Here is a 113,992-nt window from a genome sequence, read left to right on the forward strand (position 1 = left end):
TAGTCGGGGGCGAAGATCTTGCCGATCTGCGTCGGCTCGATGTCGACGTGCACGAACTTGCGGCCTTGCGTGTACACATCCAGCTTGTAGCCGGTGTGACGGTTGGCCCAGCGGTTGCCGACGCCGAGGACGAAGTCCGACTCCAGGAACGTGGCGTTGCCGTAGCGGTGGCCGGTCTGCTGGCCGACCATGCCCGCGTTCAGGTCGTGGTCGTCGGGGATGGCGCCCCAGCCCATCAGGGTGGGCACGACGGGGGTGTTGGTGAGTTCGGCGAACTCGACCAGCAGGTCGGAGGCGTCGGCGTTGATGATGCCGCCGCCCGCGATGATCAGCGGCCGCTCGGATTCGAGGAGGAAGCCGATCGCCTTCTCGATCTGCGCGCGGGTCGCGGCGGGCTTGTAGACCGGCAGCGGCTCGTACGTCTCGGGATCGAACTCGATCTCGGTCTGCTGGACGTCGATCGGCAGGTCGATGAGGACGGGTCCCGGACGGCCCGAGCGCATCAGGTGGAACGCCTGCTGGAAGATGCCGGGGACCTGCGCGGCCTCCAGGACGGTGACGGCCATCTTGGTCACCGGCTTGGCGATCGTCGCGATGTCGACGGCCTGGAAGTCCTCCTTGTGGAGCAGGTGCGTCGGCGCCTGACCGGTGATGCACAGGATCGGGATCGAGTCACCGATCGCGGAGTACAGACCGGTGATCATGTCGGTGCCGGCCGGGCCCGACGTGCCGATGCAGACGCCGATGTTGCCGGGGTTGGCGCGGGTGTACCCCTCGGCCATGTGCGAGGCGCCCTCGACGTGGCGGGCGAGGGTGTGGTCGATGCCACCGCCCTCCTTGAGGGCCTTGTAGAAGGGGTTGATCGCGGCGCCGGGGACACCGAACGCGTTGACGACTCCCTCGCGCTTGAGGATCTCAACTGCCGCGCGGACAGCGGTCATACGAGCCATGGGGTTCTCCTGCTTCGACAGCTTCGACAGCTTTTACTGCTGCCGGATACGGCTGGCGGATCCGGCTCCCGTCGCGCCCCGCGGCGAGCTTCGATTTCCGCATTGTGGAAATATTGTTCTGCTATATGGAAGCAATGTAAGGGGGTGCGGCGAAGACCGTCAAGAGACGGCCGTGATGCGGTCGGCCGTCCGGCCGGGACGACCGGCCGGGACGCGGGCCGGGGTGCGGCTGGTACGGCTGTTCGTGGCTGCCGGTGGCTGCCGGGCGGCCGTGGGCCCTGCGGCTTTGCCGCAACTTGCCCTCATGCGGGGGCCGCCGGGTGGAGGATGGAGGGACGGCGTACGGCGCACGGTGACGACGCGGAGACGCGGACGGTGGAGGCGATGACGGCAAGCGGCATCCCGGTGCGGTGTCCGGACTGCCGGCGCGAGCATCTGTACGAGCCCCCGGCCCTGCCCTGCGCCTGCGGGGCGCCGGTGGCGCCGCCGGTCGCGCGCGGAGCGCCGCTGACCCGGGTCACCGCCCGTACCTGGGCGGATGAGTGGATCACCGTCCGGTGCTGGTCCTGCGGCCGACAGGGCCAGTGGCCGCAGCCGGAGCTGGACTGCGACTGCGGGTGCGTGCTGCGGGTACCGGTGCTACCCGCGCTGCGAGCCACGGGGCGTCCCGGGGCTACCGAGGCAGCCAAGACTCCCGAAGCCTCCGGGGCTTCCAAGGCCTCCGGAGCTCCCGAGACTTCCGGGGCCAGGCCGCCGCGAGGGAGCGGTGAGGCACCCGAAGCTCCGGAGGCCCCCGAAGCCCCCGAGGCGAAGCCGCCGCGCGGGGCCGATGCGGCAAGGCCACCACAAGGAAGCAGTGAGGCACCCGAGGCCCCCGAAGCCTCCAAAACCCCAGAGGCACGGCCGTCGTGCGGGGCCAATGAGACACCCGGAGCACGCGAGACGCCCCAGGCAAGGCCACCGCAAGGGAGCAGTGCGGCACTCGAAGCTCCCAAGACCCCCGAGGCAAAGCCACCGCAAGGGAGCAGTGAGGCGCCCGAGGCTCCGGAAGCCCCCGAAGCCCCCGAGGCAAAGCCGCCGCGCGGGGCCGATGCGGCAAGGCCGCCGCGAGGGAGCACCGGAGCTCCCGGTCCCTCCCTCACCCCGGCGCCCATCCCCCTCCCCCGTACCGCCCCGCGCCCTCGCCCCGTCTTCCGCCCCGTGCCCATCAGGGACGCCCGCGACGCGGTGGCCGTGACCGCGCTGTATCTGCGCTGGCTCGGTTACCTCGACACCCGCAGCGCTCCCCGCGCCCTGCCGTCGGCGGTGCGCATCACCGCGCGCGGCATGCTGGCCCAGGTCGATCCGGCCCTGCGGCACACCACCCCGCGCGACATCGAGTGCCTGTGGCTCACGGCCATGACGGGAGCCGGCGAGACCCCGCCCGCCTGCGCCTTCTTCTCCCTCGCCGGATACACGGCCCCCGCCCGCGCCCTGGCGGACACCCTCGCGGTGCCGCTGTTCACCCTGGACCTCACCGGAACCCCGCAGCCGGTCAACAGCGCGGCGGACGAGTTGGTGGCCACGGGCGCCTGAAACCGACCCCTGACCCGCACCGCACGCCCCGCCTCCACCCCCGCCCGCACCACCGGCCCACCCCGCCCCGCCACGGGCACGCAGGAAATTGCCGGGCCCGAACGCGGCCCACCCATCCATACTCGACCCATGCTGATCCGCCCCGCCACCGCCACCGACCTCCCCTCGCTCCAGGACATCGAGCGCGCGGCGGGAGAACCGTTCCGTACCCTCGGCATGGCGTCCATCGCGGACGACGAGCCGCCGACGCTCGCGGAGCTGGAGCGGTACCGCGCGGCGGGGCGGGCCTGGGTGGCCACCGAGCCGGAAGGCCCGACAAGGCCCGAGCGGCGGCCAAAGGCGGAGGGCCCGACGGCCGGCGCCCCCATCGCGTACCTCATCGGCCGGCACCTGGAGGCGGACCTGACCGAACACATCGAGCAGGTGTCCGTGCACCCCCGAGCCGCCCGGCGAGGCGTCGGCCGGGCGCTGATCGAACACGTGGCGGCGTTCGCCCGTACGCGGGGCAGCACCGCGCTCACCCTCACCACCTTCGCCGAGGTCCCCTGGAACGCCCCGTACTACGCCCGCATCGGCTTCAGTCCGCTCTCCGAAGCGGAACTCACCCCGGCCCTCCGCGCCATCCGCGCGCACGAGGCGGACCTCGGCCTCGACCGATGGCCCCGCCTCTGCATGCGCCGCGACCTCACGACGGAACACCCGACGGAACACCCGATGAATCGCACGACAAAACGCATGGCGAAACGCACCACCGGATTCACGACGGGACGTCCGACGGGACCGGACGAGGTCACTCGCTGAACCGCTCCCTCAGCTCGATCTTGCGCACCTTCCCCGACACCGTCATGGGGAAGGACTCCAGGACGCGCAGCGCCGCCGGGATCTTGAAGTGGGCGAGCTTCCCCTCGCAGAAGGCCCGGAGCTCCTCCAGGGTCAGCGTCCCGCCGGGCTCGCGCAGGATCACGCAGGCGAGGGGCACCTCTCCGTACCGCTCGTCGGGAACGCCCACCACCTGCACGTCGGCGATCTTCGGGTGGCCGTACAGGAACTCCTCGATCTCGCGCGGGTACACGTTCTCGCCGCCCTTGATGATCATGTCCTTGATGCGGCCGACGATCTGGACGTACCCGTCCTCGCGCATGACCGCGAGATCCCCCGTGTGCATCCAACGGCCCGCGTCGATGACCTCGGCGGTGCGTTCCGGCTCGTCCCAGTAGCCGAGCATGACGCTGTAGCCGCGGGTGCACAGTTCGCCGGAGGCGCCGCGCGGCAGGGTGACGCCGGTCGCCGGGTCGACGACCTTCACCTCGATGTGCGGCAGGACCCGGCCGACCGTGCCCGTGCGGCGCTCCAGGTCGTCGTCGCGGCGCGTCTGGGTGGACACGGGCGAGGTCTCGGTCATCCCGTAGCAGATGGACACCTCCGCCATGTGCATCTCGGCGACCACCCGCTTCATCACCTCGACGGGGCAGGGCGAGCCCGCCATGATGCCGGTGCGCAGCGAACTCAGGTCGTACGTGGCGAAGTCGGCGAGGTTCAGCTCCGCGATGAACATCGTCGGCACGCCGTACAGCGAGGTGCACCGTTCCCGCTCGACGGCGTGCAGCGTGGCCACGGGGTCGAACGACGGGGCGGGGATGACGATGCACGCGCCGTGGGAGGTGGCGGCGAGGTTGCCCATCACCATGCCGAAGCAGTGGTAGAAGGGCACGGGCAGGCAGACGCGGTCCTGCTCGGAGTAGCCGACGGTGCGGCCCACCCAGTAGCCGTTGTTGAGGATGTTGTGGTGGGAGAGCGTGGCCCCCTTGGGGAAGCCGGTGGTGCCCGAGGTGTACTGGATGTTGACGGCGTCGTCGCAGCTCAACTCGTCCTCGCGGGCGCGGAGTTCATCCGTTCCGACCGTCTCGGCGGCGGCCAGGAGGTCATCCCATGAGCCGTCGCCGATGTAGTGGACGCCCCGCAACTGCGGGCAGCGGGGGCGCACCTCGTCGACGAGCGCGCGGTAGTCGCTGCTCTTGTGGGACTGCGAGGCGACCAGGACGGACACCCCCGACTGGTTGAGCACGAACTCCAGCTCGTGGGCCCGGTACGCCGGGTTGATGTTCACCATGATGGCGCCGATGCGGGCGGTGGCGTACTGCACGAGCACCCACTCGGCGCAGTTCACCGCCCAGATCCCGACCCGGTCGCCCTTGGCGACCCCGGACCCGAGGAACCCGCGCGCGAGCCGCGCGACGGCGTCACCGAACTCCGCGTACGTCCAACGGGTCCCCGCCGCCACGTCCACGAGCGCGTCACGCTCGGGAAAGGAGGCGATGGCCCGGTCGAGATTGCGCCCGATGGTGTCCCCGAGAAGAGGCGTGCGACTGGCGCCATGGGCATACGAGAGCGCCCCCTGACCGACGCCTTCACCGTACGGAAGCGTGCTCATCGAAAGTCCTCCTCGCGGTACTCGGCATCCGAACCCGCGGCGGTAGCCTCGCGCAGCTCGATCCGGCGGATCTTGCCGGACACGGTCTTGGGCAGCGTCCCGAACTCCAGTCGGCGCAGCCGCTTGTACGGGGCGAGCGTCGCCCTGGAGTGCTCGAAGAGCAGTTTCGCGGTGTCGGGGCCGGGTTCGTACCCCGCGGCCAGGACCACGTACGCCTTGGGCACGGCGAGTCGTACCGCGTCCGGTGCGGGGACCACGGCCGCCTCCGCCACCGCCTCGTGTTCCAGGAGGGCGCTCTCCAGCTCGAACGGGGAGATCTTGTAGTCCGAGGCCTTGAAGACGTCGTCGGAGCGGCCGACGTAGGTGATGTAGCCCTCGGCGTCACGCGAACCGATGTCGCCCGTGCGGTAGTAGCCGCCCGCCATGGCATCCGCGGTGCGTTCGGGGTCGCCGTGGTAGCCGGCCATGAGGCCCACGGGGTTCGTGCCCAGGTCGAGGGAGATCTCGCCCTCCGCGCCCTCGGGTCCGTCGGCCACGGGCTCTCCCGTCACCGGGTCGAGGAGTACGACGGTGTAGCCGGGCGTCGGGCGGCCCATGGAGCCGGGCTTCAGCGGCTGCCCCGGCGGGTTGGCGACCTGCACGGCGGTCTCGGTCTGGCCGAAGCCGTCGCGGATGGTGACACCCCAGTCGCGCCGCACCTGCTCGATGACCTCGGGGTTCAGCGGCTCGCCCGCGGCGACGACCTCGCGCGGCGGGGTGCGCAGCTGCGTCAGGTCGGCCTGGATGAGCATGCGCCACACGGTGGGCGGCGCGCAGAACGACGTCACTCCCCCGCGGTCCATCTCCGCCATGAGCCGTCCCGCGTCGAAGCGGGAGTAATGGTGGATGAACACCGTGGCCTCGGCGTTCCACGGGGCGAAGAGGTTCGACCAGGCGTGCTTGGCCCAGCCGGGCGAGGAGATGTTGAGGTGGACGTCGCCGGGCTTGAGGCCGATCCAGTACATCGTCGCGAGGTGGCCCACCGGGTAGGACACGTGCGTGTGCTCGACGAGCTTGGGGCGAGCGGTGGTGCCGGAGGTGAAGTAGAGCATCAGGGGGTCGTCGGCGCGGGTTTCGCCGTCGGGCTCGAAGGCGTCGGGGGCGTCGTCGGCGCCTTCGTACGAGGTCCAGCCGACGCCGTGTCCGCTGTCGCCGCCGCCCACCACGATGCGCGTGTATGCGCCGGGCACGTCGTCGAACTTCGCGGTGTCCTCGGGGCGCACGACGACGTGGCGCGCCCGGCCGCGGTCGATGCGGTCGCGGAGGTCCACGGGGCCGAGCAGCGGGGTCGCCGGGATGACGACGGCGCGCAGCTTCATCGCGGCGAGGGCGATCTCCCACAGCTCGGACTGGTTGCCGAGCATCACCACGATGCGGTCGCCCGCCTCTACGCCCTGCGCGCGCAGCCAGTTGGCGGCCCGGTTCGAGCGGGCGGACAGGTGGGCGAAGGAGTGGCGGACCTCGGCGCCGTCCTCCTCGACGATGTGCAGGGCGGTCCTTTCGTTGCCGTCCGCGATGACGTCGAACCAGTCGAGCGCCCAGTTGAACCGCTCGGGGCGGGGCCAGGCGAAGCCCTCGTAGGCGGCGGCGTAATCCTCTCGGTGCCGCAGCAAGAAGTCCCGTGCGGTACGGAACTGCTCCGTCGCGCTCGTCCCGGTCGTCGTCATGCGCACCCCTGCCGTGTCGTTCTGTGGGTCTTGCCGGCTGTTGCCATGGTCTGTGGCTCTGGCCGTGGTCGGTGATTCTTGCCGTGTGCTGTCGCGCTGCGGTTCTTGCCGTCGTCCGTGGTTCTCATCGTGATCTGTGGTTCTCGTCGTACTCATTGCCCGGCGCTGTTGGACATCGTGTAATTCGTGATGCGGGTCTCACCACCCCCGAACGGGGGTGTCGCGAGGTGAAAGGGCGGGCGCATGGTGGCTGACGGCGTCGAGACGGTGGAGATGCGGACCGCTCTGCTGCGGCTGCGCCGCGCCACGGGCCTCCCGGTGGCCTTCGGCGGACTGCTCGAAGGGCAGCGGCATGTACGGATCGGGGAGCTGAGCGGCACGGGGACTCCCGCGCTGTGCGGGCTCGCGGTCTCCGCGGGGGCCGGGCTCGGCGGCAAGGCGGTCGCCCTGTCCCGGCCGTGCGCCGTCACGGACTACAGCGTGTCCCGGCACATCAGCCACGAGTACGACTCGGCGGTCGAGGCGGAGGGGCTGCGGTCGGTGCTGGCGGTGCCCGTGGTGGTGCGGCGGCGGGTGCGGGGCGTTCTGTACGGGGCGCTGCGCATCGCTCGGCCACTGGGTGACCGGACGCTGTCGGCGGCGGTGGCGGCCGCGCGTGACGTGGAGCAGGCGCTAGTGGTCCGCGACGAGGTGCGGTCGCTGCTCGCCGCCGCGCGGGAGCCGGTGGCGGGCCCCGGAGCCTGGGAGCAGGTCCGCGAGGCGCATGGCGCGCTGCGCGGCCTGGCCCCGCGGATCGCGGACCCGGCGCTGCGGGCGGAGCTGCTGGCCGTGTGCGGACGCCTGGAATCGGCGACGGTACCCGCGGCTGAACGGTCCCGTCCGGTGCGGTTGGCTCCGCGCGAGGTGGACGTGCTGGCCTGTGTGGCGGCGGGGGTCACGAATGCCGTGGCGGCGGAGCGGCTGGGGGTGCGGCCGGAGACGGTGAAGGGGTATCTGCGGTCGGCGATGCGGAAGCTCGGCTCGCATACGCGCCTGGAGGCGGTCGTGGCGGCTCGGAGGGCGGGGCTTCTGCCGTAACTCCCCGGGGGTGCTGGTCGACTTGGCGGGGGCGTGGCCTTGCCTGGCGGGGCGCGCCTGGGGTTCGTCGCGGGGCCGTGGCCCTGCCCGGCGGGAGGCCCAGGCGTTCGTTGCGTTGCGGGGCCGTGGCCTTGCCCGGCGGAACGGCCGGGAGTTCATTGCGGGACCGTGGCCTTGCCCGGCCGAATGCCTGGGGTCCGACGGGGGGCCGAGGCCTTGCCCGGCGGGACGCATCTCGGCGTGGGCCGGGAGTGAGGAGGCTCGGCGGGGCCCGGTCCCTCTGCTGCGCTCGCACCAACCCCCACGTCCCTCCGGCCGGTACGCGACGCAGCCTGCCGGCCGTTCCGCTGACCTACGACCGCCGATCACGTCCCGCCCCGCCCCCTACGTGGCGAGTCCACCGCGGAGCACCGGGCGGGTGAGTGGGCGGGTGAGAACCTTCCGCCGCGAAGCGGCGGGGGCCGCGCCCGTGCCCCGCGCAGACACAACAACCGCCCTAGGCGATGCCCGTGCCGAAGCGGATGTCATACGCGGAGGACGCCTCGGCGACCCGCGCCAGCATCACCTCGGCCTCGTCGGTCAAAGCGCCCCGCTCGCCCCGGCTCAGCCTGCCGAACGGCTCGATCGTCAGCACGGCGTCCCCGCCCCGCGGGTCCTCCTCCAGCCGCCAGACCCCGGCGAGGAACCCGTCGACCAGGAAGGCGCAGTACGAGACGTTCCCCTTCCACGTGCGCCCCTTGTACTCCGGAGGGATCACGCGGGCCCGATCGGCGTGGGAGAGGAGGAGGTTGTCGAACTCGGGGAGGAAACGCGGCGGAGCCGGCGTGTCCGCGGGCGGGCGCGGCGCGTCCGGCAGGTCGAAGAGCTCCACGCCGTTCGCGTCGCGGAAGGCACGGAGCCGGGGCCGCAGCCGCTCGAAGACCTCCCGCAGCCGGGTGAGCCGCGCCCAGGTCTGCATGTCCTTGACGGAGGCGGGCCCGAAGGCCGCGAGGTAGCGCAGGACGACGGCGTCGGGGAGGGGCGGCGCGGCGGCGCCCGGTGGCCGCGCCGCGCCGCCGAGCCACTGCTCGACCGTGGTCAGAGCCACCTGCCCGCTCCGCCGCCAGAGCCCCCGCGGGGTCACCTGCACCAGCGGCAGCAGGCACCGCGCGGCGACCGCGAGGGACTGCGGGTCGGCGTCGGGCCACCGTACGAGCAGTGCCACCCGGAGCTGCTTCATCGTGCGGGGCTCCGCCTCGACGGCCGCCCGCGCGAACGCCGCGAGCGCCGGGAGGTCGACGCCGGCGAGACCGTGCCGGAACCCGGCGAGCTCCCGCTCCAGCGCGTCCTGCACGAAAGGACGCAGCGTCAGCGCGTCCTCGACCGTGTGCAGATGGATGGTGGAGCGCATGGTGACCATGCGGACCAGCTCACGCGCCTCCAGGAGCGCCGAGAGCTCGGCGGGGTCGAAGTCGGCAAGGCGGGCGGCGAGGGCGTGGTAGGGCGGCTTGACGTTCTGTGCCTGGAGGCCGACGAGGTGGCTGACGGCGTCCTTGACGGAGAGGTCACGGGAGCGGCGCAGGAGGAGCTGCCGGTCGAGCGTGGCGCGGTTGAGCGCGCGGGTGTCCAGGACGGGGGCGCCGCCGCTGCGAGGGCTCACCGGGCTTCCGGTCGTCTTCGTCATGGCGTCACGTTAGCCAGCCTCGCGGACAGGTACGGTCCGCGATACGACATTCCGCGGCCATGCCGGGCCCACCCCGACGTCATGCGCCGTGTATATCCTGCGCGAGGGCATGGCGGCAGGCGCCACGGCCCGTACGACGTCCGGGCCGGAGGCGATGCACATGGCGGAGCGTCGGGCCCGTCCCGCGCCGAGCACGCGGAAGCACGCGTGGCGCCGCACGGTCCGCCCCGAGCCCGCTCCGCCGCCCGAGGAGGCGGAGACGCCCGGCCCGGCGCGGCCGGCCGCCGCGCAGGGGGACGAGGCGAGCGTCGTGCAGGCGGCCCTGTACCGCGACGGCGTCCGCGTGGCGACCCCGTCCTCCCTCGCCGACACCTTCCGGGAGCTGCGCGAGCGGCGGGAGGGGATGGCGTGGATCGGCCTGGCGCGTCCGACGGAGGCCGAGCTGCTGTCGCTGGCCGCGGAGTTCGACCTGCACGAACTGGCGGTCGAGGACGCGATGGAGGCCCACCAGCGCCCGAAGCTGGAGCGGTACGGCGAGACGCTCTTCGTCGTCCTGCGGGCGGCGCGGTACCTCGACGTCTCCGAGGAGGTCGACTTCGGGGAGCTGCACGTCTTCGTGGGCCCCGACTTCCTCATCACGGTCCGGCACGGCGCGGCCCCCGACCTGACGGCGGTCCGCCGCCGCATGGAGGACTCCCCCGACCTGCTGGCGCTCGGCCCCGAGGCCGTGCTCTACGCGATCCTCGACGCGGTGGTCGACGGATACGCTCCGGTCGTCGCCGGCGTCCAGAACGACATCGACGAGATCGAGACCGAGGTCTTCCGCGGCGACCCCGAGGTCTCCCGGCGCATCTACGAACTCTCCCGCGAGATGGTCGAGTTCCAGCGTGCCACCCGTCCTCTGGTCGGCATGCTGCACGCGCTGATGGCGGGGTTCACGAAGTACGGCACCGACGAGGAACTCCAGCGCTACCTACGGGACGTCGCCGACCACGTCACCCACACCAGCGAACGCGTCGACGGTTTCCGCCAGGCCCTCGCCGACATCCTCACGGTCAACGCGACACTGGTGACCCAGCAGCAGAACGCGGAGATGCGAGCGCTGGCGGAGGCGGGCTTCGAACAGAACGAGGAGATCAAGAAGATCTCGTCGTGGGCGGCCATCCTGTTCGCACCCACGCTCGTCGGAACCATCTACGGCATGAACTTCGACCACATGCCGGAGCTGCACTGGGTGTACGGCTACCCCTTCGCGGTTCTGCTGATGGCAGCGGTGTGCACGAGCTTGTACATCATCTTCAAGAAGCGGGACTGGCTATAGGAAGCGCGCGAGTATGAGCGGCCCCCGTGGGACGTGTTCTCCCGCTCCCGGCGCGCTCCGCACCGCGTACGTGCGCTGCCGCGCGTCTCACTCCTTCATGTCGCCCGGGTCGGCGTCCGTCCGAGGAAGTGAGGGCTGCTCCGTACTCTGGGCACCGATACCCGGGTTCAGGTTGCGCATCTTCTCCAGCAGCCCTTCGAGGCGGGAGACCGGCTGTGTTTCGAGGAATGCCGACACGTCTCCCCCGCTGATGAACTGGGGCACCGGCGCCTGGGTGATCTCCTTGAGCATCCTCAGCACCATGACGTTGTCCAGGCCGAGGGCCTCGATCTCGGCCTTGAGGTCCAGGGCCTTGCGCCGCTTCTCCGCCCGCATCCGCACGACGTCGATCGCGTCCTCACGTTCAGCGTTGCCCTGCTGCAGCGTGAGCAGTTCGCTCCGCATCTCCTCAAAGGCCGGCTTCTGCAGCATCTCGTTCAGCGCCTCGTCCTCCGCGCGGAACTCGCCCAGATGGGTGCCTCTGGATTCCACCCCCCACTCCCTGAGTTCGTTCTCCACCAGAGCGGCGAGGTCGAGACGGGTTTCTCGATAATTGCGCAAGAAGTCCTGCACTGACAACGCAGTGGCGATCTGGCTGAAGTACGAGGCGACAATGGCGCCCAGGACACGCTGCACGAAGCGCTGGACGGGCAGCCGATCGTAGTGGAGGCCACCGATTCCCGAGAACTGTCCTCCGCCGTTCCTCCTGACCAACTCCGGAGCGGATTCCGCCGGAATCCGGAGCAGCTGCCTCACGTCCACGAACAGCCGGTACCCCTGCACGGTAGCCGTGATCCGACCCAGATGCGCGTCATAGTTCGTCAATTCTTCTCCGGGCGTCTTCTCATCCCATTCCAGGGTGAGGAGATGGGTTGGAATCAGCATGACGCGGACGAAATACGGGTTGAGCGCACAGACCGTTCCCCCGCTCAGGGTCTCCTCCTGCACGCCCCGCCAGCCGCCGTTCTGGAGGAACACCCACGGCAGACGGTATCCCTGGTGGCCCGGCACGGACGGTCCCGGCCGGTCGCCCTCCGGCTGCGCGCCGTCGAGCGCGATCACCACGCCGGTCTGGTCGGCGGGAATGGAGACCTCTTTCAGATGCCATTCCGTCAGTTCGCCGCCGCGTGTTCCCACATTGTAGGTGGTGATGACGTCGAACAGAGCCGGGTTGATGTCGTAGTAAGCACCGCCGGGGAGAATGGCGAGCTGTTTGCCTTGCTGACCGCCGCCGTCGAGGAACCGCCCGCCGTCCTGGAAGTCGTCGCACTCCACGTAGGGGCCGAAGAGAGACCCGGGCGGCGGGATCTTACCGGCCTTCGCGTCGACCAATCCGATGGTGCCGGTCGGGACGTGGGTCCGGTCGACCTCCTGGACCTCGAAAAGCTCCGTGTTGATGGAGTAGGACTGCCCGCCCGCGAGCACCCCCACCTGAGTGCCCGCTTCACCGCCTTTCAGCAGGAAATCCTCACCGTTCTGGAAGTTGTCGCAGGATACGGCGCGCGCCAGAGCCCGGCCCGAGAGCCGGGCCCGCCCCTCCTTCGCCGTGACCAGGCCGATCTTCCCTTCCGCCACGTGTGTCCGGGGGACGCACTGGACCTGGTAGAGGAACGGCGCCCTCCAGTGGCGCCCCGGCAGCAGGGTGCGAGCGAGCACTCCATGGGTGGCGTACGGGGTGACATGGGGGAACTCCGGATGGGCCCGGCCGTGGAGTCGCCGCACGACACCTACATGGCCGGCCGGCACATATCGGACGCAGAGCCGACCGGCGACACCGGCAACCACCAGAACGAGCAGAAGGGCGACGATGATCATCAGACTCATGTGTGCGATCTCCCAAGCCGTGACATAAAGCAGAAGGAAGAGAAAGAGGCAGCCCAAGGGCGGATGGGAACGCAAGTCCTCTCTTTTCCGCGTCTCCACCTTCCGCACGATGCCGCGCGTCACCACGACGACGGCGAAGACGTTGATCGACGCGTGCACATAGAGCGCCAGGTCAAAGGAGACGGCCAGGGAACACAGTGCGGCGGCGCACCCCACCAGGTAGATGCCCAGATCCACCCGGTGCGTCCCTCTCATCTACCGACCCCCGTTCCCCATGTGCAGATGCACGGCCAGAACCGTGGAAACCCACTCGTCGTACCAGTGGCTGAACGGCTCGTTCTGCGGATTGCGCAGCGTCGGGTAGTACGCGTTGCGGGGGCCGGGTCCCGCCATCTTCGTCAGCTCCTGGTAGGACCGCGGCACCAGCGCGCTCTTGGAGCTGCGCCATCCGCAGGCCACCGACAGCGCGAGGAAGTCCAGATGCCGATTGCTTCGCACCACGGCCAGCGCCGCCTGGGCACGCCAGCCCTGCCGTCCGTGTGTGTGATCGGCCCATACCCCGTCGACGCGTGCCAGAACCTCGGCCGGAACACGGCGCACATGGCGCGTGCTGAGCCAGCCCTCGTCCAGACGGTCGGCCGCCTCCAGGACGATGGCGGTGGTCTGGAGGTCCGCGTACGCGAAATTGCGCTCGGCGAGATAGCTGTCGAGCCGCCCGAGGGAGACGGACGCCGGCACCCGGACCGTCTCCACCGCGGGCTGTGAGGGCGGGGCCGGGATCACCGTGGGCGTCCCGTCCGGCGAGGCCCCGTTCCGGGAAGCGGCGTCAAGGTCCTTCAGCAGGCCGACCTCGTCCTCGTTCAGCAGCCGGCCGTCCCGGGCATCGACGTACCAGGTGTGCGCCAGGAGGTAGTTGCGCTGCCCCTCGATGAGGACGGGGAAGAAGGGACGCCGGTGGTGCATCGCCTCCAGGATCATGCGCGTGACGTCCTCGGACTCCTGGGAGGACGGCGACATCAGCACGATCACGGCCGCCGCGAAGTCCAACTGCTGCTGGGCCGACCAGACGTGGGAGTCCCCCGGCCGCAGATCGGCGACCGACCAGACGGGCAGTCCCGCTCGTCTCAACTGGTCGGCCAGTGCCTGGCCGTACGCCGCGTCCGCCGCGGCGTAGCAGAGTACGACAGCGGGCTGGTCGGGCGGGGTGAGGGGGCGTGGCGGCAGCGGCTGGGCCGCCGCGATGTTCTCCTCGTGTCCCGGCGCGGCGGACCCGTCGGAGCCACCTCGGACGGTCTCGCCACGGATCGCGGCGACGAGTTCGTCGACCTTCTCCTCGTAGCCGGAACCGTCCATGTGTCTGAAGTCGCGCCAGACCCGGCTCGCGGCCAGGGGCGGCAGAGGGGCATCCCCGATCAGCACGGGGATGAGCCGCAGACTCCGCCGTGTCCCGGCCGTGAGCAGGGCCGCGTACTCCTCACGGGCCCATGGCGAGGTGCGCGAGGCGGGGCTGATGAGCACGAGGGCACACGCCGCGCTGTCGATCGCGGCCTCGGTGTGGTGCACGGTCACGTCACCGGGCAGTACGTCCCACTCATCGAAGATGACCTGCAGACCGCGTCGGCCGAGACGATGTGCCAGGGCCCTCGCCCAGTCGGCGTCCTCACGGGCATAGGAGACGAACACGCTGGTCAGGTGGCATCACTCCGAGGCTGTAAGGCCCGTACCAGCGCGGTGAGGTTCTGGTCGTAGGGGGCGCTGCCCGGGCTCCGCAGGTCTACCGGCCGACGGATCTCGGCGAACGGCGGGAGGTCCACGTCGTCCACCAGCACGGGGATGAAGCGCCGCCCGCCCGAGTGCACTCGCCGAAGCAGCGCCGCGTACTCGTCACGGATCGCGGCGTCGTTCATGGTCGTGCCGCTGAAGACCAGGATGCCGTTGGCCGTGGTGCGAAGGGCCGTCTCCTTCTCCAGGGTCTCCACCAGTCCCGGGCCGATCCACTCGGCCAGGAAGACCCGCAGTCCCTCGGCGTGGAGCCGGGTGGCAAGGGCCCGCGCCGTCCGGGTGTCCGCCCGGGCGTAGGAGACGAACGCGTCGTAACCGCCGCCGGGATCAGCGGGAGGCTCCACGGTGGGCGGCGCGGCCGCAGGAGCTCGTCGGCGCGACAGCCGGTCGCGCACCTGGATGGCGGTCGCGATCACGGTCGCGACCGCGCCGATGACGCCCAGCGCCAACTCGACCGACCCCATGCACTGAGGCTAGCCCCTGGCCGCGGAACGCAGACGCCTTTCACACCAGGGGTGTTCGCTCCCACGCTCGTCGGAACGCTCTATGGGATGACATTCGGTCACATGCCCGAGCCGCACCGCGTGCTCGGCACCCCGCAGCTGGCTCTGAGGGGTCGTCTGAGGCCTGTCCCCCGCCGGGGCCCGGGGTGACCGGCAGGCGCGGGTGCCGGTCACCCCGGTGGCTCTACGCCTCGCCGCTCCCCGCCCCCGCCGGCGCCAGGCACTCGGCCAGGTATTCGGCGATGGCCAGCACCGTGGGGCGGTTCCACAGGAGGGTCGCGGGGAGTGTCAGGTGGAAGAGGCGTTCCAGGCAACGGCGGACCGCCACCGTCATCACGGAGTCCATGCCCATTTCGAGGAGCGGGCGTTGCAGCCCGATCTCCTCGGGCGCCAGCTTGATCTCCCTCGCCACTTCCCCGCGCACCTCCTCCACCAGCCGCCCGATGAGCTCCCCCGAGGAGAGGCGGGCCCAGTCAGGCGTCCGGGCCTCCTCGTCCTCGGGCCCGCCCGCCGCGACCTCCAGCTCCGCGGTGAGGGGGATGCGGCGCGGTCCGCCGTCCGTGGACACCAGGCGGAAGACGGCGTAGGGCGCCCCGCCGAACCGCTCCGCGTGCTCCCAGGAGCGCAGGGCCTCGGTGGCGGAGATCTCCGCGTGGCCGAAGGCCGCGAGTTCCGCGGCGATGAACTCGGAGGAGGCCGACATGCCGAGGCCGCGCCACGAGGACCAGCCGAAGCTGATGGTGTGGTCGTGGGCGGTCGCGTTCCGGTGCCGCGCCAACGCGTCGAGGAAGGCGTTGGCCGCCCCGTAGGCGCCCTGGCCGGGGAAGCGGAAGAGGTGGCCGCAGGACGAGAACAGCACCATGAAGTCGACGCTCCCGGCGGGGAACAGTTCGTCGAGCACCATGCTTCCGGCCACCTTGGGCCGCAGTACGGCGCTCAGCGACTCGGCGTCCATGTCGGCGACCATCCGCGCGTCCACGACACCCGCGGCGTGCACCACTCCGCGGATCGGCGGCAGCCCCAGCTCGGCGCTGCTGAGGATCTTGCGGGCCTGCTCGGCGTCCGTGATGTCGAGCGACACCACCGCGACGGTGACTCCGAGCCCTTCCAGGGCCCGCAGCGCCTCGATCTGTCCGCGGGTCACCGGATCGTGCCGCCGGTCCCATTCGGAACGGGGCGGGAAGGGCCGGCGGCTCGCGAGGACCAGGCGCCGGGCGCCGCGGCCCGCCAGCCAGCGCGCCGTCTCCAGACCGAGGGCTCCGAGGCCCCCGGTGATCAGGTAGGTGCCCTCGGGGCGGCATTCGACGGAGCCCTGCCGGGGCGCGCCGGCCACGGGCACCAGCCTCGTCTCCTCGTGGACACCGCTGCGGGCCGAGATCACATCGGCCTCCGGACGGGCCCGTACCACCTGGAGGAGTGACGCGTGCTCGTCCGGGTCCGCCGGGTCCAGGTCGATGATCCCGCCCCACAGGTCGGGGTGTTCGGCCGCGGCGATGCGGCCGAGGCCCCAGACGGGTGACTGCGCGAGCGCCCCGTGGTCCGCGCTCTCGCGTACTCCGGTCGTCACTCCCCACACCCGCGGCCGGCCCGCCGCATGGGCCAGGACCTGCTGCACGGTGCGGCCGACCGTCCAGACCGCGGTGTGCGCCGCCCGTTCGACGTCCTGCCCCTGACGGGGCGGGCCGAACGCCAGGACGGCGGTGGTGTCGGTGAGCCGCGCGCCGAGCGCGGCCAGCTCCTCGGGGGAGTCCACGGCGAGGAAGTCCAGGTCGGCGGCGGCACACGAGGCGGCCAGGCCCCGCGGTTCCGCGCCCACGGCCACCACGGTCCGCAAGGGGCGTGCCGCGGGCAGCTCCAGCGGCCGCCACACCACCTCGTGCACCAGTTCGCGAGGTGTCGCGGCGGCGCTCGGGTCGCCGGTCAGGACCGTCAGCCTGATGCCGCTGACACTGGCGACGACATGCCCCTCCAGGTCCGCCACCACGACGTCCAGCGTGTCGGCGCCGTGCGCCCGTTCAGCGGCCCGCACATGCACCTGGGCCCGCTGCGGCGGGTCGCCGAGGAGGGCCAGGCGCGCGATGTTCGAGGGCATCCGCACGACCGGCTCGCCGAGGAACAGCACGGAGGTGACCGTCATCGCCCCGTCGAGCAGCGAGGCCCAGGTGCCGGTCCCCGCCTCGCCCGTGTCGATGACGGCGAACAGTTCGTTGGGCCCGCCCCGGCGCAGCTCCTGGATCTCCCAGGGGAAGCCCATGCCGGCCACGCCGATCTGCCGCACGCGTTCGTGGAGGTAGTGCGGGCTGACCATTTCCGCGCAGCGCGCCCGTACCGTGTCGGCGTCGAACCGGGTCTTCGGGACCCCGCCCAGCGGGTCGATGGAGGCCGTGGTGTGCGTCAGCCAGGAGTCCTCCCCCTCCGGCGTGGACTCGTCGCTGATCCGGGAGGCGAGACGCAGGGTCGAGTCCTGGTAGGAGATCTGGATGTCGCGCGGCACGGACACCGAGACGGGCACCCGCAGCGCCACGTCCACCAGCGCCGGACGTGTCCGCCCCGGTCCTTCCACCCCGGCGTGCGCCAGGGCCTGGAGGAAGGTGTTCATCAGCACCGCCGCCGGGATGATCTCCACGTCGTGCACCGGGTGGTTGCCCGGGTAAGGGCGGCCGGCCATGTCCAGGTACGTCTGCCAGAGCCAGAGCGGGGTGCTGCCCGCGACACGGGTGGCGCCGCCGAGGAGCGTGTGGGTGTCCGGGTCGTGCCGGCGGACGCCGGGCCGCCCGCCGGGCCGGGAGTCCTTCCAGTACGTCTGGTGCTGCCACGCCATGACGGGCAGGTCGGCGAGGTCCGCCCCGTCCGCGAACCGGGCGCCGAGGTCCGCGGGGACGCCCGCGCAGTGCAGGGCGGCGAGATTGCCGAGCACGGTCCGCTGTTCGGGGGTGTCGCGCCGCAGGGTGCCGGTCACCCGCGGCTCGTCCGTCCCCAGTGCGCCGAGGGTCTCGGCGATGGAGTGCGAGACGATGGGGTGGCTGGAGATCTCCAGGAAGTGCCGGTGGCCGTCCTCCACCGCGGCGGTCACGGCCTGAGCGAAGCGCACGGGGTTGCGCAGGTTGCCCGTCCAGTAGTCGACGCCCAGGTCCGCGTCGCCCCGCGGGTCCTCCAGCGACGTCGAGTAGAAGCCGATCTCGGGCCTTCCGCCCCGCAGGCCCGCCAGGACCTCCGGCAGTTCGGCCGCGTACGGATCCATCTCGGCGGTGTGGAAGGCGATGTCGGCCTGCACCTTGCGCACGACCAGGCCCTCGGCCTCCCAGGTCGCGCAGATCCGCGCGACGGCCGCCGTCTCACCGGCGATGACGGTGGAGACGGGTGAGGACTCGATGGCGGCGAAGACCCGCTCCTCCCCCGCCAGCCGCTCCTCCGCTTCCCGGAACGGCAGGCCGACCAGCGCCATCGCCCCGGCGCCCGCCGCCGGGCGCAGCAGCAGCGCCCTGCGGCACGCCAGCCTCGCGGCGTCGAGCAGGGACATCCCGCCGACCGTGACGGCGGCGGCCAGTTCGCCGATCGAGTGGCCGATGACCGCCGCCGGTTCGACGCCGTGGGAGCGCCAGACCGCCGCGAGCGCGATCTGGACGGCGTAGGTGGCCGGCTGGAGCGCCTCCGGGCCCTCCAGGGCGCCGCCTTCCAGGAGGGACCTGGCGGTGACGCCGAGCTCGTCCTGGTAGACGGGGCCGAGTTCGTCGATCACCTGGGCGAAGGCCGGTTCGGTGGTGAGCAGTTCGCGGCCCATGCCGGTCCACTGCGCGCCCTGCCCTGCGAAGACCCAGACGGCCTTGGCCGGTTCGGCGTCCGCGACACCGGTGACCACGTCCGCCCGCTCCTCGCCCGCGGCGAGGCCGCGCAGCGCCGCGACGAGTCCGGCCCGGTCCGCGGCGATCACCGCGGCCCGGTGGGGCAGCGGCGAGCGGCGCTCGGCCAGGGTGTGCCCCACCGACTGGAGGCTCACCCGGCTCCCGGGCCCCTCCAGCCAGTCCGCGAGGCGGGTCGCGTTCGCCCGCAGGCCCTCCTGGCCGGCCGCGGAGACGGGAAAGAGCCACGGGCCGTCCGACGCGGCGGCGGGCCCGCCGTCCGACGTGGCCGCCCGCGCCGGGGCCTCGGACCGCCGCTCGGTGCCGGGCGCCTCCAGGATGACGTGCCCGATCGTCCCGCCGAAGCCGTAGCCGGACACTCCCGCGCGTCGTGGGCCGTCCGTGCCGGGCTTCCACGGCGTGGGCTCGGTGACGACTTCGAGGCCGTTGGCGCCCCAGGGGATGGCCGGGTTGGGGACCGTGCAGTTCAGGCTGGGCGGGATCGCGCCGTGCCGCAGGGTGAGCACGGCCTTGATGAGTCCGGCGGCCCCGGCGCCCGCCTCCAGGTGGCCGATGTTCGTCTTGACGGAGCCGATGAGCAGCGGCCGGTCGGCGGGCCGGTCCGCGCCGAAGACCTCGGACAGCGCCGACGCCTCGATGGGGTCGCCGACGCTGGTGCCGGTCCCGTGGGCCTCCACGTAATCGACGGAGGCCGGGTCGATGCCCGCTTCCCGGTAGGTGCGGCGCAGCAGGTCCGCCTGGGCGCGGGCGCTGGGCTGCATGATGCCGTTGGTGCGGCCGTCCTGCATGATGCCCGTGCCGCGGACCACGGCGAGCACGCGGTCGCCGTCGCGTTCGGCGTCCGACAGCCTCTTGAGGATGAGCACTCCCGCGCCCTCGCCCCGCCCGTATCCGTCGGCACTCGCGTCGAAGGACTTCGAGCGCCCGTCGGGGGAGCACGCTCCGGCGTCATCCATGATCTTGGTGACGGCCGGGTGCAGCATCGCGTTGACGCCGCCCGTGATGGCCAGCGAGGTCTCGCCCGACTCCAGCGCCCGGCACCCGAGGTGCAGCGCGGTCAGCGACGCGGAGCAGGCCGTGTCCACGGCCATGCTGGGGCCGCGCAGGTCCAGGTGGTACGAGATCCGGTTCGCGGCTCCGCAGTGCACGGAGCCGATGCCGGTCCAGGCTTCGACCCGCGGTATGTCCTCCATGAGGCGGCGTCCGTAGTCCTCGGTGCCGATGCCCACGTAGACGGCCGTGTCCCCGCCCGCCAGCCGGTGCGGCGGGATTCCCGCGTGCTCCAGGGCCTCCCAGGTCACCTCCAGCATCATCCGGTGCTGGGGGTCCATCTGCTCCGCCTCGCGCGGCAGGATGCCGAAGAATCCGGCGTCGAATTCCGCGATGCCGTCGACGAAGGCGCCCATGCGGGTCGTTTCGCGCAGTGCGGCCGCGTTCTGCGGGTCGGCCTCCAGATACCTCTCCCAGCGGTTCTCGGGTATCCGCGTGACGCCGTCGCGGCCCTCGATGAGCAGCTCCCAGAAGCTCTCGGTCGAATTCACCCCGCCGGCGAACCGGCATCCCATGCCGATGACGGCTATCGATTCCCTGTTCTCGGGCATGCGCTCGCATTTCTCTGTCAAGGTGGACATGACGAAGCGGGCCGGTGCCGCCACGGTCTGCGGGTCTCCTCAGCGGCTTCCGAAGACGAGGGGAAGGGCGAGCGGCCCTCTGATCATGGCGCCGCGCTGCCATTCGATGGAATCCGCCGCTATGGCGAGGGTGAAATCCGGGAAGCGGTTCAGTACGGCGCGGAACGCCGCCGCCGCTTCCATCTTCGCCAGTTGCGCGCCCAGGCAGAAATGGATGCCGCGCCCGAAGGAGAGGTGCCGGACGGCTTCCGCCCTGCGGATGTCGAGACGCCCGGGGCCGGGGAAGACTGCCGGGTCCATGTTCGCCGCCGCGACGCCGACCATGACGCCCTCGCCCGCGCGGATGTCCGTGCCCGCGAGTGCGAGGTCGTGGGCGGCGTAACGCCAGGGCGCCAGCTTCACCGGGGAGGTGTACCGGAGCATTTCCTCCGCCGCGTTGGGGAGGAGTTCGGGGTGCTCGGCCAGGTCCCGGCGCAGTTCCGGGTCCCTGGCCAGTTCGAGCAGGGACATGCTCAGCAGATGGGCGGTCGACTCGTGGCCCGCGAGGATCAGCATGAACAGCGTCCCGATGACCTCTTCCGGGCTCAGGCCGTCCTCCTCCTCCTGGGAGGCCACCATGGCGCTGGCCAGGTCGTCGCCGGGCTCGCGCCGTTTGAGGGCGACCAGTTCCTCCAGGTAGGCCATGGCCTCGCCCGCGCACTCGACGTACGCGCCGGCGTCGGCGGCGTGCCCCGCGTTGAGCACCCTGGCCCAGCGCTGCACCCGCAGCCGGCTCTCCTCGCTGTCCGGCACGCCGAGCAGGTCGCAGACGATGCGCAAGGGGTACGGGGAGCAGAAGGCGCGCACGATGTCCACGGGTTCACGCTCGGGCAGCGCGTCCACCATCGCGACGGCCCGTGTCTCCACGTCCGCCAGCCTGCGGCTGATGCGGGCGGCGCTGAAGGGGCGTGCCACCAGCTTCCGCACCCGGGTGTGTTCGGGCGGGTCCATCTCCAGGATGTTGCGGAACAGCACGGTGCGGAGCCGGTCGGGCAGTGTGGAGAGGATGCCGCGTGAGCGCTTGCCGAACCGGAGCGGGTCCTTGATCAGCGAAGGGTTCGCCAGTGCCGCCGAGGCGTCCTCGTGCCGCGTCACGAGCCATGCCCGCGATCCGCTCGGCAGCGTGACCCGGTGGACGGGGCCCGTGTCGTGCAGCTGCTGGTAGGTGGGCCTCGGGTCGCTCTCCCACTCCCGGGAGAACAGCGCGCCGACCTGCTCGACCGTCACTTGCGTCTTCCTTCCGTAACGACACCGCCGAGGAAATGACCGGCTGGTCCGCGGTTCACTGGAGGCCTTCGACCCCGAGGATTTCCGGTGCCTCGCGCAACACGGAGGCGATCGGGCCGCCTTCCTCGTTCCTGCCTTTCTCGATGAAGGCGAGGTTGTGGTAGAAGTGCATGCCCTTGATGGTCCTGTCGGTCGGCCGCGCGACCCGCGTCTCCTTCTTCAGGAATTCCTCGTGGTTGAGTCCGTCCACCATCTGCTTGAGGAATCCCACGGTGTACGCCGGGTCGTTCAGGTCGTCCTCCGAGCCCTCGAAGAGCTGCGGCCAGTACGAACCGTGCAGGTCCTCGACCGCGTAGACGCCGTCCTCGACGAGATAGGGGAAAAGCGTCCTGAACGAGGTGATGACGTGCGGGCTCATATGACTCCCGTCGTCGATGATGATGTCGAAGGGGCCGAATTCCTCGGCCATCGAGCGCAGCGCCTCGGGGTCCGACTGGTCCGCCCGGACCGTGGTGATCCGGGGCCGGTCGAGCGCCCGCTTGTCGGCGATGTCCACGCCGTACACGAGTCCGCGCGGGAAGAACTCCTTCCACATGCTCAGTGAGCCGCCGCCCGCCCGGGGGTCGCCGTAGCCGCCCACACCGATCTCGCAGATCCGCACCGGCCGGTCGCGGAGGTGGCCGAAGTGGCGCTCGTAGTGCTGCGTGTACTGGTGGAGGAAGCCCCACTTGTCCGTGCCGTGCCTGACGGCGAGTTCCGTCAGGTGCGCGGGCCGGCTCCGTTCGAGGACGTGGACGACCCGCTGCACCACGGCGTGGAACAGACGGGGGACGGCCGGGCCCCGCACCAGTCGGGGGACCATGGTGTGCGGGCTCGGCCAGCGGATCTCGGGGCCGGCCGAGGAGACGCGCTCCGGCGGCCCGTACAGGGCGAGCGCCGCCTCGCACACGCCCTGGACGATCACCGTCGGCGGGATCTCCGCCGGGCGGGCGGCCTTGCCGATCTCCACGCCCCCGGGGCCCACGGAGACGAGGACGGACGTCTCCTCGCCGCCGTGCGTCAGCGTGATCACGAGGGAGCCCTCGCCCGCGTCGTCGAGAGCGGCGAGTTCGTCCAGGTGCGCGCGGAAGAGCATCTCGTTGATAGGGACCGCCGCGACCCCGCGCAGCCCGGCCTTCTCCACCGTCGCCGCCACGTCGGCGTGGCCGCGGTCGGCCGCCGCGATGAGGGCGTGCGTCACATCTGTCATGCCGAACTCCGTGTTCCGGTCGCGGGTGTTCCCGTACGAGGTGTCCCGGTGGGCAGCAGCCCCGCCGCCCGCGCCTCCGCGAGGGTGGGGGCGGAACTGTCCTGCTCGGACAGGACGGGGGTCAGGGGCCAGTCGATGCCCAGCGCGGGATCGAGCGGATGGACGGCGCGGGCGCGGCCCGGCGCGTACTCCGTGGAAGACAGGTAGATGACGACGGCGTTCTCGCTGAGGGCCATGAACGCGTGGCCGAGGTCCTCGGACAGATGGACGGTCGCGGGGCTCTCGCCGTCCAGCCGCTCCGCGTGCCACCGCCCGTACGTGGGAGAGCCGGTGCGGATGTCGACCACCACGTCGAGCACCGTCCCCCGCACGCAGGCGACGCTCTTGGCCTGCCCGGGGCTGGCGAAGTGGATGCCGCGGACGCTGCCGCGCCTGGTGACCGTGCAGTTCGCCTGGGCGATGGCGGGGGGCCGCCCCGTCGCTTCCGTGAAACGCGAGGCGCGGAACCACTCGTGGAGACTGCCCCGGTGATCCTGGTGGACGGAGGACCTCTCGATCCAGAGGCCCTCAATTCCCGACGGACGCACGCGGACTTCCCTTCTGTGCATGGGCCCGGTGGTTCTGCGCATGGGCCTGGTGGAGGAGGGGGAAAGCGGCGTGGAGGGCGTCGCGCCAGTGCCGCAGCGGTGCGATCCCCGCCCGGGTCCAGCCGTCGTGGCCCAGCGCGCTGTAGCCGGGGCGAGCCGCCGCGAGCCCGAACTCGCCGCTGGTGACCGGCAGTACCCGCGCGGGGTCCGCGCCCACGAGGCGGAAGACCTCCTGGGCGAGGCCGTGCCAGGTGACCGCCCCGCCGCTGGTGCCGTGGTAGACGCCGGGCGGGGCGGCGCCCGCCAGCGCGGCGGCGCCGAGGCGGGCGAGGAGCCCGGCCAGGTCCTTGGCCCAGGTGGGCTGGCCCGTCTGGTCGTCGACGACGCGCACGCTCGCGTGCGTACGCTCCAGGCCGATCATCGTGTCGACGAAGTTGCGGCCGCCGACGCCGTACAGCCACGCCGCGCGCACCACGTACCCCGCGTCGGGGAGCACGTCCAGGACCGCGCTCTCGGCGGCGGCCTTGGTGCGCCCGTACACGTTGAGCGGGCCGGTCGGAGCGTCCTCCCGGTAGGGGGTGCGGGCGTGCCCGGAGAAGACGTAGTCGCTGGACAGCTGGAGCAGGACCGCCCCGTGCCGACGGCAGGCACGGGCGAGGTTCCGCGTCCCCGTCACGTTGACGCGCCAGGCCGCGTGGGGGTGCTTCTCGGCGTCGTCGGTGGCGGTCCAGGCCGCGCAGTTGGCGACGACGCGGGGCCGGTGGCGCGCGAGCGCCGCGTCCACCGCGTCCGCGTCCGTGATGTCCAGCTCCCGGCGGTCGAGTGCGACCACGCGCTCGTCCCCGAGGCGGCGGACGAGGTGCCGGCCGAGCAGCCCGCCGGCCCCGGTCACCAGCCAGCTCACCGGGCGACGGCTTCCGTGTGCGGCGCCCACCACTGCGGGTGGTCGCGGTACCAGCGCACGGTCTCCTCCAGGGCGGTGCCGAGCACCCTGACCGTGCGGTAGCCGAGCTGCGAGCGGATCTTGCTGTCGTCGACGGCGTACCGCCGGTCGTGGCCCTCGCGGTCCCGCACGTGGTCGACCATGTCCCAGCCGCGCCCGCAGGACTCCAGGAGCCGTCCGGTGAGCTCCTTGTTGGTCAGGGCCGTCCCGCCGCCGATGTTGTAGACCTCTCCGGGAGAGCCGTGGGCCCGCACCAGTTCGATGCCGCGGACGTGGTCCTCGACGTGCAGCCAGTCCCGTGTGTGGCCGCCGTCCCCGAACAACGGCACACTGCGGCCGCTCAGCAGCCGGGTGACGAAGCGGGGTATGAGCTTCTCGGGGTGCTGGTGCGTGCCGTAGTTGTTGCTGCACCGGGTGATGAGCACGTCCAGCCCGTAGGTCCGGTGGTAGGCGAGCGCCATCAGGTCGGAGGCGGCCTTGGACGCGGCGTACGGGGACGAGGGCCGCAGCGGCGCTGTCTCGGCCGCGGCGCCGGATGGCAGGGAGCCGTACACCTCGTCGGTGGAGACGTGCACGAAGCGGCGCACGCCGTGGCGCCGCGCCGCGTCCAGCAGGGTCTGGGTGCCTACGACGTTGGTCTCGGTGAAGTCCCTGCCGTCGGCGATCGAGCGGTCCACGTGCGACTCGGCCGCGAAGTGGACCACCTGGTCGCTCCCGGCCATCAGGCGGTCCACGACGGCGGCGTCGCGTATGTCCCCGTGGACGAACCGCAGCCCCGGGTGACCGCTCACCGTACGGAGGTTGTCGCGGTTGCCGGCGTAGGTGAGGGCGTCCAGCACGGTGACGCGCGCGGAGGCGTCCCGCAGCAGCGTGCGCGTGTAGTGGGAGCCGATGAAGCCGGCGCCGCCCGTCACCAGGATCCTCTGCGCCGTCATGACGCTATCTGCACTCTGCTGTTGTCGCCGAGGACGAGGCGGTGCACCGTGGGCACGCCCCGGGACCTGCGCACCTCCGCGTCGCGGCCGATCAGCGACTCCTCGATGCGCGCCACTCCCGTCAGCACACAGCCCCGCAGCACGATGGACCCGCTGATCTCGCTGTCCTCGATGCGGCAGTCCTCGGAGACGGAGGTGTACGGGCCGATGGAGGAGCCGATGACCTCGGTGCCGGGCCCGATGACGGCGGGGCCGACCACGTGGCTGGCGACGATCTTGGCCCCGGCCCCGATCCGGACGCGGCCGGTGACCGTGCTGGCTCCGTCGACGTATCCCTCCTGGACGGCGTCGACGGTCTCCAGGACGGAACGGTTGGCCTCCAGCATGTCGGGGACGTTCCCGGTGTCCTTCCAGTAGCCGGAGATGACGGAGGAGTGGACACTCCGGCCGTGGTCGATGAGCCACTGGAGGGCGTCGGTGATCTCCAGCTCCCCGCGACCGGAGGGCCGGATCGACGCCACCGCCTCGTGGACGGCCGGGGTGAAGAGGTAGATCCCCGCCAGCACGAGATCGCTCTTGGGGTGCCGCGGTTTCTCCTCCAGCCCGATGACACGGCCGTCCCCGTCCAGTTCGGCCACGCCGAAGGCGGTCGGATCGGCGGACCGGCTCAACAGGATCCGGGCGTCGTGCCGCGCGCCCGTGCGGAAGTCCTCGACGACCTCGGTGATGCCGCCGAGCAGGAAGTTGTCGCCCAGGTACATCACGAAGTCCTCGTCGGCCAGGAAGTCCCTGGCCACGGCCACGGCATGGGCAAGCCCGAGCGGACGTTCCTGGCGGATGTACGTGAGGCGCAGGCCGAACCGCGAGCCGTCGCCGATGGCCTCGGCGATCTCGGCAGCCGTCTCCCCGACGATCAGGCCGACGTCGGTGATCCCGGCCTCGGCGATCGCCTCCAGCCCGTAGAACAGCACCGGCTTGCCCGCGACGGGCACCAGTTGCTTGGCGGACGTGTGGGTGATCGGGCGCATGCGGGTGCCTGACCCGCCCGCGAGGACAAGGGCCTTCATTGGGCCTCCTCAACCTGATGGTCGTCGATGAGGGCGCGAGCGGCCGTGGCGTCCGCGACGGGCACGACGAGAGTGGTGACAGGGCGCATGGCGCCCAGGCGGGCAGGCACCTCGACGGGCTCCCGGAAGTGGAACGCGAGGGCGCCCGGCCCCCGGCCCGGCACCCGGAAGAAGTCCTCGGCCCGCCGGTCGCCGGACCGTTCGGCATCCTGGACCCGGTCGATGGCCGTGAGGGGAACGCGCGCGCTGTGGTGCAGGCCCCACCGCAGGACGATGTCCTCCCGGCCCAGGGTGTGCGGCCGGACCCTGCCCGCCGTGGCGAAGGCGGCGGCGGCCGCCGCCGCGTACAGCAGGACGACGGTGCCCGCGATGGGCAGCGGGCTCACGCCCGCCCGAGTGATCAGCGTGACGCCGCCCGCGGCGAGCAGGGCCGCGAGCACGCCCGGACGCCACGCGAAACCGACGCGGCCGAGCAGCCTGTCACCGGGCCGGGCCTGGGTGCGGAAGGTGACGGCGCGGGCGAGGATTCCCCATACGGAGATCTCGTGGCGCACCATTTCCGCGATCGGCGGCGGCAGCAGGGAGAAGAACGCCTCGCCGAGGGCCTCCCGCCGGCCTTGGCCGGTGCGGCGGAGCTTGCGGTACTGGCTGATGAACGCGGCGCCGAAGACCAGTCCCAGAACGGACAGGGTGCCTTCGGTGACGACGAGGATTCCGGCGGCGACGCGCCAGTCCAGCAGCCCGGTCGTCACCAGCAGGATCTCGATCACCAGGACGAGGAGCCCGGCCCACCGCAGCCGGCGCAGCCACGTGGGCACCTGGCCGGGCCTCGGGGCTGCCGGGGGCCCGGCCGGCTCCGCCGCGGCGGGCAGCGTGCCCTCCATGGCCCGGCGGATGGAGGTCAGCGCGGCGGGGGCGTCCGTCGCGTGGATGCGGATCTCCCGGATCTCCCCGACGGTCTTGCCCGCTTCGAGCCGGGCGGCCTCACGGAGTTTCAGCACCAGGTTGGTGGTGGACATGACCGGGACGGACAACACGCCGTCGTTGACCGCGGCCGTCCGCTGCTGGTCGGAGAAGACCCGTCGCTGCGACACCTCGCTGATCAGGTCCAGCGGCACGCGCGCGTGGAAGGAGGCGCCGTAGGAGACCGTGAGCGCCTCGCCGGCCAGCCGGTGCGGGTAGGCGCTCAGCGCCACCGCGAAGCCCGTCATCAGGTAGGACGCGATGAGCGCGGCGACCAGGGCCACCAGCCGGGCCCACGTGGAGGACAGCATCAGATCGACCAGGACGATCTCCACGACGGAGAGGAACACGATCACACCCACGCCGACGGCGCTGCCATCTTGGCTGGGAATCGTCGTTCCACCGCCACGCTTGCCGAGAGCCGCCAGCGGCGCCCGCGCCGCGGCGCCGATGCTCGCCCCTCCTCCGGTGATCAACTTCGCGTCGCTCATGGTGTTTCCTCCATCTGAGGCTCCGCCGCCGCCCGGCACGCCGCGGTGACCTCCAGCAGGTCCCGCAGGGCTTCCACCGGGCCTTCCGCCACGAGCACACCGGGGTTGAGCACGACCTCGTCGATGCCAACGGCCCAGTACCTGCTGACATTTGAAGCGATTTCGTCAGCTGTACCCACAAGTACCACACCGTGATCAACGAGATTCCGCGCGATGTCCTGATCGCTTCCGCTCAGTGACACCCCCGCCGCGGTGAGTGCCCGCCGGTAGTGCGGGCCGCTCAGATGGTTCCCGACGGCGAGCCGTACGGCGCCCAGGACGTCGCGGCCGGGCCGCCGCACGACGACGTGCACGACGCTGACCACGCGCGGCCGCCGCTCCCCGCCGCCGAGCACCGGCAGGAGCCGCTCCCGGAGGTAGGCGGGCGGGGCCAGCCAGGTGAGCGCGACGTCCGCGTGGTCCGCCGCCAGTCGGGCCATTCTCTCCCGCAGGACCCCGAGGCCCGTCTCCACCGGGGGGGCGTCACGCAGTGTGGGGTCGAGCCGGGCGCCGGCGGTGGCGTCCCCGTCCCGCACCTCACCCCGCGCGCCCTTGAGCAGCCGGGAGACCGTGGTGATGTACTCGCGCGAGACCCCCAGCGGGCTGTCGTAGGGCGCGCCGTTCAGCGCCCGCTGGAACGCCGGGCTGCCGGCGCCGAAGACGGCGGTGAGCGGTTTGCCGGACAGCGCGGCCAGCGACCGCGCCGCGACCGCCGCCTGGTACGGGTGGGTCAGCGGCATGAGGGAGACACCCACGCCCAGGGCCGGGCTGATGCCCTGCCCGAGCAGATAGGCGAGCGTCTGCTGCGTGTCCAGGTTGAGCGACTGGCCCATCCAGAGCCGGTCCGCGCTCTTGGCCGCGAGTCTGGCGAAGGGCGCGAGCTGCCGCGGATCGCGGGGCTGGAGCGGGTAGTAGACACCCACCCGCCGCCCGCTCTCGCGCGGCCCGCCGACCGGATCAGCCATGGACCAGGGCCCCCGACTTCTTGCGCTCCGCCTCCGCCGCCTGAAGGCGGGCCATCCGCATCCCCACGGCGTCGCCGCACCGGGCCATGGCCTCGTCGCCCAGGTCGTCGCTCGGGGGCTGTTCGAGGACGAAGTGCCCGTAGGCGTCCCGCCCTTGGACCAGCAGCGCCGAGTCCTCGCCGCCGCTGGGGCGCACCGAAGGCGCCAGGTAGTCGATGGCGAAGGCCACCCGGGTGTCCTTGGTCCTGTTCAGACCCGAACCGTGCACCACGAGCATGTTGTGCAGCGAGCACTGCCCCGGCCGCAGCACCACGTCGTGCCGGACGAAGTCGTGCTCGTCGAAGGCGGCTTCGTCGCCGCGCATCATGCCTCGCAGGCCCGGCGTCCTGCGGTGGGTGCGGATGCCGTCCCGGTGTGTCGCCGCGGCGAAGCGCAGCGTGCCGTTCTCCACCGACGTGGGCGTCAGGGCGAGCCAGACCCGGAACGCCGCCAGGCGGCCTTCGGAGTCCAGGTCGTAGGTGAGGGCGTCCTGGTGCCAGGCCAGGTCGGTCTTGCCGCCCGGCTCCTTGACGAAGATCTGGGTCCCCCACACCAGGATGTCGGGGCCGAGCATGCTCTCGGCGATCTCCAGCAGCTCCGGCCGCCGCACCAGGCGGTGGGCCCACTCCGCCATCAGGTGCACCTTGGGCCCGAAGGCGAGCGCGGCGCGCGCACCGCCCTGCCGGTGGCAGTCGGCCAGGTGTGTGAGCACGGTGTCCCGCAGCTCCGCGGCGCGGTCCTGTGTGAGCGCGTCCACGGGGAAGACGAACCCGTCCTCCTCGAACCCCTTCACCTGGGACTGTGTCAACTTCGGCATTGCCTCACCTCTCGCCGGTCGTGCGCAGCAGCTCCGCGGCGGCCCGGTCGGGGGGCTGCGCCGCGTCGTTCTCGTCCCGCAGGACCGCCGCCGCCTTCGCGTAGCCGGGGTCGCCGAGGACCTCCTCGACGGCCCGGCCGAGTTCTCCGCCGCCCGCGAGGGCCGTCGGCACGGGGACCATCCGTCCCGCCCCCACCGCTTCGAGCCGCCGGGCGTTGTCCGTCTGGTCCAGCACCGAGGGGCAGACCACCTGCGGCACGCCGCTCGCGAGCGCGGCCATCATGGTGCCCGATCCGCCGTGGTGGACGATCAGGTCGCAGCTCCGCGCGGCCAGCCCCACGGGCAGCCACCGCACCGCTCTGGCCCGCTTCGCGAGGTCCTCGGGCACGGTTCCCGGGCGGGCCGCGACCACGACCTCCACGTCCGGTCCCGCCGTCGCGTCGAGGGTCTGCTCCAGCAGCCGGTGCGCGTCGGGGGCCTGCGACACGATCGTGCCCAGCGTGATCAGCACCCGCCGTGGCCGGTCCCTGTCCGTGAGCCAGGCGGGCACCGCCGAGGGGCCGTTGTAGGGGACGTACCGGGTGCGGATGCCCGAGGGCGCCGCCGGGTCCTGGAAGCCGGGCGGGCAGGGGTCGATCACCGTGCTCGCCACCGGTCCCATTCCCGGCCACTGGGTGTGCCGTGCGCCGAAGACATGCTGCGCGGCGCTCGCCCGGGGCCGCGTCGGCAGGAACCCGCCGATCCAGTGCTCCGCGTGGGGCAGACCGTGGTCGGCGGCGGCACGGCGCCCGGCGAAGTCCATCGGGTCGGAGATCACCAGGTGCGGCCGCCAGCCGCCGACGATCCTGTCGACATCGCCCGCCATGGCGTCGGCGATGCGCGCGAGCCGCCGGTACGTCCCGGTGGTGTGGTCGTCGTCGATGTCGTCACGGGCGTCGAGCGCCTGCTCCTCCGCCGCCGGAGCGGTGGCGACGGCGGGCAGCCCGGCCTGGAGGACCGTGCTCACGAAGAACGCCGGCACCACCACGCGTACGTCGTGCCCGGCACTCCGCAGGGCCCACAGCACCGGCACCAGGGGGAAGAAGTGGCCGATGGCCGGGCTGGGCGTGGCCATGATCCGCATGGGCTTCACGAGCGCTCCTCCAGTACGTCGGCCCTGCCGGAGACCTCGCGCAGCCGTCGCTCGAAGACGTCCAGCGGCTCCAGCCCCATGCGCGCGCGGCGTTCGTCGAGCGTCTCGGGGTCCTCCACCGGAAGCAGCCGGTACTGCCCGTGCTCGTTGCGCTCGTACTGGGTCCCGTACCGCAGCGGGACCCGGGCGTGCAGATGGATGCGGTCGGTCAGGTACGCGACGTGCGCCGCGTCCGCGTCCCCGGCGTCGACGGCCTCGATGAGGCAGCCGAGCGCGAAGCGCTGGAGCTTCCGGTCCTGCGAGGCGTGCTGCACGACGAGCATGGCGTCGGCGGAGCCCTGCTCACCGACGAGGGTGTGGCCCGGCCAGCCGCGGTCGTGCAGGACGTCCCACAGGAAGCGCTCGTTCTCGGCGGCGACCCGCATCCAGCGGTCGACGTCCTCGGCGGTCTTGCCGGGCACCTTGGCCAGCTCCTGGTCGCGCACGGCGCACTGCCGCAGCCGGGCCGCGAGGACGGGGTCGGTGGTCACGTGACTCGTTCGGCGACGAGGAACTCCCGCATGGTGGCGGGTGACTGGCCCTCCGCGCCGGCTTCCGGGTCGCGGTGCGCGGCGACCACGGAGAGGCCGTGCCGGGCCAGTTCCTCCTTGACGCGTTCGGTGCTGTCGATCCAGAACCTGAATCCGGTCAGCTGGCGCGTGGTGCGGCACTCCTTGTCCGTCAACTCGGCGCTCATGTTGGTGAACTGGGTGCGCAGGCCGGGCCTGCGCAGCGTGCCGACCAGCACGAAGCCGGTGCGTTCGCGCAGCCGGATCGGCACCGTGAACACCTTCTCGGACTCCTGCTCGTCCGGCTGGGCCGGTGCGTGGTCGAACAGCAGCCGGCCGCCCGGCGCGAGATGCCGGGTCACCGTGTCCAGGAGGGCGGTGCGCGCGTCGCCGTCGAACAGCGTCACGCTCAGGCCGCCGATCACCACGGCGTCGAAGGCCCGACCGAGGTCGAGGGTGGTGACGTCGGCGCGCACGAAGGCCATCCGGTCCGTCACACCGAACTCCGCGGCCCGCTTCTGGGCCGCCGCCAGCTGTATGGGCGAGATGTCGACGGCGGTGACCTCGTGGCCCGCCCGCGCGAGTTCGACCGCCGACCGGCCGCCGCCGCAGCAGAGGTCGAGCACCCTGCCCGGGCCCGCGGGCGCCGCCTGCTCGGCGAACCACGCGTTGTCGTGTCCGGCCTGGTTGACGATCTTCGTGTAGAACATCCCCAGAAGCCCGTCGAAGGGCTCGACGAGTTCCGTGTTCGGCAGGTCGAGCGCGCCGATCCCGGCGAACGGACCGAAGAGGTGCTGGGCGATATCCGCCATGTCTTTCTGACTCCTAGAAGGCATAGGTGACTCCGCCGGTCGTGTGCGGATCGAGGCCGCCGAGAACGAAGGGGCCGACGTCGGTCCCCCGGAAGGGTGTGTGCACGGGCATCTGGAGGCGCCCGGACACGAGGTCGTCCACCGCGGCCGCGAGGTCCTCGCGACCGCCCCGGCGCTGACCGGCGAAGGAGGCGTTCTTCGCCACGAGGCTCGCCGCGGCCGGGGCCCAGTCCGCGGCGGCGTCCTCGGCCGCGGGGTCGTGCCCGGCGACGTACCTGCCGGAGAACCCCAGCAGCTTCGCGGCGAGCCGGAAGTGGCTCCGCCACGCCGGGTCGAGGATGACGTCGAAGCCCCGCAGGGACTTCGCGAGCGCGGTGAGTTCCGCCCAGTCCCCCGGCTCGGCGGCGGAGAACGACCGGGTGACGCCGAGCTTGGTCAGCAGGGGGGCCGCGGCGCCGTCGTGCGACACGGCGTAGACCTCGCCGCCCGCGAGCCTCGCCGCCTGGACGGCGGCCAGCGACGTCGTCGAACCGGCGGCGGTGACCAGCACCGAGTCGCCCCGCGCGACAGCGGCACGCCGCACCATGGCGTACGCGGTCGCGCCCGCGGTCGGCAGGCACGCCGCCTCGGCGTCACCCGCGTCGGGCGGCAGGCGCAGCAGCCCGGCGTGGTGGACGCGCTGCACCTGGCGCGAGGCCCGGTCCGGGTTCTCCAGGGCCGACACGGCGTCGGGCCGTACCGGCGGCCACGTCAGCACCGGTACCACCCGGTCGCCCGGCGCCAGCGTGGTGACGGCGGATCCGACCGCGAGGACCTCGGCGACGAAGTCCGTGCCGAACTCCACCCACCGTGACGGGGCGCGGCCGGACTCCGGCCTCCCGGGCACGCTCCCGCCGAGCGAGAAGGAGCGCACGCCGATGAGCACGTACGCGCGGTTGTGGTCCGCGGCCGGGTCGAACGCGGTGTCGGCGCGTTCGACCACGCCGAACCGCACGCGTTCGCCGCGTACCTCGATGTCGGCCACCTGCGCGCAGTCGGCGGGCGGCTCACTGGTTCCGCCTCCGGCCACCAGGACTCTCAATCTCGCTCTCCTTAGTACCAGCGCAGCACTGCGGCGCCTGCTGTCATGCCGGCGCCGACAGCGACCAGCGCCACGAGGTCCCCTCGGCGGAAGGGCCGTTCGCGGTCGGCCATGGCGAGCGCGACCGGGACGGACGCGGATGCCGTGTTGCCGGTGACGGACCCGTAGGCCGGCACCTGGTCCTCGCCGAGACCCACGTGTTCGGCGAGCCTGCGCACCAGCCGCGGGTTGGCCTGGTGCACGATGACGCGGTCCAGTTGGTCCAGCCGCGCCCCCGCCCGGTCCAGCGCGGCCTGGAGGATCTTGGGCCCCATGTCCATGACGACTCCGGAGACGCTCCGCCCGTCCATGGCGAACCAGCCCTCGCGGGGGACGGTGGCGTACATGGCCTGGGAGCCCTCCGCCCACAGCTCGACCGCGAGGATTCCGTATCCGGCGGGCACGGGGCCCAGTTGCACCGCTCCGGCGCCGTCACCGAACAGGGGCGCGGTACGCCGGTCGGTGGGGTCCACGACGTGGGTGAACGTGTCCGCGCCGATGACGAGCGGCGTCCGCACGTGCGCCGCGAGCGTCATGCCGTGGGCGCAGGACAGCGCGTAGATGAAGCCCGAGCAGGCGGCGTTCACGTCGAAGGCCGGTACGCCGGCCAGTCCGAGCCGCTCCTGGACGAAGCAGGCGGTGGCGGGCACCGGGCGGTCGGGGGTCACGGTGGCCACGACGATGAGGTCGGGGGTGACCGCGGCGCCCGTCAGCGCGCTCTCGGCGGCTGCCACGGCGAGCTCCGTGGCGGTCTGCCGCGGTGCCGCGTGGTGCCGCGCGTGCATGCCGATCCGGTCCTGTATCCAGGCCGGATCCGCTCCGCTGGCCTCCGCCACGCTGTCGTTGCCCACGGGGGCGCCGGGCAGGTGGAGGCCCAGTGAGACGATCCCCGTGGTCATTTCCACCACCCCAGCTGCTGGCTCATGGCGGTGTTGTCGGCCTCGGACCACTCCTCGATGATCAGCCCGTCCTCCAGACGGGCGATGCTCAGCCCCCGGTGGCTGATGAGACGTACGTCCGGCACGTGCCGTTCGATCGCCTGGAGCACGGGGGTGAGGAGCTTGGTGTCGGAGATCCGGCCGGTCAGTTCCCAGCGGTAGGCCACCATGTCCTGGCCGGAGACCAGGTGGGTGACCCGCATGCGGGGTTCGTCGAACAGGCCGCGGAACGCGGCGACCGTCTCGGTGAACGCCTGGCGGCCGCGCAGTCTGATCTCCGCGCGTTCGTCCAGCATCGTGTAGTCCGGGTGGATGAAGCGGGGCACGGCCTCGAAGTGCCCCTGCGTCCAGATCTCGTGCACCATGCCGGTGATGGTCTCGCCCGCCGCGTCGGTCGAGACGGCGGCGCTCATGACTCCGCCAGGAGCCGCTGCTCGACCGCGGCCGCGCCGGCCCATTCCGAGCGGAGCAGGCCCACCATCACCGCGTCCACCCGCTTGCCCGCGGGCGTCGCCATGTGGGAGCGGGCCAGGCCCTCCCGCTGGAATCCCATGCGGTCGCACATGGCCAGGGCGGCCGGGTTGATGACCGCGACCTGTCCGGCGAGGCGGTGCACGGACTCGTCGGCGAAGAGCGCGTCCAGGGCGAGGGCCATGCAGGCGGTGCCGATGCCCCGCCGGCCGAGTGTCTCCACTCCCGGCGCGGTGACCGTGTCGCCGCTCCAGGTTCCCTCGAACCCGGACGGCGCGTAGAACTGGGCCGACAGCACGCCGAATCCCGGCAGTTCGACGAACCAGCCCTTCATCACGCCCTGTTCCATCAGGGCCAGCAACTGCTCGCGGGCCTGTTCGTAGCCTTGCGGAAAGGCGGTGTCGCCCATCGCGGCGAGGCGCTCGTCGGAGAAGATCTCTTCTACGAGGTGCTGGTCAGACAGCGTCGTGGGCCGTATCTTCAGCTCGCTCGGCAGCATCCTGGACTCGGTGCCGGACATGGGTCGCACTCTCCTCTTCGGCAGGGACGGACGTTGACGCGCGGAGACGTGTCGTCAGCTCTTCAACGACCGCTTCTGGGGGCGCGCAGGCCCCCGGTGACAGCTCCCCGGTGGACACCGCGTGGCCCATGACCGGTCCGACGACGCCGTGCCCGTCCTGTCTGAGGACGCGCAGGGCGCGGCGGAGCGGACCGCCTTCGGCGGCTCCGGCCGCGACGGACGGCGCGAAGACCACCGGGGCCGTGGTGGACAGGACGATCGCGGCCGGGAGGCTGTCGGCCAGACCGAACGCGCACCGGGACAGGAAGTTCAGCGTGGCCGGCCAGACGATGACGCCCTGCGCCCAGTCGGCCCACTCGACGTGTGCGGGGCCGCTCTCCGCGGGCCAGTCGGGCGGCACGACGGGCCGTCCGGTGAGCGCCGCCAGCGCCCGCGGGGAGACGAAGTCGCGTCCGGCGGCGGTGAGGCAGACGGCGACGTCGAAGCCGTACCCGAACTTCAACATGCCGACGAGGGACGGGAGTTGTGCCGCTCCGATCGCGCCGGCGCCGATCAGCAGGATGCGCTCGACGCCGGGCGGCTTGGCGGGGAGGCCGGGCGGGGGCCAGGCGGGGCCGGTGGTCATGCCGCCTCCAGGGTCCGCAGTTGCCGCCGCGTCCGCTCCCAGGACGCGGCGAGCCGTGCCAGCACCGCTTCCAGCCCGTCGGCGCCCTCGGCGGCCCACGCGTCGACCAGGGCTCCGGCCCAGTGGTAGCCGATGCTCATGGCCGTGGCGCCCTCGTCCGCCCCGGGGGTCAGCGCGACGCCGACGCCGGGGTACAGGGCGACGCTGAATCCGGGCACGGACTCGGCCGGGTCCGCGCAGTTCGCCGCGGCCGTGGCGGCGACCCGCGCGAGGTCGTCCGCCGAGCAGTACAGGACGACGCAGTCCGCGCGGTCGAGCATCGCGGGCGAGCCGCCCACCTTGGCGGCGAACTCGACGCCGGCGCCGTGCAGCGAGCGAACCGTGCGGCACCACACGTCGAGCGCGTCGCCGGGCCGGGCGTGCAGGTACACCCGCGCGTCGGGGGCGCCGCCCGACCGGGGCGGCGTCCAGTGCACCCAGCGCGCTCCCACCTGGGTGGACAGCCCGTCGGTGACGACCGTCGCCTTCCCCGCGCCGGTCACCCGGACCTGGGAGTCGTCGAGTCGTATCTCGACGCCGTCCGGGCAGGTCACGACGGTCTGCCCGGCGTCCCGTGACACCAGGGCGAAGCCGGGGCGCTCATGGGTCAGGTCGCCCAGTCTGCGCGCCGCTTCGGCGACCATGCCGGAGTACGCGGCGCGGTCCGAGGGGAACGCGTCGGCGTTCCGTCCCGGCGCCGCGTGGACGGTGCGGTAGACGCGGTCGACGACGCTGTCCCGCAGGTCCCTCGGCATGTCCCGGGAGGCGTGCCCGTCCAGCGTTCGGCCGACGAGGCGGCGTACGCGGTCGAGCCGGTCGGCGTCCCGCGGCGGTGTCGGTTCAGGCGGGTACATCGATCGCCCTCCAGCGTGCGGGGTCCAGCAGCAGTCCGCGGCCGAGACCGGCGAGCGTCCTCACGACGCGGTCGAAACGGGTTTGCGAGGCGCGCATCAGCGCGCGCGAGAGCAGGCTGCCGCCCACCGCTCCGCTCAGCAGGTCCGGGTCGAGCCGCCGGTGGCCGTGCTCCCGGTAGGCGGCCAGCACGACTCGCACGTGCCCGGTCGCCCGGCCCAACGACGCCCGGAGCTCCTCCTGGGCCTCGACGCCCTTGGGGGCGTCGAGCAGGGTCAGTTGGTCGTACAGCAGCGAACCGCACAGAGAGCCGAGGTCCGCCTCGGGTCGGCCCAGTCCGGCGCACTCCCAGTCGATGAGCATCGGGCCGCCGTCCGCCACGACGACGTTGTTCGTCCTCGCGTCGCCGTGACACCAGACATCGCCCGTCGACAGCGCGGCCTGGACGGCACGGCCCCGGCTTCGCAGGGCCTCGTCGCCGTGCAGCTCGCCGATCAGCCGGCGCTGCGTGGCCGCGAGGCCCGCCCAGGCCCGCAGGGGCAGCGGCTCCCAGGGCAGCGACTCCAGGACGACCTCGCCGCCGCCCGGCGGGTCGGCGGCGTGCAGCGTCGCCAACGCCCGTGCCACGTGCCGCAGGTGCGCGATCGTCGCGGCGCCGCCCTGAAGGCGTGCGTCGAGACGCGGGCCGGTGACCTCGGCCAGGGCCGGGCGTCCCGGTCCGGCGCCGACGACCCGGGGGGCGAGCGGGACACCCGGGGAGACCTCGATGCCGGCGGCCCAGCGGACGACCTCGTCCTCGCGCGGGCGAGCCGAGGCTTCGGTGATCGTCATGACTGTCGTCGCCTCCAGAGGTTCCGCTAGCATTCGGGCGTGGTACCGGGCGGCTGACTCCGGGGCTCATTCCGCGAGTTGTCCGCCGTGCAAGGTCGGCGGCCCCCCTCCAGGCAATGGGCTGGGGACCGCCACCTCGTGTGGAAAAGGTGGTCGGCATGCGGCGACATCACTTTCTGCCGCGTGCCGGCCGCCCGTCACTGCGGGAAGATCAGCAGTGGATCATGAAGGTGTAGATGATCGAACCGACGGCGGTCGGCATGAGCGACGGGTCCGTCTCCAGCTCCGTCAGGGCCGCGACGTCGTCGCCGTCGAGCAGCTCGGCCAGAACATCCTCGACCACGATCTCGGTGGCGCTCATAGGAGAACTCCTTTTTGAGGTTTCGTGCGCCCGGAAGAGAACGCACGGAATGCGATGAGTAATCGCTGACTCTTACAGAAACAAACTCGGCCTCATTAAGAATGATCCGCGCTTGCCTGGATCATCTTTGGTCACACGGCCCCCCGGATTCAAGGCCCCACCTGCGCCCAACACTTTGCGTGACCCGGGGCGGTCCGGCAGTCGGCCCCGGCCTTCGGCCCACGATCTGCGGAAACGTAATGCAGGTTGCTCGGCCCGACGTTTTTCCGGCCGCCGCACCCGGAAAACCGGTCTGGCTCCACTAGCACTCTTCTCACCCTCCGTACTAGCTTCAGTCGTCAATCCAGCGCCGGCGCCGCGCGGGTGACGGGCCGCGGGCGGACGTGTGAACGCGGCCGGCGGGCAGACCCGGCGCGGAACGCGGCGGTGCCCGCCGGGCGCCAGGCGGCCAGATGGCCGCACGGCGCCCGACGGGCACCCGAGAAGAAGCCGGTCGTCGTCAGGTCAGGGCCGCGCGTGCCCCCTGGCCCGCAGCGGTCCGCGCGGGTTTGGCCCGCGGAATGCGCTGCACGGCGGAGACGATCACCGACCGGGGGATTCCCGACGCATCCGCCAGGTTGACCACCTTCTGGAGCTGTTCGGAGATGTCGCCCATCCCCACCGGCTGAGCGGAGCGGGTGACGACCGCCCCGCGGCCGCGTCCGAAATCGATCATGCCCTCACTGCGCAGCATGCGGAGGGCCCGCAGTATCGTGTTCTTGTTCGCGCCGCACTTCTCGCCCAGTTCACCGGCCGAGGGGAGATAGTCACCTTCGGCATACGCTCCGGCGAGTATTTCCCAGCGTAACCGGTTCTTTATCTGGACATACAGCGGCAACGACGAGTCGGTCGCCGGCTGCTCCTCCCGGTGCATATGAGGCGGACATTCCCGCAAGGAAGGAGTCGCCCCCCTGTCCGGATGCGATGCCATTCGTCCCGCTCTTCTGTCAGCACAACGACAATGTCCCGGCCCGGCTTCGTTCGGCCTCAGTGAAGATTCCATCGACACCTTCCCTCTCCCCGCGTCGGCCCCAGGGGGGCGACACCAAGAGACAGGCCGCCAGGCGTCTTCCCCCCGGGGCCCAGACCCCGTTCACACCGCCTCGGTTCGCCGCCGTCGCGGCCCGGGGGTGTGATCGTATGACTCCGTGGCATCAACTCATGTGTCAGATGTTTATGTCAACGGCCTTATGGAGGTGGCAGTTCAGCTTCCGGTGTGCCCTTGTCGCAGCGCCTGACCGACCCCGACGGGGCATTTCAGAGACGTTTCCACGGGTGTGCTCACCGAGTCGGCAATCCGCTTCTCATGCGCCCCCCCGCCCTCCACTTCTCATGACGCGAAAGGGCCGAAACGCGCTTCATACGATTCCACTTCGACGCGCCGACTCCGGAAGTCCGCTGGTGGAACGAGATGATCGGCACGGACGTGACACCTCCGAGCCGGGAGGCGGAATCTGCCATCCAGTCATTCCGCATACCCCTCCCGCACACGTCTCCGGCCTTCGCACGAGCAAGCGGCGGGCCAAGAGGGCCGGTTTCCCGGTGACCTCATCCGGTGGCGCCGCCTTCGCGTGCGGGCTTCCACTCATGTGTATGCGCTTCTGACGCCCGGCGTCACATCAGTCGATGGACCGCCGATCGCTCCGCCTCTCACATCTCACGCGTCGCGTTCGACTACTTTCGGCCAGTGACGGGCGGCCCTCGTGCGGCGCCGTGGGCCCCTGTTCCGTCCGCCGTTCCGGGGACCCGCCGAGAGTTGACGGGTCACGAGCCGCTTGTGGAGACTTCCTACTTCAGGTCAAATCACCGGAGTTCAAGCCGCAGCCGCGACGGAGTGGGTCTCATGTCAGAGCAACTGGGCCGTAGTTTCGCCGACATGCTCAACCAGCTGTTCGCGACCGTCCGTCCCGACGCCGAGCACGAGTACAGCAACGAGCGGGTCGCCGCGGCCATCCGGCGGACCGGCGTCTCCATCTCCCAGAGCTACATCTGGCAGCTGCGCAAGGGCAAGAAGACCAACCCGAGCCTCAAGCACCTCAAGGCACTGGCCGACTTCTTCGGGGTGCCCACCGCCTACTTCGTCGAGGACCAGACCACGGCCCGCGTGACGGCCCAACTGGAGCTCCTCGCCGCGGAGCAGGCCCGTCAGCAGGAGGCCCCGCACGGCGACGACGTGCGGCTCATGGCGATGCGCGCGGGTCAGCTCTCCCAGGAGCACCGCAAGCAGATCATGGACCTTCTCGACGTCGTCTTCCGCCTCGAACAGGCGGAGCAGGGCAAGGCCGACGGCCGAATGGCGTGAATCCTGCTGGTCCCCGGCACACGCTCGAATGTTGACTTCGCGGCGGGGGAACCTGCCGAGAGGCACGGCGACGGAGAGGGCCGTTGAAAGAACGCGAACTACGACGGCACTGCAAGCGCACTCTCCGGTCCCTGGGCATCCAGCCGCCCCTGCGGGTCCGCGAGCTCTGCCGGCTGCTGGGTGAACACCGCGGCCGTCCCATCCGGCTGGTGCCCTACTCGCTGCCGGTCCCGGGCCCCTCCGGCCTCTGGATCGCCACCGGGAAGACCGACTACATCGTCTTCCAGAGCGAGACCAGCAAAGCACATCAGGACCACATCATCCTTCATGAAATCGGCCATATGATGGCCGGTCATCAGAGCCCCGCGGCGGGCGCGGAACTCTGGCGGACCATGCTGCCCGACATCTCCCCGAGCGTCATCACGAGCATGCTGGGGCGTACGTCGTACGACGAGGACCGCGAACGCGAGGCGGAACTCGTCGCCACCATCATCCTCGAATGGGCCTCCGTGCTCGATGTCGTCAGCCCGCGGAAATCGGCGGACCCCGGGACCCACCTCGTCCAGTCCGCTCTCGACGACCGCCAAGGGTGGCTGTGACGGTGCTCTCCCACGTGCTCGGGGCCGTTCTGTGCGTCGCGCTGGCCGTGAAGGTCGGTCAGCTGGCCAAGGCCCCCTCCGACAAGCTGCTCCAGGCCGTGACGCTGTGCATCGTCTGCGCGGCCGCGTCCTTCCCGCTCGGCACCGGGGGCGGGCAGCGGTGGACCGACGCGCTCGTCGGCGACGGAACCGCCAAGCTGCTCCAGAACGTCCTGCTGCTCTGCGCCCTGCACTTCCTGAGCCGCTTCTTCCTCCACTCGGCGGCGGACCGCGACACCGGTGTCCGCCGCGCCCGCAGGGACGTGCTGCCGCTGGGAGTCACCGTCGTCGTCATCACCGCGGCGATGGTGATGACACCGCACGGCGAACGGAACCACGTGTACGCCACGGCGAACATGCGACTGGCGGGGGTGTTCGTCTTCTACCTGGCCGCCGGGACCTATCTGATCTACGCGCTCGCCATGTCCCTGCGGTGGGCCGCGCGGCACGCCCGCGCGTCGACCGGACCGCTGGCCACCGGGCTGTGGCTCGTGGTCGTCGCGCTGGCCGCCATGGTGATGGCCGGCTGCACCCGTGCGGTGCTCAACGTGGCCCGCTGGCTCGGCGGCGACGTCTCCGCGCCCGTCGTCACGGGCGGCAAACTCCTGCTCGACATCGCCATCCCGCTCTTCGTCCTGGGGCTGATCTACGCGCCGCTCACCGTCCGCTGGGCGACCGCGCGCCTGTGGTTCCACCGCCTGCGGACCTACCACCGCCTGACCCCGCTGTGGACGGCGCTGCACCGCGCCTTCCCCGAGGACTCCCTCGACAGGGCGCCCACCGGCGCCTGGAGCGACACCCTGCGGCTCACCGGGGTGCACCGCAGGTACTACCGCCGCGTCATCGAATGCCGGGACGGCCTCGTGCGCGTGAGCCCCTACATCGCCCAGATCGCGTCCGCCGAGGGGCACTCGGCGGGGCTGGGCCTCGACGTGGCCGCGCGGCACCTGCCCGCGGCCCTGCACGCGTACGCCGCGGGTGACCCCGCGCCCTCGCAGGCCGTCCCGGTGGCCCTGCCCGGCGGCGACGACCTCGAAGACGACGTACGCCAGCTCACGGCGCTCTCCGACGCGCTCAGAACCGCACGGCCCCGCACCTGAGCGTGCCGGGAGTCGAACCTCTCCCGCCGGTCCTACCCCAGCCGGACCGCGCCGTCCAGACGAATCGTTTCCGCGTTCAGCATCGCGTTCTCCGCGACGTGCAGGGCCAGGTCCGCGTACTCCTCCGGCCGGCCGAAGCGCGCGGGGTGGGCCACCTGGTCGCCGAGCGCGGCGAGCGCCTTCTCCGGGACGTCGGTGAGCAGCGGAGTGTGGAACATCCCCGGCGCGATGGTGACGACACGGATCTTCAGCGGCGCCAGGTCGCGCGCCGCGGGCAGCGTCATCCCCACGATGCCTCCCTTGGAGGCGGCGTAGGCGACCTGCCCGACCTGACCGTCGTACGCGGCGATGGAGGCCGTGTTGATGACGACACCGCGCTCGCCGTCGACTTCCTCGGCCTCGCCGATGCGCTCCGCGGCCAGCCGGAGCACGTTGAAGGTCCCCACCAGGTTGGTCCGGACGACCCGGTCGAACTCGGCGAGCGGGAAGGGACCGCGCCTGCCCACGGTCTTCACCGCGCTGCTCACCCCGGCGCAGTTCACGGCGATCCGCAGTGTCCCCAGCTCCCTCGCGGTGTCGAGCGCGGCGGTGACCTGCTCCTCGCTGGTGACATCGGTGGCCCGGAAGACGACTCGGTCGCCGAGCCGTGCCGCGACCTCCTCCCCCGGCGAGGAGGGCAGGTCCGCGATGACGACGCCCGCACCGGCCGCCGAGAACTTCTCCACCGTGGCCAGTCCGAGCCCCGAGGCGCCTCCGGTCACCAGGACCACGCTTTCCGCGACGTGCACGCTGCTCCCCTTCCACCAGGCCCGACCGGGACGACGTCCCGCTCCCGGTGGATCACCGGCTGCGGGGCCGGACCAGGCTACAGCGATCACCGGCGCCATCCTTGGGCCCGCCCGCGAAGTACCGCCCTCGCAGGCCGAGTTGTCGCGGCCGGGAACGGTTGTCCCCCGTGAGAGCTACGGCCAAGTGTCCCCTGTGAGGGGACGCTTCCCGACCTCGGCTTCTCTAGCGTTCGGTTCAGCCGCGGCGCCGCGTCACGGGCCGCACGAGGAACCGAGGAAAGAGTCGTCATGAGACTGGTATGGCAGGTCCTGGCCGTGGTCGCGGTCGTCGCGGCCGGTGGGCAGTGCGCCGTCGCGGTGCAGGACAACCCGTGGCTGTCGTTGCTGGTGGGCGGCCTGACCGTCGCGCTCTCCCTGTACGTCTACCGCTGGGTCGTGGGGCGCGCCGAGCAGCGCCCGGTCACCGAACTGGCCCCGGAGGGAGCGCGGGGGGCGCTCCTGCGCGGTCTGGCCGTCGGCGTCGTGATGTTCGGCTGCGTCATCGCGAACATCGCCTTCCTCGGTGACTACGACGTCCATGGCTACGGCTCGCTGACCGGGGCGATCGGGCTGGCCGGGTTCATGGCCGGCGCCGCCGTCACGGAGGAGCTGATGTTCCGCGGGCTGCTCTTCCGGCTCGTGGAGCGGGGGCTCGGCACGTACCTCTCACTGGTGCTGTCCGCCGTGGTGTTCGGCGCGATGCACCTGTTCAACAAGGACGCCACCGTGGTCGGCGCCCTCGCCATCGCGATCGAGGCCGGCGGCATGCTCGCCGCCGCGTACGCCGCCACCCGCTCCCTGTGGCTGCCGATCGGCCTGCACTTCGGCTGGAACTTCGCGGAGTCCGGCATCTTCGGCACCGCGGTCTCGGGCAACGGCGACACCCACGGGCTGCTGGACGCCTCGACGTCGGGCGCCGCGTGGGTCACGGGCGGCGAGTTCGGTCCCGAGGCGAGTGTGTACGCGGTGGTGTTCGGTGCGCTGATGACGGTCGCCTTCCTGTGGCTGGCGCACCGGCGCGGCCACATCGTCCCCCGGCGGCGTGCCGAGCGTGCCGACGCCCTGGCTACACTCGCGCGGTGATGAGCCTTCAGGGGGCCGGCCAGGTGTGGCGTCGGCTCGACGTCACGGTCCGCGACCTCCCGCTCGCGCTCCTGTTCCTGGCCGCCTCGTTCCTGCCGGGACTGCGCGGCCACGGGACGGAGCTCGGGGACCTGCCGGACCGCCCCTTCGACGCCCTCGCCCTCGGGGCGCTCGCCCTGGAGTGCCTGCCGCTCGCGGTGCGCCGGCGGTGGCCGGTCCTCTGCCTCGCCCTGGTGGCCTGCGGTTTCGCCCTGGACCAGGTGCGCGGTTACCACTCGGCGGCCGGTACCGCGCTGCCCATCGCGCTGATCAGCACGGGGTCGCATCTGGAACACCACCGGCGCGCCACCGTGATCCTGCTCTCCGTGGCGTACGTTCCGCTGGCCGTCGCGCTCACCCTGGCCGGTTCGGGCGGTGAGACGCCGACGGGGTTCGTGACGTTCTTCCTGGTCCTCGCCTCGGCCTGGGGAGCGGGCGCGTGGCTGCGTGCCACCCGGATCAGGGAGGAGGAGCGCCGCGAGCTGGCCGCCGCGGAGATCCGCGGCGCCGAACGCGCCCAGATCGCCCGGGAGCTGCACGACGTGGTGACCCACCATGTGACCGCGATGGTCGTCCAGGCCGACGCCGCCCGCTACTTGACGGGCGCGCCGCAGCGGCTCGAGCAGTCCCTGGCCGCCGTCAGCGACACCGGCCGCCGCGCCATGACCGACCTGCGCCATCTGCTCGACCTGCTCAACCCCGACCACGGCGCCGGCGCCACGGACGTCAGGGCGCCGGCCGTCGGCCGGGTCCTCACTCTCGTCGAGCAGACCCGCAGGGCCGGGCAGCCGGTGGACTTCACCGAGCAGGGCACGCCACCGGCGTCGACCGGCAGCGCCGACCTCGTCGCCTACCGGGTGGTGCAGGAAGCACTGACCAACGCCCTCAAGTACGCTCACGGCAGCCCGACTTCCGTCGAGGTGCGGCACGGAGAGAGGGAGATCACCGTGGAGGTGAGGACCGGCGGGTCCGGCGCGCGCACCGCCGCCGCGGTCGGCGGCGGACGGGGCCTGGCGGGTCTGCGGGAACGCGTCGGCGTCCTGGGCGGCGAGTTCAGCGCCGGCGGCTCCGACGGCGGCTTCACCGTACGGGCGCGCATCCCCGCCGGCAGCGCCTCGTGAGCGCACCGATCCGGGTCCTGGTCTGCGACGACCAGATGCTGATCCGCACCGGCCTCGTCACCATCATCGACGCCCAGCCCGACATGGAGGTGGCGGGTGAGTGCGGGGACGGGCGAACCGGGGTCGACCTCGCCCGCGAGCTGCGGCCCGACGTCGTCGTGATGGACATCCGCATGCCGGTCCTCGACGGACTCGAAGCCACCCGACTGCTGGCCGGCGCCGCGGTGCCCCACCCGGTCAAGGTCCTCGTGGTGACCACGTTCAACCTGGACGAGTACGTCTACGAGGCCCTGCGCGCCGGCGCCAGCGGCTTCCTGCTCAAGGACGCGCCCCCGGACCGGCTGCTCCACGGCATCAGGACCGTGGCCACCGGCGCGGCGCTCCTCGACCCCGATGTGACGCGCCAGCTCCTCGGCCGCTACGCCACCCGCATCCGTCCCGCGCGGGGCGCCTCCGGCGACCTCCCACTCACCCCGCGGGAGCTGGAGGTCCTCCGTCTCATCGCGGACGGCCTCTCCAACAGCGAGATCGCCGCGGCCCTGGTGATCAGTCAGGAGACCGTCAAGACGTTCGTCTCCCGCATCCTCACCAAGCTCCAGCTCCGCGACCGCGTCCAGGCCGTCGTGTACGCCTACCGCCACGGCCTGGCGACCTGACGGCCGCCGTACGGGTCACGGCGCAGGTGGACGGTGGCGGCGGCAGGACGGCCGGAAACGCCGGGAAGCCACCCTCACTGCTCCGTTAGCATGATCTGGCTCACGAGGGTCACCTTGTTCCGACATCTAACACATCGGCCAAACAGTTGATATCTATGGCATCGCGAATATTCTCGCGGGAAAACTACACAAACATGGTCACCGCCTGGCGCCGGCCGCGGGCGATGCTGTGGACCGCGGTCGTCGTGGTGGGGCTCGGTTTCCTCGTCGCGCTGGAGATCGCCGCGCGCCACTACGGGCTGCCGGGGCCGATCGCCAACCAGGCACGCGAGGTGATCTTCGCCCCCAAGTCGGGCCCGCTGCTCTACGCCAGCATGGCGTTGATGATGGTGGTGCTCACCTGGCGGCAGCGGTTCATCGCCGCCGGGGTCGCGGTCGGCGTCGACGTCGTCTTCTTCCTGGTGCGCTGGGCGGTCGACGCCAAGATGATGTTCGGCAACGGCGCGCTGTGGGTGATCATCGGCGTCGCCGTCATCGCCCTCGTCCGCCGCACCGGCGCGGAGCGCGTGCTGCTCCTGAAGGGCGTCGGGCTCGGGCTGCTGCTGGTGGCCGGCCGCAAGACCGGCGACACCTGGCTGCTCATCACGTCCAAGACGCGCCCCGAGGTGCTGGACCAGTACGTGGGGACCGCCGACCACGCGCTCGGGAACCCGTCGTGGGTGGTGGGGCGCATGGTCGAGGCCACGGGCCCGGTCGGCGAGCACGTCCTCGACTACGTGTACATCCAGCTCGCCGTGGCCGCCGTCGTGGTCGCCCTGTACCAGCTGCGGAACGTGGCGACCGAGCGCCGCTTCCCCGGCCACCACCTGGTGCGCACCTTCCTGGTCATCGGCCTGCTCGGCCCGGCCTTCTACATGATCTACCCGGTGGTCGGCCCGATCTTCGCGTACGGCGCCGACGGCGGGCAGTTCGCGACGGCCGACCTGTGGCCGGACGTCATGCCGCCGCTGAGCACCCCGCAGCACATGGGCTTCAACGAGATCACCCCGCGCAACTGCATGCCGAGCCTGCACACGGCGTGGGCCACCACGATCTTCATCCACTCCCGCAAGGGGCCGCGCCTCCTGCGGTTCGCGGGCACGTTCTGGCTGATCGCCACGCTCGGCGCCACGCTGGGCTTCGGCTACCACTACGGCGCGGACATCATCGCGGGCGTCGTCTTCGCGTTCACGATCGACGCGGCGATGCGGGCGCTCGACCGGGGCTGGGACAGGTCGGCCGTCCAGTTGGTCGCCTACGGCGCGACGGTCTTCACCCTGCTCCTGCTGTCCTACCGCTACCTGTCGATGCCGATGGCCAAGAACCCGTACGTCTTCGGCCCCCTGATGGTCCTGGCCATGGTCTCGGTGATCTACGGCTACATGCGCACGACGCGGCTCTGGGAACCGAAGCTCGCCCCTGCCGCCAAGCCGACGGAAGCGCAACCCGAGATGGTGTGAGCGGAACAGCGGCGGACCGTTGGGCCGGAAGGGGGAAGCGCTCCCCTTCCGGCCCTCTTTCATGGCCCTCCCCGGTGCCGTGAACGCCATACGACAAGCCGGACATAGCCGAGTATTCTGGACGCACGGCGGCGGGGTCTCGCCCCGCTCCGCGCCCTGGTTCGGCCGTGTGACGCCGTCGTGGCGTCGGGGTTCGCGGCCCTGTCCGCAGCACAGAACCACCTAGCTGGAGGTGGACGCAGTGACAACCTCTCCCAGGTCGCCGTCCATGGAAACGCACCCCGACATCGTCGACATGCGGGCCCGGCACGAGAGTGCCGAGCGCATGGCGAGTACGCCGAAGGTGCAGGCCATCGACACGATGGCCTTCCTCACAGGTCTCTACCTGGCTGCCTCGCCCTGGATCGTGGGCTTCAACGGCCTCACGCGCCTGAGCGTGGTCAACCTGATCGTGGGCATCTCCTACGCCCTGCTGATGAGCGGCGGCTTCGGCCGGGCCTACGACCGGACCCACAGCATGGCCTGGGCCGCCTGTGCGCTGGGTCTCTGGACCATCGTCGCGCCCTGGGTCGTGGCGGGTGACCAGAGCACCACGCGGACCGTGGTCAGCAACGTCATCACCGGCGCCGTCGCCACCCTGCTCGCCATGGCCGCCGCCATGGCCGCCAAGAAGGCGGAGTCCAAGGGCGGTGCGGGCCACGGCCGGCGGAGCGGGTCGTTCCGGGCCGGTTCCCACTGATCACGATCGAGGAGTGACACCGCAGGAGACACGCCACCGCGCCCCACGGCCACCACACCGCGGGGCGCGGTGGTGTGTCACCGCGTGCCCGTGGCGCCGCGTACCCCGGACACGTAGCCCGAAAGCGGGCCATCGGAGCGCGGAAGGGGACGTTTGGCCCAGTCCGCCGCGGGCACTTCGAGCATTTGCGCGCGACGATCAAAGGACGAAGCGCGATGTCCACAGACCCCCAGCGCGAGGTAGTGATGAGCGACCAGAACATGGCGGACGACGCCTACCAGCCCACCGGCGGCAACGAGGAGCAGGAGGACGCGGCCCCGCTGGACCTCCAGGACGCGGTGGACGAGCGGAGCTACGACGACATGCTCGACGAGGGCTACTCGCCGCCGGAGAAGCCCCTCGGCGTCGACAAGACGGGCACCACGGCGGAGGAGCAGCACGAGGGCGAGACGCTCGACGAGCGGCTCGCGCAGGAGGTGCCCGACACGGAGCCGCCGGCCGGTGACGGCGTCGGCGACCTGCCGGACGGCGAGGGGGAGCCCATGGACCCGGAGGCCGGTGAGCGCCGCGCGGGCCGCCTCGTGGCCCCCGACGAGGGCGCCCACCCGGACACCACGAAGGAGGTCGTCGCCACGGACGAGGGCATCGACGGAGGCGCGGCGTCCGCCGAGGAGGCCGCGATGCACGTCGTCCCCGACGAGGAGACGCCGCCGGCCCCGTAGGGGCCGCTCAGCGGCCCGCGCGGCGGGCCTCCGGATGACTGAACCTCCGCCCGGTGGGGCACGCGAATCGGGCACGACACGATCACGCACCAGGGTGCCCCGGCCGGGCCGGGCACCGGAACGGACGGCTATGAGCAGCGGTTTCATCGGTCCCGAAGGGTTCGGGCAGGACCCGTTCGGGGAGCTCTTCGCACGGTTCCTCGGCAGCGGCCGACGGCAGATCGACATCGGCAGGCTGATGAGCGGCCCGGCGCGGCAGCTCGTGGCGGCGGCGGCCTCGTACGCCGCCGAGCACGGCAAGAGCAACCTCGACACCGAGCACCTGCTGCGGGCGGCGCTGACCATCGAGCCGACCCGCGGTCTCGTCGCGCGCTCGGGGGCCGACCCGGAGCAGATCGCCGAGGAGATCGACCGGCACTCCGCGGAGACCGAGGGCGCCGTGCCCACGCAGGCCGTCGCGCTCACCCCGGCCGTGAAGCGCGCGCTGCTCGACGCGCACGAGGTGGCGCGGGCGGTCGGTGCCGGGTACATCGGCCCCGAGCACATCGTGATGGCCCTGGCGGCCAACCCCGACTCCGCGGCCGGGCACATCCTCAACGCGGCCCGCTTCGACCCGGGCCCGCCCGCGCAGGCGCCGCAGGGCCAGCCGGGCCCCGCCGAGCCGCGGCAGGGCGGCGGTGGCGGCGCCACGCCCACCCTCGACCAGTTCGGGCGGGACCTGACGGCGCGGGCCGCCGAGGGCGGCGTGGACCCGGTGATCGGCCGCGAGGAGGAGATCGAGCAGACCATCGAGGTGCTGTCGCGGCGCGGCAAGAACAACCCGGTGCTCATCGGGGACGCGGGCGTCGGCAAGACCGCCGTGGTGGAGGGACTGGCCCAGCGGATCGCCGACGGCGACGTGCCGGAGACCCTGGCGGACCGGCGTGTCATCGCCCTGGACCTGTCCGGCGTCGTGGCGGGCACCCGTTACCGCGGTGACTTCGAGGAGCGGCTGAACGGCATCATCGAGGAGGTCCGCGCCCACTCCGACGAGTTGATCGTGTTCATCGACGAGCTGCACACCATGGTGGGCGCGGGCGGCGGCGGACCCGAGGGCGGCTCGATGGACGCGGGCAACATGCTCAAGCCCGCCCTCGCCAGGGGCGAGCTGCACGTCATCGGGGCGACGACCCTGGAGGAGTACCGGCGCCACATCGAGAAGGACGCCGCGCTGGCCCGCCGCTTCCAGCCGATCCTGGTCGCGGAACCGAGCCCGGCGGACGCGGTGGAGATCCTGCGGGGTCTGAGCGACCGCTACGAGGCGCACCACCAGGTGCGCTACGCCGATGACGCGCTGCTGGCCGCCGTGGAGCTGTCGGACCGCTATCTGACCGAGCGTTTCCTGCCGGACAAGGCCATCGACCTCATGGACCAGGCGGGCGCGCGGGTGCGGCTGCGGGCCAGCACGAAGGGCACGGACGTCCGCGCCCTGGAGCGCGAGAGGGAGCAGCTGACCCGCGACAAGGACCAGGCGGTGGCGGCCGAGCAGTACGAGCGCGCCACCGAGCTGCGGGACCGCGTCGCCGCCCTGGCCCGCGAGATCGCCGCCGGGCAGGACCGCGGGCCGGGCGACGGGCGGATCGTGGAGGTGACCGCGGAGGACATCGCCGAGGTGGTGTCCCGGCAGACCGGCATCCCGGTGAGCACCCTCACGCAGGAGGAGAAGCAGCGCCTGCTCGGTCTGGAGGCGCATCTGCACGAGCGGGTCGTGGGCCAGGAGGAGGCCGTCAGCGCGGTGGCGGAGGCGGTCCTGCGCTCCCGCTCGGGCCTTTCGAGCCCGGACCGGCCGATCGGCAGCTTCCTCTTCCTCGGCCCGACGGGCGTGGGCAAGACGGAGCTGGCACGGGCGCTGGCGGAGGCGCTGTTCGGCAGCGAGGACCGGATGGTCCGCCTGGACATGAGCGAGTTCCAGGAGCGGCACACCGTCAGCAGGCTCGTCGGGGCGCCGCCCGGGTACGTCGGCCACGAGGAGGCGGGCCAGCTCACCGAGGCGGTGCGGCGTCACCCGTACTCGCTGCTGCTGCTCGACGAGGTGGAGAAGGCCCACCCCGACGTCTTCAACACCCTGCTCCAGGTCCTCGACGACGGACGCCTCACCGACGCGCAGGGGCGCACGGTGAACTTCACCAACACCGTCATCGTGATGACGAGCAACCTCGGCTCCGAGGCGCTGACCGGGCGCGGCGGCACCCTCGGTTTCCGTGCCGACGGCTCGGAGGCGGACGAGGAGGCGCGGCGGGAGCAGGTGCTGCGGCCGCTGCGGGAGCACTTCAGGCCGGAGTTCCTCAACCGGATCGACGAGGTGGTCATCTTCCGGCGGCTGTCGGGTGAGCAGCTGCGGCAGGTCACCGACCTGCTCCTGGAGGAGACCCGGCGCCGGCTGCGCGGGCAGGACGTCGCCATCGAGTTCACCCCGGCGGCGGTGGACTGGCTGGCGCGGCGCGGGCACCAGCCGGAGTACGGGGCGCGTCCGCTGCGCCGCACCATTCAGCGCGAGGTCGACAACCGGCTCTCGCGGCTGCTCCTCGACGGCCGTCTCACCCCGGGCAGCCGGGTCACGGTGGACGTCGCGGACGACGCGCTGACCATGGACACCACGGCGGGGGCGCCGGCCGTCTGACGGGTCGTCGGGCCGGTGCCCCGGGCTCGCGTCAGCGCGAGACGACGTGCCGCTCGTCGGGGACGCAGTGCGTCATGGTCAGTCCCTCGACGTCGCGCGGCGGGTTCTCGCCGAGGTTGGCGAGCCGCTTGCGGTCCTCGTCGGTGAGGTCCTGGCTCGCCAGCGGCTGGAGCCCGGCGACGTCCTTGGGGCCGATGCCGAGGCCCTCGCCGATCCTGAGACCGAGGTCGTTCTCGACGAGCAGGAAGTGCCAGACCATCCGCTCCTGCACGGGCCGGTCGCACTGGGAGAGCATGCCGACGAGGTTCCGCACGAGGTCGTCGCGCTCCCACTGCTCCATCAGGAGGTAGCGCTGGCCCGCCTGCTGGTAGTCGTTGGTGCGCGGGATGCGCTTGCGGGTGAGCCTGCCGCGGATCTCGGGGCCCTGTTCGTCGAGGGTGGGGTACTGCGCCTCGCGCAGGCCGCCGGTGATGGACGGCTCGTAGTTGACGATGGGGTTCTCGCCGCCCCCGTCGACGTAGTAGGCCATCTGGCCGTCGCGCTGGTTGGTGCGGACGTGCGCGTTCTTGGCCTGGTTGACGGGGAGCTGGAGGTAGTTGGGGCCGACGCGGTAGCGCTGGGTGTCGCTGTAGGAGAAGGTGCGGCCCACCAGCATCTTGTCGTCGGAGAAGTCGAGGCCGTCGACCAGGACGCCGGTGCCGAAGGAGATCTGCTCGTTCTCCGCGAAGAAGTTGGCGGGCATCCGGTCGAGCACCATCCGGCCGACGGCCTTGGGCGGGAAGTCCTGCTCGGGCCAGGTCTTGGTGTCGTCGAGCGGGTCGAAGTCCAGCTCGGGGTGGTCGTGGTCGTCCATGACCTGGACGAGCAGCTCCCACTCGGGGTGGTCGCCGCGCGAGACCGCCTCGTACAGGTCTTTGGTGGCGTGGCCGAGGCCTTGCGCCTGTACGTTGGCCGCGTCCTCCTCGGTCATGCTGCGGACGCCCTGCTTTGGCATCCAGTGGTACTTGACCAGGAGCGATTCACCCTGCTCGTTGATCCACTTGTAGGTGTTGACGCCGAAGCCCTGCATGTGGCGGTAGTCGGCGGGGATGCCGCGCGGGCTGAAGAGGTTGACCAGCATGTGCATGCACTCGGGCGTCTGCGACATGAAGTCGAAGATGCGGCGCGGCTGCTGCTCGAAGGTGACGGGGTCCGGCTTGAGGGCGTGGATGACGTCGGGGAACTTGATGGCGTCGCGGATGAAGAAGACGCCGAGGTTGTTGCCGACGAGGTCCCAGTTGCCGTCCTCGGTGTAGAACTTCACGGCGAAGCCGCGGGGGTCGCGGGCCGCCTCGGAGGAGTCGCGGCCGCCGATGACGGTGGAGAAGCGCACGGCGACGTCGGTGCGCTTGCCGCGCTCCTGGAAGAGCTTGGCGCGGGTGAAGCGGGCGATCGGCTCGTCGCCGAAGGTGCCGTACGCCTCGAAGAAGCCGTACGCGGTGACGCCGCGGGCGTGGACGACGCGCTCGGGGATGCGCTCGCGGTCGAAGTGGCTGATCTTCTCCAGGAACTGGTAGTTCTCCAGCGTCGCGGGGCCGCGGGCGCCGACGGTGCGCTGGTTCTGGTTGTCGTGGACGGGGTGGCCCTGCCGGTTGGTGAGCGTCGCCCGGTCGTCGTCCGGGGCGGGGCCCTTGCTCGATACGTCGGTCACTGCGTCGACTCCTTCGACCCGTGCTCGGCACGTGTCCCGTGCCTGATGATCATGACTGTGCTCGCTGTGTGTCCGGGGCTGCCGCCGGTCCGGGTTGCGCTGTCCGCGCTCACCCGTCCGTGTCGCCCGCGTCCTGGTCGTCCTCCCCTTCCGCCTGCGAGGGCGTCGTGCGCGGCGGGTCCGTCCGCTCGTCCGGGGCCGTACCGCCCGCGTCGTCGATGTCGGTGTCCCGCTCGCCCTCGGCCTGTGACGGGGTGGTCTCGCTCATGCGTCACGCCTCTCATTTATCCCGTTAGATGCCGATATGTCCATGGTGACCCGGGGCGACGGCTGTGTCCGTTCGTGTCGCGCACCCCCGGGTACCCGATCGCCCCGCCGTCATCCGGGAACCCCGGACATCCGACAAACCCGAAGGAGACCCATGACCGACCCCACCGCTCCCCCCGCCAGAGCGGCCGTCGTCACCGGCGCGGACTCCGGCATCGGCCGTGCCACGGCCGTCCGGCTCGCCGCGGCGGGCCTGGACGTCGGGATCACCTGGCACACCGACGAGGAGGGCGCCGAGAGGACGGCCGACGAGGTGCGCGGCCACGGCAGGCGCGCCGAGGTCGCCCGGATGGACCTGAGCCGGCTGCCCGACGAGGCGGCCGCGGTCGACCGGCTCGCCGAGCGCCTCGGCCGGATCGACGTCCTGGTCAACAACGCGGGCACGGGCACCGCGACGCCGTTCGTCGACCTCGGGTACGAGGACGTGCGGCGCGTCGTCGACGTGGACCTCGTCGGCCCGTTCCTCTGCGGTCAGCACGCCGCGCGCCGGATGATCCGGCAGGGCGACGGCGGCCGCATCGTCAACGTGACCTCCGTCCACGAGCACCAGCCCCGCGTGGGCGCCGCCCCGTACTGCGCGGCCAAGGGCGGACTCGGGCTGCTGACCCAGGTGATGGCCCTGGAGCTCGCGGAGCACGGGATCACCGTCAACGCGGTGGCCCCCGGCGAGATCGCCACGCCCATGACCGGCCAGGAGGACACCGACCCGCACACCGAGAGCCGCCCCGGCATCCCGCTGGGCCGCCCCGGCGACGCCCGGGAGATCGCGGCCGTCATCGCGTTCCTCGCGGGCCCCGACGCCTCGTACGTGACCGGCGCCTCCTACGTCGCCGACGGCGGCATGGTCCGCATGGGCCCCCAGGCCGGCTCCCATCTCCACAGCGACGCCTGGCGGCGGCCCTGAACCGGCCGGAGAGGTGGCCGCGGTGACTTGGCGGTATAAGGGGAGTGAGACATCCCGCGGCCCCGGGCGTCACGGGGCCCGACGGCGAAGTGGCCCGTGTCGAAGCCCGCGGACCGGGTACCGGGTCTGCCTGGAGCAGGGATCGTCTCAGACTGCCGACCTGCACGGTCAGTGCAGCAGCCGGCGTCCGGAAACGGAGCAGCAGGTGACGCGGAACGCAGAGAACGCCACTCCCGACCCCGCCCCTGGCGAGCGACAGCAGCCGGTCACCGAGCTGCGTCCCGCGGGGAGGCCCATCGGGGTGAACGAGGCCCGCCACGACGTCCCGGCGGAGGAACTGCCGCCCGACCTCAACCAGGCCATCCTGGAGGCGGCCAAGCAGGTGGGCGCCCTCCTGAAGCGGAACGGCCACGACTTCGCGCTCGCCGGCAGCGTGGCCGTGTACGCGCACGGAGGCGCGGGGAACCTCCAGCACGACGCCGACTTCTGCATCAAACCGGAGGACGCCGAAGCCGTCGCGGCGACGCTCTCCGAAGCCGGCCTGACGGTGTACCAGCCGCCCGAGGACTGGCTGCTCAAAGCCAAGTGCCTGGGCCAGGACATCGACCTCATCTTCGAACTGGCCCACCAGCCCGTCACCGCCGACCTGCTGGCGCGGGCCACCGAACTGCCGGTGGACTCGGTGCGGATGCCCGTCCTGGCCCCCACCGACCTGATGCGGGCCCTGCTCGCCGCCTTCTCCGAGCACCACTGCGACTTCGGCGCCGTCCTGCCGATCGCGCGGCAGCTGCGCGAGATGGTCGACTGGGAGACGGTCCGCAGGGACTGCCACGACGCCCCGATGCCGGCCGCCTTCCTGTACCTGCTGGAGCGCCTGCAAGTCGTCGCACCTTCGGGAGGAGCCCGATGAACGACCCGGCCAACATCGAGTACCGCATCGCCCACCTGCAAGAACGGCTCGCCGCCGAGGAACAGGGCGAGCTGGGCCTGCGCGTGGAGAACCGGGGTTCGTCCGTCACGGTCGCCGGGACCGTCTCCACGGCGCACTGCCGCGAGGAACTCCTGCGCACCGTGCGCGAGGAGCTGGACGGGCTCACGGTCCACTGCGACATCGTGGTCGCCGAGACGGCGGCCCCGGACCACCCGGAGGAGCTGTCATGATCCGCGTCGCAGCCGTCGGCGACATCCACATGGGCCTCGACAGCCAGGGGGTGCTCAGGCCCGCCTTCGAGACCCTGCCCGACTGCGCCGACCTGCTGCTCCTCGCCGGGGACCTCACCCGGCACGGCACGCCGGAGGAGGCCCGGGTCGTCGCCAAGGAGGTCACGGACCTGCCGGTCCCGGTCATCGCCGTGCTCGGCAACCACGACCACCACGACGAGAGGCCCGACGAGGTCACCGCGATCCTGCGCGACGCGGGCGTACGGGTCCTCGAAGGCGAGGGCACGGTCGTCGAGGTCGACGGGGCGCGGCTCGGCGTCGCGGGCACCAAGGGGTTCGGCGGTGGGTTCGTCGGGCGCTGCGGCAGCGAGTTCGGCGAGCGCATGATGAAGGACTTCATCCGCTACACCCGCCGCCGCGCCGACAGCCTGCGAGCCTCGCTCACCGACCTCGCCGAGCAGGGCTGCGAGACCCGGGTGGCGCTCACGCACTTCGCGCCGGTGCCGGACACCCTCGCGGGCGAGCCCCTGGAGATCTACCCGTTCCTCGGCAGCTACCTGCTGGCCGAGGCCGTCGACGCGGTGGGCGCCGACCTCGCCGTGCACGGCCACGCGCACGCGGGCACCGAGCACGGGATGACCAGCGGCGGCGTGCCGGTGCGCAACGTGGCCCAGCCCGTCATCCGCAAGGCGTTCAACGTCTACCACCTGCGGGGCCGCGAACACCCGGAGCCCGCGACGGCCGCGGCATCCGCCGACCGCTCGGGCTGACCCGGGCCCTTCAGTCCTGCCGCGCCAGCAGCCTCCGCACCACGCGGAGCACGTCGGGGGCCGTGCCGCCGGGGCCTTCCGGGTCACCGAGGAGCACGGCCGGGGTGCCCGCGGCGGCGGCGAGGTGCGCGGGGCCCGTACCGCCGGTGATGACGGCGTCGGCGGCGCGCAGGACGCCCGACAGGGTCCGCAGGTCCGTCCGGCCGCCCAGGTCGACGGCGGTGTCACCGCTGACCCGCCGGGTCAGTCCTTTCTCCTCCGGTCCTCCGGTGACGACGACGCGGTGGCCGCCGTCGGCGAGCAGGACGACCGCTTCGGCCGCGCGCTCGGCGTCCCGGGCGCTGACCGGGGCGCCCGTGCCCGGGTGCAGCACGACGTACGGGCCGTTGCCGGTGAGGTCGGTGGTGTCGGGGGCCGGGTGGACGCGGAGCCTGCCGTCGTCGCCGTGGCGCGGAGCGAAACCGAGGGACGCGGCCGTGGCGAGCGCCGCCTCGGCGGCGTGGCCGCCGCGGCCGTCGCCCCCGGCGCGGGGCAGGTGCGCCGTCCGGGTCGGCAGCGCGGCGGGCGGCGGGCCCTCCTCGGGCGGGGTCAGCACGAGCGCGGCGTCGAACGCCGCTTCCGCGAGCCGCCCGCGCAGTCCGTTCGGGTCCGCGTCGTCCACGGCGGACGGCCCGTCGCCCGCCCCCGGCGCCTCGCGTACGAGGACGTCGTCGACGCCCGGCAGCAGCCGTGCCGCGAGGGCCCCGCGGGGCCCGCACATCACCGTCACGTGGTCGGCCGAGGCCGCGACGGCGCGGACCGCGGGGCCCGCGAGAAGCACCCCGGACATGCTGTCCGGGCAGACCACGAGCGCTTTCATGACGCGTCCTCCCTGTCCCTGTCCCTGCCACCGTCACCAAGAGCTGTCGCCCGGGGCCACCGGGAGCCGTCGCCGGCGCGGTCACCACGAGCACGCATGGCGTGTGCCCCGCACCGCTTCCGGCACGCTCCGGCGTCCGCCTTCGCAGCGGGCGGCGGCCCGGCGGTCGACCTGGTCGGCGATGGTGCGTTTCAGCCCGTCGTCCCAGTCGGTCCTCGGGGTCCAGCCGAAGAGTTCGTGGGCGAAGCCGGTCAGCGGGCGGGGCGGCTCCGGCACATCGGCGCCGGTGTGCCGCAGGGGCGCGTCGGAGCCCGTCAGGGCGAGCACCTTGCGGGCGATCTCGGCCACGGTGGTGCCGCCGTCTCCGCCGATGTCCACCGGCCGCACCGACCGGCTCGCGGCCACCAGGAGCACGCCGTCGACCGTGTCGTCGACGTAGGCGAGGGAGGGCGCGAGGCTGCCGTCGCCGGGGACGGTGACCGGTTCGCCGTCGAGGGCCTGCCGGATCAGCTCGGGGATCATGAGCCCGTCCCCGGGGCCCATGCGCGGGCCGTACGTCGGGAAGACCCGCACGATCCCCGCGTCGGCCTCCTCCGCGCTCACGAAGGCGGTGGTCAGGGTCTCGGCGAAGCGCCGGGAGTCGTCGTCGGCGCCGCCCCGGCCCGGGGCCCCCTCGGCGTGGCAGGTGGAGGCGAGCAGGAAGCGGGCGCCGTCCCTGGCGGCCACGGCGAGCGCGTTGCGCGTGCCGAGGCTGGCGGTGTCGAGCGCGTCCAGCGGGCGCTGCCGCGAACCGGCGGCCGAGGCGAGGCACGCCAGGTGCAGCACGAGGTCGTAGGGGCCCGGCAGGGTGCCGGGGACGCCGGGCCGCGCGAGGTTCCGCTCCAGGTGCCGGAAGCGGGGGTGGTCCGCGAGGTGGGCGATGTCGTGGGCGGCGGCGAGCGGCAGGTCGTCCACGCAGTCGACCTCGACGCCCGCGTCGAGCAGGCGCTCGCACAGGTGTGAGCCGAGGAATCCGGCGCCGGCGGTCACCATGGCGCGCCGCCAGGGCGGCGGGGCCACGGGCGCCATGGAGAACATCGCCTCCGTGCCGGGGGGACGGGGGCGCGGGTGACGGCTCGTGGGAGGACGCATGGAAGCACCTTCTTTCGCCGGATGGCCCGCCGGAGCGCCGGGCGCCTCGTACGGCGTCAGGGCCAGGACGGTTCCCTGCGGGGGACGACGACCAGTTCGCCCACCACGCTGCCCGCCGGGACCGAGAGTGCGTACAGAACCGTGTCGGCCACGATGTCCGGGCTCTGGAGCATCGCGACGTCGGCGTCGGGGAAGCGCTCCATGACGAACGGGGTCTCCATGCCGCCCGCGATGATCCCGGTGACGCCGATGCCCGCGCAGTCGCGCTGCGCCTCCTTGAAGAGGGTGTGGGTGAACGCCCGCAGCCCCGACTTGGCCGACGCGTAGGGGGCCGCCTCGGTCCACGTCCGGTTCGCCGCGGTGGACAGGATGTTCACGATGTGGCCGCCGCCACGGGCGATCATGCGGCGGTAGGTCTCCAGGCAGAGGTACATGGGCCCGAGCAGGTCGGTCTCCACGACCCGGGTCACCTCCTCTGCCGTCAGGTGCTCGATCGGTCTGGACACGTCCACGGCGGCGTTGTTGACCAGGATGTCGACCGGCTCCCCCGCCCCGTCGAGGTCGCGGAAGACCGCGGCCACGCCCGCGGCGTCGCGTACGTCCAGCTCCACGAAGCGGGCCTCGCCGCCGTCGGCGGCGAGTTCCGCGCACAGCTCCACGGCGAGGTCCTTGCGGACGTCGGCTACCAGGACGCCGGCCCCGGCGGCGGCCAGCCGCCGGGCGATGGAGGCGCCGAGGCCGCGGGCCGCACCGGTCACCAGCGCGCGCCTGCCGTGGAGGTCGATTGCTGCTGCGGCGCCCATGCTGTGCCTTCCGTGGTCCGGTGGTCCGGGGTGCGCTGTGCCTTCCGTGGTCCGGGTGCGGGCGGTTCGCGCGGGGTGACCGCACCACCTCCCACTGTGACCCGGGGGACGCCGCACGGCATGTCGGGAGCGGTTTCGGTGAGCGTCACGGGGCTGTGGTCCGCGTCACCGCGCGAGGGGGGCGGCGGACGGCCCGCCGAGCCGCCCGGCGAAGCGTGTGAGCAAGCACACCAGGAGCGTCAACAGCCATATGCGGCACAGCAATTGCGGATTCCCGGCCCGCCGCGGGCAGAGGCGTCTCACAGCCCGGGAGAAGCGCTTCGGGACCGTCTGCCACCATGGTCATCGCCGTACTTCCGGAGCGTTTCGCGACGTCGCGACGCCGACCGGGAGACGCCCTCTCGGCGACACGGCGCCCATACACCTCCGGTGGAGCGACCGCGCAGAGCCGCGCGCGTCCCCGACCTCCGCCGGCACCGCCCGAGTCCCCGCCGACTCGCCCGAGCCCCGAGTACGCCTGTGTCTTCCTCTCCCCCTGCCTCTCCTGCCCCGTCCGCCGCTGTTCACACACCGGACCCCGACGCATCGGCCCCTGACGCCTCCCGGTCCCCGTGGCGGTCGCTGAAGTACCGCAGCATGCGCTGGTGGTCGGTCGCGAACTTCGTGTCGAACGCCGGTACGTGGATGCAGCTCACCGTGCAGAACCTGCTGGTGCTGCAGATCACCGGCTCCGCGGCGGCCACCGGCCTGTCCATGTCCGTGCAGGCCGCGCCCGCGCTCCTGATGAGCATCGTGGGCGGCGCGGCGGTCGACCGCTGGCCCCGCAAGCTCACGGCCGCCGTCAGCCAGGCGCTGCTCGGCGCCATCGCCTTCACGACGGCCGTCCTGGTGGCGTGCGGGGGGCTCAACCTGACCGTGCTCATGGGCCTCGCCGCCGTGACCGGCGTCATCGCCACGGTCGACGGGCCCGCGTGCGCGCTCCTCGGCAACGACCTCGTGCCGCCGCAGGACGTGCCCTCCGCCATCGGCGTGGGCTCGCTCGTGCACAGCGCGGGGCGGCTCGCGGGCGCCGCGCTCGGCGGTGTCACGGTCGGCTTCCTCGGCACGGCCGCGGCCTACGCCGCCAACGGCGTGTCGTTCCTCTTCGTGGCCTCGGTCATCCCCTTCCTGCGTCCCGCCCACGGGGCGGTGCGCGGCGCGGTGGCCGAGCTGCCCGCGCCCGCCGGGGCGACGGTGGGCGAGGACATGACCGTGCGGCAGGGCCTGGCCTTCTTCATGCGGCGGCCCCGCCTGGTCGCCCTCGCGGGCATCACCGGGATCAGCGCGGTCTTCGGCCGCAACTACAACCTCACGCTGGTCGTCCTGGTCACCGGGCCGCTGGCCGGGAGCGCCGGGGCGTTCGGCACGGTCTCGACGGTCCTCGCGGTCGGCGGCATCATCGGCGCGGTGCTCGGCGCCCGGCTGCGCAAGCCGTCCGTGCGCCTGGTGGGCACGCTGGCCGCAGCGGGCGGCCTGCTGCAGGTCCTCGCGGGCCTCTCCCCCACCTTCGCGGTGCTGCTCGTCCTGGTGCTGCCGATGGCCGTCGTGGAGTCGGTCTCCGACACGGCGGGCACGACGGTCCTCCAGACCGACCCGCCCGCCCATCTGCGCGGCCGTGTCCTCGGCGTGTGGGGCAGCATCAGCACGGCGTGGGGCCTCGGTGGCCCGCCCGCGCTCGGCCTGCTCATGGAGCTGACCGGCGCCCGTGGCGCGCTGATCGGCGGCGGCCTCCTCATCGCCGGTTCGATCGGCGGCGGCTTCCTGCTGCGCGGGCGCCGCGGCACGGCGCCGGTCCTGTTCCGCACGGACGCGCCCCAGCCCGCGCTGGGCACCGCCGCCTGACTTTCCGCGGGGCCCGCGAGCCGCTACGGCCGGGCCGCCCCCGCCGCCCGGCGCCACCGCGGCTCCGGCGGGGCGGCGGGCTGCGGACCAGGAAGGGCCCGTACCGCCGCGACCACCTCCTCCGGGGTGATCCGGAGCAGCCGCTCGTCCGGCTCGCCGCCGTGGGCGTCGCCCGGCCGCGCCGAGCCGTCGCCGTCCGGGTGCCACAGCGCCCGGTGGCGCTGGCCGGGCGGCGGGCCCCAGAGGCGGGGCGCCACCGGGCCGAAGAGGACGACCGAAGGGGTGCCGAGCGCCGTCGCCAGATGGGCGAGCCCGGTGTCCCCGACGACCACGCAGCGGGCGTGCGCCACCAGCGCCGTCAGCGCGTCGAACGGCACGTCGGCCGCGCCGCCGAGCACGGCGTCCGCCGGGAGCCCGGCCGCGGCGGCCACGCGCTGCGCGAGCGGCCCCTCCCCCGCCCCCGCCGTCACCACGACCCGGTGCCCGCGCGCCCCCAGCTCCCGCGCCACGGCGGCGAACCGCTCCGGCGGCCAGCGGCGGGCGCCCGCGTCGGCGCCGGGGTGCACGACGGTCGCGCCGGGCGCCGGCGAGGGCGCCGCGGGCCACGGGATGCGCACGTCGGCGGGGTCGGCCTCGATCCCGTACCACGACAGGAGCCGGCACCAGCGCTCCCGCTCGTGCTCGTCCTCCCGCCACACGGGGCCCTCGATGCCCGGCGTCCCGGGGTGCGCGTAGGCGAGGAGCCGCCCGGGGCGGAGCCGGTGGAGCAGCAGATGGCTGGGCGGGCCGTTGCCGTGCAGGTCCACGGCGACGTCGGGCGGCGGCCCCGTCCAGGGCAGGCTCCCGGGCACCGCGCGCCCCGCGGCCGACGCGGGCAGCAGCCGGTCCACCACCCCGGTCGCGGCGGCGGGCGCGGCCAGGCGTCCGGGCGCCGCGAGCACGATCTCGTGCCCCGGCAGCCGCCGCCGCAGGGCGCGCAGCGCGGGGACGACGGCCAGCAGGTCGCCGAGCCCGAGCGCCCGCAGCACGAGCACCCGGGAGCGGTCGGCGTCGCCGCCCACGTCAGGGCGCCTCTGCCCGGGAGGAGGACCCCGCGACCGCGGCCGCCCTGCGGGCCAGCAGCGTCGTCGAGCGGCCGTCCAGGTAGGGCAGGACCACCGCCTGGCCGCCCCACTCCCGCAGGGTCTCCGCCTCGGGCAGGTCCTGGACGGAGTAGTCGCCGCCCTTGACCCAGACGTCGGGGCGCAGCTTCGCCAAGAGGTTCTGCGGGGTGTCCTCGTCGAAGACGGCCACCGCGTCGACGCTGCCCAGCGCCTGAAGGACGCGGACGCGGTCCGACTGGCGGTTGAGGGGGCGTCCCGGGCCCTTGCGGCGGGTCAGGGACGCGTCGGAGTTCAGGCAGACGATCAGGCAGTCGCCGATGCGGCGGGCGCTCTCCAGGAGGCCGACGTGGCCCGCGTGCAGCAGGTCGAAGCAGCCGCCGGTGGCCACCACCGTGCCGCCGCGCGCCCGTACCCGCTCCACGAGGGTGAAGGCGTCGGCGCCCGCGCTCTCCTCGGGCGGGGCCGGGGGCGTCGTGCGCCACAGGGCGGGGTTCGTCGCGCCGCCCGCCGACACGAACGCGGCGGCCTCGGCGACGGCCCGTTGCAGGGCCTCCTCCGGCAGCGCGCCGTCCGCGAGCGCCGCGGCCGTGGTCGCGGCGAAGCAGTCACCCGCGCCGCAGGGGTCGCCGGTGGCGCGGTAGGGGGCGGGGACGAGCATCGGCGTGCCCGCGCCGGGGCGGGTGAGCAGGACGCCCCGGTCGCCGAGGGTCACCGCGACGCCGGAGACCCGCCAGCGGTCGGCCAGCTCCGTGCCCCGCGCCGCGTAGGCGCGCAGCGTCTCGTCGTCGCCGCCGCACAGGGCGCGGGTCTCGGCGGCGTTCGGGGTGACGAGCCTGGCTCCGGGCACGGGGTCGTCGCCCTTGGGGTGCGGGTCCCACACCAGGGGCGTCCGCGGGGCGACGGCCCTCAGCTGCTCGCGCACGGCGCCGGCGGTGTGCCGCCCGTAGTCGGCGACGAGGACGGCGTGCGCCCCGGCCAGCGCGTCGCGGACGGCGGCGTCGGGTTCGCCCGGTGTGCCGCCGCCCCGGTCGATGCGGACCAGCGGCCGCCCGGAGGCGATGACGCGGGTCTTCACCGGCAGGGTGCCTTCGAGCGGCAGCTCCACCAGGTGCACCCGGCCATGGAGTTCGCGGCGCACGGCCTCGCTCGCGGGGTCGTCGCCGAGCGCGGTCACCAGGGTCACCTGGCGTCCGCCGCGGGCGGCGAGCGCGGCGGCGAGACCGGCGCCGCCGGGGTGGCGCCGGTCGACGGTGACGTCGACGACGGGGGCGCAGGCGTCCGGCGAGAGCCGGGTGGCGACGCCCTCGATGTCCTCGTCGAGCAGGACGTCCCCGACGACGACGAGGGGCTTGGGGCCGATGTTCTTCCTCATGACACGCTCCCGTCGGCCCGCAGGACACTCGGTGCGGCGTGGCCCACCACGGCCCGCGCCGGTTCGGCGACGGCCGCGTCGAAGGCCTCGCAGAGCAGGTGGACGGCGACGAGGTGGGCCTCCTGCACGGTCGCCGTGGTCTCGCCCGCGACGCTCAGCCAGTCGTGGGCGGCCTCGGCGAGCGGGTTGGGCCCCGGCCCGGTGAGCGCCCAGACGCGCAGCCCGGCGGCGCGCCCCGCCACGGCCGCCGTGATGAGGTTGGCGCTGCGGCCGGAGGTGGAGAGCAGCAGCAGGATGTCGCCGGGTCTGCCGTGGGCGGTGACCTGGCGCGCGTAGACGTGCTCGAATCCGTAGTCGTTGCCGATGGCGGTCATGGCGGACGTCTCCGCGTGCAGCGCGATCGCCGAGTACGCGGGGCGTTCGCGCTGGTAGCGGCCGACCAGCTCGGCGGTCAGGTGCTGTGCCTGGGCGGCGCTCCCGCCGTTGCCCGCGACGAGCAGCCGGTTCCCGGCGTGCAGGGCGGCGGCGAGCCGGCCGCCCCACTCGGCGATGCGGCCGAGGCCGTCCCGGCGCAGCCGGACGATCGCGCGCTCCAGGGAACGGCAGTGCAGATGTGCGGCGTCGAGTGCAGAGAATTCGCTCATGCTGTTCGGGCGTGCGGCCGTCCACGGGGGACGGCGGCGGGCCCGCACCTCCTTCTGATGGGCCGCTGGCTTTCCTGGTCCGGCGGGGCGGGTCCGGCCTCAGACCGCGCCGACGCCCACGACCGGCCGGGCGTCGAGCACCTCGCAGTAGGCGGCCTCGGTGGCCGCGGCCACCCGCGGCCAGCCGTACCGGCGCAGGGTCCTGCGCCGTCCCGCCTCGCCGCCCGCCTCGCGCCCGGCGGGGTCGGCGAGGAGTTCGGCGACGGCGCGGGCGAGGGCTTCGGGGTCGCGGGGCGGCACGAGGCGTCCGGTGGCCGGGTCGGCGACGGTGTCGAGCTGGCCGCCGACCGCGCTGGCGACGACGGGCCTGCCGCACGCCATGGCCTCCAGCGGGACGATGCCGAACGGCTCGTAGTCGGCGGGGCACACCACGACGTCGGCGGCGCGCAGCAGCGGCGGCACGTCCGCGCTCGGCACCCCGCCGGTGAAGCGGACCCGGTCGGCGACGCCCGCCTCGCGGGCGAGGGCGCGCAGCCTGCGCACCTCGGGGTCCTGGTCGAGTTCGTCGGCGGGCGGCCCGCCGATGATGACCAGCTCGGTGTCGGGCAGCCGGGCGAGGGCCGCGACGGAGACCGCCGCGCCCTTGCGCGGGACGAGCCGCCCCAGCTGCAGGATCTGGTGGGGCAGGGGGCCGCGCGCGGCGACCGGGCCGCGCGGGGTGAACAGGTCGGTGTCGACGCCGCAGGGCACGATGCCGACCTTGGTGGCGGGTATGCCCATCCGGCCCAGTTCGGCGACCTCGTCGCGGCAGGTGGCGATGATGCGGTGGCAGCCTCGGCCCACCTCGGTCTCCAGGGCGACGCGGCGCGGCGGGCTGGGGTCGGCGAGCCGCTGGTGGCGCCGCTTCACCGTGCCGAGTGCGTGGTAGGTGTGCAGCAGCGGCAGGCCGGTCTCACGGGTCGCGAGGAGCGAGGCGAGCCCGGACATCCAGAAGTGCGAGTGCACGAGGTCGGGCGGGCGGTTGCGCCAGCTCCGCGCCATGTGCCGACCGAAGTCGGTCATGTGGGGCAGGAGTTCGTCCTTGGGGATCGGTTCGGGCGGGCCCGCGGGCACGTGGTGCACCTCGACGCCGTCGCGCAGCGCCACCCGGTCGGGCAGGTCGCGCGCGTCGCGGCGGGTGTAGACGGTGACGCGGTGGCCGCGGTCGGCGAGGGCGCCCGCGAGACAGGCCACGTGCACGTTCTGTCCGCCGGCGTCCACGCCGCCGAGAGCGGCGAGCGGGCTCGCGTGCTCCGAGACGAGGGCGATCGACAGCACCCCGGGGGCCAGGGGTCCGGTGCTCGGTCCGCCGGGCCCGGCGTCGAAGGAGCCGGGGTCGAAGGGGTCCAGGGACGAGGTCATGAGCGCGCCTCCGTCATCACGCGCTCCCAGTCGGCGAGGAAGCGCTTGAGTCCATAGCGTTCGAGTGCCGCCTGGCGGGCGCGGGCGCCGTCCTCGGCCGCCGCCTCCGGTTCCGCCAGGTAGTGCCGGGCCGCCCGCGCCAGGACCTCGGGGCGGGTGGACAGGGTGCCGGCGCCGCGCGGGACGGCCTCGACGGCCTCGGTGGTGGCGAGCGCGACGACGGGCATGCCCAGGTGCATGGCCTCCAGGAGGGACAGCCCGAGCGACGTCCAGCGCACCGGGTGCAGGTACAGGCGACGCCGCGCGAGGGCCGCGTGGAGTTCGCTTTGCGGCAGGTCGGCGGTGCGGCAGCGGTCCTCGGTCAGGCCGAGGTGGGCCGCCAGGCCCTCGGTGCGCATGCCGAAGACGTCGAGGGGCGCCGCCTCGCTCAGGCCCGGCAGGAGGTCGGTGCCGGTGAAACGGCCGCGCCTGACGGGTTCGTTGACGACGACCGCGGCGCGGGCGATCGTGCCGGTGTACTGGTGGCCGGGGTCGACGATGCCGTGCTCGATGACCTCGGTGCGCGTACGGCCGTTGTCCCAGAACAGCCGGTTGAAGTGCGTGACGTGGACGAGCGTGAGGTCGTCGCGGTCGGCGCACGGGTGCCGCGTGTCCGGCACGTCGCCGTCCGGCGTGTTGTGCTCCAGGTACACCGCGGGAACGTCGCGGCCGGGGCGGCGCCCGCCGAGCCACCGCTCGGCCAGGTCGCCTTCGTGCGGGCGCTGGAGGACGACCAGGTCGACCTCCGCGTCGCGCAGCTCCTCGGGGGTGGTCTCCCGCACGGAGTCGGGCCAGGCGAAGGTGCGGGCGCGGCCGAGTCCGTCGGGGCCGCGGTCCGGTGTGACGGGAACGAGGTAGGTGTGGGGGCCCTGCACGAACGCGGTCGTCCAGGAGCCGTGCACATGCCACAGCAGGATGTTCATACGGTCGCTCCTCGTTCCGTCCCCGGCGCGCGGCCGGTCGGCGGGTGGGGCAGGGCGGACTCCGGGTCCGGGCGGCGGCCCGCCCGGTCGGCGGCGGGGTCGGTGAGTTCGGCCACGGCGGCGAGGACCTCGGCGTCGCCGACACCGTCGAGGCAGGGGTGGTCCGGCAGCGGGCACGTCCGCGCCCGGCTGTCCGCGCACCGCTCGCGCTGGTCGCCGAGCAGCACGTGCCGCACGCCGTAGGGGCCCCAGCGCTCGGCCGGCACCACGGGGGCGAACAGGCAGGCCACGGGGGTGCCGACCGCGGCGGCCAGATGACCGGGCCCGGTGTTGCCGACCACCGCGGCCCCCGCCCCGGCAAGGACGCCGGCCAGGCGCCGCAGGTCGGTGGCGCCGCCGAGGTCGAGGCCGTGCCGTCCGGCGACCAGCTCGGTCAGCGCGCGCTCCCGGGGGCCGCCGGTGACGACCACGCGGTGTCCCGCGCGGGCGAGCGCCGCCACGGCGCGCCGTGCCCGCACGGGGCTCCAGGCGCGGGCGGGCACGGCGGCTCCGGGGTGGACCACCACGTACGGCTCGTGTCCGGTGAGGGCGCTGGTGTCGGGCGGCGTCGTCACGCGCAGCGCCCCGTCGTCGCCGGGCGGCAGGTCGAAGCCGCAGGCGCGGGCGAGGTCGAGGGCGGCCACCGCCTCGTGGCGGTGGGGCCGCCGGTGGTGGCGCAGGTCGAGGAGGCCGCCGGGGTAGTCCTCGCTGTCGGCGGCGGTCCACCCGACCCCGGCCAGCTTGAGCAGCAGGGCCGTGGGCAGCGGGCTCTGATGGTACGAGACGAGCACCAGGGCCCGGTCGAAGCCGCGGGCGGCGACCGTGTCGATGACCTGCCGCGTCGCCTCGCGGGTCACCGGCGCCGGGTCGAGGCCCACCCAGGGGGCGTCGTACACGAGCACGTCGTCCACGCCGGGCAGCAGCCTGCCCGCGTCGGCTCCCTGGGGCCCGCAGAGCAGGGCGGTGTACGAGGAACCGGCCGCCGCCGCCCGCACGGCGGGCCCGGCGAGCAGCACGTCACCGGCGCTGTCCAGGCGGACGACGAGGGTGCGCGGCAGCGGGGCGCGGGAGCCGTTCATCGGCGCTCCCCCTCTCCCGGCGCGACGCCGAGCGGCCGGGCGGCCCCGGTCCCGCGGCCCAGGACGAGGCCGACGGCGGTGAGCAGGTCGGGGGCGACCGCGTCCGCGGCGCCGGTCTCCTCGGCGCGGGTGACCGGGGTGGGCACGAGCACGCCGCGGGCGCCTGCGGCGCGGGCGGCGTCCACGTCGGCGCCGATGTCGCCGATGACGACGGCGCGCTCGGCGGGCACGCCGAGCCGGGCGCACGCGGCGAGGACGAGGCCCGGCTCCGGTTTGCGGCAGCCGCAGCCGTCGCCGGGGCCGTGCGGGCAGATCGCCCAGACGGCGAACGGGCCGAGCAGGTCCTCCACGCGCCGCCGCACCGCGTCGACCTGGGCGCGCGACAGCAGGCCGCGCGCGACGCCCGACTGGTTGCTCACCACGCCGACGGGGACGCCCGCGCCCCGCACGGCGTCGACGGCCTCGTGGGCGGTGGGCATCAGCCGCACCCGCGCGGGGTCGCCGTTGTAGGGCACGTCGACGACGAGGGTCGCGTCGCGGTCGAAGAGGACGGCGGCGGGGAGGCCGGGCCCGGCGTCCCGTGGCGGGGCGTGCCGCGGCGGGGCGGGGCCTTCGATCAGCCACGGTCCGTCGGCGGTCTCGGCGATGGCGGTGGTGCGGGGCGGCCGGGTCCGCGCGGCCGGGCGCCGGTTCATCGGCGGACCTGTTCCCCGGTGAGCGGCCGGTGCGGCGTGCCCGGCGGCCTCGGTGGTCCCGACGCCGGGCGCAGGGGCTCGGCCCCGAGGTGCGTGACGTGGCCGCGCAGCCAGTGCCAGGTGGCGGCGGGCGGGATGAGCGCGCTGGTCACGGCCATGGCGAGGACCTCGTCGCGGTGGCGGGGCCCGGGCAGGATGCGGGCGAGGGCGAACTCGGCGGTCCCGGCGAGCCACCCGGCCGCGCAGACGGTCGCGGCCCCCGGCCTGCGCAGCGCGGCGCAGGCCAGGGTGCCCGCGGCGGCCGCGGTCACGGCGAGGTGCCGGGGCAGCCTGCCGCGGGGCGCGGCGGCGCGGGTCCACCAGTCGGGGCCGTGCAGCCGGGTCATGAGCACGTCGTCGGCGTTGCCCCGCTGGAGCCGCAGCGAGACCCAGCGGCCCGCCGGGCGCACCGGATGGGACGTGGAGCGTGCCCCGCGGGCCACCGTCCAGCCGGCGTCGAGCACCCGCAGCGCCAGGTCGGCGTCCTCGCGGAACGCGCGCCGGAACCGCTCGTCGAAGCCGCCGACGGCTTCGAGCGCCTCGCGGCGGTAGGCCATGTCGGCGGTGATCCACCGGGCGGTGGCGAGCCCGGCGGTGTTGCGCTCCCAGTCCGTCGGCCTGCGGTCGGCGGGGAGCGGCACGTCGATGCGGGCGGTGACGGCGCCGTTGGCGGGGGTGGCCGCGGCGAGGTCGAGGACGAGGTCGTCGCACCAGGTGGGACCCGGCACCACGTCGTCGTCGAGGAAGACGACCCAGGGCACCCGCAGGGCGGCGCGCCACCCGGTGTTCCTGGCCGCGGCGGGGCCGCGCGCCCTGCCGGGCACCACGGCGGTGACCTCGCGCAGGGCGGCGGGCACGTCGACCGGCAGCGGGGTGGCGCCGTGCGTGTGCGGGCGGTCGTCGACGAGGATCACGCTCTTCGGTTTCGGTCCCGTCGCGTCGGCGAGGGCCCGCAGCGTCGCGCCGAGGCTGGGCCGGCCGAGCGTGGGGATCACCACCGCGTACGTGGTGCCTTCGGCGCCCGCGTCCTCCCGGTTCCGCGCGGCCATCAGGCGCCACCGCCCTCGTCGGCGCGGAACAGGTCCTGGCGGCGGATCACGTACGGGCCGATGGCCAGGAGGTCGACGGGCGAGGAGCCGAAGCACTCCAGGGCGTCGCGCGGGTCGTCGACCATGGGGCGGCCCGCGGTGTTCAGGCTGGTGTTGACCACGACCGGCAGCCCGGTCAGCCGCTCGAAGGCGCTGAGCATGCGGGCGACCAGGGGTTCGCGCGCCGGGTCGACGGTCTGGATGCGGGCCGTGCCGTCCACGTGCACGACGGCCGGGATGCGCTCGCGCCAGGACGCGGCCACGTCGTGCACGAAGAGCATGTACGGGCTGGGCAGCGGCCCGTCGAAGATCTCCGGGGCGCGTTCGGCGAGCACCATCGGGGCGACCGGGCGGAACTGCTCGCGGCCCTTGACGTCGTTGAGGCGTTCCAGGTTGCCCGCGTGCCCGGGGTGGGCCATCAGGGAGCGGTGTCCGAGGGCCCGCGGGCCGTATTCGGAGCGGCCCTGGAACCAGGCGACGATCCGGTTGTCGGCGAGCGCCCGCGCCACGGTCTCCGCGATGTCGGTGGGCCGCTCGAAGCTGACGGCGGCCGTCTTCAGCCAGGCGCCCAGTTCGGCGTCGGTCCAGTCGCGGCCGAGGTCGGCGCCGGTCATGGGCTCGGGCTCGACGCCCTCGCCCGCGGTGAGCAGCAGCGCGCCGCCGAGGGCCGTGCCCGCGTCACCGGCCGCGGGCTGCACCCATACCCGGGAGAAGGGGCCTTCCCTGGCTATCCGGGAGTTGGCGACGCAGTTCAGGGCGACGCCGCCGGCAAGGGTGAGCACGCTGTCGTGCGTCTTGCCGTGCAGCCAGCGCGCCAGGTCGAGCAGGGTCTCCTCCAGGACGGCCTGGGCGCTCGCGGCCACGTCCGCGTGGGCCTGCGTCCACGGCTCGTCGGCGCCGCGCGGCGGGCACAGCTCGTGCCAGGGCACCGCGGTGGCGCGGAACCCTCCGTCGCCGGTCGGGTACACGTGGCGGCGCAGTTCGGGGAGCATGCGCGGCGTGCCGTGGGAGGCGAGCGCCATGACCTTGAACTCGTCGGAGGAGCGGAGGAACCCCAGGTGCCCGGTCAGCTCCTCGTAGACGAGGCCGAGGGAGTGCGGCAGGTCCTGCGCGTACAGGGCCCGCAGTTCGTTGCGTACGCGCCGCGCCGCGAGGTGCGACGCGCGCTCGCCCCTGCCGTCGAGGACGAGCACCGAGGAGTCCTCGGCGCCGGGCGCGGCGAAGGCGCTGGAGGCGGCGTGCGCCATGTGGTGCGGCACGAAGCGGACGATGTCCGGGTCGAGTCCCGGCAGGGCGGCCTTGAGGAAGCCGGGCGCCTCACGGGCGTACGTCTGGCGCAGGTGGTCCCAGGGGTCGTCGAGCCCCATCGACCCGGCGGGCCGCGCGAGGCCCGGGTCGTAGGAGTAGGCGACGGCGTCGAGGTCCTCCGGGCGGAGGCCTGCCCTGCTCAGGCACCAGGCGGCGGCCTGCTCGGGCAGCTCCCAGGCCGAGAACGGCACGGGGCGCTTGCCGTGCTTGCGCCGGGAGAACCGCTCCTCCTCGGCGGCGGCGACGGTTCGGCCGTCGATCACGAGGGCGGCGGCGGGGTCGTGGAAGAGGGCGTTGATTCCGAGGATGCGCATGGGAGATCCGGGCTTTCTTCGGCGGTCCTTGGCACGCGCCCTGACGCGGGCACGTGGCACGACCGGGGGGGGCGGGCGACATGACCAAGCTGGGTCGGGGCGGCCGGGTTTCCCGCGCGGTCGCGGTGCCGGGGTTCGCCGCCCTCTCGATCAGCGGTCCGCTGTCGCGCGGAACCAGTCGATGGTGCGCCGGAGGCCGTCCGTCGCATCGACGCGCGGCTCCCACTGGAGCTTGTCGCGGGCCAGGGTGATGTCCGGGCAGCGGACGGCGGGATCGTCCGTCGGGCGGTCGATGAAGCGGATCTCCGAACGCGACCCGGCGAGGTCGATGATCAGGCGCGCGAGCTCCAGCATCGTGATCTCGGCGGGGTTGCCGATGTTGACAGGGCCGCGCATTCCGTGGGCCGCCGCCGCGAGGATGCCGCTCACCGTGTCGTCGACGTAGCACAGGGAGCGGGTCTGGTTGCCGTCACCGGTGACGGTCAGGGGTTCCCCGGCCAGGGCCTGGCGGACGAAGGTCGGCACGGCGCGGCCGTCGTGGCCGCGCATGCGGGGCCCGTAGGTGTTGAACAGGCGCACGATGGCGGTGTCGGTGCCCTCGGCGTCGGCGTGTGCCGTGGTCAGGGCCTCGCCGAAGCGCTTGGCCTCGTCGTAGACGCTGCGCGGGCCGACCGGGTTGACGTGGCCCCAGTACCGCTCGTCCTGCGGGTTCTGCTGCGGGTCGCCGTAGACCTCGGACGTCGAGGCGAGCAGGAAGCGGGCGCCCGTCCGGTGCGCGAGCCGCAGCGCGTTGCGGGTGCCGAGGCTGCCCGTCTCCAGGGTGTGCAGGGGCAGGCGCAGATAGTCGGCGGGCGACGCCGGGGACGCGAAGTGGAGGACGAGGTCGGGCGGGCGGTCGACGCCGAGGCCTTCGGCGACGTTCGCCCGTATGAGCGTGAAGCCGGGGCGGTCCAGGAGCGGCGTGAGGTTCTCCGGCCGCCCGGTGCTGAAGTCGTCCACGCAGGTGACGTCGGTGCCCGCGGCCAGCAGGGCGGCGCACAGGTGTGAGCCGACGAAACCTCCTCCGCCGGTGACGACGGCGTGTTCCCAGTTCCCTGACAGAGCTGTGGTCATCCAGGTCTCCTCCGTGCGCGGGGACGGCGCGTCTGGTCAGCAGCCGACCACCGGTCGCCGGCGTCGCAACGGCGCGCCGAGTTCTCGATCAGCCTCCGCGACACAGCAGGAGACGGCTACGCGGCGTACGGCATCCGGGTGACTCGCACGGAGCGGAAAAGGGCAGCGGAAAGCCGGTCACCGGCGCCTTCACGGCCGCCGGGGCCTTTCACGCGAAAGCCCCGCCACTGCGGGGGAGGCAGCGGCGGGGCCGGTCGGATCGGATTCCGGAGAGAAGTGGGGCCGCCGCCCTTTCCCTTGTCCTGGCGGTGTCCGGGCGGAAATAGGCACGGCAATACGACGGCATCGTGTGCGGGCGCGTTCATATGCGTCCGCGCGGGCGGGACGTGACCACCGGATCAGCCGAGTCCGCCACTGCCGAAGCCGCCGCCTCCGCTGGTCTTCCTGTGGTCCTCCGGGTCCTGCGATTCGCAGGGATGACTGCTGCAGTTGCCGTATCCCCCCTGGATCTCATGCGGGAGGAGACGGCTGCCGTCGTGCGGCATCTCGTTCGGTTCGCGGTACTCCCGCTCCTCCCTGACCGGGCCGTCGTACGGGCGTTTCGGCTGCTCAGCGGGGTTCGGCGGCTTGATCTGCCGCGCCTGGGCGCGGCGCCCGAAGTAGAAGGCGCTCAGCAGGACGCCGACCACGACGAGACCGGCGATCCACATCAGCAGATGGCTGGTGGACGATGCTGCGAGTTCCATTGTTTCCATACAAAGGTTGTACCCGCCCGGCCCGAAATATAGCTGGCGGTGTGATTTTTGAACACGGTCGCCAAAGACGGCCGCCGGATACGGCCGACGGCGTGGTCGCGTGTGGCGAAGCGGCTACCGCGGGAATGGCAAGGCCTCGCCCGGCGGGATTTTCACCGGCCGCACTGAAGAGCGGCCGGACCGCTGTTCCGGGGGCTTTGCGCCACCCTTTCACCGCCCTCGCCGGGGGCCGATGAAGCCGCCCGGCTCAGGGGCGGGCCGTGCCGCGCCCCTGAGCCGGGTTCACACGGACTTCCGCAGCTCCGCCGCGTCCCGCCGGAAGGCCCATACCATCTTCGGCTCCATGGCGAAGCGGAAGAGGCGCTGGACGGGCGGGGTGCACAGGAGGGTGATCACCGTGCCGGCGAACAGCGTGACGGCGACGGCGCCGAGCGGCTGGTGCACCCAGCCGGCGTCGTACCAGTCCCAGAAGCGGGAGCCCTTGGCGAGGAAGCCGTGCAGCAGATAGCCGTAGAGCGTGCCCGCGCCGAGCACCGTGAACCACTGGCGCCTGCGCGGCACCCAGGCGAAGAAGCAGGCCACGAGGACCACCGAGCAGCCGAACATCGCGAGCGTCATGGGCACCCCCGTCCAGCCGGGGGCCGCCAGCTCCTGCGCGCTGTCACGGCGGTAGAACCAGGCCGCGCTGATCCGCGGGGCGACCCAGTACGCGAAGAGCAGGGCCGCGGCGAAGACCGGCAGGGAGAGCAGCCGCACCTCGCGGCGGCGCACGAGCTGGAAGTGCTCCGGCTTCAGGACGAGGCCGAGCACGAAGAACGGCAGGAACTGAAGGACCCGCTGGAGGTCCAGGTCGTCTCCGATGTCGGGCGAGACCGAGGCGAGCGCGGCCACGGCGAGGGCCAGCGGCAGCGGCCACCGCACGACCTTCCACAGCGGCGTCGAGAGCCGCCAGACGAAGAGCGCGGCCAGGAACCAGGTGAGGTACCAGGGGTCGAGCAGGCTGATCGGGTAGGTGGGGTCGCCGCCCGCCCACCGCTTGAAGAGGGTGTACGCGGCCTCGAAGAGGACGTAGGGCACGGCGATGCCGGTCACCAGCCGTCTGACGCGCGCCGGGCTCGCGTCGAAGCCGCGGGAGAAGTAGCCGGAGATGACGATGAACGCCGGCATGTGGAAGGCGTAGACGGTGATGTAGAGCGCGGCTGCGGCCCTGCTGTCGGCCCGCAGCGGCTCCCAGGCGTGGCCCATGGCCACCAGGACGATGGCCAGGTACTTGGCGTTGTCGAAGAAGGCGTCCCGCTGCTTGCCCGGCCTCGTTCCGCCCGTGCCCCGCTCCGGAGCGCCCGCGGCCCGTGCCCTGCCGTGCCGGCCCCGTCCGGCCCCGCGCGTTCCCGCCGGTCTCGAAGCGGGGGTCCGCGCCGGTTCCGGCGCGGGCGGCGGGGCGGCCTCGGGGAGCGGGGCGCGATGGCGGCCGGGCAGCCGTACTGTTTCGCTCACGGCACCTCCCGCAGGCAACCCGGAGCGGCGGTCCTGCGTCTTGCCAAGTTCGTGGGTACTGCGTCGGTGCGAGACATCCCCGGCACCCTAGCCACACGAGGCGTCAGGCGTACAACCGCGCTGCGTACGGGCTTTCGCCCCACGTCGGCGCCCTCGCGGCGCGCACCGGGCCCGCACGACACATCGGCACCCGGCGGTTCCGGCTCCCGCGGAGCGCATGACGCGGCCCGTCCTGACGACATGGCCCGGCCCATTCGGATCGAACAGTTCCGATCCTCACGCCGCGAGAACACCCGGTCGCCAGGCCGTTTCCCTGGCCGGATCACCCCGCGACGACGGACAACACGCGCCGTCGGCAGGGCCTGGCGGACAGCACAGCCACATGTCCCGTAAAAGGGCGGGAAGTTGGCAGAAAACTCCTTGCGCCACCGCGCACCCCGTCGCCACGCTGCCCCGTCACCCATTCCGACGTGCACATGCCAGGGGCACGGTGTCCGAAAACCACGGACCGCATCCGGAACCTCCGATATCCACGGGGACGCGTGGGACTCGCGAGAAATAAAGGGCCGGAAAATGGCGCGCGCCTCTTTTCGGTCAGACCCAGAGTTTCGATTTTTCCACCGATCAGCAACGCCTACGGTGTTCGCTGTGGGGGCAGGCACTGACCATGCCGGGGGAACGCCTGCCGCGCATGGTTCTCGGAGAGGTAATTCCGTACGCACGGCGTTCGACGCGTCGCGTGCGAAATGACGCCGCAATCCGGTCGGGCAAACCGGATTACGCCGCCCTGCGCCGGTGGCGCATGCCCTCACCCCCATACACAGGGCACCACGGGGAATTCCAAGAAGAGGGGGGACCCCCAGTGACGGAATCTCGGTCGAGAGAGCCCGCATCGGAACCGAGCGGTTTACTGCTCGAAGCGTTTGATCCGCAGCTGTTCAGGGAGAACTCGGAAACCGCCCTCGCAAAACTGGAGAAACACCTGTCGGACCTCTCGATCAGAGGTCTCGAACTGATCGATCCCGAGCAGCTGACCCGGGCGGCGCGGGCCCTGATGACGCCCCAGCACGACACCGTCGCCGCCTTCGACGAGGAACGGCTCGCGGGAATCATCGACCTGTACATCAGGACGGGCATCCAGGTGCTGTCGCCGGGTTACATGGGGCGGCAGTTCTCGGGGGTCGTGCCGCTCGCGGGCGTCATCGACTTCGTGAGCTCCATGGTCAGCCAGCCCGCGTCGTTCTACGAGGCGGGCCAGTTGCCCAACGCCGTGGAGCGCGTCATGGCCGAGGAGTTGAACCGCTTCATCGGTTACGCCCCCGGCCGCTTCACCATGGTGACCACGTCGGGCGGCTCCCTCGCCAACCTGACCGCGCTGCTCGCCGCACGGAACGAGAAACTGCCCGGCTACTGGTCACAGGGCGCGTCCGCCGTCCGCGGCCAGCCGCGGCCCGCCATCGCCGTCGGCGCCGACGTGCACTACAGCGTGGCGCGGGCGGCCGGCGTGCTCGGCATCGGCGACGCGCAGCTCGTGCGGCTGCCGCTGAACGGGCGGCAGCAGATCGACGCGGCCGGGGCGCGGGCGGCCCTGGCCGCGGCCGAGCGGCACAACCTCCGGGTCTTCTGCCTGGTCGCCTCGGCCGGCAGCACGTCGGTCGGCGCCTTCGACCCGCTGGACGACCTGGCCGACCTCGCCGCGGAGAAGGACCTCTGGCTGCACGTCGACGGCGCCCACGGCGCGAGCCTGCTCGTCTCCGACGCGCTCCGCGGAAAGCTGCGGGGCATCGAGAGGGCCGACTCCCTCACCTGGGACGCGCACAAGATGATGTTCGTGCCCGCGCCCTGCACGATGCTCTTCTACCGGAACAGGGAAACGGCCCTCTCGGCGTTCCGTCAGAAGGCGAGTTACGTCTTCGACGAGGAGCAGGACATCTACACCGCCTTCGACAGCGGCGGAAAGAACTTCGAGTGCACGAAACGCCCGATGATCATGACGCTCTGGGCGCTGTGGGCCATTTATGGCAGGTCGCTTTTCGCGGAGAAGATCGAGTACCTGTGCCGCCTCACCGGCGAGGCCCACGCCATTCTGCGGGATGACCCCGACTTCGCGACGCCGCACCGCCCGGAGGCGAACATCCTCTGTTTCCGGTACCACCCGGCCGGTTTCGGTGGGAAGCCCGGAAAGAGGCTGGACGGAAAGGCGCTGCATCGCCTCCAGGTCGCCATCAGGAACCGCGTGAAGAGTGCGGGGAATTTCTTCATCTCGAAGGTGGACATCGACGGGGTGGCCGCACTCCGCGTCGTCATGATGAACCACCGGATCACCACCGAGCACTTCAGGATGCTGCTCTCCGAGATCAAGAGGGCGGGGCAGGACCTGATCGCATCGGACGAGGGACCCGGAAAAGCCTAGAGAGGACGGATGTTGAGTACATCGCACGCTCCACAGGTAACACGTGTTCCACCGGCGGCCCCTGCTCCGAGCGGCGCCCACGAGCTGGCCGAATGGCTCATCCCCGAAGGGGAGCTGCGCCCCGAGTCCGTCGAGGCCGTGACCGTGCTTCCCTCGTTCGCGAGCAAGATGCGCGAGTGCGAGCGGGTCTGCCAGACCCTGTACAGCGGGATCGCCCACGAGATACAGGACGCCCTCGTCCTGCGCAGGCTCCGGCAGATGGTCAACACCGTGCTGCTCAACCCCCTCTGGCGCGAACGGCTGCGCGGCGCCGGCATCACCGACGCCCCGCGCTCGTACGAGGAGTGGCAGCGCGTCCCGCTGTCCGACAAGGACGTGCAGCGCGACTTCTTCATGGAGTCACGGCCCGGCATGGTGGTGCCCCTCACCCGCGGCGACTTCGAGATCGTGGCGAGCGGCGGCACCAGCGGCGGCCGTCCCCTGGAGATCGTCTACGCCCTGCGGGAGCTGCGCGACACGTACGAGATCGCGGGCCGCTTCATGGGCGCCCATCAGCTCGCGCCGCACCTCGCGGGCGCCGACCCGAAGTGGCTGTTCACCACGCTGGCCGACTACCAGATGTGGAGCAGCGGGACGATGGTCGGCGGGGTGCTCCAACAGGTGCCGGGGGTCAACTACGTGGGAGCGGGACCCGTCACCGCCCCGGTCCTGGAGCACATGTTCTCCTACCGGGGCCCCAAGGCCCTGATGGGCATCTCCGCGGGCATCGCGATCCTCGCCGAGCTGGGCGCGGGCATGCGCCAGGAGTACCGCGACAGTTTCCGTGTCGCCCTGTACGGCAGCGGTGTCCTGCCGCAGCGCAAGCGGGTGGAGCTCAAGGCGCTGTACCCGAACCTGGCGATCCTCAGCTACTTCGCGGCCACCCAGGCGGAGACCGTGGGCCTGCAACTGGACGCCGAGTCCCCCTGCCTGTCGGCCGTGCCGGGGCTGCACTTCATCGAGGTCGTCGACGAGGACGGCCGGCAGGTCGCCGAGGGCGAGGAGGGCGAGCTCGTCGTCACGCGGCTGCACGCCCACGAGACTCCGCTGCTGCGCCTGAAGCTGGGCGACCGGATGGTCCACCGGCCGCGCACGGAGGGCCCCGCTCTCAGGACGCGGCAGTTCGAGTTCGCGGGGCGCACGGGCGACGTGCTGCACATCAACGACAGCCAGTACTCGGCGGTCCGGGCGTACGCCGTGCTGCGCGACGAGCTGAAGGCCGCCGAGGTGGTCGACCTGGACGCGGTGGCGCACGACGTGCAGTTCGTCAACCACCGCGAGGCCAAGCGCATCCAGCTGTACGCGTCGGTCGACGACGTGCTCGGCCTGACCTACCGGGCGGACACGGTGCTCGGGCCCTACGGCCTCCAGCGGCTCTTCGTGAACGCCCTGCCGCGCGCCCTCTCCCTCTTCAACCACGGGGAGGCGAACGCCGCGTCGTTCGAGGCGACCGGTTACACCTTCCAGCTGACGTTCGTGCCCAGGCCGTCCGCCGAGATCGAGCGGACGGCTGTCGGAAAGGTCCCGCTCGTGCGGGACCGCGGCTAGGCGGCGCGGGGCGCCGCGCGCAACCACCAGGTGCGAGGACAGGAGTGGAATGAAATCGCAGGTGAACATCATCGCGGTCGTGGACGTCATCGGGGCCCTGTCGATCAGGGGACTGCACGACGGCAACCTCTGCATGGTGGACGACGGGCCGTTCGGCAGTTCCCACCAGGGGACGGCGGACCTCGTCACCATCGTCAAACCCGGACAGGTCGTCTCGTGGACCGCGCTCGCCGTGGACCTCCAGACGCCGGTCGAGATCAAGAACATCTCGTTCGCGCCGTCCGACGGCCACGCCGCACACGGTCGGGACCACGCGGGCCAGGCCCACCGGGACCAGGGCCCCGGCATGGGGGCGCCGGGGGTCCACGGACAGGGAGCGCACGGCCAGGGGGCGCACCACGAGCAGGACGCCGCGGGCGAGAAGCTCGACCTCGACGTGTGGACCGGGGTGGTGCCGCACTGGATGACGCCGGGCGTCCCGTACCAGTACCGCATCGAGTTCCAGATGTACGAGGGCGCCCACAGCGTCATGCGCGTCGAGACGCCCGCGCTGATGTGCCAGTAGCGGCCGATCCGACGACGGCCGTGCCGGGAACGACGACGAAGGCGGAAACATGCCCCAACAGTTGGCGATCATCGTGCTCGTGGACGTCGGCAACGCGCTGGCGACCAGCACCCTCGAAGGCAACACCTATCTGTTCGACAACATGAAGCTGCACGGCTCCGAGAACCAGGGGACCGGCGAGCTCGTGACCGCGATCCACGGCTCCTACTGGAGCGACGGCTCCCAGGCCAGCGAGCAGGTGCTCAACTGGCTCCCGTACAGTTTGGGTTCCGTCCCGCCGACCGTCCCGCGCGGCTACGAGGCCGACCGGGCGCGGCAGAGCGACGAGGAGGCCCTGGCCGAGCTGCACGACCTCGCCGACAGGTCCTCGGCGGCCGGCGCCGACGCGGCGGGCGAGCTGAACCGCATACGGCGGAAGACCGGGACGCGGCTCAAGACGACGCGGCGCACCAGCGGCCGGATGTCCGGCGCGAAGATCCTCGACGTCACCGGTCAGGTGGTCGCGGAGGACGGCACGGACGCGCACAGCCATCCGGCTCCGGTGATCACCGACATCTACGGCGAGGCGGTCGACGCCAAGATCATGTATCCGGCGGAGTACGGCTCGCCGGACATGGTGACCGACGGCTGGTACTGGTCGGCGACCGTCGACACGTCCCGCCCCGGCACGTACGCCTACATGATGCGCGTCCAGCTCCACAAGCTGGCGCAGGTCAACGGTGAACTCCGCTGGGAACCGGTGAACCTGACGTATTCCTCGGCCCTGAAGATCTCCTCGGAGCCGCGGCGCAACGCGTTCACCAAGGCGGGTGTCGGCCCGCTGCCGATCCCGCACACGCCCCCCGGCCAGGGCGCCTGAAGATCCCACCGGACGAGGAGGAACGGATGACCACCAAAGCCAAGCCGCGGGAGACCGCCGCGAAGCGGCCCATCTCCATCACCGCCGTCGTGGACGCCGTGGGGGCGCTCGCGGCCGGCGACACGCAGGGCCACCTGTACATGTACGACACGAACCGCGCGGGCGGCTCCACCGGGTTCGGCACCGAGGAGCTGCGGACCAGGGCCAGGCGCGGCGACGTCCTGCTCTGGAACTGTCTGGCGCTGGAGTGCGAGGCCTACGTCAGCATCGAGAACATCCTGATCGACCCGGAGGTCTGCGAGCCGGTGCGGAAGGTGTACCCCGGCACCGACGTCTCGTACTGGACCGGGACCGTGAAGAAGACGGGCCCCGAACCGGTCGCCTACCGGATCGCGTTCAAGCTCGGCACGCGGGACGAGCCGATCACCGCGACCCTGTCGTCGTCCCTCGTCGGCCAGTGACCGGACAGCCATGACCGCGTACGCGAAGGAGGAGCGGTGAGCACGAGCACGGGCACACGCGCACGGACGGGCACGCAGGAGAAGCAGAACCCCGGCCAGCTGAACTCGGTCCAGCTCAACGTCGTCACGCTCGTCAACATGGAGCGGGCGACGGAGACGGGCTCGCTGAGCGACGCGATGTACATGATGGACAACAGCGTCGGCGGCAAGGGGCAGGGCACGCCGTCGCTGGAGACGGTCTGCAAGCAGGGGCAGGTCATCAACTGGATCGTGCGCCCCATCGACATGGACAAGCGCCTGGACGGCACCTGGCCCCCCATGCCGAAGATCAACAACATCGTCTTCCTCGACACCGAGCTGGGCGACGAGGAGGACGTCGCGGAGCGCCGCATCTTCAACGAACTGAAGATCTACGGGATGCCGGACCGCATGCGCGACAAGTTCACGCCCGTCTACTACTACTGGGCCGGCACGGTCATGAGCACCGCGCGGCCTGGCCTGTACCGGTACCGGCTCGTGATGGAGCTGGAGCAGGAGGGCAAGAAGGAGCGGCTCTACCTGAACACGGCGGTCCACCCGTCGATCAGGGTGCTCGCGGTCTGAACAACCCGCCCGCCGACCTGCGGCGCGAGCAGCGGAGACCGCTATAAACCGGGTGTATACGCCGTGTGTATAGTGCTCGCATGCCCGTTCTGAACACGCCTGCTGCCTGCAAGATGACGACTTCGTCCAGAAGGTTGCGCCGAACCGCCCCCGTCCTCGCGGCGGGGGCGGCTCTCGCCCTCGCGCTGACCGGCTGCACCAAGCTGGAGACCTCCTCCCCCAGCTCCGTACGGAAGGGGGCCTCGGAGGCGAAGCCCGCGCGGTTCGGGACGGTCGACTGCCGCAAGGCCAAGTGCGTCGCGCTGACCTTCGACGCGGGGCCGAGCGAGAACACGCCCCGGCTGCTGAAGATCCTCAAGAAGGAGAAGGTGCCCGCCACCTTCTTCACGCTCGGCAAGAACCACATCGAGAAGTACCCCGAGCTGGTCAAGCAGATGGACCGCGAGGGTCACGAGGTCGCGAGCCACACCTGGTCGCACAAGATCCTGACCAAGATCGACAAGGCCGAGGCGCGCCGGGAGCTCCAGCGTCCCAACGACGCGATAGAGAAGCTCATAGGCAAGAAGCCGACGCTGATGCGACCGCCGCAGGGGCGCACCAGCGACGACGTCAACGAGCTCTCCAAGGAGCTGGGCCTCGCGGAGGTCCTGTGGACCGTCACCGCCAAGGACTACACGACCGATGACTCCGAGCTGATCCAGAAGCGGGTCATCGACCAGACGAAGCGGGACGGCATCATCCTGCTGCACGACATCTACAAGGGCACCGTGCCGGCCGTGCCCGGCGTCATCGCCGAGCTGAAGAAGCGCGGCTACGTCTTCGTGACGGTCCCGCAGCTCCTCGCCCCGGGCAAGGCCGAGCCCGGCAAGATCTACCGCTAGAGGAAGCCTCCGGACGCAGGCCGGGACGCCGCGCACCGACGCCTCCAAGGGGCCTTTCGGCCGGAGACCTGGCAGGCTCGAAGGCGTGGCCGTCTTCCAGTTCGCCGAGCACTCGCCCCTGTCCCCCGCCGAGGCATGGCGCCGGCTGACCGAGTGGGAGCGGCACGGCGACTCCGTGCCCTTCACCCGCGTCACCGTCCGCACGCCGCCGCCGACCGATGTCGGCACACTCTTCGTCGCCCGCACCGCGCTCGGCCCCGCCGGGTTCGACGACGCGATGGAGGTCGTCGAGTGGCGCCCGCCGCGCGGCGCCGCCCCGGGCCGGTGCCGCCTGGAGAAACGGGGGTCCTACGTCACGGGGTGGGCGGAGTTCCAGGTGCGCGAGGCGATCACCGGCTCCACCGTGTCCTGGCACGAGGACCTGCGCGTGCGAGGACTGCCGGGGTTCTTCGACGGGGTGCTGTCCGCCGCGGGCCGCGTCATGTTCCGCCGGGTCGTGCGACGGCTCACCGGGGGCGGGTCCACGGATCGGGGCTGAGCCGGACCCGCGCCGTCACGCCACCGATCCGATGCGCCCCGCGGGACCGCGCCGGTTGTCCGGGTGGATGGGCGTGTGCGCTCCCGTCAGGGAGATCCCGCTGCCGCCGCGGCGGTCGGCGACGATCTCCGCGGCGATGGAGAGGGCCGTCTCCTCGGGCGTGCGCGCCCCGAGGTCGAGGCCGATGGGTGAGCGCAGCCGGGCCAGTTCGAGTTCCGTGACGCCGACCTCGCGCAGCCGGCGGTTGCGGTCCTCGTGGGTGCGGCGCGAGCCCATGGCGCCGACGTAGGCGACGGGCAGCCGCAGCGCGAGGCGGAGCAGCGGCACGTCGAACTTGGCGTCGTGGGTCAGGACGCACAGGACGGTACGGGCGTCGACGGAGGTGCGCTCCAGGTACCGGTGGGGCCACTCGACGACGATCTCGTCGGCGTCGGGGAAGCGGGCGCGCGTCGCGAAGACGGGGCGGGCGTCGCACACGGTCACGTGGTGGCCGAGGAACTTGCCGACCCGTACCAGCGCCGAGGCGAAGTCGATCGCGCCGAAGACGATCATGCGGGGCGGCGGCACGCTGGACTCGACGAGGACCACGAGCGGCGCCCCGCACCGTGACCCGTCCTCGCCGATCTCCACGGTCGCGGTGCGCCCGGCGTCGAGGAGGGCCCGTGCCTCCTCGGCCACCGTGCGGTCCAGCTCCGGATGTCCGCCGAGCCCGCCCTCGTACTCCCCGGTGGGGCGGACGAGGAGGGCGCGGCCGAGCAGTCCGGCGGGGCCCGAGGCGACCCGGGCGAGGGCCGCCGCCCGCCCCGCGGACGCCGTGGCGAGCGCGGTGGCGAGCACCGGCCGTGCCGCGTCGTCGGCGCGGACCGGGGTGACGAGGATGTCGATGACGCCGCCGCAGGTCAGGCCCACGGCGAAGGCGTCGTCGTCGCTGTAGCCGAAGCGTTCGCGCACGGTCTCGCCGTCCGTAAGCGCCTGCTGGCACAGCGCGTAGACGGCGCCCTCCACACATCCGCCGGAGACCGAGCCGATGGCGGCGCCGTCGGCGTCGACCGCGAGGGCGGCGCCGGGTTGCCGGGGCGCGCTCCCGCCGACCGCCACCACGGTGGCTACGGCGAAGTCGCGTCCCTGCTCGACCCACCGGTTCAGCTCGTCGGCGATGTCCAGCATGTCGGCCTCCTCGAAGGCGTTCGGCGGCCCGGCGTGCCGGGCGCGGGCCGTGCGGATGTGCGGAGGGTCAGGGCGTCAGTGGACGCCCAGCCAGCTCTCGATGGGGTTGAGGGCGAAGTAGACGATGAAGATGAGCGTCAGGCCCCACATGAAGGCGCCGATCTCGCGGGCCTTGCCTTGGGCGATCTTGATGGCGACCCAGGAGATGACGCCCGCCGCGACACCGGTGGTGATGGTGTACGTGAAGGGCATGAGCACGACGGTCAGGAAGACCGGGATGGCGGTGGCGCGGTCGGCCCAGTCGACGTGCCGTGCGTTCATCATCATCATCGCTCCGATGACGACGAGCGCGGCGGACGCGACCTCCTGGGGCACGATCGCGGTGACGGGCGTGAAGAAGAGGCAGGCCGCGAAGAAGAGGCCGGTGACGACCGAGGAGAGGCCGGTGCGCGCGCCTTCGCCGACGCCGGTCGCGGACTCCACGAACACGGTCTGGCCGGAGCCGCCCGCGACGCCGCCGATGGCGCCGCCGGCGCCGTCGATGAACAGCGCCTTGGACAGGCCGGGCATGCGGCCCTTCTCGTCGGCGAGGTTGGCCTCGGTGCCGACGCCGATGATGGTGGCCATCGCGTCGAAGAAGCCGGCGAGCACGAGGGTGAAGACGATCATGCCGACGGTCATCGCGCCGACCTCGCCCCAGCCGCCGAACTCGACGTCGCCGAGGAGCGAGAAGTCGGGCGAGGAGACCGCTCCGCCGTGCAGTTCGGGGGCGCCGTTCGCCCACTGCTTCGGGTCGATGACGTCGAGCGCGTTGAGCACGACGGCCACGACGGTGCCGGTGACGATGCCGATCAGGATCGCGCCGGGGGTGTTGCGCGCCTGCAGCATGAAGATCAGGAGCAGGGTGCCCGCGAAGAGCAGGACGGGCCAGCCGGAGAGTTCGCCGGCCGGGCCGAGGGAGAGCGGGGTGGCCTTGCCGGGGTGCACGAAGCCGCCCTTGACCAGGCCGATGATGGCGATGAACAGGCCGATGCCCATGGTGATGCCGTGCTTGAGGGCGAGCGGGATGGCGTTCATGATCATCTCGCGCAGCCCGGTGACCACGAGGAGCATGATCACCACGCCGTACATCACGCACATGCCCATGGCCTGCGGCCAGGTCATCTCGGGGGCGACCTGGGACGAGATCACTCCGGACACGGAGAGCCCGGCGGCCAGCGCGAGCGGCACCTTGCCGATGAAGCCCATCAGGAGCGTGGTGACCGCTGCGGCGAGCGCCGTGGCGGTGATCAGGGCCTTCTGGCCCATGGTGTCGCCCGCCGCGTCCTTGCCGGAGAGCAGGACGGGGTTGAGCAGGACGATGTACGCCATCGCCATGAAGGTGGTGATGCCGCCGCGCACCTCGCGCGCGACCGTCGATCCCCGCAGGGATATGTGAAAGTACCGGTCGAGCCAAGACCTTCCGGCCGGGACGCGTGAGCCGGGGCCCGCGTCCTCTGCGGTGGTCTTGGGCTCCACTGACGACTGGGTCATGGTGCCTACTCCCAAGGTTCACAGGGGCACCCGCGCGAGTGGCGGGATTTGGGATGGTGCATTGGCTGCACGACCCGGGGGACGGCCCGAGACGAACGACGCTCCCACGTGGGGAGGGGAGCCCGACTCCGGGCGGTGCGGGCGGGGAAGTGTGACGTTCCGGGGTTCGCCCGCACCGCTCGGAGAGCTTGGAGAGGGGGGACGGCCGGGGTGCTCCACCCCGGCCGGCGCCCTACATGCCGGTGAGGTGCTCGGGGCGTACCGGCGTCTTGTTCAGCTCCAGACCCGTCGCGTTCCGGATCGCCGCGAGGACGGCCGGGGTCGACGAGAGGGTCGGGGCCTCGCCGATGCCGCGCAGCCCGTACGGGGCGTGGTCGTCGGCGAGTTCGAGCACGTCGACCGGGATGGTCGGCGTGTCGAGGATGGTGGGGATCAGGTAGTCCGTGAAGGAGGGGTTCCTGACCTTCGCGGTCCTCGGGTCGACGATGATCTCCTCCATGACGGCGACCCCCAGGCCCTGGGTGGTGCCGCCCTGGATCTGGCCGACCACGGACAGCGGGTTGAGCGCCTTGCCGACGTCCTGGGCGCAGGCCAGTTCGATGACCTTGACCAGGCCCAGCTCGGTGTCGACCTCGACGACCGCGCGGTGCGCGGCGAAGGAGTACTGGACGTGGCCGTCGCCCTGCCCGGTCACGAGGTCGAAGGCGACGGTGGGGCGGTGGCGCCACTCGGCCTCGATCTCGACGCTCTCGTCCTCCAGGACGTCGACCAGGTCGCCGAGGACCTCGCCGCCGTCGGTGACGACCTTGCCGCCCTCCAGGACCAGCTCGGCGGTGGCCCACGCGGGGTGGTAGGAGCCGAACTTGCGGCGGCCGATCTCCAGGACCTTCTCGCGCACCAGCTCGCAGGAGTTCTTGACGGCGCCGCCGGTGACGTACGTCTGGCGCGAGGCGGACGTGGAACCCGCGCTGCCCACCTGGGTGTCGGCCGGGTGGATGGTCACCTGCGTGACGCCCAGCTCGGTCCGCGCGATCTGCGCGTGGACGGTGACGCCGCCCTGCCCGACCTCGGCCATGGCCGTGTGCACGGTCGCGACGGGCTCGCCGTTGATGACCTGCATGCGCACCTTGGCGGTGGAGTAGTCGTCAAAGCCCTCGGAGAAGCCGACGTTCTTGATGCCGACCGCGTAGCCCACACCGCGGACGACGCCTTCGCCGTGCGTGGTGTTGGACAGGCCGCCGGGCAGCTGGCGCACGTCGGCGCCCTCGCTGGACTCCCACTGGCGCTCGGGCGGCAGCGGGCGGGCCTTGACGCGGCGCAGGATCTCGGCGACCGGGGCCGGCGAGTCGACGCGCTGCCCGGTCGGCAGGAGCGTGCCCTGCTCCATGGCGTTGAGCTGCCGCAGCTCGACGGGGTCCATGCCCAGCTTCGCGGCCAGCTTGTCCATCTGCGCCTCGTAGGCGAAGCACGCCTGCACGGCGCCGAAGCCGCGCATGGCGCCGCAGGGCGGGTTGTTGCTGTAGAGCGCGATGGCCTCGATGTCGACGTCGTCGATCACGTACGGGCCGACCGACAGCGAGGCGGCGTTGCCGACCACGGCCGGGGAGGCCGACGCGTAGGCGCCGCCGTCCAGGACGATCTTGCACTTCATGTGTGTGAGCTTGCCGTCCCTGGTGGCGCCGTGCTCGTAGTGGAGCTTCGCCGGGTGGCGGTGCACATGGCCGAAGAAGGACTCGAAGCGGTTGTAGACGATCTTGACGGGCTTGCCGGTGCGCAGCGCCAGGAGGCAGGCGTGGATCTGCATCGAGATGTCCTCGCGCCCGCCGAAGGCGCCGCCGACGCCGGAGAGCGTCATGCGCACCTTCTCCTCGGGCAGGCCGAGGACGGGAGCGATCTGCTTGAGGTCCGAGTGCAGCCACTGGGTGGCGACGTACAGCTCCACGCCGCCGTCCTCGGACGGCACGGCGAGGCCGGACTCCGGGCCGAGGAAGGCCTGGTCCTGCATGCCGAAGGTGTACTCGCCCGTGACGATGACGTCGGCCTTCTCGGCGGCCTCGGCGGCGTCGCCGCGGATGATCGGCTGGCGGTGCACGATGTTGGGGTGCGGGACGTGGCCGATGTGGTGGTCGTCGCGGCCCTCGTGGACGAGCACGGCGTCGGGAGCGGTCGCCGAGGCCTCGTCGGTGATGAGGGGCAGCTCCTTGTACTCGATCCGGATCTTGGCGGCGGCACGGCGCGCGGTCTCCGGGTGGTCGGCGGCCACGATGGCGACCGGCTCGCCGTGGTGGCGGACCTTGCCGTGGGCGAGCACCGGGGTGTCCTGGATCTCCAGGCCGTAGTTCTTCATCGGGGCCGGCAGGTCGTCGTACGTCATGACCGCGTAGACGCCGTCCATGGCCAGGGCCTCGGCGGTGTCGATCGAGACGATCTCGGCGTGCGCGACGGTGCTGCGGAGCGTCTGGCCCCAGAGCATGTCCTCGTGCCACATGTCCGAGGAGTACGCGAACTCGCCGGTCACCTTCAGGGTGCCGTCGGGGCGCAGCGTCGACTCGCCGATGCCGCCCTTGGTCTGCGAACCCTGGGTGATCTTGGTGGGGGCTCCGGTCGTTCCCATGATCAGACCACGCCTTCCTGGGGTGCACGGTCCTGGCGTGCGGCCGCGAGGCGCACGGCGTCCAGGATCTTCTCGTAGCCGGTGCAGCGGCAGAGGTTGCCCGAGAGCGCCTCGCGGATGTCGGCGTCGGTGGGCTGCGGGTTCTTCTCCAGCATCTCGTCGGCCGCGACGAGGAGGCCCGGGGTGCAGAAGCCGCACTGGACGGCGCCCGCGTCGATGAAGGCCTGCTGGATCGGCGAAAGCGCCGCGCGCGGGGAGGCGCCGCCGCCCTCGCCGGTCGGGGAGCCGGCGGCCCCGCCGGAGGGGCGGGCCTGCCACTGCCGGGCGTCCTGGAGCGAGGTGCCGCAGGCGCCGGAGGCGCAGCCGCCGTGCTCGTCGCGCTGCCTGGCGAAGTCGGCGAGCCCCTCGACGGTGACGACGTCGCGGCCCTCCACCTGCCCGGCGGCCACCAGGCACGAGCAGACCGGCACCCCGTCGAGACGGACGGTGCAGGAGCCGCACTCGCCCTGCTCGCAGGCGTTCTTGGAGCCGGGGAGCCCCATGCGCTCGCGCAGCACGTACAGGAGGGACTCGCCCTCCCAGACGTCGTCCGCTTCCTGCTGACGGCCGTTGACCGTGAAGTTCACGCGCATCATGCGACTCCCTCTGTGCTGCGGCCCGTGCCGCGGTACGACTCCCAGGTCCAGCCCAGCGTGCGGCGGGCCATGATGCCGACGGCGTGGCGGCGGTAGCTCGCCGTGCCGCGCACGTCGTCGATCGGGTTGGCGGCGCCGGAGGCCAGCTCCGCGAACTGCTTGGCGACCGAGGGGGTGATGATCTTCTTGCTGTCCCAGAAGCCGCCCTCGTCGAGCGCGGCGTTCAGGAACTCCTCGGCCGCCTTCGCCCGGATGGGGGTCGGCGCGGCGGAGCCGATGCCGGTCCGCACGGTCCGGGTCTCGGGGTGCAGCGCGATGCCGAAGGCGCACACGGCGATGACCATGGCGTTGCGGGTGCCGACCTTGGAGTACTGCTGCGGCCCGTCGGCCTTCTTGATGTGGACGGCCCTGATCAGCTCGTCCGCGGCGAGCGCGTTGCGCTTCACGCCGGTGTAGAAGTGGTCGATGGGGATGCGGCGCGAGCCGCGCACCGACTCCACCTCGACCTCGCAGCCGGCGGCGAGCAGCGCCGGGTGCGCGTCGCCCGCGGGGGACGCGGTGCCGAGGTTGCCGCCGACGCCGCCGCGGTTGCGGATCTGCGGGGAGGCGACCGTGTGCGAGGCGAGCGCGAGGCCCGGCAGCTCGGCACGGAGTTCCTCCATGATCCGGGTGTACGGGACGGAGGCGCCGAGCCGGACGGTCTCCTCGCCCACCTCCCACTCGTTCAGCTCGCCGACGCGGTTGAGGTCGAGCAGGTACGCGGGGCGGCGGTGGTCGAAGTTGATCTCCACCATGACGTCGGTGCCACCCGCAATCGGCACAGCCGTGGGGTGCTCGGCCTTGGCGGCGAGCGCCTCCTCCCAGCTGGCAGGGCGAAGGAAGTCCATGAGGCTCTCTTCTTAGTGTCGAGGGTCGTTCGCTGCGAGGGACACCGTTCAGGCCACCGGGCCGTTGGTCCCTCGACTGCTCGTTCATGTGCTGTTCACGCGGAGTGGGGCAAGTACACAGCCCGGTGCTCCGATGGGGTCAGTCACCGAAACCATGAAGGAGTTGGCTGGCCACGTCGCGCGTCTTGTAGATTCATATGAAGAACAGGCCTCAGAAACCTCGCGGCATCCCCCGGGAAACCGCAGGCACCCGACGGCGCAGGGCCCCGGCGTGACAGAGCGCTTTTTCTTGTACACCCCATTCGAGACAGATCGGCGGCGACGACACATGCGGCTGCGCGCACTCCTTGACACCGACGCGCTGGGCCTGCGGCTGCTCGGCGGTGAGGACGAACTGGACCGCGCCGTGCGCGGTGTGATGACCACGGACCTGCGGGACCCCAGCCGCTACCTCGCGGGCGGCGAGCTGGTCCTCACCGGCCTGGCCTGGCGCCGCGACGCCGCGGACAGCGAACCCTTCGTGCGCATCCTCGCCAACGCGGGCGTCGCGGCCCTCGCGGCGGGCGAGGCCGAGCTGGGCGCGGTCCCCGACGACATCGTGGAGGCCTGCGCCCGGCACCGGCTGCCGCTCTTCGCGGTCAACGAGTCCGTGGCCTTCGCGACCATCACCGAGCACGTCGTGCGCCAGGTCTCCGGCGAGCGCGCGGGCGACCTCGCGGCCGTCGTCGACCGCCACCGGCGCCTGATGACCTCGGGTCCCACGGGCGGCGGCCCCGACGTCGTCCTCGACCTGCTCGGCAGCGACCTGGACCTGCGGGCCTGGGTCCTGTCCCCCGCCGGGCGCGCTGTCGCGGGGTCGAGCGCCGGCGGCGCCACCCTGCCGCGCCCCGTCCGCGCCCGCCTCGCCGCGGAGCACCTGGCCGCCACCCGCACCGGGCGGCGCGGCCCGCACCGGGCGGTGGTGGACGGCGTGACGTACTCGCTGTTCCCCATCCGGACCAGGGCGGCCCTGACGTCCGTGGAGGCCCGGGCGCGTGGGGCGGCCGGGGCGCGTGACGTGCGCGAGACCGTCCTCTCCGACTGGATGCTGGCGGTGGAGGCCGACGCGGGCGACTGGCCCGAGGAGCGCCTCGACCTGCTCCAGGGCGTGACCCAGCTCATCGCCGTGGAGCGCGACCGGCGCGACGCGGCCCGTACCGTGCGCCGCCGCCTGGCCCAGGAGGTCCTGGAACTGGTGCAGACGGGCGCGGCCCCGGCGGAGATCGCCGCCCGGCTGCGGGTCGCGGCGCCCGTGCTCCTGCCGGGCCTCGGCGCGGCCCCGCACTGGCAGGTCGTGGTGGCCCGCGTGGAGTGGGAGAACGCGGGGATCGAGGGCGGCCCGGTGGCCCAGTCGCTCCTGGAGGAGATCCTCGTCGACCCGTCCCCCGGCTCCCCGGCCGACGCGAGCGGGGGCGGCTCCCTTCCCGCCGGGCCCGAGCCCTCCGACCGCATCGCGGTCGCGCACACGGGTGACGAGGCCGTCGCCCTCGTGCCGCTGCCCGCCGTCTCGGCCGAGCACGACGGCTCCGAGACCGGCCTGCTCGCCGACTCGCTCCTGGAGGCGGTCCGGGCCCCGCTCTCCGCGGGCCTCGACGGCGACGGCCGCCTCACCCTCGGCGTCAGCGCCTCCGTGCACTCCGCCGAGGGCCTGCGCGGCGCCCTGGAGGAGGCGCGGCACGCCCGCCGGGTCGCCGCCGCCCGTCCGGGCCGGGTCTGCGCGGCCGGGCACCAGGAGCTGGCCTCGCACGTCCTGCTGCTGCCGTTCGTGCCGGACGACGTGCGCCGGGCCTTCACCGCGCGCCTCCTGGACCCCCTGCGCGAGTACGACAAGCGGCACCGGGCCGAGCTGATCCCCACCCTGGAGGCGTTCCTCGACTGCGACGGCTCCTGGACGCGGTGCGCGGCGCGACTGCACCTGCACGTCAACACCCTGCGCTACCGGGTGGGCCGTATCGAGCAGTTGACGAGCCGTGACCTCTCACGCCTGGAGGACAAGCTCGATTTCTTCCTCGCCCTGCGCATGAGCTGAGGAAAGACCCCGCGAACGGGTCCCGGCGGCCGGACGCGCCCGTCCGCCGGGGCCCGTTTCCCGCCCGCCCTTTGTGAAATCTTTCACCCGGCCTCTTGGCCAGGCGCCGCCATCCATGCTGAGATTCGCCCACGACTCAACAGCTCAATGGTGTGCTCGGGGAGGGCAACGTGGCGCATACCGCCATGTCTGGTACCGGAACGACTGCAGGGGACGATCCACTCCAGACCGCGGTATGGCGGCTGCGCTCGCGCGGCTGCTGGACCGACGCGGCAGCCCTCCTGGCGCCGCGGCCCGGAGCCGGCCCCGCCGTGCAGCGGACGGCGCTCCTCGTCGAGCGCTGCCTGTTCACCGGGGACGGCTGGGGCGAGGCCGAGGACAGCCTCCGTACCGCGGAGGCCCTGGCCGAGGACGACGACGACCGGGGCGCGGCGGCCTGCGAGCGCGGCCAACTGGCGTACGCGTCCACGGTGTTGGGGGTACGCGACCGGGCCGACGAGGCGCGTACGGCGCTCGGCAGGGCCGCCGCGCTGCTCGCCCCGAACGCCGCGCGGCGCCCCCTGCTCGACTTCCGCCGGGGCCTCATCGCCGAGCACATCGCCAACTCCCCGCAGGCCGCGAAGGCCGCGTACCGCAGGGCCCACGCCGGCGCCACGGCGCACGCCGATCCGCTGCTGCTCTCCTTCACATGGCGGCACCTGGCCGGGCTCGCCCTGCGCGACGGCGAGCTGGCGGAGGCGCGGCACGGCTTCGCGGAGTCGCTGCGCCTGCGCGAGGAGCTGGGCTACCTAGTCGGCACGGCCCCGGCGCTCGCCGCCCTCGCCGAGGTGGAGCCCGAGCCGGAGGCCACGCGGCTGCGCGCCGAGGCCACCCGCCTCTTCCGCCTCCTGGGGGGCGTGCCCGCCTGGCTCTCCCAGCACCTGACGCCGCCGGCCCCCGCGGTCTGAGCCGGGGCGGGAGGGGCGGCGCCTTTCGGCTGGGTCCGAGCGGGGCCCGGTGCGTGCGGCCGCGAGGCGGAGGAGGGTGACGACGCGTTGGAGGCGCCCCCTGTTCGAGCGGAGCCGAGAAATCGGGGGAGTCGGCAACCGACGACAACGCCGATGGGGGGTCCCCCGTGCCGTTCAGGCGTACGGAAGTGCGTGCCGGACCCCGCGACACCGGGCAGATCCCCACGAACGGCCCTAGCCGTGCGCCCCGGTGAAGTGCTCCCTGACCAGGGACGAGACGACGTCGATGTCCTGGGCGACGAGCGCTTCCAGGAGCGCCGTGTGCTCCGCCGCGTCCGCGACGAGGTCGGCCCTGCGGCCCGCGACGGGGCCGCTGACCAGGGGCCACTGGGAGCGCCGGTGGAGATCGGCCGCCACCTGGACGAGCTGCCGGTTGCCGTCGAGGGCGAGGACCGCGCCGTGGAAGGCGCGGTCCGCCTCGGCGTAGCGCGCGAGGTCGCCGTCGGCCGCGGCCGCCACGGTCGCGTCGGCGAGCGGGAGCAGCGCGCTCCAGCGGGCCGCGGGGACGGTGCGGGCGAGCCGCAGCATCACCGGCACCTCGATCAGGGCCCGCACCTCCGCCAGCTCCCCCAGCTCCCGGGCGCTGTGCAGGACGACCCGGAAGCCGCGGTTCGGCACGACCTCCACGGCCCCCTCGCTCGCGAGCTGCTGCATGGCCTCGCGGACGGGGGTCGCGGAGACGCCGAAGCGCTCGCCGAGCACCGGCGCGGAGTACACCTCGCCGGGCCTGAGCTCACCGCCCACGAGCGCGGCCCGGAGCGCGTCGAGGATCTGCTCCCGCACGGAGTTGCGCCGCACCGTCCCGCGCGGCCGGTCCGCCGCGCCGGGCGTGCGCTCTCCCCCCGCGGCCCCGCGGCCCCCGGGCCCCGGCTGCTCCGGCACCCGGACGCGCGCGACCCCCACGAGGGGATCCACCTCACGCGCCCCGGCCTGCTCCACCACGTCCACCCGCGTCCGTTCGCTTCCATTCGCTTCAAGCCACCCACACGTACGAGAGGCACCCTAGGCGGACACGTCCGCGGTTGAAACCTCGATCATTTCGGGTAAGGTAAGGCTTACCTGCAATCGATCGCGATTCGGTGGTCCCCGCATGTCCGTTCAGACCTTGGCCGCGCCCGCCCCGAGCGCCCCCAGCGCCGTCGCGGACTCCTATGCCCGCCTCTTCGAGGTGTACTCCGGACTGCGCATCACCGAGCTCGGCCACGGCGAGCAGGCCCCCCAGGGCGGCGGCTGGGTCACCGCCGCGCGGCTCGCGGAGGCCGGGGACGACCTCGACGCGTTCCTCGCCTGGGACAGCGCGCAGGTCCTGAAGGACTACGGCACCCAGGCACGGCCGGACGTCATCGCGAGCTTCGGCCTGCACCGGTACGCCTGGCCCGCCACCCTGCTGATCACCGTCCCCTGGTTCCTGCACCGCCGCGTCCCGCGCTACCCCGTGCAGAACGTCTCCTTCCAGCGCACCCTGGGCCGGATGGCCGTACGCGCCGAGAGCTTCGCCTGCCTGCCGGACGACCCGGCCGCCGCGCTGCCCGGCGCCCGCGTCGTCCCCGACGAGGAGGCGCTGCGCGCGGAGGTGCGCCAGGCGGTCGCCGAGCACCTCGGCCCGCTCCTCGACGGCTTCGGCCCCCGGATGCGGCGTCGCTCGCGCGCCCTGTGGAGCGTCGCCACCGACGAGATCGTCGAGGGCCTCTGGTACGTCGCGCACCTCCTCGGCGAGGAGCGGCGCGCCATGACGGAACTGGAGCTCCTGCTCCCCGGCGCCACCAAGCCGTACGTGGGCACGGCCGGCTTCCGGGAGCTGACGGGCCCCGACGGCGAGGCGCTGCCCACCCGCGACCGGGCGAGCTGCTGCATGTTCTACACGCTGCGCCCCGAGGACACCTGCGTCACCTGCCCGCGCACCTGCGACACGGAGCGCGTCGCCCGGCTGAGCGCCGCCGCGGCGAACTGAACCCGCGCCGCGAACCACCCTTTCGCGTCCACTCGCTCGAACTGAACTCCCGCTTCCCAGAGGCGTGTTCGAGTAAGAACGCGCTCTCAGTGCTCCCTGGCGCCCCCTTGGCGTCTTCTTGCCCCGAAACCCCTTGCACGCCTTCGCGGTCAGGTCAATATGGCGCCGAAACGCCCTACCGCGACGCAAGGGACCCCAGATGAGACTGACCGACATATCGCTGGACTGGCTGCTCCCCGGCGGCGTCCTGCTCCTGGGCATGCTGGTGGCGGTGGCGGTGCTCGCGCGCGGGAAGCGAGGCCACGCGAAGGCGGACAAGGACACCTCGGGCGCCGACTCATGGGAACGCAGCGAGGAGCGCCGCAGGCGCAAGGAGGCCATCTACGGCAGCGCCTCCTACGTCCTGCTGTTCTGCTGCGCCGCGGTCGCCGCCGCGCTCTCCTTCCACGGGCTCGTCGGCTTCGGCCGGCAGAACCTGAGCCTCTCCGGCGGCTGGGAGTACCTGGTGCCGTTCGGCCTGGACGGCGCGGCGATGTTCTGTTCCGTCCTCGCCGTGCGCGAGGCCAGCCACGGCGACGCGGCGCTCGGCTCGCGGCTGCTCGTGTGGACGTTCGCCGGGGCCGCGGCCTGGTTCAACTGGGTGCACGCCCCCCGGGGCCTCGGCCACGCAGGCGCCCCGCAGTTCTTCGCGGGGATGTCGCTCTCGGCGGCGGTGCTCTTCGACCGCGCGCTGAAGCAGACCCGCAGGGCGGCGCTGCGCGAGCAGGGCCTGGTGCCGCGCCCGCTGCCGCAGATCCGTATCGTGCGGTGGCTGCGCGCGCCCCGGGAGACCTTCGGCGCCTGGTCGCTGATGCTCCTGGAAGGCGTGCGCTCCCTGGACGAGGCCGTCGAGGAGGTGCGGGAGGACCGCAGGGAGAAGCAGCGCACCCGGATGCACCGGCGCGACAAGGAGAAGCTGGAGCGCGCCCAGCTCAAGGCGATCAGCCGCGGCCAGCGCGGCTACGCGCGGGGCGGTCGCCAGGTCGACGTGCAGGCCGTCCCCTCGGGCGCCGGGCCCGCGCAGGTCGGCGCGGACCCTGCCATAGCCGGGCAGGAACAGCTGCCGTCGCGCGCCCGTCCCTCCCTCCAGGCCGTCAAGGGTGACCCTGACGCCGCCCCCGTCACCGTCGACCTCACGGCGGAGGACGACACCCAGGCACTGCCCCGGCTCGACTCACTGGAGCGGAAGCTCAAGGATCTGGAGCAGCAGTTCGGCTGACGCCTTCGGACCCGCGTCCGCGTCCGAGCAGAGCGGCGGTGACACGGTGCTGACCGTGTCACCGCCGCTGCGTCCTCACGATGCGCACGGGCCGCTCAGGCCGCGCTCCCGCCGCCCAGTTCGAACCACACCGCCTTGCCCACGCCATGGGCCCGCACCCCCCACGCGTCGGCGAGCGACTGCACGAGGACGAGGCCCCTGCCGTGCGTACTGTCGTCGGGGTCCGGCGCACGCGGTTCGGGGCGGTTCCCCGCGAAGTCGCGCACCTCGACGCGCAGCCCGCGCGGGCCCACGCTCGCGGTGACGACCGCGTCGTCATCGGTGTGCACCAGGGCGTTGGTGACCAGTTCGCTGGTGAGCAGTTCGGCCACGTCGGCCGCCCCGGGCCTGCCCCACTGCCGCAGGAACTCCCGCAGGGCGCCCCTGACCTCGGACACCGCGCGCAGATCCGCCTTGGCCAGCCTGCGTCTGAGCTGGGCCGTGGCCGGAACCGCCGGGACGGCACAGGCTTCTCTCCCCGCCTCGTTCGGCGAGGGGTTCCCCAGCCCCCCGGGGGCGCCCCCACGTGTCTGCCTCGTCATGTTCCCCGCCCACAGAGCGATGTCCTGGCCTCCTCGTTCGAACTGCCTCTCGGAATGCATGCCCCGGGCCAGGACCCCCACTCCTGTCGAATCGTCAACCATTCGCAGGGGTGTGCCCGGGGCTCGCGGGGAAGTGAAGCCGTGGACCCCGCCTCCGAGCGTTCGAGGAGCCCGCGTGCACGACGACAGACTGCTGGTGGAAGGCCGCCTGGAGCGGGCGCTGCGCCAGTTCATCCGACCCGCCCAGTACGCGCACACGACGCCGCTCGCCCTCTCCGTCTGGCACGCGCCGGGCGAACCGGTGCCCGTGGCGACGGCCCTCGACGCGGACTACGAGCCCTTCGAGACCGGCACGGAGTGGGGAAAGCCCTGGTCCACGAGTTGGTTCCGGCTTCGGGGCGTGGTGCCGGACAAGTGGCGCGGACGCCGGGTCGAAGTGGTCGTCGACCCCGGGTTCAGCGGGGACGGGCCCGGATTCCAGGCGGAGGGGCTGGTGTACGACGCGGCGGGCGTCCCGATCAAGGGAGTTCACCCGCGAAACCGGCATATTCCCGTGGCCTCCCCGGCCGAGGGCGGCGAGCCGGTGCACCTGCTCCTGGAAGCGGCGGCCAATCCGGCCGTCCTGCACGACTTCGCGCCGACGCCCCTTGGCGACGTCCTGACCGCAGGGAATCGCCCGATCTACCGATTCGCGTCTGCCGACCTGGCCGTACTGGACGAGGAGGTGTGGCGACTGGTCCTGGACATCGAGGTCCTCACCGAGCTGATGGAGCAGCTGGAGGCCGACCGGCCGCGACGCCACGAGATCCTGCGGGCGCTGGAGGACATGCTCGACGCGCTCGACCTGCACGACGTGTCCGGCACGGCCGCCGCGGCCCGCGCCGCGCTGGCGGAGGTGCTCGCGAGGCCCGCCCACGCCAGTGCGCACTGCGTGTCGGCCGCCGGCCACGCCCACATCGACTCGGCGTGGCTGTGGCCGCTGCGCGAGACGGTGCGCAAGGCCTCGCGGACCTTTGCCAATGTGACCGCCCTGGCCGAGGAGTATCCGGAGCTGGTCTTCGCCTGCTCCCAGGCGCAGCAGTACGCCTGGGTGAAGGAGCACCAGCCGCACATCTGGGAGCGGATCAAGAAGGCGGTCGCGGACGGGACGTGGGCGCCGGTGGGCTCGATGTGGGTCGAGTCGGACGCCAACATGCCGGGCGGTGAGGCGCTCGCCCGGCAGATCACGCACGGCATGCGGTTCTTCCGCGAGGAACTGGGCGTGCGGACGGAGGAGATCTGGCTGCCGGACTCCTTCGGCTACACCGCGGCCTTCCCGCAGCTCGCCAAGCTCGCGGGCGTCCGGTGGTTCCTCACGCAGAAGCTGAGCTGGAACCAGTCGAACAAGATGCCGCACCACACCTTCTGGTGGGAGGGCATCGACGGCTCGCGGGTCTTCACCCACTTCCCGCCCGTCGACACCTACAACTCCCAGTTCCACGGCGCCGAACTCGCCCACGCCGAGCGGAACTTCGCCGACAAGGGCCGCGCGACCCGCTCCCTGGCGCCGTTCGGCTGGGGCGACGGGGGCGGCGGCCCCACCCGGGAGATGATGGAGCGGGCGCGGCGGCTCCGCTCCCTGGAGGGCTCGCCGCGCGTCGAGATCGAGAAGCCGTCGGCGTTCTTCGCGGCGGCCGAGGAGGAGTACGGCGCCCGGGCCCCCGTCTGGTCGGGCGAGCTGTACCTGGAGCTGCACCGCGCCACGTACACCACCCAGGCGGCCACCAAGCGCGGCAACCGGCGCTCCGAACACGCCCTGCGCGAGGCGGAGCTGTGGTGCACGGCGGCGGCGGTGCGCGACCCCGCGTACGTCTATCCGTACGACACCCTGGACCGGCTGTGGAAGACGGTGCTGCTGCACCAGTTCCACGACATCCTGCCGGGGTCCTCGATCGCCTGGGTGCACCGGGAGGCGCGGGAGACCTACGAGCGGGTGCTCGCCGAGCTGGACGAGGTCACGGCGGCGGCGGTGCGCTCGCTCGGCGCGGGCGGGCCCGCGGTCCTGAACGCCTCGCCGTACGCCCGTGACGAGGTCGTGGACGCCGGTGACGGCACCCTGGCGCGGGTCTTCGTGCCCGCGCTCGGCGCCCGGGGCCTGGACGACGCCGGCCATGGCCTCGGCTCCGGCGCGGTCGCGCACACCACCGGGGAGACGATCCTCCTCACCAACGAGCATCTGAGCGCGACGGTCGACGCGGCCGGGCTGCTCACCTCCGTCAGGGACCTGGACGCCGGGCGCGAGGTGCTCGCGGCCCCCGGCAACCTCCTCCAGCTGCACCCCGACCACCCCACGCACTACGACGCCTGGGACCTGGACGAGCACTACCGGCGGCGGCACACCGACCTCACGGAGGCGGAGTCCGTGGAGCTGGTCGAGGACGGGCCGCTGCGGGTCGCGGTGCGGGTGGTGCGCGCCTTCGGGGCGTCCCGGATCACCCAGGAGATCCGGCTCGACGCGGGCAGCAGGCGGCTCGACGTCGTCACGGACGTCGACTGGCGGGAGTCGGAGAAGGTGCTCAAGGCGGCGTTCCCGCTGGACGTGCACGCCGAGCGCTCGGCCGCCGAGATCCAGTTCGGCCATGTGCACCGGCCGACCCACGCCAACACGGGCTGGGACGCCGCGCGGTACGAGATCTGCGCGCACCGCTGGCTGCGCGTGGCCGAGGAGGGCTACGGCGTCGCGCTGCTCAACGACGCGACGTACGGCCACGACGTGACGCGCGCCGAGCACGGCGGGGCGCTCGGCACGACCGTGCGGCTGACGCTGCTGCGGGCCCCGCACAGCCCTGACCCCGAGACCGACCGGGGCACGCACCGCTTCACGTACGCCCTGCTGCCCGGGGCGACGACGGGCGACGCGGTGGCCGGGGGCCTGGCGCTGAACCTGCCGCTGCGGGTGGCGCAGGCGCCCGTACTCGCGCCGCTGGTGAGCGTCGGCCATCCGGCGGTCACGGTCGAGTCCGTCAAGCTCGCCGACGACCGGAGCGGTGATGTGATCGTGCGTCTCTACGAGTCGCGCGGCGGCCGGGCGGCGGCCACGCTCGCCACGTCGTTCCCCGTGGCGCGCGCGGAGGTCACCGACCTGCTCGAACAGCCACTGCACGAGGCGGAGACGGGCGAGGCCGGGCTCTCGCTCGCGCTGCGGCCGTTCCAGATCGTGACCCTGCGGCTGCGGCCCGCCTGAGCCGGTGGAACGCCGGGGCTCTCAGGGCCTCGGCATGTTCCGCAGGTTGGAGCGGGCCATCTGGAGCATCCGGCCCACGCCGCCGTCCAGGACGATCTTGCCCGCGGAGAGCGCGAAGCCGGTCACCATGTCCGAGCTGATCTTGGGCGGGATGGAGAGGGCGTTCGGGTCGGTGACGACGTCGACCAGGGCGGGGCCCTTGTGCGAGAAGGCGTCCTTCAGGGCGCCCGCGAGCTGCTTGGGCTTCTCCACGCGGACGCCGTAGGCGCCGGCGGCGCGGGCGATGGCGGCGAAGTCGGGGTTGTGGTTGTCCGTGCCGTACGAGGGCAGGCCCGCGACCAGCATCTCCAGCTCGACCATGCCGAGCGAGGAGTTGTTGAACAAGACGACCTTCACCGGCAGATCGTGCTGGACGAGGGTGAGGAAGTCGCCCATCAGCATCGAGAAGCCGCCGTCGCCGGACATCGAGACGACCTGCCGCCTGCGGTCGACGAACTGCGCGCCGATCGCCTGCGGCAGGGCGTTCGCCATCGAGCCGTGGCTGAAGGAGCCGATGATGCGGCGCTTGCCGTTGGGGGTGAGGTAGCGGGCCGCCCAGACGTTGCACATGCCGGTGTCCACGGTGAAGACCGCGTCGTCGGCGGCGACCTCGTCGAGGACGGACGCCACGTACTCGGGGTGGATCGGGACGTGCTTGTCGACCTTGCGGGTGTAGGCCTTGACCACGCCTTCGAGCGCGTCCGCGTGCTTCTTGAGCATCTTGTCGAGGAACTTGCGGTTCGTCTTCGGCGAGACGCGCGGCGTCAGACAGCGCAGCGTCTCGCGGACGTCGCCCCAGACCGCGAGGTCCAGCTTCGAGCGCCGCCCGAGGTGTTCGGGGCGCACGTCGACCTGGGCGATCTTGACGTCGTCGGGCAGGAACGCGTTGTACGGGAAGTCCGTGCCGAGCAGGATCAGCAGATCGCACTCGTGGGTGGCCTCGTACGCGGCGCCGTAGCCGAGCAGTCCGCTCATCCCCACGTCGAAGGGGTTGTCGTACTGGATGAACTCCTTGCCGCGCAAGGCGTGGCCCACCGGCGACTTGATCTTCTCGGCGAACTCCATGACCTCGGCGTGGGCGCCCGCCGTGCCGCTGCCGCAGAACAGCGTGACCTTGTCGGCGGCGTCGATCATCTTCGTCAGCCGCTCGATCTCCGCGTCACCGGGGCGCACCGAGGGCCGGGACGTCACGAGGGCGGTCTCGGCGGCCTTGGCGGGGGCCGGTTCGCCCGCGACGTCGCCCGGCAGCGCGACGACGCTGACGCCGGACTGGCCGACGGCGTTCTGGATGGCGGTCTGGAGCAGCCGGGGCATCTGCTTCGGGCTGGAGATCAGCTCGCTGTAGTGGCTGCACTCCTGGAAGAGCCGGTCGGGGTGGGTCTCCTGGAAGAAGTTGAGCCCGATCTCGCTGGAGGGGATGTGCGAGGCCAGGGCGAGGACGGGCGCCATGGAGCGGTGGGCGTCGTACAGGCCGTTGATGAGGTGGAGGTTGCCGGGGCCGCAGGAGCCCGCGCAGGCGGCGAGCCTCCCGGTGATCTGGGCCTCGGCGCCGGCCGCGAAGGCGGCGGTCTCCTCGTGCCTGACCTGGATCCAGTCGATGTCCGGGGTGCGGCGGATGGCGTCGACGACCGGGTTCAGGCTGTCTCCGACGACCCCGTACAGACGCCGCACGCCCGCGCGGACGAGAATGTCGACGAACTGCTCGGCGATGTTCTGCTTGGCCATGCCGTACGCACCTCTCCAGCCTGGTGATCCGTGGACCCGGTCCTCGTTCCCCCGCTGGGTCCATGAATTCACAGGTACGGCGGTCATGCCTCCCAGACGCCCGCGGCCGTACGGTCGTCCGCGTACCCCTTGGCCCGCACCTGGACGTCGGCCAGGAAGTCCGCGAGCCCCGGCGGGCCGCTCTTGTGCCATCTGCGGGTGAGGTGTTCGGGCAGCTCCGGCTCACCGCGCAGGGGCTCGGCGAGGCCGCCGCTGCACAGCAGGAGCGTGTCACCCGGCCGGCCGACGGAGGCACGGAACCGGAACGGTTCGCGGGGCGGCTCCGCGGCCGGTTCGTAGGGGCTCGGGGGCGTGGTGATGTTCAGGTCCATGGTGAGGCGGTCGCCCTCCGCCGTCCGCGGGGGCGGTGAGCCGAAGCCGACCACGGCCTCGCCGGAGGCCTCGGCGACGCGGGGCTCGATGTCCTGCCACGCGCCGTCCCGCAGCCGGAAGAGGCCGCCCGCGCCGACGCCGAAGAACACGCGGGTACGGCACCGGGGGTCGGCCGGCAGCAGGAGGCAGCGCAGGGACGCCGCGTACTCGCCGGGGTCGAGGCCGAGGTCGGCGGCGTGCGCGCGGAGCCTGCCGAGGCTGCGGTCGGTGAGGCGGTGCAGCCCCGATTTCAGGTCGCCGCGCCGGGCGGCCCTGATGTCCTCGGCGAGCCGCCGGTGGCTGCGGCCCACGGCCCTGCCGATCCAGGCGCAGGCCTCGGCTGCGGCCCGGTGCGCCCCGGGGGTGGCGCGGGCGCCGGTGGCCATGGCCACGAGCAGCAGGGCGTCGTCGCCGCTGCCGAAGCGGGCGGTGAGCAGAAAGTCGCGGCGGGGCTCGCCCCGGTACCTCGCGGAGTCGCCGCGCAGGGAGGCGGCGCGCAGGGTCCAGGTGCCGTACCTCGCGCCGTCGAGGACGGTGTCGGCGACGAGATCGCCGAGGTCGTCGGGGTCGGCGGCGGGCAGGGCGGTGGGCTCGGCCTCGTAGGTCGGCGGCCCGTCGCCCACGTAGTCGCTCCCGGCGCCGATCCCGGCCGAGCGGGGCTCGGGCCCCCGGAGTCCGCCGTCCTCCCGGAGCCCGCCGTCGGCGGCTGCCCCGGGCTCCTCGGTGGACACCACGGGCCCGGCCCCCGACCCGAACGTCACGGGACCCCTGGGCCCCTCGGGCGGCTCCCAGGGGGCGGGGGCGACGGGGGTGGTGGGCGGCGTGGCGGGCCGCGCCGGGCTTCGCGGAGGCGGCACGGCTTCGGGCGCCGGCTGCGCGGGGGCCTCGCGCGGTGCCTGCGCCGGAGCCTTTCTCGGGGTCTTCTCCCGGGCCTCCCTCGGGGCCTTCTGCGGGGCCTGCGGGGCCTGCGGTGCCTGCGCCGGGGCCTCTCTCGGGGTCTTCTGCGGGGCTTCCCTCGGGGTCTCCGGGGCCTGCGTCGGGGCCTCCGGGACCTGCGCCGGGGCCTCTCTCGGAGCCTTCTCCCGGGCCTCCCTCGGGGCCTTCTCCCGGGCCTCCGGGGCCTGCGCCGGGGCCTCTCTCGGGGCCTTCTCCGGAGCCTGCGTCGGGGCCTCCGGGAGGCCGTCGCCCGGGGAGTCGCCGGAACGCTGGGCGGGGAGCGGCTGAGCGGGAGCGGGCCCGGCGGGGGCGTCTTCCCTCCCCGGGGCGTCCTCCCGCACCGGGGCCGCTTCCTGCACCGCGTCCGCCACCGAGGCGAACCGGTCGTCGAGGGTGTCCGGCGCGGGCGCCGGTCCCACGTCCTGCGTGGCGTCGTCGTACAGCTGCCCCCACCAGTCGTCGTCGCGACCGGTGCGCCTCTCCCCCTGCTGGCTCATGCCCCCAATTTTCCACGGCGCGGCCCCCACGAAAACGGTGCTTCCGGAAATTCCGGCCATGGCGGGGGCGGCGGGGCCGCTCCGGGGACACCGAGGGCCGCCGGGCGGACCCACCCCCCACGGGAGGCCCGCCCGGCGGTGCCGGTGTGGCCGTCGCGCGTCGTACGTCGCACGCGCGGGCCACGGTCTGTGTGCCGGACACCGGTGGGCGCGCCCGGCCTGTGGCCCGCGTTCCCCATGGCGGCGGGTTCAATCCACGGCCCGCCCGCGAGGGGCGGCCGGTCCGTATGCGTGATCCCCGGCCGGGGGATGATGTTCCGGGGCGGGTTCGCGCCGTGGCTGCTTCCCGCCGCGCGCCGCCGGATCGGGCCGTCGGAACGGAGCCTGGGGAGGGACGTCGCCGCATGCTGGCAGCGATAGGTCTGGACGAGACGCACGAGTCGGCGTACCGGGCCCTGGTGGCGGTGGGCGCCGCCGACGTGCCCGATCTGGCACGCAGGCTCACCCTCGCCGAACCGGAGACGGAGCGGGCGCTGCGCCGCCTGGAACGGCACGGCCTCGCGGCGCAGGCCTCGGGCCGGGCGGGGCGCTGGGTGGCGGCTCCGCCCGGCGTCGCGCTCGGCGCGCTCCTGACCCAGCGGCGGCACGAGCTGGAGAAGGCGGAGCTGGCGGCGACCCTGCTCGCCGAGGAGTACCGCGCGCAGGCCGTCGAGCCGACCGTCCACGACCTGGTCGAGGTGGTGACGGGCGCGGCGGCCGTCTCGCAGCGCTTCCTCCAGCTCCAGCTCGGGGCGAGCGACGAGGTGTGCGCGCTGGTCACCGGCAGCCCCATCGCCGTCTCCGGCATGGAGAACGACGCCGAGGAGGTGGCCGCGGGCCGCGGCGTGCGCTACCGCGTGGTCGTCGAGCGCTCGGTCCTCGACATGCCGACCGGCCTCGTCGAGCTCTCGGCGGCGATCGGCCGCGGCGAGCAGGTGCGGGTGGTGGACCGCGTGCCGACCAAGCTGGTGATCTCCGACGCCGCCCTGGCGATGGTGCCGCTGACCTCGCGCACCGCCGAGCCCGCCGCGCTGGTGGTGCACGCGAGCGGCCTCCTCGAATCCCTGGCGGGCCTGTTCGAGGCGGTCTGGCGGGACGCGCTGCCGCTGCGCATCGGCGAGGACGGCCGCACCGTCTCGGAAGAGGCGCCCGAGGGCCCCAACGGCACGGACCTGGAGATCCTCTCCCTGCTTCTCGCGGGCCTGACCGACGCGAGCGTCGCCAAGCAGCTCGACCTCGGGCTGCGCACGGTGCAGCGCCGGGTGAAGCGGCTGATGGAGCTGACGGGCGTGACGACGCGGCTGCAACTGGGCTGGCACGCGTACGAGCGCCAGTGGGTGGCACGCCGGCCCCGCCCGCTCCGGGGCTGAGCTGACCTGCGGTTCGGCGGGATCTGTCGCATTCTGGGCAGATGGGAGTCTGGGAACTCCTGCTGGTCGCTGTGGTGATGCTGCTCGGCCTGTGCGGGGTGCTCGTACCCGGTGTGCCGGGGCCGTGGCTGGTGTGGGCCGCCGTCCTGTGGTGGGCGCTCCAGGACCCGAACGGCCTCGCCTGGGCGATTCTCGTCGGCTCGTCCGTGGTCCTCCTCGCGGCACAGGCCGTGCGCTGGCAGCTGCCCGCGCGGCGGCTGCGGGCGAGCGGCGCGACGCGCCGGATGGCCGTCTTCGCGGGGGCCGGGGCCTTGCTCGGCTTCTGCGTGATCCCGGTGATCGGCGCCCTGCCCGGCTTCGTCGCCGGGATCTACACCGGGGAACGGCTGCGCCTCGGCCGCCACGGCGAGGCGGTGACGGCGACACGGACGGCCATGCGGAACGGCGGCACCAGCGTCCTGGCCGAACTGTTCGCCTGCCTGCTGATTCTGGGGGCGTGGCTGGGGGCGGTGCTCTGGGGGTAGGCCCGCTGCCGTCACCGTCCGGATCGGGCGGGGGCGGAGCGGGGGGCGGGTGCTGGCTGGGCCCGCCTTGGGCCGGGCGGACCGGACGACTTGGCGGGCCTCGGGTCGCGGGTCTTGGGTCTCGGATCTCGGGTCTCGCAGCCTTGCGGCTCGGCGGGTTTGGCGAGGCCTGGCGGGTCTGGTCGGCCTCGCGTCTGGGGCTGCGGCCCGGGGGCCCGGCGGGATTTGGCGGGCTTGGCCTACCTCGCGGCTGGGGCTCGGCGGGGCTGCGGCCTGGAGGTCCGGCAGGGCTCGGCGGGCTTGGCCGTACTCGCGCCCTGGGGCCCAGCGGGGCTGCGGCCCGGGGCCCGGCGGGCCTGCGGCTTGGGGCCCGGCGGGGCTTGGCAGGCCTGCGGCCTGGGCCCGGCGGGGGGGGCTAGTGGGGCGGCTCGCCGGGCGCGGGTTTGATGCCCGTCCCCTGGGACCTGAGCGCCTCATCCATTCTGTTCTGGAATTCCTGCTCCCTGCCTCGCTTCTCGGCCTCCTTCCGCTCCTGCTCCTTTCTGGCCTGCTCGTTCCGCTTCTCCAGCTCTTTCTTCTCCGCGTCCTTCTTTTGCTGTTCCTTCTTCTCCCGCTCCTTCCGCTCTTGCTCCTTCTTCTGCTGTTCCTTCTTCTCCTGCTCCTTCTTCTGCTCCGGCTTCTTCTGCTGCTCCCCCTTGCCTTCCGGCTTCTTCTGCTGCTCCCCCTTACCCTCGGGCTTCTTCTGCTGCTCCCCCTTACCCTCGGGCTTCTTCTGCTGCTCCCCCTTACCCTCGGGCTTCTTCTGCTGCTCCCCCTTACCCTCGGGCTTCTTCTGCTGCTCCCCCTTACCCTCGGGCTTCTTCTGCTGCTCCCCCTTACCCTCGGGCTTCTTCTGCTGCTCCCCCTTACCTTCCGGCTTCTTCTGCTGCTCCCCCTTACCTTCCGGCTTCTTCTGCTGCTCCCCCTTGCCCTCCGGCTTCTTCTCCTGCTCGCCCTTGTTCTTGTTCTCCTGGGATCGATCAGCCATTTCCGTCACCCCGCATCGCGGTGGACCGGACAGCGGCTCCGTCGCCGCCCGAGCTGCAAGCTGCCGCCGGCAGAACTCCCCTTACAGCAATTATGAGAACGGAGGCCTCGCCACCGCGAGCGCGGTGCAGAGGCAAATGCCCCGCACCTCGGCTACCTTGAAAGGAGGTGGGAACAGAGGCCGCCGCCTGCGGCAGGACCAAGCTGAGCAAGGCATTCCCATGGTCACCGACCCGATCACCACCGCCACCGTCAACTACTTCCAGCGCGCCTGGCTCGTTCCGGAACTGCCCGGGGAGACGGCGACGGCCGGACCGCCGCACTGCCGACGCGTCGTACGGATCGCGGGAGTCGGCCAGCCCACCCGTCCGGCGCCGCCGCGTGTGGACGGCACGCCGGTCGAGCCGCCGACCCTGCCGCTGCTCGTCGGCCTCGCGGGAGCCGGCGTCCCGATCGCGTTCCTGCTGGAAGGCCATGGTGAAGGCGTCAGCGTGCGGCTCGGCACGTGGTCGCAGGACGGCGTGAGCGACGCGGCGCTCGACGCCAGGCAGGCGATGCTGCTCGCCGTGTTCGACGCCTCCTACCCGGCCGTGGACACCGCCGCCGCGGCAGCCGAGACCCCGGCACTCGGTTACGGCGCCGTGGGCCTGGGCGTGCCCGCCCCGCCCGTGGCCGATCCGCGTGACGGCGCGCTGCCCGTCGACCGCCTCGTGCGGTCGATGACGGGCCGCCGCTGGGCGGCGCTCGTGCTCGCGGCGCCGGCCGGCGCCGACGAACTCGGCGCGGACCGCAACCGCGTCCTCAACGAAATCCGCGCGGTGGCCGCCGCCGTGCAGGCCGCGGACCGGCGCAGCCCGCTCGCCGAGCACTACCAGACGCTGCTGGAGAGCCGCCTCGACGCGCTCGCGGACGCCCAGCGGCGTGGTGGCTGGCGGACGGCCGTCTACCTGCTCGGCGAGCACCCGCGAGACCTCGCGGCGCTGACCAGCGCCTGGCGGGCGGTCTTCTCCGGCGGACCCCTGGTCCCGGAAGCGGTCCGCACGGTCACCCATCCGACGGTCGCCGAGCTGGCGACGGGCTGGGCGCTGCCGGACGGTCCGGAACGACCCGGCCCCAGCGGCTACCAACACCCGTACAACGCCCAGACGTTGCTGAGCTCCGCCCAGCTCGCCTCCTACGTATGCCTGCCGGCCTTGGAGACCGCGGGGTTCAGTGTGCGCGTCGTGCCGCGCTTCGACGTGGTGTCACCCCCGTTCACCGGCCCGGGCGTGGACATCGGCTCGGTCGTGGAGCGGGACCGGCCGAGCGGCACGGGGTTCGCCGTGCCGCTGGACTCGCTGGCCCGGCACGTCTTCGTCGCCGGGGTGACCGGATCCGGCAAGAGCAACTCGGTCCTCCACCTGATCCGCCAAGTGGCCGCCGCGGGCGTCCCGTTCCTCGTGATCGAGCCGGCCAAGGCGGAGTACCGCGCGCTGCTGCGCGACCCGGCCGTCGGCCCGTCACTGCGCGTCTTCACCCTGGGCCGTGAGACCGTCTCGCCCCTGCGCCTCAACCCCTTCGAGGTGCCCAAGGGCGTCTCGGTCGCCGCGCACATCGACCTGCTGCGCGCCGCCTTCGAGGGGGCGTTCGGCATGTGGGTCCCGCTGCCGCAGGTGCTGGAACGCTGTCTGCACGAGGTGTACGAGGACCGCGGCTGGGACCTGCGGACCGACACGAACCACCGCCTCGACCCGGACGCGGCGGCCTGGTCCGCCTGCCCCACCCTCAGTGACCTCGTCACGAAGATCCCCACGGTCAGCCGTTCCCTGGGGTACGACGCGGACGTCACCGCCAACGTCGAGGCCGCGCTCAGCACACGCGTCAACAGCCTGCGCGTCGGCGGCAAGGGCGCGCTGCTCGACGTACCGCGGTCCTTCCCGACGGCCGAGTTGCTCGCGGCTCCGACCGTCGTGGAACTCGAGGCGATGGGCAGCGACGACGACAAGGCGTTCGTCATGGGCCTGCTCCTCATCCGGCTCGCGGAGCACCGCAGGGCGCAGGGGCAGCGGTCGGCACTCACTCATCTGTTCGTCGTCGAGGAGGCGCACCGCCTGCTCGGCGCGGTGCGGCCGGTGCGGGGGGAGAACGTCGCCGATCCGCGCGCGGGCGCGGTCGAGACGTTCTCGAACCTGCTGTCCGAGATCCGCGCGTACGGTCAGGGCGTCGTCATCGCCGATCAAGTACCCACCCGGCTCGACCCGTCCGTCCTCAAGAACACCCTGCTCAAACTCGCCCATCGGACGGTCGCCGCCGATGACCGCTTCGCCCTGGCGACCACCATGGGCATGGACCAGAAGCAGTCCGAGGCCCTCGTCCCGCTGGACGTCGGGCGGGCCGCGGTCTTCGGGCACGGCGCCGACGCCCCCGTGCTCGTGCAGGTCCCGCCCGCGAAGGACGACAGGCTGATCCGGGAGACCGACGACGGCGCGGTGCGCGACACCATGGCCCTGTGGCGCAGGGCGGCCGGATGGGACGCGTACTGGCTGGCCAGGCCCTCGTGCGCGGCGGTCTGCGTGGGCCACTCCCGGGAGTGCGAAGCCGCACGGGCGCTGCTCGACGACAGCGGCGTGCGCCGTACGTTCACCCGGATCGCGCTGTCCCTGCTGGCCGATGCCGACAGCCTCGAACGCACCTGGCCGGACCTCGTCCAGACCGTCCGCCCCCGTCGCCCGCCGCGGCTCGACGAGACGGCGCTGCTGCGCTGCCTGGCCTCGCACGCACCCGACTGGTACGCGGAGAGGCAAGGCGCGCGGGCGGGCTGGACGTACAGCGCGACGCTCGAATACGCCGAACTGCTGCGGCTGGCGCTGCTCGCTCCGGCCGGGAGCCGCGCCGCGGCGGTCGAGACGTTCCGTGCGTTCGCGACGGCACGGCACGCCTGCGACATTCCGCCGTACCCCGGCTGCGACGCGGTGTGTCCGGACCACACCTGCCTCTACCGGGGAGCGGCGGCCGACGTCGTCGCGACGGGACGCTACGACGCGTCCTGGGCGGCGGCGGACGCCGCGGACCGGGGCGAGGGCGACCGGGAGGCCACGTGGGGGGTCTGCGACGCGGTGGCGTACGAACTGATGGAGTACGCGCCTGACGACGCGTCACCCGAGCAGAGCGCCCGGATCTCGGAGAGCAGGCGGCGGGTCGGTCTGTGCTTCGCCCAGCAGATGATCGCGGCGGACCCCACCGAACTGCCGCGCTCGGCGCGGCGGATCATCGACACCCTGCTCGCCCGGCCCGCCGACGGAAGCGAATGAGCGCCGGACCCCGCTTAGGGGAAGTCCGCTCAGGGAGGCCTGCTCAGGGGAAGTCGGACGGGTAGTCGGAGGGAACGTCGGGGGCCTCGAAGAGGATGCCGTAGAAGTTCCATGCGATGAACGCGGCGATCAAGGCGATCATGACGCACGCGATGATCATTACCGGTTTCGAGATGCCCTTGGCGCGTACGGACGCACCGGTGGTGAGGTTTTCCAGCCGGTTCACGTGCAGCGTCCCGCCTTTTCTGCGACCGCCGGCCCGGACCCAGTCACCGTCGTGGATCGCCCCCTCGAACCGATAGCCCCTCATCTCCACGGGGATGAGGGAGATGCGATCACCCGCCTCGTCGTACCGCTCCACACGGAACGTCCATACGGTCGAGTGATCGGACTCCCCCTGCCGCTCGGTGCGGCTGGTCAGCGCGCGCACCTGGCCCTCGACCATGGCGCCGCCCCCTGGCAGCGGGGACGGCTGGGCCCGGGTCCCACCAGGTGCCGCATGCGCGGCGTGGGCCACGTGCGCTGCGCGGGGAGGCGGAGCGGAGGGCCGATCAGGCCACGGGCCCGCTGGCGGGGGAGGTGGACCGGAATCGGGTCGGCCGGAAGGGGGAGCGTGGGCCACCTTGTAGCCGCAGTAGCCGCAGAAAGCGGCGTTCGGCTGATTCTCGCCGCCGCAGCTCGGGCACATCCATGAATCGCTCATGGCGGGCGCTTCCGTCATCCGATCGACCGGCCCCACTCACCTTCCAGCAAACACCGGCGGTTTTCCCGAGGCAACTCGGCGGTCTCCTCGGCCCGTCACCCGGTGGCCGCCCTGAGATGGCGCAGGGCGTACGAGCGCCAGGGGCGCCAGGCGTCGAGGACGGGTTCGGTCTCGCCGGGCGGGGCCACGTCGGGGTCGCCGAGCGACCGCATACGGATGTACGCGGCCGTACGGGGGTCCATGCCGGGCAGCGCGGCGAGGGCGGCCTCGGCCTGGTCGCGGTCGGCCCCGGCGTCGAGGCGGAGGGCGCCCTCGGCGAGCGCGGAGGCGAGTGCGCCCACCGGCCCCGCTTCGGCGGCGAGCGCGTCGGGCGCGGGAAAGACGTGGGTGAGCCGGCCGCACGGGGCGTCGAGGGCGCGGCCGTACCGCTCGACGAGCCGCGCGGCCCGCTCCCGCCCGGCGAGCGCGCGTACGGCGTACTCCTCGGGGTCGGCGGCGCCCGGCGAGCGCAGCCCCGGCCGGGCGGCGACGAGCGGGGCGAGGCGGGGGTCGGCGCCGAGCCGTTCGTCCACGGCGTAGGGGTCGGCGTCCAGGTCGAAGAGGCGGCGCAGGCGCTGCACGGCCGTGGTCAGGTCCCGCAGGTTCGTCAGGTGCAGCCGGGCGTCGAGCCAGCCGCCGCGGTGCACGGCGGCGGTGGGCGTGCCGAGGTCGCGGCTCTCCTGGACGGCCACGATGCCGGTCCCGTGGGGCAGCCGGAGAGTACGCCGGTACGTACGGCTGCCGTGCTCCCCCGCGACCTCCTCGACGCCCGGCAGCGCTTCGCGGGCGAGCAGGTCGAAGACGGCGGCGGACTGGTAGGGCCCCCGGTGGGCGAGCCGGAGCGGAATGCCGGCGGCCGGGGTGGCCCGCGCGGCCCCCGTCCTCGGGGCGGCGGCGCGCAGGCCGGTCGGAGTGAGGGCGTACACCGCCTTGATGGTGTCGTTGAACTGCCGCACGCTGGCGAACCCGGCGGCGAAGGCGATCTCCGTGACGGGCAGATCGGTGGTCTGCAGCAGCACCCGCGCGGTGTGGGCCCGCTGGGCCCGCGCGAGGGCGACGGGCCCGGCGCCCAGCTCGGCGGTGAGCTGGCGCTGCACCTGCCGGGCGCTGTAGCCGAGCCGGTCGGCGAGCCCGGGTACGCCTTCCCGGTCGACGACCCCGTCACCGATCATGCGCATGGCGCGCCCGACGACATCGGCGCGCACGTCCCACTCGGCGGACCCGGGCACGGCGTCGGGCCGGCAGCGCCGGCAGGCCCGGAACCCGGAGGTCTGAGCGGCGGCGGCCGTGGCGTAGTACCGCACGTTCTGCCGCTTGGGCGTGACGGCGGGGCAGCTCGGCCGGCAGTAGATCCCGGTGGTCCGCACAGCGAAGAAGAACGCCCCGTCGAACCGCGCGTCCCGACTCCGCACGGCCTCGTACCTGGTCTCTTCATCAATCACGCCCTCCAGTGTGCGCCGACGCCAACGAGCGCGCTGGCGGCTTTCGGACACGGCCCTGCCCGGCACGCCCGTGCCCCGGCCGGGGCACGGGCACTTCACAGCCGACGACGCACGATCAGCCCGATCAAGGGGCGCGAGGAACCGCGCGGGAAACCCCACCCGCCCGCAGACGAGCAGGCGAGCAGACACCCCGCAGCCCCGGCCCCCGGCCCGCCCCCCCCCGCAGAGGAAAGCCCCCGCGAGGGAAACCCCCCGCAGGGGAGGGACCGCTACAACCGTCCCCGCTTGGCCCTCATCGCCGCCTTGCCCTCGGCCCCCGCAGCCGCCACTCCCGCCGAAGCTCCGCACGGACCCGCGCGTCGGTCTTGGCGACGATCCGCTGGTTCTCCCGCATGAGCTTCCGGTAGCTGTCGAGCCGCCGTTCGGGCAGTGAACCGTCGTCCAGCGCGGCCAGCACCGCGCACCCCGGCTCCGAGACGTGCGCGCAGTCGTGGAAGCGGCAGCCCTCCCCCAGCTCCTCGATCTCGGAGAAGACCTGCCCGACCCCGGTCTCCGCGTCCCAGAGGCCGACCCCGCGCAGCCCGGGGGTGTCGATGAGGACGCCGCCGGCGGGCAGCACCAGCAGGTTGCGGGTGGTGGTCGTGTGCCGTCCCTTGCCGTCGACGTCACGGATGGCCTGCACCTCCATGACGTCCGCCCCGGCGAGCGCGTTGGCGAGCGTCGACTTGCCCGCGCCGGACTGCCCGAGCAGGACCGAGGTCCCGCCGGAGACGACCGCGGCGAGGACGTCCACGCCCTCCCCGGACGTGGCGCTGACCGGCAGCACCCGCACGCCGGGCGCCGCCGTCTCCACGTCCTCGACGAGGTGCGCGAGCGTGGCGGGGTCCGGCACGAGGTCGGCCTTGGTGAGGACGACCACCGGCTGCCCGCCCGACTCCCAGCCGAGCGCGAGGAACCGCTCGATCCGGCCCAGGTCGAGCTCGGCGGCGAGCGACACCGCGATGATGGAGTGGTCGACGTTGGCCGCGAGGATCTGCCCCTCGGACCGCTTGGACGAGGTGGAGCGCACGAAGGACGTACGCCGCGGCAGATACGCGCGTACGTAACGGGGGTCCCCGCCGTCGGGGTCGACGGCCGCCCAGTCACCCGTGCAGATGACCTTCAGCGGGTCTCGCGGCGTGACGAACTCGGTGTCGGCGCGCACGGCCCCCTCGGCGGTCACGACGTCGCACTGCCCGCGGTCGACGCGGACGACCCGCCCGGCGAGGAGCCCTCGCGCCGCGTAGGGGGCGAACTCGGCCTCCCATCCCGCGTCCCAGCCGTAGGGGGCGAGGGGATGCCGGGAGGCCCCGGGAGCGGACGAGGACTCACGGGCGGAAGGAGAGGCAGGAGAAGAGGCAGGGGAAAAGGAAGAAGAGGGAGAGGGAAAGGAAGACAAGGGGTGACCCTTCACAGAAAGGCCCCGGCGATACGCGCTCTGCGGCGCGCGGAAGGAGAAGCTCCGGTCAGCCGGCGGCCAAGGAGGTGGACTTGATGAACTCGCGGATGCGGGCAACGCCCATCGCAACGACAGCCATCGGTCGACACCTCCTGAATCTGCTGGATCGGCTCGGCGGCCGTCCGGCCACCGGGGAACAGCCCAGAGCTTAGACAGCCCTCCGGCCGAAGCGCCACCCTTTTATTTCCACGCCAGGCGCCCCGCCCATCCGCGTAACACCGTCCCCGCCAGACGCCCCGCCCGCCCACGCCAGGCGCCCCATCCACCTCTGCCCGCGCCAGGCACCCGCCCCGCTACCGCTCCCGCCGCGCCACGAACACCAGCTCACGCCCCGGCCGGTCCGGTGCGTCGCGTACGTCGGCCACCGCGTACCCCGTGGCGAGCAGATCCGCCTCCACCTCGCCGCGCTCGCGGAACCGCAGCGTCGAGTCCGAGGTCAGCACCTCGCCGGTGGCCCGGAACACGTACGTCCAGCGGAACGACACCAGCGGGCCTTCGAGCGCCGTCAGTTCGACCCAGCTCTCGACCGGGCCCACGCCCGTGACCTCCGTGACCGCGTGGGTGGCCGCGCGGTTCCAGTGCTCCCAGGCGCGCCGGGCCGGGTCACGGGTCTCGAAGACCAGGTGGCCGCCCGGCCGCAGTGCCCCGTGCGCGCCCCGCAGAGTCGCCCGCCACTCCCCCGGGTCCGCTATCGCTTGCGCCACGTTCGCCGTCATCGTCGCCATGTCCACCCGCAGCGGCGGCAGCGCCGTGGCGTCGCCGCACAGCCAGCGCACGCGGTCCGCGCCGGGCTTGGCGCGGGCGATGTCGAGGGACGCCCGCGCGGGGTCCACGCCGACGACCTCCGTCCCCCGCCCGGCGAGGAGCAGCGCGAACACCCCCGTGCCGCAGCCGATGTCGAGGACCCGGCCCGCCCCGAACTCCTGCGCCATGCGGAGGTACGGGTCCAGGTCACCGCGGTCCGGGTCCAGCGGGTCGTAGAGCGCGGCGAGCCGCGGGTCCCCGAACTCCCGGTCCACCGCCACGGCTCTCAGCCCTCCCCGCCGCGTCCCCCGCGCCACTCCTCCGCGAGGACCGACCAGATCTCCGTGTCCTGCCGTACGCCCTTGTAGAGGTCGTTCCCCCGCAGGACCCCGTCACAGGTCATCCCCAGGCGCTTGGCCACGTTGACGCTCGGGCGGTTCTCCGAGGCGACGTGCCACTCCACCCGGTGCATTCCGCGCGTGTCGAACGCCCAGTCGATGAGAACGCGCACGGCCCTGGTGACCAGACCGCGCCCGGAGGCGCCCGGTTC

Annotated in this window: 97 protein-coding genes and 2 pseudogenes (2 of these 99 only partly in view); 35 read left to right on the top strand and 64 right to left on the bottom strand. The window is 72.8% G+C overall.

The window, feature by feature from the left end:
• A protein-coding gene (gene gcl, locus DCW30_RS25855; RefSeq protein WP_103557384.1) for a glyoxylate carboligase crosses the window boundary here: on the bottom strand, window positions 1-950 show its 5' portion. The gene continues 838 nt to the left of window position 1, outside the view; 950 of the gene's 1,788 nt are visible here — the first part of the coding sequence; its start codon is at window positions 948-950; its stop codon lies beyond the left edge, outside the window.
• A 302-nt stretch (window positions 951-1,252) separates the two neighbouring features.
• Window positions 1,253-1,501, bottom strand: a complete 249-nt coding sequence (locus tag DCW30_RS38295; protein WP_164492987.1) for a hypothetical protein — start codon at window positions 1,499-1,501, stop codon at window positions 1,253-1,255.
• Window positions 1,502-2,150: 649 nt separating this feature from the next.
• On the opposite strand from DCW30_RS38295, the gene DCW30_RS36855 reads away from it, so the two are divergent.
• Both DCW30_RS36855 and DCW30_RS25865 read left to right on the top strand, forming a co-directional pair.
• Complete coding sequence (locus DCW30_RS36855) at window positions 2,151-2,525, top strand: hypothetical protein (protein ID WP_162933552.1); 375 nt, start codon at window positions 2,151-2,153, stop codon at window positions 2,523-2,525.
• A 129-nt stretch (window positions 2,526-2,654) separates the two neighbouring features.
• Window positions 2,655-3,326, top strand: coding sequence for a GNAT family N-acetyltransferase (locus DCW30_RS25865; protein WP_076683884.1), 672 nt, complete (start codon window positions 2,655-2,657; stop codon window positions 3,324-3,326).
• On the opposite strand, the gene DCW30_RS25870 is transcribed toward DCW30_RS25865, so the two are convergent.
• A complete protein-coding gene (locus DCW30_RS25870; protein ID WP_076683885.1) occupies window positions 3,316-4,956 on the bottom strand; it encodes an AMP-binding protein in 1,641 nt (546 codons plus the stop codon). The two genes, DCW30_RS25865 and DCW30_RS25870, sit on opposite strands and share 11 nt — an antisense overlap.
• Window positions 4,953-6,662 (bottom strand): AMP-binding protein, encoded by a 1,710-nt coding sequence (locus DCW30_RS25875; RefSeq protein ID WP_076688733.1) that lies wholly within the window; start codon window positions 6,660-6,662, stop codon window positions 4,953-4,955. The genes DCW30_RS25870 and DCW30_RS25875 overlap by 4 nt, the downstream gene beginning before the upstream one ends.
• A gap of 243 nt (window positions 6,663-6,905) precedes the next feature.
• Between DCW30_RS25875 and DCW30_RS25880 the strand changes: the two genes are divergently transcribed.
• Complete coding sequence (locus DCW30_RS25880; protein WP_076683886.1) at window positions 6,906-7,739, top strand: helix-turn-helix transcriptional regulator; 834 nt, start codon at window positions 6,906-6,908, stop codon at window positions 7,737-7,739.
• Between the two features lie 496 nt (window positions 7,740-8,235).
• On the opposite strand, the gene DCW30_RS25885 is transcribed toward DCW30_RS25880, so the two are convergent.
• Window positions 8,236-9,402, bottom strand: coding sequence for a winged helix DNA-binding domain-containing protein (locus tag DCW30_RS25885; RefSeq protein ID WP_076683887.1), 1,167 nt, complete (start codon window positions 9,400-9,402; stop codon window positions 8,236-8,238).
• 160 nt (window positions 9,403-9,562) lie between these two features.
• Here DCW30_RS25885 and DCW30_RS25890 point away from each other — a divergent pair, with 160 nt between their 5' ends.
• A complete protein-coding gene (locus DCW30_RS25890) occupies window positions 9,563-10,723 on the top strand; it encodes a magnesium and cobalt transport protein CorA (protein WP_076683888.1) in 1,161 nt (386 codons plus the stop codon).
• An 87-nt stretch (window positions 10,724-10,810) separates the two neighbouring features.
• On the opposite strand, the gene DCW30_RS25895 is transcribed toward DCW30_RS25890, so the two are convergent.
• From DCW30_RS25895 to DCW30_RS26010, 25 genes are all read right to left on the bottom strand, one after another.
• A complete protein-coding gene (locus DCW30_RS25895) occupies window positions 10,811-12,823 on the bottom strand; it encodes an SPFH domain-containing protein (RefSeq protein ID WP_237283360.1) in 2,013 nt (670 codons plus the stop codon).
• Between the two features lie 18 nt (window positions 12,824-12,841).
• Window positions 12,842-14,269, bottom strand: a complete 1,428-nt coding sequence (locus tag DCW30_RS25900) for a toll/interleukin-1 receptor domain-containing protein (RefSeq protein ID WP_237283361.1) — start codon at window positions 14,267-14,269, stop codon at window positions 12,842-12,844.
• Window positions 14,270-14,274: 5 nt separating this feature from the next.
• Window positions 14,275-14,832, bottom strand: a complete 558-nt coding sequence (locus DCW30_RS25905) for a toll/interleukin-1 receptor domain-containing protein (protein WP_076683891.1) — start codon at window positions 14,830-14,832, stop codon at window positions 14,275-14,277.
• Window positions 14,833-15,055: 223 nt separating this feature from the next.
• Window positions 15,056-20,332: a type I polyketide synthase gene (locus DCW30_RS25910; RefSeq protein WP_076688735.1), complete on the bottom strand. Its 5,277-nt coding sequence runs from the start codon at window positions 20,330-20,332 to the stop codon at window positions 15,056-15,058.
• 69 nt (window positions 20,333-20,401) lie between these two features.
• Window positions 20,402-21,628: a cytochrome P450 family protein gene (locus tag DCW30_RS25915; RefSeq protein ID WP_079249944.1), complete on the bottom strand. Its 1,227-nt coding sequence runs from the start codon at window positions 21,626-21,628 to the stop codon at window positions 20,402-20,404.
• Window positions 21,629-21,683: 55 nt separating this feature from the next.
• Window positions 21,684-22,877 carry a class I SAM-dependent methyltransferase gene (locus DCW30_RS25920; protein WP_123985583.1) on the bottom strand — a complete coding sequence of 398 codons (1,194 nt, stop codon included), beginning with the start codon at window positions 22,875-22,877 and terminating at the stop codon, window positions 21,684-21,686.
• Window positions 22,874-23,464 (bottom strand): dTDP-4-dehydrorhamnose 3,5-epimerase family protein, encoded by a 591-nt coding sequence (locus DCW30_RS25925; RefSeq protein ID WP_076683893.1) that lies wholly within the window; start codon window positions 23,462-23,464, stop codon window positions 22,874-22,876. The genes DCW30_RS25920 and DCW30_RS25925 overlap by 4 nt, the downstream gene beginning before the upstream one ends.
• Complete coding sequence (gene rfbD / locus DCW30_RS25930) at window positions 23,445-24,368, bottom strand: dTDP-4-dehydrorhamnose reductase (protein WP_076683894.1); 924 nt, start codon at window positions 24,366-24,368, stop codon at window positions 23,445-23,447. Before rfbD ends, DCW30_RS25925 begins: the two co-directional genes overlap by 20 nt.
• Window positions 24,365-25,342: a dTDP-glucose 4,6-dehydratase gene (rfbB, locus tag DCW30_RS25935; RefSeq protein WP_076683895.1), complete on the bottom strand. Its 978-nt coding sequence runs from the start codon at window positions 25,340-25,342 to the stop codon at window positions 24,365-24,367. The genes rfbD and rfbB overlap by 4 nt, the downstream gene beginning before the upstream one ends.
• The gene (locus DCW30_RS25940) at window positions 25,339-26,409 is read right to left on the bottom strand and encodes a glucose-1-phosphate thymidylyltransferase (protein ID WP_076683896.1); all 1,071 of its coding nucleotides are present in this window, start codon (window positions 26,407-26,409) and stop codon (window positions 25,339-25,341) included. Before DCW30_RS25940 ends, rfbB begins: the two co-directional genes overlap by 4 nt.
• Window positions 26,406-27,863 (bottom strand): hypothetical protein, encoded by a 1,458-nt coding sequence (locus tag DCW30_RS25945; protein ID WP_076683897.1) that lies wholly within the window; start codon window positions 27,861-27,863, stop codon window positions 26,406-26,408. Before DCW30_RS25945 ends, DCW30_RS25940 begins: the two co-directional genes overlap by 4 nt.
• Entirely contained in the window at window positions 27,860-28,867 is a 1,008-nt protein-coding gene (locus DCW30_RS25950; RefSeq protein ID WP_079249945.1) for an LLM class flavin-dependent oxidoreductase, read from the bottom strand. Before DCW30_RS25950 ends, DCW30_RS25945 begins: the two co-directional genes overlap by 4 nt.
• A complete protein-coding gene (locus DCW30_RS25955; protein WP_076683898.1) occupies window positions 28,860-29,723 on the bottom strand; it encodes a phytanoyl-CoA dioxygenase family protein in 864 nt (287 codons plus the stop codon). The genes DCW30_RS25950 and DCW30_RS25955 overlap by 8 nt, the downstream gene beginning before the upstream one ends.
• Window positions 29,724-29,727: 4 nt before the next feature.
• On the bottom strand, window positions 29,728-30,846 hold the full coding sequence (locus tag DCW30_RS25960) for a glycosyltransferase (protein ID WP_237283537.1): 1,119 nt from the start codon (window positions 30,844-30,846) through the stop codon (window positions 29,728-29,730).
• Window positions 30,847-30,851: 5 nt separating this feature from the next.
• A complete protein-coding gene (locus tag DCW30_RS25965; RefSeq protein WP_062773521.1) occupies window positions 30,852-31,385 on the bottom strand; it encodes a DUF6624 domain-containing protein in 534 nt (177 codons plus the stop codon).
• Window positions 31,382-32,215 (bottom strand): class I SAM-dependent methyltransferase, encoded by an 834-nt coding sequence (locus tag DCW30_RS25970; RefSeq protein ID WP_076683900.1) that lies wholly within the window; start codon window positions 32,213-32,215, stop codon window positions 31,382-31,384. The genes DCW30_RS25965 and DCW30_RS25970 overlap by 4 nt, the downstream gene beginning before the upstream one ends.
• A gap of 13 nt (window positions 32,216-32,228) precedes the next feature.
• Complete coding sequence (locus DCW30_RS25975) at window positions 32,229-33,296, bottom strand: MDR/zinc-dependent alcohol dehydrogenase-like family protein (protein WP_123985584.1); 1,068 nt, start codon at window positions 33,294-33,296, stop codon at window positions 32,229-32,231.
• A gap of 11 nt (window positions 33,297-33,307) precedes the next feature.
• Window positions 33,308-34,234, bottom strand: a complete 927-nt coding sequence (locus DCW30_RS25980) for a 3-oxoacyl-ACP synthase III family protein (RefSeq protein ID WP_076683902.1) — start codon at window positions 34,232-34,234, stop codon at window positions 33,308-33,310.
• Window positions 34,231-34,686, bottom strand: coding sequence for an ester cyclase (locus tag DCW30_RS25985; protein ID WP_062773508.1), 456 nt, complete (start codon window positions 34,684-34,686; stop codon window positions 34,231-34,233). Before DCW30_RS25985 ends, DCW30_RS25980 begins: the two co-directional genes overlap by 4 nt.
• Complete coding sequence (locus tag DCW30_RS25990; protein WP_123985585.1) at window positions 34,683-35,264, bottom strand: GNAT family N-acetyltransferase; 582 nt, start codon at window positions 35,262-35,264, stop codon at window positions 34,683-34,685. Before DCW30_RS25990 ends, DCW30_RS25985 begins: the two co-directional genes overlap by 4 nt.
• Complete coding sequence (locus DCW30_RS25995; RefSeq protein ID WP_076683904.1) at window positions 35,200-35,889, bottom strand: flavoprotein; 690 nt, start codon at window positions 35,887-35,889, stop codon at window positions 35,200-35,202. The genes DCW30_RS25990 and DCW30_RS25995 overlap by 65 nt, the downstream gene beginning before the upstream one ends.
• Window positions 35,886-36,782, bottom strand: a complete 897-nt coding sequence (locus tag DCW30_RS26000) for a T3SS effector HopA1 family protein (protein ID WP_076683905.1) — start codon at window positions 36,780-36,782, stop codon at window positions 35,886-35,888. The genes DCW30_RS25995 and DCW30_RS26000 overlap by 4 nt, the downstream gene beginning before the upstream one ends.
• Window positions 36,769-37,611 (bottom strand): aminoglycoside phosphotransferase family protein, encoded by an 843-nt coding sequence (locus tag DCW30_RS26005; protein WP_076683906.1) that lies wholly within the window; start codon window positions 37,609-37,611, stop codon window positions 36,769-36,771. The genes DCW30_RS26000 and DCW30_RS26005 overlap by 14 nt, the downstream gene beginning before the upstream one ends.
• Window positions 37,612-37,822: 211 nt before the next feature.
• Window positions 37,823-37,972: a hypothetical protein gene (locus DCW30_RS36860; RefSeq protein ID WP_159043817.1), complete on the bottom strand. Its 150-nt coding sequence runs from the start codon at window positions 37,970-37,972 to the stop codon at window positions 37,823-37,825.
• 499 nt (window positions 37,973-38,471) lie between these two features.
• Complete coding sequence (locus tag DCW30_RS26010) at window positions 38,472-38,885, bottom strand: GntR family transcriptional regulator (RefSeq protein ID WP_079249949.1); 414 nt, start codon at window positions 38,883-38,885, stop codon at window positions 38,472-38,474.
• Window positions 38,886-39,854: 969 nt separating this feature from the next.
• On the opposite strand from DCW30_RS26010, the gene DCW30_RS26015 reads away from it, so the two are divergent.
• The 3 genes from DCW30_RS26015 to DCW30_RS26025 all read left to right on the top strand — a co-directional run bounded on the left by DCW30_RS26015 (window position 39,855) and on the right by DCW30_RS26025 (window position 42,051).
• Window positions 39,855-40,313 carry a helix-turn-helix domain-containing protein gene (locus DCW30_RS26015; protein ID WP_076683908.1) on the top strand — a complete coding sequence of 153 codons (459 nt, stop codon included), beginning with the start codon at window positions 39,855-39,857 and terminating at the stop codon, window positions 40,311-40,313.
• Window positions 40,314-40,396: 83 nt separating this feature from the next.
• Entirely contained in the window at window positions 40,397-40,912 is a 516-nt protein-coding gene (locus tag DCW30_RS26020) for a hypothetical protein (RefSeq protein WP_062773482.1), read from the top strand.
• Window positions 40,909-42,051 (top strand): MAB_1171c family putative transporter, encoded by a 1,143-nt coding sequence (locus tag DCW30_RS26025; protein ID WP_123985586.1) that lies wholly within the window; start codon window positions 40,909-40,911, stop codon window positions 42,049-42,051. The genes DCW30_RS26020 and DCW30_RS26025 overlap by 4 nt, the downstream gene beginning before the upstream one ends.
• Window positions 42,052-42,083: 32 nt before the next feature.
• On the opposite strand, the gene DCW30_RS26030 is transcribed toward DCW30_RS26025, so the two are convergent.
• The gene (locus tag DCW30_RS26030) at window positions 42,084-42,839 is read right to left on the bottom strand and encodes an SDR family NAD(P)-dependent oxidoreductase (RefSeq protein ID WP_076683909.1); all 756 of its coding nucleotides are present in this window, start codon (window positions 42,837-42,839) and stop codon (window positions 42,084-42,086) included.
• 288 nt (window positions 42,840-43,127) lie between these two features.
• Here DCW30_RS26030 and DCW30_RS26035 point away from each other — a divergent pair, with 288 nt between their 5' ends.
• From DCW30_RS26035 to DCW30_RS26065, 7 genes are all read left to right on the top strand, one after another.
• Window positions 43,128-43,961, top strand: a complete 834-nt coding sequence (locus DCW30_RS26035) for a CPBP family intramembrane glutamic endopeptidase (RefSeq protein ID WP_076683910.1) — start codon at window positions 43,128-43,130, stop codon at window positions 43,959-43,961.
• Window positions 43,961-45,121, top strand: a complete 1,161-nt coding sequence (locus DCW30_RS26040; protein ID WP_076683911.1) for a sensor histidine kinase — start codon at window positions 43,961-43,963, stop codon at window positions 45,119-45,121. Before DCW30_RS26035 ends, DCW30_RS26040 begins: the two co-directional genes overlap by 1 nt.
• Window positions 45,118-45,777 (top strand): response regulator, encoded by a 660-nt coding sequence (locus tag DCW30_RS26045; protein ID WP_062773463.1) that lies wholly within the window; start codon window positions 45,118-45,120, stop codon window positions 45,775-45,777. The genes DCW30_RS26040 and DCW30_RS26045 overlap by 4 nt, the downstream gene beginning before the upstream one ends.
• Window positions 45,778-45,971: 194 nt before the next feature.
• Window positions 45,972-47,276 carry a phosphatase PAP2 family protein gene (locus tag DCW30_RS26050; RefSeq protein WP_237283362.1) on the top strand — a complete coding sequence of 435 codons (1,305 nt, stop codon included), beginning with the start codon at window positions 45,972-45,974 and terminating at the stop codon, window positions 47,274-47,276.
• Between the two features lie 268 nt (window positions 47,277-47,544).
• A complete protein-coding gene (locus DCW30_RS26055) occupies window positions 47,545-48,015 on the top strand; it encodes an SPW repeat protein (protein WP_076683912.1) in 471 nt (156 codons plus the stop codon).
• 245 nt (window positions 48,016-48,260) lie between these two features.
• A complete protein-coding gene (locus tag DCW30_RS26060; protein WP_076683913.1) occupies window positions 48,261-48,737 on the top strand; it encodes a DUF5709 domain-containing protein in 477 nt (158 codons plus the stop codon).
• Window positions 48,738-48,867: 130 nt separating this feature from the next.
• Window positions 48,868-51,396 carry an ATP-dependent Clp protease ATP-binding subunit gene (locus DCW30_RS26065; RefSeq protein WP_076683914.1) on the top strand — a complete coding sequence of 843 codons (2,529 nt, stop codon included), beginning with the start codon at window positions 48,868-48,870 and terminating at the stop codon, window positions 51,394-51,396.
• 31 nt (window positions 51,397-51,427) lie between these two features.
• Here the strand turns inward: DCW30_RS26065 and DCW30_RS26070 are convergent, their stop codons facing one another.
• Entirely contained in the window at window positions 51,428-53,086 is a 1,659-nt protein-coding gene (locus DCW30_RS26070; protein WP_076683915.1) for a catalase, read from the bottom strand.
• A gap of 109 nt (window positions 53,087-53,195) precedes the next feature.
• A complete protein-coding gene (locus tag DCW30_RS36865; protein WP_162933553.1) occupies window positions 53,196-53,354 on the bottom strand; it encodes a hypothetical protein in 159 nt (52 codons plus the stop codon).
• A gap of 153 nt (window positions 53,355-53,507) precedes the next feature.
• On the opposite strand from DCW30_RS36865, the gene DCW30_RS26075 reads away from it, so the two are divergent.
• The 4 genes from DCW30_RS26075 (at window position 53,508) to DCW30_RS26090 (ending at window position 56,248) form a co-directional block, all read left to right on the top strand.
• Window positions 53,508-54,317, top strand: coding sequence for an SDR family oxidoreductase (locus tag DCW30_RS26075; protein ID WP_062773450.1), 810 nt, complete (start codon window positions 53,508-53,510; stop codon window positions 54,315-54,317).
• A gap of 205 nt (window positions 54,318-54,522) precedes the next feature.
• Window positions 54,523-55,227, top strand: coding sequence for a nucleotidyltransferase family protein (locus tag DCW30_RS26080; protein WP_076683916.1), 705 nt, complete (start codon window positions 54,523-54,525; stop codon window positions 55,225-55,227).
• Window positions 55,224-55,478 carry a hypothetical protein gene (locus DCW30_RS26085; RefSeq protein ID WP_062773443.1) on the top strand — a complete coding sequence of 85 codons (255 nt, stop codon included), beginning with the start codon at window positions 55,224-55,226 and terminating at the stop codon, window positions 55,476-55,478. Before DCW30_RS26080 ends, DCW30_RS26085 begins: the two co-directional genes overlap by 4 nt.
• Window positions 55,475-56,248: a metallophosphoesterase family protein gene (locus DCW30_RS26090; protein WP_076683917.1), complete on the top strand. Its 774-nt coding sequence runs from the start codon at window positions 55,475-55,477 to the stop codon at window positions 56,246-56,248. The genes DCW30_RS26085 and DCW30_RS26090 overlap by 4 nt, the downstream gene beginning before the upstream one ends.
• Window positions 56,249-56,258: 10 nt before the next feature.
• On the opposite strand, the gene DCW30_RS26095 is transcribed toward DCW30_RS26090, so the two are convergent.
• The 3 genes from DCW30_RS26095 to DCW30_RS26105 form a co-directional block, all read right to left on the bottom strand.
• On the bottom strand, window positions 56,259-57,107 hold the full coding sequence (locus tag DCW30_RS26095) for a glycosyltransferase family 9 protein (protein ID WP_076683918.1): 849 nt from the start codon (window positions 57,105-57,107) through the stop codon (window positions 56,259-56,261).
• Between the two features lie 81 nt (window positions 57,108-57,188).
• Window positions 57,189-58,238 carry an NAD-dependent epimerase/dehydratase family protein gene (locus DCW30_RS26100; protein ID WP_335755765.1) on the bottom strand — a complete coding sequence of 350 codons (1,050 nt, stop codon included), beginning with the start codon at window positions 58,236-58,238 and terminating at the stop codon, window positions 57,189-57,191.
• Window positions 58,239-58,294: 56 nt separating this feature from the next.
• A complete protein-coding gene (locus tag DCW30_RS26105; RefSeq protein ID WP_076683920.1) occupies window positions 58,295-59,041 on the bottom strand; it encodes an SDR family oxidoreductase in 747 nt (248 codons plus the stop codon).
• 636 nt (window positions 59,042-59,677) lie between these two features.
• On the opposite strand from DCW30_RS26105, the gene DCW30_RS26110 reads away from it, so the two are divergent.
• The gene (locus DCW30_RS26110) at window positions 59,678-60,922 is read left to right on the top strand and encodes an MFS transporter (protein WP_237283363.1); all 1,245 of its coding nucleotides are present in this window, start codon (window positions 59,678-59,680) and stop codon (window positions 60,920-60,922) included.
• A gap of 23 nt (window positions 60,923-60,945) precedes the next feature.
• On the opposite strand, the gene DCW30_RS26115 is transcribed toward DCW30_RS26110, so the two are convergent.
• The 12 genes from DCW30_RS26115 to DCW30_RS26170 all read right to left on the bottom strand — a co-directional run bounded on the left by DCW30_RS26115 (window position 60,946) and on the right by DCW30_RS26170 (window position 74,328).
• Window positions 60,946-61,983 (bottom strand): glycosyltransferase family 9 protein, encoded by a 1,038-nt coding sequence (locus tag DCW30_RS26115; RefSeq protein ID WP_079249951.1) that lies wholly within the window; start codon window positions 61,981-61,983, stop codon window positions 60,946-60,948.
• Between the two features lies 1 nt (window position 61,984).
• Window positions 61,985-63,397 carry a D-glycero-beta-D-manno-heptose 1-phosphate adenylyltransferase gene (rfaE2, locus tag DCW30_RS26120; RefSeq protein ID WP_076683922.1) on the bottom strand — a complete coding sequence of 471 codons (1,413 nt, stop codon included), beginning with the start codon at window positions 63,395-63,397 and terminating at the stop codon, window positions 61,985-61,987.
• A complete protein-coding gene (locus DCW30_RS26125; protein ID WP_076683923.1) occupies window positions 63,394-64,041 on the bottom strand; it encodes a D-sedoheptulose-7-phosphate isomerase in 648 nt (215 codons plus the stop codon). Before DCW30_RS26125 ends, rfaE2 begins: the two co-directional genes overlap by 4 nt.
• Before the next feature lie 99 nt (window positions 64,042-64,140).
• Window positions 64,141-65,442, bottom strand: coding sequence for a glycosyltransferase (locus DCW30_RS26130; protein WP_079249952.1), 1,302 nt, complete (start codon window positions 65,440-65,442; stop codon window positions 64,141-64,143).
• A complete protein-coding gene (locus DCW30_RS26135; RefSeq protein ID WP_076683924.1) occupies window positions 65,439-66,404 on the bottom strand; it encodes a glycosyltransferase in 966 nt (321 codons plus the stop codon). The genes DCW30_RS26130 and DCW30_RS26135 overlap by 4 nt, the downstream gene beginning before the upstream one ends.
• A complete protein-coding gene (locus DCW30_RS26140) occupies window positions 66,401-67,522 on the bottom strand; it encodes a glycosyltransferase family 9 protein (protein WP_076683925.1) in 1,122 nt (373 codons plus the stop codon). The genes DCW30_RS26135 and DCW30_RS26140 overlap by 4 nt, the downstream gene beginning before the upstream one ends.
• Window positions 67,519-68,217, bottom strand: a complete 699-nt coding sequence (locus DCW30_RS26145; protein WP_076683926.1) for a D-glycero-alpha-D-manno-heptose-1,7-bisphosphate 7-phosphatase — start codon at window positions 68,215-68,217, stop codon at window positions 67,519-67,521. The genes DCW30_RS26140 and DCW30_RS26145 overlap by 4 nt, the downstream gene beginning before the upstream one ends.
• Complete coding sequence (locus DCW30_RS26150; RefSeq protein ID WP_076683927.1) at window positions 68,214-69,305, bottom strand: glycosyltransferase family 2 protein; 1,092 nt, start codon at window positions 69,303-69,305, stop codon at window positions 68,214-68,216. Before DCW30_RS26150 ends, DCW30_RS26145 begins: the two co-directional genes overlap by 4 nt.
• Complete coding sequence (locus DCW30_RS26155; protein ID WP_062773412.1) at window positions 69,305-70,966, bottom strand: carbamoyltransferase family protein; 1,662 nt, start codon at window positions 70,964-70,966, stop codon at window positions 69,305-69,307. The genes DCW30_RS26150 and DCW30_RS26155 overlap by 1 nt, the downstream gene beginning before the upstream one ends.
• A 150-nt stretch (window positions 70,967-71,116) precedes the next feature.
• Window positions 71,117-72,079, bottom strand: coding sequence for an NAD-dependent epimerase/dehydratase family protein (locus tag DCW30_RS26160; RefSeq protein ID WP_076683928.1), 963 nt, complete (start codon window positions 72,077-72,079; stop codon window positions 71,117-71,119).
• Window positions 72,080-72,477: 398 nt separating this feature from the next.
• Window positions 72,478-72,825 carry a DUF6479 family protein gene (locus DCW30_RS26165; protein WP_103557386.1) on the bottom strand — a complete coding sequence of 116 codons (348 nt, stop codon included), beginning with the start codon at window positions 72,823-72,825 and terminating at the stop codon, window positions 72,478-72,480.
• Window positions 72,826-73,116: 291 nt separating this feature from the next.
• The gene (locus DCW30_RS26170; RefSeq protein WP_076683929.1) at window positions 73,117-74,328 is read right to left on the bottom strand and encodes an acyltransferase family protein; all 1,212 of its coding nucleotides are present in this window, start codon (window positions 74,326-74,328) and stop codon (window positions 73,117-73,119) included.
• Between the two features lie 1,054 nt (window positions 74,329-75,382).
• Between DCW30_RS26170 and DCW30_RS26175 the strand changes: the two genes are divergently transcribed.
• The 8 genes from DCW30_RS26175 (at window position 75,383) to DCW30_RS26210 (ending at window position 82,235) form a co-directional block, all read left to right on the top strand.
• Entirely contained in the window at window positions 75,383-76,741 is a 1,359-nt protein-coding gene (locus tag DCW30_RS26175; protein ID WP_076683930.1) for a pyridoxal phosphate-dependent decarboxylase family protein, read from the top strand.
• A 138-nt stretch (window positions 76,742-76,879) separates the two neighbouring features.
• Window positions 76,880-78,328, top strand: coding sequence for a phenylacetate--CoA ligase family protein (locus tag DCW30_RS26180; protein WP_076683931.1), 1,449 nt, complete (start codon window positions 76,880-76,882; stop codon window positions 78,326-78,328).
• Window positions 78,329-78,377: 49 nt separating this feature from the next.
• Entirely contained in the window at window positions 78,378-78,893 is a 516-nt protein-coding gene (locus DCW30_RS26185; protein ID WP_076683932.1) for a hypothetical protein, read from the top strand.
• Between the two features lie 49 nt (window positions 78,894-78,942).
• Window positions 78,943-79,752, top strand: coding sequence for a hypothetical protein (locus tag DCW30_RS26190; protein ID WP_123985587.1), 810 nt, complete (start codon window positions 78,943-78,945; stop codon window positions 79,750-79,752).
• Between the two features lie 26 nt (window positions 79,753-79,778).
• On the top strand, window positions 79,779-80,213 hold the full coding sequence (locus DCW30_RS26195) for a hypothetical protein (protein WP_076683934.1): 435 nt from the start codon (window positions 79,779-79,781) through the stop codon (window positions 80,211-80,213).
• Between the two features lie 36 nt (window positions 80,214-80,249).
• Window positions 80,250-80,816, top strand: a complete 567-nt coding sequence (locus DCW30_RS26200; RefSeq protein WP_076683935.1) for a hypothetical protein — start codon at window positions 80,250-80,252, stop codon at window positions 80,814-80,816.
• Between the two features lie 80 nt (window positions 80,817-80,896).
• Window positions 80,897-81,697, top strand: coding sequence for a polysaccharide deacetylase family protein (locus DCW30_RS26205; RefSeq protein WP_373569002.1), 801 nt, complete (start codon window positions 80,897-80,899; stop codon window positions 81,695-81,697).
• Window positions 81,698-81,782: 85 nt separating this feature from the next.
• Entirely contained in the window at window positions 81,783-82,235 is a 453-nt protein-coding gene (locus tag DCW30_RS26210; protein WP_062773375.1) for an SRPBCC family protein, read from the top strand.
• A gap of 15 nt (window positions 82,236-82,250) precedes the next feature.
• Here DCW30_RS26210 and DCW30_RS26215 read toward each other — a convergent pair whose 3' ends face one another.
• From DCW30_RS26215 to DCW30_RS26235, 5 genes are all read right to left on the bottom strand, one after another.
• Window positions 82,251-83,402, bottom strand: coding sequence for an XdhC family protein (locus DCW30_RS26215; RefSeq protein ID WP_076683937.1), 1,152 nt, complete (start codon window positions 83,400-83,402; stop codon window positions 82,251-82,253).
• Between the two features lie 75 nt (window positions 83,403-83,477).
• Window positions 83,478-84,935: an NCS2 family permease gene (locus DCW30_RS26220; protein ID WP_062773368.1), complete on the bottom strand. Its 1,458-nt coding sequence runs from the start codon at window positions 84,933-84,935 to the stop codon at window positions 83,478-83,480.
• A gap of 232 nt (window positions 84,936-85,167) precedes the next feature.
• Window positions 85,168-87,549 (bottom strand): xanthine dehydrogenase subunit D, encoded by a 2,382-nt coding sequence (gene pucD / locus DCW30_RS26225; RefSeq protein ID WP_076683938.1) that lies wholly within the window; start codon window positions 87,547-87,549, stop codon window positions 85,168-85,170.
• A gap of 2 nt (window positions 87,550-87,551) precedes the next feature.
• Window positions 87,552-88,181 carry a (2Fe-2S)-binding protein gene (locus DCW30_RS26230; protein ID WP_062773360.1) on the bottom strand — a complete coding sequence of 210 codons (630 nt, stop codon included), beginning with the start codon at window positions 88,179-88,181 and terminating at the stop codon, window positions 87,552-87,554.
• Window positions 88,181-89,071: an FAD binding domain-containing protein gene (locus tag DCW30_RS26235; RefSeq protein ID WP_076683939.1), complete on the bottom strand. Its 891-nt coding sequence runs from the start codon at window positions 89,069-89,071 to the stop codon at window positions 88,181-88,183. The genes DCW30_RS26230 and DCW30_RS26235 overlap by 1 nt, the downstream gene beginning before the upstream one ends.
• 328 nt (window positions 89,072-89,399) lie before the next feature.
• On the opposite strand from DCW30_RS26235, the gene DCW30_RS26245 reads away from it, so the two are divergent.
• Both DCW30_RS26245 and DCW30_RS26250 read left to right on the top strand, forming a co-directional pair.
• The gene (locus DCW30_RS26245; RefSeq protein WP_076683941.1) at window positions 89,400-91,139 is read left to right on the top strand and encodes a PucR family transcriptional regulator; all 1,740 of its coding nucleotides are present in this window, start codon (window positions 89,400-89,402) and stop codon (window positions 91,137-91,139) included.
• Window positions 91,140-91,309: 170 nt separating this feature from the next.
• Window positions 91,310-92,086, top strand: coding sequence for a hypothetical protein (locus DCW30_RS26250; RefSeq protein WP_076688748.1), 777 nt, complete (start codon window positions 91,310-91,312; stop codon window positions 92,084-92,086).
• A gap of 234 nt (window positions 92,087-92,320) precedes the next feature.
• Here the strand turns inward: DCW30_RS26250 and DCW30_RS26255 are convergent, their stop codons facing one another.
• The gene (locus DCW30_RS26255) at window positions 92,321-93,085 is read right to left on the bottom strand and encodes a GntR family transcriptional regulator (RefSeq protein WP_076688750.1); all 765 of its coding nucleotides are present in this window, start codon (window positions 93,083-93,085) and stop codon (window positions 92,321-92,323) included.
• 151 nt (window positions 93,086-93,236) lie between these two features.
• Here DCW30_RS26255 and DCW30_RS26260 point away from each other — a divergent pair, with 151 nt between their 5' ends.
• Complete coding sequence (locus tag DCW30_RS26260; RefSeq protein ID WP_076683942.1) at window positions 93,237-94,097, top strand: (2Fe-2S)-binding protein; 861 nt, start codon at window positions 93,237-93,239, stop codon at window positions 94,095-94,097.
• 199 nt (window positions 94,098-94,296) lie between these two features.
• Complete coding sequence (locus DCW30_RS26265; RefSeq protein ID WP_076683943.1) at window positions 94,297-95,355, top strand: DUF2637 domain-containing protein; 1,059 nt, start codon at window positions 94,297-94,299, stop codon at window positions 95,353-95,355.
• A 95-nt stretch (window positions 95,356-95,450) separates the two neighbouring features.
• Here the strand turns inward: DCW30_RS26265 and DCW30_RS26270 are convergent, their stop codons facing one another.
• Window positions 95,451-95,936 (bottom strand): ATP-binding protein, encoded by a 486-nt coding sequence (locus tag DCW30_RS26270; protein ID WP_076688752.1) that lies wholly within the window; start codon window positions 95,934-95,936, stop codon window positions 95,451-95,453.
• 175 nt (window positions 95,937-96,111) lie between these two features.
• On the opposite strand from DCW30_RS26270, the gene DCW30_RS26275 reads away from it, so the two are divergent.
• Complete coding sequence (locus tag DCW30_RS26275) at window positions 96,112-99,159, top strand: alpha-mannosidase (protein ID WP_076683944.1); 3,048 nt, start codon at window positions 96,112-96,114, stop codon at window positions 99,157-99,159.
• Between the two features lie 21 nt (window positions 99,160-99,180).
• On the opposite strand, the gene DCW30_RS26280 is transcribed toward DCW30_RS26275, so the two are convergent.
• Together DCW30_RS26280 and DCW30_RS26285 are read right to left on the bottom strand one after the other, a co-directional pair.
• Window positions 99,181-100,923, bottom strand: a complete 1,743-nt coding sequence (locus tag DCW30_RS26280; protein WP_062773340.1) for a pyruvate dehydrogenase — start codon at window positions 100,921-100,923, stop codon at window positions 99,181-99,183.
• Between the two features lie 83 nt (window positions 100,924-101,006).
• A complete protein-coding gene (locus tag DCW30_RS26285) occupies window positions 101,007-102,767 on the bottom strand; it encodes a protein phosphatase 2C domain-containing protein (protein ID WP_076683945.1) in 1,761 nt (586 codons plus the stop codon).
• Between the two features lie 404 nt (window positions 102,768-103,171).
• Here DCW30_RS26285 and DCW30_RS26290 point away from each other — a divergent pair, with 404 nt between their 5' ends.
• Both DCW30_RS26290 and DCW30_RS26295 read left to right on the top strand, forming a co-directional pair.
• Entirely contained in the window at window positions 103,172-104,176 is a 1,005-nt protein-coding gene (locus tag DCW30_RS26290; protein ID WP_076683946.1) for a helix-turn-helix transcriptional regulator, read from the top strand.
• A 41-nt stretch (window positions 104,177-104,217) separates the two neighbouring features.
• Complete coding sequence (locus DCW30_RS26295) at window positions 104,218-104,700, top strand: DUF456 domain-containing protein (protein WP_062773330.1); 483 nt, start codon at window positions 104,218-104,220, stop codon at window positions 104,698-104,700.
• Window positions 104,701-105,115: 415 nt separating this feature from the next.
• Here DCW30_RS26295 and DCW30_RS36870 read toward each other — a convergent pair whose 3' ends face one another.
• Window positions 105,116-105,727: a hypothetical protein gene (locus DCW30_RS36870; RefSeq protein ID WP_162933554.1), complete on the bottom strand. Its 612-nt coding sequence runs from the start codon at window positions 105,725-105,727 to the stop codon at window positions 105,116-105,118.
• A 220-nt stretch (window positions 105,728-105,947) separates the two neighbouring features.
• On the opposite strand from DCW30_RS36870, the gene DCW30_RS26310 reads away from it, so the two are divergent.
• A complete protein-coding gene (locus DCW30_RS26310) occupies window positions 105,948-109,016 on the top strand; it encodes an ATP-binding protein (protein ID WP_076683947.1) in 3,069 nt (1,022 codons plus the stop codon).
• Between the two features lie 43 nt (window positions 109,017-109,059).
• Here the strand turns inward: DCW30_RS26310 and DCW30_RS37645 are convergent, their stop codons facing one another.
• From DCW30_RS37645 to DCW30_RS26335, 6 genes and pseudogenes are all read right to left on the bottom strand, one after another.
• Complete coding sequence (locus DCW30_RS37645; RefSeq protein WP_237283364.1) at window positions 109,060-109,461, bottom strand: hypothetical protein; 402 nt, start codon at window positions 109,459-109,461, stop codon at window positions 109,060-109,062.
• A 180-nt stretch (window positions 109,462-109,641) separates the two neighbouring features.
• Window positions 109,642-109,737: pseudogene (locus DCW30_RS38300) on the bottom strand (zinc-ribbon domain-containing protein); the annotation flags it as partial.
• A 77-nt stretch (window positions 109,738-109,814) separates the two neighbouring features.
• Window positions 109,815-111,197 carry a bifunctional transcriptional activator/DNA repair enzyme AdaA gene (locus tag DCW30_RS26320; protein ID WP_076688754.1) on the bottom strand — a complete coding sequence of 461 codons (1,383 nt, stop codon included), beginning with the start codon at window positions 111,195-111,197 and terminating at the stop codon, window positions 109,815-109,817.
• Window positions 111,198-111,469: 272 nt separating this feature from the next.
• A pseudogene (gene rsgA, locus DCW30_RS26325) lies at window positions 111,470-112,653 on the bottom strand (ribosome small subunit-dependent GTPase A).
• Between the two features lie 338 nt (window positions 112,654-112,991).
• Complete coding sequence (locus DCW30_RS26330; RefSeq protein ID WP_373569069.1) at window positions 112,992-113,723, bottom strand: class I SAM-dependent methyltransferase; 732 nt, start codon at window positions 113,721-113,723, stop codon at window positions 112,992-112,994.
• 5 nt (window positions 113,724-113,728) lie between these two features.
• A protein-coding gene (locus DCW30_RS26335) for a GNAT family N-acetyltransferase (RefSeq protein ID WP_076683949.1) crosses the window boundary here: on the bottom strand, window positions 113,729-113,992 show its end. The gene runs 303 nt beyond the window's last position; the window shows 264 of its 567 coding nt (coding positions 304-567); the start codon falls outside the window, past its right edge; its stop codon occupies window positions 113,729-113,731.

This window comes from Streptomyces alfalfae (assembly GCF_004127445.1).
Lineage (GTDB): Bacteria > Actinomycetota > Actinomycetes > Streptomycetales > Streptomycetaceae > Streptomyces > Streptomyces alfalfae.

Excerpts from the sequence above, each read along its gene's own strand:
- DCW30_RS26140 (WP_076683925.1), bottom strand. The coding sequence starts at position 67,522 with ATGAACGGCTCCCGCGCCCCGCTGCCGCGCACCCTCGTCGTCCGCCTG.
- DCW30_RS26245 (WP_076683941.1), top strand. The coding sequence starts at position 89,400 with ATGCGGCTGCGCGCACTCCTTGACACCGACGCGCTGGGCCTGCGGCTG.
- DCW30_RS26105 (WP_076683920.1), bottom strand. The coding sequence starts at position 59,041 with ATGGGCGCCGCAGCAGCAATCGACCTCCACGGCAGGCGCGCGCTGGTG.
- DCW30_RS26260 (WP_076683942.1), top strand. The coding sequence starts at position 93,237 with ATGTCCGTTCAGACCTTGGCCGCGCCCGCCCCGAGCGCCCCCAGCGCC.
- rfbB (WP_076683895.1), bottom strand. The coding sequence starts at position 25,342 with ATGACGGCGCAGAGGATCCTGGTGACGGGCGGCGCCGGCTTCATCGGC.
- DCW30_RS25985 (WP_062773508.1), bottom strand. The coding sequence starts at position 34,686 with ATGAGCGCCGCCGTCTCGACCGACGCGGCGGGCGAGACCATCACCGGC.
- DCW30_RS25875 (WP_076688733.1), bottom strand. The coding sequence starts at position 6,662 with ATGACGACGACCGGGACGAGCGCGACGGAGCAGTTCCGTACCGCACGG.
- DCW30_RS26075 (WP_062773450.1), top strand. The coding sequence starts at position 53,508 with ATGACCGACCCCACCGCTCCCCCCGCCAGAGCGGCCGTCGTCACCGGC.
- DCW30_RS36870 (WP_162933554.1), bottom strand. The coding sequence starts at position 105,727 with ATGGCTGATCGATCCCAGGAGAACAAGAACAAGGGCGAGCAGGAGAAG.
- DCW30_RS25940 (WP_076683896.1), bottom strand. The coding sequence starts at position 26,409 with ATGAAGGCCCTTGTCCTCGCGGGCGGGTCAGGCACCCGCATGCGCCCG.
- rfaE2 (WP_076683922.1), bottom strand. The coding sequence starts at position 63,397 with ATGAGGAAGAACATCGGCCCCAAGCCCCTCGTCGTCGTCGGGGACGTC.
- DCW30_RS26000 (WP_076683905.1), bottom strand. The coding sequence starts at position 36,782 with ATGTACCCGCCTGAACCGACACCGCCGCGGGACGCCGACCGGCTCGAC.
- DCW30_RS26280 (WP_062773340.1), bottom strand. The coding sequence starts at position 100,923 with ATGGCCAAGCAGAACATCGCCGAGCAGTTCGTCGACATTCTCGTCCGC.
- DCW30_RS26015 (WP_076683908.1), top strand. The coding sequence starts at position 39,855 with ATGTCAGAGCAACTGGGCCGTAGTTTCGCCGACATGCTCAACCAGCTG.
- DCW30_RS26230 (WP_062773360.1), bottom strand. The coding sequence starts at position 88,181 with ATGCGCGTGAACTTCACGGTCAACGGCCGTCAGCAGGAAGCGGACGAC.
- DCW30_RS26055 (WP_076683912.1), top strand. The coding sequence starts at position 47,545 with ATGGAAACGCACCCCGACATCGTCGACATGCGGGCCCGGCACGAGAGT.
- DCW30_RS26040 (WP_076683911.1), top strand. The coding sequence starts at position 43,961 with ATGAGCCTTCAGGGGGCCGGCCAGGTGTGGCGTCGGCTCGACGTCACG.
- DCW30_RS26035 (WP_076683910.1), top strand. The coding sequence starts at position 43,128 with ATGAGACTGGTATGGCAGGTCCTGGCCGTGGTCGCGGTCGTCGCGGCC.
- DCW30_RS26090 (WP_076683917.1), top strand. The coding sequence starts at position 55,475 with ATGATCCGCGTCGCAGCCGTCGGCGACATCCACATGGGCCTCGACAGC.
- DCW30_RS25880 (WP_076683886.1), top strand. The coding sequence starts at position 6,906 with ATGGTGGCTGACGGCGTCGAGACGGTGGAGATGCGGACCGCTCTGCTG.
- DCW30_RS26050 (WP_237283362.1), top strand. The coding sequence starts at position 45,972 with ATGGTCACCGCCTGGCGCCGGCCGCGGGCGATGCTGTGGACCGCGGTC.
- DCW30_RS25970 (WP_076683900.1), bottom strand. The coding sequence starts at position 32,215 with ATGGCGGATATCGCCCAGCACCTCTTCGGTCCGTTCGCCGGGATCGGC.
- DCW30_RS25910 (WP_076688735.1), bottom strand. The coding sequence starts at position 20,332 with ATGCCCGAGAACAGGGAATCGATAGCCGTCATCGGCATGGGATGCCGG.
- DCW30_RS25865 (WP_076683884.1), top strand. The coding sequence starts at position 2,655 with ATGCTGATCCGCCCCGCCACCGCCACCGACCTCCCCTCGCTCCAGGAC.
- DCW30_RS26110 (WP_237283363.1), top strand. The coding sequence starts at position 59,678 with ATGCGCTGGTGGTCGGTCGCGAACTTCGTGTCGAACGCCGGTACGTGG.
- DCW30_RS26125 (WP_076683923.1), bottom strand. The coding sequence starts at position 64,041 with ATGAGCGAATTCTCTGCACTCGACGCCGCACATCTGCACTGCCGTTCC.
- DCW30_RS26100 (WP_335755765.1), bottom strand. The coding sequence starts at position 58,238 with ATGCGTCCTCCCACGAGCCGTCACCCGCGCCCCCGTCCCCCCGGCACG.
- DCW30_RS26065 (WP_076683914.1), top strand. The coding sequence starts at position 48,868 with ATGAGCAGCGGTTTCATCGGTCCCGAAGGGTTCGGGCAGGACCCGTTC.
- DCW30_RS26295 (WP_062773330.1), top strand. The coding sequence starts at position 104,218 with ATGGGAGTCTGGGAACTCCTGCTGGTCGCTGTGGTGATGCTGCTCGGC.
- DCW30_RS26285 (WP_076683945.1), bottom strand. The coding sequence starts at position 102,767 with ATGAGCCAGCAGGGGGAGAGGCGCACCGGTCGCGACGACGACTGGTGG.
- DCW30_RS25960 (WP_237283537.1), bottom strand. The coding sequence starts at position 30,846 with ATGCGGATCATGGCCACGCCCAGCCCGGCCATCGGCCACTTCTTCCCC.
- DCW30_RS26265 (WP_076683943.1), top strand. The coding sequence starts at position 94,297 with ATGAGACTGACCGACATATCGCTGGACTGGCTGCTCCCCGGCGGCGTC.
- DCW30_RS26190 (WP_123985587.1), top strand. The coding sequence starts at position 78,943 with ATGCCCCAACAGTTGGCGATCATCGTGCTCGTGGACGTCGGCAACGCG.
- DCW30_RS26130 (WP_079249952.1), bottom strand. The coding sequence starts at position 65,442 with ATGACCTCGTCCCTGGACCCCTTCGACCCCGGCTCCTTCGACGCCGGG.
- DCW30_RS26085 (WP_062773443.1), top strand. The coding sequence starts at position 55,224 with ATGAACGACCCGGCCAACATCGAGTACCGCATCGCCCACCTGCAAGAA.
- DCW30_RS26185 (WP_076683932.1), top strand. The coding sequence starts at position 78,378 with ATGAAATCGCAGGTGAACATCATCGCGGTCGTGGACGTCATCGGGGCC.
- pucD (WP_076683938.1), bottom strand. The coding sequence starts at position 87,549 with ATGGGAACGACCGGAGCCCCCACCAAGATCACCCAGGGTTCGCAGACC.
- DCW30_RS26095 (WP_076683918.1), bottom strand. The coding sequence starts at position 57,107 with ATGAAAGCGCTCGTGGTCTGCCCGGACAGCATGTCCGGGGTGCTTCTC.
- DCW30_RS26220 (WP_062773368.1), bottom strand. The coding sequence starts at position 84,935 with ATGACCCAGTCGTCAGTGGAGCCCAAGACCACCGCAGAGGACGCGGGC.
- DCW30_RS26290 (WP_076683946.1), top strand. The coding sequence starts at position 103,172 with ATGCTGGCAGCGATAGGTCTGGACGAGACGCACGAGTCGGCGTACCGG.
- DCW30_RS37645 (WP_237283364.1), bottom strand. The coding sequence starts at position 109,461 with ATGGTCGAGGGCCAGGTGCGCGCGCTGACCAGCCGCACCGAGCGGCAG.
- DCW30_RS26005 (WP_076683906.1), bottom strand. The coding sequence starts at position 37,611 with ATGACGATCACCGAAGCCTCGGCTCGCCCGCGCGAGGACGAGGTCGTC.
- DCW30_RS26215 (WP_076683937.1), bottom strand. The coding sequence starts at position 83,402 with ATGCTGGACATCGCCGACGAGCTGAACCGGTGGGTCGAGCAGGGACGC.
- DCW30_RS25885 (WP_076683887.1), bottom strand. The coding sequence starts at position 9,402 with ATGACGAAGACGACCGGAAGCCCGGTGAGCCCTCGCAGCGGCGGCGCC.
- DCW30_RS26010 (WP_079249949.1), bottom strand. The coding sequence starts at position 38,885 with ATGCACCGGGAGGAGCAGCCGGCGACCGACTCGTCGTTGCCGCTGTAT.
- DCW30_RS25995 (WP_076683904.1), bottom strand. The coding sequence starts at position 35,889 with ATGACCACCGGCCCCGCCTGGCCCCCGCCCGGCCTCCCCGCCAAGCCG.
- DCW30_RS25920 (WP_123985583.1), bottom strand. The coding sequence starts at position 22,877 with ATGACAGATGTGACGCACGCCCTCATCGCGGCGGCCGACCGCGGCCAC.
- DCW30_RS25890 (WP_076683888.1), top strand. The coding sequence starts at position 9,563 with ATGGCGGAGCGTCGGGCCCGTCCCGCGCCGAGCACGCGGAAGCACGCG.
- DCW30_RS25955 (WP_076683898.1), bottom strand. The coding sequence starts at position 29,723 with ATGCCGAAGTTGACACAGTCCCAGGTGAAGGGGTTCGAGGAGGACGGG.
- DCW30_RS26145 (WP_076683926.1), bottom strand. The coding sequence starts at position 68,217 with ATGAACCGGCGCCCGGCCGCGCGGACCCGGCCGCCCCGCACCACCGCC.
- DCW30_RS26150 (WP_076683927.1), bottom strand. The coding sequence starts at position 69,305 with ATGGCCGCGCGGAACCGGGAGGACGCGGGCGCCGAAGGCACCACGTAC.
- DCW30_RS25990 (WP_123985585.1), bottom strand. The coding sequence starts at position 35,264 with ATGTCCGGCACCGAGTCCAGGATGCTGCCGAGCGAGCTGAAGATACGG.
- DCW30_RS26165 (WP_103557386.1), bottom strand. The coding sequence starts at position 72,825 with ATGGAACTCGCAGCATCGTCCACCAGCCATCTGCTGATGTGGATCGCC.
- DCW30_RS36865 (WP_162933553.1), bottom strand. The coding sequence starts at position 53,354 with ATGAGCGAGACCACCCCGTCACAGGCCGAGGGCGAGCGGGACACCGAC.
- DCW30_RS26160 (WP_076683928.1), bottom strand. The coding sequence starts at position 72,079 with ATGACCACAGCTCTGTCAGGGAACTGGGAACACGCCGTCGTCACCGGC.
- DCW30_RS36860 (WP_159043817.1), bottom strand. The coding sequence starts at position 37,972 with ATGAGCGCCACCGAGATCGTGGTCGAGGATGTTCTGGCCGAGCTGCTC.
- DCW30_RS26060 (WP_076683913.1), top strand. The coding sequence starts at position 48,261 with ATGAGCGACCAGAACATGGCGGACGACGCCTACCAGCCCACCGGCGGC.
- DCW30_RS26205 (WP_373569002.1), top strand. The coding sequence starts at position 80,897 with ATGCCCGTTCTGAACACGCCTGCTGCCTGCAAGATGACGACTTCGTCC.
- DCW30_RS25950 (WP_079249945.1), bottom strand. The coding sequence starts at position 28,867 with ATGGCTGATCCGGTCGGCGGGCCGCGCGAGAGCGGGCGGCGGGTGGGT.
- DCW30_RS25905 (WP_076683891.1), bottom strand. The coding sequence starts at position 14,832 with ATGGGGTCGGTCGAGTTGGCGCTGGGCGTCATCGGCGCGGTCGCGACC.
- DCW30_RS26195 (WP_076683934.1), top strand. The coding sequence starts at position 79,779 with ATGACCACCAAAGCCAAGCCGCGGGAGACCGCCGCGAAGCGGCCCATC.
- DCW30_RS26135 (WP_076683924.1), bottom strand. The coding sequence starts at position 66,404 with ATGAACATCCTGCTGTGGCATGTGCACGGCTCCTGGACGACCGCGTTC.
- DCW30_RS26310 (WP_076683947.1), top strand. The coding sequence starts at position 105,948 with ATGGTCACCGACCCGATCACCACCGCCACCGTCAACTACTTCCAGCGC.
- DCW30_RS26155 (WP_062773412.1), bottom strand. The coding sequence starts at position 70,966 with ATGCGCATCCTCGGAATCAACGCCCTCTTCCACGACCCCGCCGCCGCC.
- DCW30_RS26235 (WP_076683939.1), bottom strand. The coding sequence starts at position 89,071 with ATGGACTTCCTTCGCCCTGCCAGCTGGGAGGAGGCGCTCGCCGCCAAG.
- DCW30_RS25870 (WP_076683885.1), bottom strand. The coding sequence starts at position 4,956 with ATGAGCACGCTTCCGTACGGTGAAGGCGTCGGTCAGGGGGCGCTCTCG.
- DCW30_RS25945 (WP_076683897.1), bottom strand. The coding sequence starts at position 27,863 with ATGAGCGACGCGAAGTTGATCACCGGAGGAGGGGCGAGCATCGGCGCC.
- DCW30_RS25980 (WP_076683902.1), bottom strand. The coding sequence starts at position 34,234 with ATGACCACGGGGATCGTCTCACTGGGCCTCCACCTGCCCGGCGCCCCC.
- DCW30_RS26175 (WP_076683930.1), top strand. The coding sequence starts at position 75,383 with ATGACGCCCCAGCACGACACCGTCGCCGCCTTCGACGAGGAACGGCTC.
- DCW30_RS26270 (WP_076688752.1), bottom strand. The coding sequence starts at position 95,936 with ATGACGAGGCAGACACGTGGGGGCGCCCCCGGGGGGCTGGGGAACCCC.